The sequence below is a fragment of the Colwellia demingiae genome, assembly GCF_007954275.1.
GTDB lineage: Bacteria > Pseudomonadota > Gammaproteobacteria > Enterobacterales > Alteromonadaceae > Colwellia > Colwellia demingiae.
Map to the genome: position 1 here is coordinate 1 of NZ_VOLT01000002.1, position 115,343 is coordinate 115,343.

Annotated in this window: 101 protein-coding genes and 3 pseudogenes (1 of these 104 running past the window's edge); 38 read left to right on the forward strand and 66 right to left on the reverse strand. The window is 37.9% G+C overall.

Annotated elements, in window-relative coordinates; all coding sequences use genetic code 11:
* Positions 1 to 406: 406 nt before the first annotated feature.
* Together ahpF and ahpC are read right to left on the reverse strand one after the other, a co-directional pair.
* On the reverse strand, positions 407 to 1,972 hold the full coding sequence (gene ahpF, locus ESZ36_RS02840; protein WP_146783300.1) for an alkyl hydroperoxide reductase subunit F: 1,566 nt from the start codon (positions 1,970 to 1,972) through the stop codon (positions 407 to 409).
* Positions 1,973 to 2,094: 122 nt separating this feature from the next.
* Complete coding sequence (gene ahpC, locus ESZ36_RS02845; RefSeq protein WP_146783304.1) at positions 2,095 to 2,658, reverse strand: alkyl hydroperoxide reductase subunit C; 564 nt, start codon at positions 2,656 to 2,658, stop codon at positions 2,095 to 2,097.
* Positions 2,659 to 2,967: 309 nt separating this feature from the next.
* Here ahpC and ESZ36_RS02850 point away from each other — a divergent pair, with 309 nt between their 5' ends.
* Positions 2,968 to 3,870, forward strand: coding sequence for a hydrogen peroxide-inducible genes activator (locus ESZ36_RS02850; RefSeq protein ID WP_146783307.1), 903 nt, complete (start codon positions 2,968 to 2,970; stop codon positions 3,868 to 3,870).
* 802 nt (positions 3,871 to 4,672) lie between these two features.
* Here ESZ36_RS02850 and ESZ36_RS02855 read toward each other — a convergent pair.
* Complete coding sequence (locus ESZ36_RS02855) at positions 4,673 to 5,281, reverse strand: TetR/AcrR family transcriptional regulator (RefSeq protein WP_146783310.1); 609 nt, start codon at positions 5,279 to 5,281, stop codon at positions 4,673 to 4,675.
* A gap of 229 nt (positions 5,282 to 5,510) precedes the next feature.
* Between ESZ36_RS02855 and ESZ36_RS02860 the strand changes: the two genes are divergently transcribed.
* From ESZ36_RS02860 to ESZ36_RS23035, 7 genes and pseudogenes are all read left to right on the forward strand, one after another.
* Positions 5,511 to 6,044, forward strand: a complete 534-nt coding sequence (locus ESZ36_RS02860; protein WP_146783313.1) for a peroxiredoxin-like family protein — start codon at positions 5,511 to 5,513, stop codon at positions 6,042 to 6,044.
* Positions 6,041 to 6,439 (forward strand): nuclear transport factor 2 family protein, encoded by a 399-nt coding sequence (locus ESZ36_RS02865; RefSeq protein WP_146783316.1) that lies wholly within the window; start codon positions 6,041 to 6,043, stop codon positions 6,437 to 6,439. Before ESZ36_RS02860 ends, ESZ36_RS02865 begins: the two co-directional genes overlap by 4 nt.
* Positions 6,440 to 6,452: 13 nt before the next feature.
* Positions 6,453 to 6,989, forward strand: coding sequence for a cytochrome b (locus ESZ36_RS02870; RefSeq protein ID WP_146783319.1), 537 nt, complete (start codon positions 6,453 to 6,455; stop codon positions 6,987 to 6,989).
* An 82-nt stretch (positions 6,990 to 7,071) separates the two neighbouring features.
* The gene (locus ESZ36_RS02875; protein ID WP_146783322.1) at positions 7,072 to 7,569 is read left to right on the forward strand and encodes a YybH family protein; all 498 of its coding nucleotides are present in this window, start codon (positions 7,072 to 7,074) and stop codon (positions 7,567 to 7,569) included.
* Between the two features lie 223 nt (positions 7,570 to 7,792).
* On the forward strand, positions 7,793 to 9,067 hold the full coding sequence (locus ESZ36_RS02880; RefSeq protein ID WP_146783325.1) for an efflux RND transporter periplasmic adaptor subunit: 1,275 nt from the start codon (positions 7,793 to 7,795) through the stop codon (positions 9,065 to 9,067).
* Positions 9,054 to 12,239: pseudogene (locus tag ESZ36_RS02885) on the forward strand (efflux RND transporter permease subunit). The gene ESZ36_RS02880 and the pseudogene ESZ36_RS02885 overlap by 14 nt, the downstream one beginning before the upstream one ends.
* Positions 12,240 to 12,437: 198 nt before the next feature.
* Positions 12,438 to 12,680, forward strand: coding sequence for a tyrosine-type recombinase/integrase (locus tag ESZ36_RS23035; RefSeq protein ID WP_281285029.1), 243 nt, complete (start codon positions 12,438 to 12,440; stop codon positions 12,678 to 12,680).
* A gap of 355 nt (positions 12,681 to 13,035) precedes the next feature.
* Here ESZ36_RS23035 and ESZ36_RS02895 read toward each other — a convergent pair whose 3' ends face one another.
* The 8 genes and pseudogenes from ESZ36_RS02895 to ESZ36_RS02930 form a co-directional block, all read right to left on the reverse strand.
* Positions 13,036 to 14,634, reverse strand: a complete 1,599-nt coding sequence (locus tag ESZ36_RS02895) for a cation:proton antiporter domain-containing protein (protein ID WP_146783330.1) — start codon at positions 14,632 to 14,634, stop codon at positions 13,036 to 13,038.
* 470 nt (positions 14,635 to 15,104) lie between these two features.
* Positions 15,105 to 16,319: an alginate export family protein gene (locus tag ESZ36_RS02900; protein WP_146783333.1), complete on the reverse strand. Its 1,215-nt coding sequence runs from the start codon at positions 16,317 to 16,319 to the stop codon at positions 15,105 to 15,107.
* A 90-nt stretch (positions 16,320 to 16,409) separates the two neighbouring features.
* A complete protein-coding gene (locus tag ESZ36_RS02905) occupies positions 16,410 to 17,237 on the reverse strand; it encodes an ABC transporter ATP-binding protein (protein ID WP_246128999.1) in 828 nt (275 codons plus the stop codon).
* A gap of 84 nt (positions 17,238 to 17,321) precedes the next feature.
* Positions 17,322 to 18,272, reverse strand: a complete 951-nt coding sequence (locus tag ESZ36_RS02910) for an ABC transporter permease (protein ID WP_425457372.1) — start codon at positions 18,270 to 18,272, stop codon at positions 17,322 to 17,324.
* 141 nt (positions 18,273 to 18,413) lie between these two features.
* On the reverse strand, positions 18,414 to 19,799 hold the full coding sequence (locus ESZ36_RS02915; protein ID WP_146783341.1) for a CmpA/NrtA family ABC transporter substrate-binding protein: 1,386 nt from the start codon (positions 19,797 to 19,799) through the stop codon (positions 18,414 to 18,416).
* A gap of 347 nt (positions 19,800 to 20,146) precedes the next feature.
* Entirely contained in the window at positions 20,147 to 20,785 is a 639-nt protein-coding gene (locus ESZ36_RS02920; protein ID WP_146783344.1) for an ANTAR domain-containing response regulator, read from the reverse strand.
* A gap of 419 nt (positions 20,786 to 21,204) precedes the next feature.
* Complete coding sequence (locus tag ESZ36_RS02925) at positions 21,205 to 22,590, reverse strand: PhoH family protein (RefSeq protein ID WP_146783347.1); 1,386 nt, start codon at positions 22,588 to 22,590, stop codon at positions 21,205 to 21,207.
* A 231-nt stretch (positions 22,591 to 22,821) separates the two neighbouring features.
* Positions 22,822 to 23,709: pseudogene (locus tag ESZ36_RS02930) on the reverse strand (PIN domain-containing protein); the annotation flags it as partial.
* A gap of 274 nt (positions 23,710 to 23,983) precedes the next feature.
* Between ESZ36_RS02930 and rapA the strand changes: the two are divergent.
* The 3 genes and pseudogenes from rapA (at position 23,984) to ESZ36_RS02945 (ending at position 28,690) form a co-directional block, all read left to right on the forward strand.
* Positions 23,984 to 26,911: pseudogene (gene rapA, locus ESZ36_RS02935) on the forward strand (RNA polymerase-associated protein RapA).
* An 82-nt stretch (positions 26,912 to 26,993) separates the two neighbouring features.
* Positions 26,994 to 27,677: a pseudouridine synthase gene (locus tag ESZ36_RS02940; RefSeq protein ID WP_146783350.1), complete on the forward strand. Its 684-nt coding sequence runs from the start codon at positions 26,994 to 26,996 to the stop codon at positions 27,675 to 27,677.
* Between the two features lie 65 nt (positions 27,678 to 27,742).
* Complete coding sequence (locus ESZ36_RS02945) at positions 27,743 to 28,690, forward strand: DUF3530 family protein (RefSeq protein ID WP_146783353.1); 948 nt, start codon at positions 27,743 to 27,745, stop codon at positions 28,688 to 28,690.
* Positions 28,691 to 28,800: 110 nt separating this feature from the next.
* Here ESZ36_RS02945 and djlA read toward each other — a convergent pair whose 3' ends face one another.
* Positions 28,801 to 29,628: a co-chaperone DjlA gene (djlA, locus tag ESZ36_RS02950; protein WP_146783355.1), complete on the reverse strand. Its 828-nt coding sequence runs from the start codon at positions 29,626 to 29,628 to the stop codon at positions 28,801 to 28,803.
* A gap of 167 nt (positions 29,629 to 29,795) precedes the next feature.
* On the opposite strand from djlA, the gene ESZ36_RS02955 reads away from it, so the two are divergent.
* From ESZ36_RS02955 to ESZ36_RS02985, 7 genes are all read left to right on the forward strand, one after another.
* A complete protein-coding gene (locus ESZ36_RS02955) occupies positions 29,796 to 32,111 on the forward strand; it encodes an LPS-assembly protein LptD (protein WP_146783358.1) in 2,316 nt (771 codons plus the stop codon).
* A gap of 22 nt (positions 32,112 to 32,133) precedes the next feature.
* On the forward strand, positions 32,134 to 33,456 hold the full coding sequence (gene surA, locus ESZ36_RS02960; protein WP_281285030.1) for a peptidylprolyl isomerase SurA: 1,323 nt from the start codon (positions 32,134 to 32,136) through the stop codon (positions 33,454 to 33,456).
* Positions 33,456 to 34,436, forward strand: a complete 981-nt coding sequence (gene pdxA, locus ESZ36_RS02965) for a 4-hydroxythreonine-4-phosphate dehydrogenase PdxA (protein WP_146783364.1) — start codon at positions 33,456 to 33,458, stop codon at positions 34,434 to 34,436. Before surA ends, pdxA begins: the two co-directional genes overlap by 1 nt.
* A gap of 18 nt (positions 34,437 to 34,454) precedes the next feature.
* Entirely contained in the window at positions 34,455 to 35,360 is a 906-nt protein-coding gene (rsmA, locus tag ESZ36_RS02970; RefSeq protein WP_146783367.1) for a 16S rRNA (adenine(1518)-N(6)/adenine(1519)-N(6))-dimethyltransferase RsmA, read from the forward strand.
* A gap of 3 nt (positions 35,361 to 35,363) precedes the next feature.
* Entirely contained in the window at positions 35,364 to 36,221 is an 858-nt protein-coding gene (locus ESZ36_RS02975; protein WP_146783369.1) for a symmetrical bis(5'-nucleosyl)-tetraphosphatase, read from the forward strand.
* Positions 36,222 to 36,364: 143 nt separating this feature from the next.
* The gene (locus ESZ36_RS02980; protein ID WP_146783372.1) at positions 36,365 to 38,383 is read left to right on the forward strand and encodes a HAMP domain-containing methyl-accepting chemotaxis protein; all 2,019 of its coding nucleotides are present in this window, start codon (positions 36,365 to 36,367) and stop codon (positions 38,381 to 38,383) included.
* Positions 38,384 to 38,825: 442 nt separating this feature from the next.
* Positions 38,826 to 39,032, forward strand: a complete 207-nt coding sequence (locus ESZ36_RS02985) for a cold-shock protein (protein WP_011045258.1) — start codon at positions 38,826 to 38,828, stop codon at positions 39,030 to 39,032.
* 432 nt (positions 39,033 to 39,464) lie between these two features.
* Here ESZ36_RS02985 and murA read toward each other — a convergent pair whose 3' ends face one another.
* From murA to mlaF, 7 genes are all read right to left on the reverse strand, one after another.
* Complete coding sequence (murA, locus tag ESZ36_RS02990; protein WP_146783374.1) at positions 39,465 to 40,727, reverse strand: UDP-N-acetylglucosamine 1-carboxyvinyltransferase; 1,263 nt, start codon at positions 40,725 to 40,727, stop codon at positions 39,465 to 39,467.
* Positions 40,728 to 40,845: 118 nt separating this feature from the next.
* Positions 40,846 to 41,109: a BolA family protein gene (locus ESZ36_RS02995; RefSeq protein ID WP_146783377.1), complete on the reverse strand. Its 264-nt coding sequence runs from the start codon at positions 41,107 to 41,109 to the stop codon at positions 40,846 to 40,848.
* A gap of 76 nt (positions 41,110 to 41,185) precedes the next feature.
* Positions 41,186 to 41,488, reverse strand: a complete 303-nt coding sequence (locus tag ESZ36_RS03000) for an STAS domain-containing protein (RefSeq protein ID WP_146783380.1) — start codon at positions 41,486 to 41,488, stop codon at positions 41,186 to 41,188.
* 3 nt (positions 41,489 to 41,491) lie between these two features.
* Positions 41,492 to 42,268 carry an MlaC/ttg2D family ABC transporter substrate-binding protein gene (locus tag ESZ36_RS03005; protein WP_146783383.1) on the reverse strand — a complete coding sequence of 259 codons (777 nt, stop codon included), beginning with the start codon at positions 42,266 to 42,268 and terminating at the stop codon, positions 41,492 to 41,494.
* A 4-nt stretch (positions 42,269 to 42,272) separates the two neighbouring features.
* Positions 42,273 to 42,746, reverse strand: coding sequence for an outer membrane lipid asymmetry maintenance protein MlaD (gene mlaD, locus ESZ36_RS03010; RefSeq protein ID WP_146783386.1), 474 nt, complete (start codon positions 42,744 to 42,746; stop codon positions 42,273 to 42,275).
* An 85-nt stretch (positions 42,747 to 42,831) separates the two neighbouring features.
* A complete protein-coding gene (gene mlaE, locus ESZ36_RS03015) occupies positions 42,832 to 43,608 on the reverse strand; it encodes a lipid asymmetry maintenance ABC transporter permease subunit MlaE (protein ID WP_146783389.1) in 777 nt (258 codons plus the stop codon).
* Between the two features lie 26 nt (positions 43,609 to 43,634).
* Positions 43,635 to 44,465 (reverse strand): phospholipid ABC transporter ATP-binding protein MlaF, encoded by an 831-nt coding sequence (gene mlaF / locus ESZ36_RS03020; protein ID WP_146783392.1) that lies wholly within the window; start codon positions 44,463 to 44,465, stop codon positions 43,635 to 43,637.
* Between the two features lie 266 nt (positions 44,466 to 44,731).
* Between mlaF and ESZ36_RS03025 the strand changes: the two genes are divergently transcribed.
* The 12 genes from ESZ36_RS03025 to mgtE all read left to right on the forward strand — a co-directional run bounded on the left by ESZ36_RS03025 (position 44,732) and on the right by mgtE (position 54,436).
* Positions 44,732 to 45,712 carry a calcium/sodium antiporter gene (locus ESZ36_RS03025; RefSeq protein ID WP_146783395.1) on the forward strand — a complete coding sequence of 327 codons (981 nt, stop codon included), beginning with the start codon at positions 44,732 to 44,734 and terminating at the stop codon, positions 45,710 to 45,712.
* Between the two features lie 27 nt (positions 45,713 to 45,739).
* A complete protein-coding gene (locus ESZ36_RS03030; RefSeq protein WP_146783398.1) occupies positions 45,740 to 46,705 on the forward strand; it encodes a KpsF/GutQ family sugar-phosphate isomerase in 966 nt (321 codons plus the stop codon).
* Positions 46,705 to 47,250: a 3-deoxy-manno-octulosonate-8-phosphatase KdsC gene (gene kdsC / locus ESZ36_RS03035; protein WP_146783401.1), complete on the forward strand. Its 546-nt coding sequence runs from the start codon at positions 46,705 to 46,707 to the stop codon at positions 47,248 to 47,250. Before ESZ36_RS03030 ends, kdsC begins: the two co-directional genes overlap by 1 nt.
* Positions 47,247 to 47,816 (forward strand): LPS export ABC transporter periplasmic protein LptC, encoded by a 570-nt coding sequence (gene lptC, locus ESZ36_RS03040; protein WP_146783404.1) that lies wholly within the window; start codon positions 47,247 to 47,249, stop codon positions 47,814 to 47,816. The genes kdsC and lptC overlap by 4 nt, the downstream gene beginning before the upstream one ends.
* Complete coding sequence (gene lptA / locus ESZ36_RS03045; RefSeq protein ID WP_246128969.1) at positions 47,803 to 48,441, forward strand: lipopolysaccharide transport periplasmic protein LptA; 639 nt, start codon at positions 47,803 to 47,805, stop codon at positions 48,439 to 48,441. The genes lptC and lptA overlap by 14 nt, the downstream gene beginning before the upstream one ends.
* Positions 48,437 to 49,186: an LPS export ABC transporter ATP-binding protein gene (gene lptB / locus ESZ36_RS03050; protein WP_211357764.1), complete on the forward strand. Its 750-nt coding sequence runs from the start codon at positions 48,437 to 48,439 to the stop codon at positions 49,184 to 49,186. Before lptA ends, lptB begins: the two co-directional genes overlap by 5 nt.
* A gap of 107 nt (positions 49,187 to 49,293) precedes the next feature.
* A complete protein-coding gene (locus ESZ36_RS03055) occupies positions 49,294 to 50,811 on the forward strand; it encodes an RNA polymerase factor sigma-54 (protein WP_146783406.1) in 1,518 nt (505 codons plus the stop codon).
* Positions 50,812 to 50,837: 26 nt separating this feature from the next.
* Positions 50,838 to 51,125, forward strand: a complete 288-nt coding sequence (gene hpf / locus ESZ36_RS03060) for a ribosome hibernation promoting factor (RefSeq protein ID WP_146783409.1) — start codon at positions 50,838 to 50,840, stop codon at positions 51,123 to 51,125.
* A gap of 108 nt (positions 51,126 to 51,233) precedes the next feature.
* Entirely contained in the window at positions 51,234 to 51,686 is a 453-nt protein-coding gene (gene ptsN, locus ESZ36_RS03065) for a PTS IIA-like nitrogen regulatory protein PtsN (RefSeq protein WP_146783411.1), read from the forward strand.
* Positions 51,687 to 51,725: 39 nt separating this feature from the next.
* Positions 51,726 to 52,580 (forward strand): RNase adapter RapZ, encoded by an 855-nt coding sequence (gene rapZ / locus ESZ36_RS03070; RefSeq protein ID WP_146783414.1) that lies wholly within the window; start codon positions 51,726 to 51,728, stop codon positions 52,578 to 52,580.
* 15 nt (positions 52,581 to 52,595) lie between these two features.
* Positions 52,596 to 52,871 carry an HPr family phosphocarrier protein gene (locus ESZ36_RS03075; protein ID WP_146783419.1) on the forward strand — a complete coding sequence of 92 codons (276 nt, stop codon included), beginning with the start codon at positions 52,596 to 52,598 and terminating at the stop codon, positions 52,869 to 52,871.
* Between the two features lie 206 nt (positions 52,872 to 53,077).
* Positions 53,078 to 54,436 (forward strand): magnesium transporter, encoded by a 1,359-nt coding sequence (gene mgtE / locus ESZ36_RS03080; protein ID WP_146783421.1) that lies wholly within the window; start codon positions 53,078 to 53,080, stop codon positions 54,434 to 54,436.
* 133 nt (positions 54,437 to 54,569) lie between these two features.
* Here mgtE and pmbA read toward each other — a convergent pair whose 3' ends face one another.
* Positions 54,570 to 55,931 (reverse strand): metalloprotease PmbA, encoded by a 1,362-nt coding sequence (gene pmbA / locus ESZ36_RS03085; protein ID WP_146783423.1) that lies wholly within the window; start codon positions 55,929 to 55,931, stop codon positions 54,570 to 54,572.
* Between the two features lie 242 nt (positions 55,932 to 56,173).
* Between pmbA and yjgA the strand changes: the two genes are divergently transcribed.
* Positions 56,174 to 56,698, forward strand: coding sequence for a ribosome biogenesis factor YjgA (yjgA, locus tag ESZ36_RS03090; protein ID WP_146783425.1), 525 nt, complete (start codon positions 56,174 to 56,176; stop codon positions 56,696 to 56,698).
* Positions 56,699 to 56,785: 87 nt separating this feature from the next.
* Here yjgA and tldD read toward each other — a convergent pair whose 3' ends face one another.
* The 15 genes from tldD to ESZ36_RS23040 form a co-directional block, all read right to left on the reverse strand.
* Positions 56,786 to 58,231 carry a metalloprotease TldD gene (gene tldD, locus ESZ36_RS03095; RefSeq protein ID WP_146783427.1) on the reverse strand — a complete coding sequence of 482 codons (1,446 nt, stop codon included), beginning with the start codon at positions 58,229 to 58,231 and terminating at the stop codon, positions 56,786 to 56,788.
* A gap of 51 nt (positions 58,232 to 58,282) precedes the next feature.
* On the reverse strand, positions 58,283 to 59,152 hold the full coding sequence (locus ESZ36_RS03100; protein ID WP_146783430.1) for a carbon-nitrogen hydrolase family protein: 870 nt from the start codon (positions 59,150 to 59,152) through the stop codon (positions 58,283 to 58,285).
* Complete coding sequence (locus ESZ36_RS03105) at positions 59,145 to 63,116, reverse strand: YhdP family protein (RefSeq protein ID WP_146783433.1); 3,972 nt, start codon at positions 63,114 to 63,116, stop codon at positions 59,145 to 59,147. Before ESZ36_RS03105 ends, ESZ36_RS03100 begins: the two co-directional genes overlap by 8 nt.
* 50 nt (positions 63,117 to 63,166) lie before the next feature.
* Complete coding sequence (gene rng, locus ESZ36_RS03110) at positions 63,167 to 64,624, reverse strand: ribonuclease G (protein WP_146783436.1); 1,458 nt, start codon at positions 64,622 to 64,624, stop codon at positions 63,167 to 63,169.
* A gap of 47 nt (positions 64,625 to 64,671) precedes the next feature.
* A complete protein-coding gene (locus tag ESZ36_RS03115) occupies positions 64,672 to 65,301 on the reverse strand; it encodes a Maf family protein (RefSeq protein ID WP_146783438.1) in 630 nt (209 codons plus the stop codon).
* A gap of 48 nt (positions 65,302 to 65,349) precedes the next feature.
* The gene (gene mreD / locus ESZ36_RS03120) at positions 65,350 to 65,829 is read right to left on the reverse strand and encodes a rod shape-determining protein MreD (RefSeq protein ID WP_146783441.1); all 480 of its coding nucleotides are present in this window, start codon (positions 65,827 to 65,829) and stop codon (positions 65,350 to 65,352) included.
* Positions 65,829 to 66,704 (reverse strand): rod shape-determining protein MreC, encoded by an 876-nt coding sequence (gene mreC, locus ESZ36_RS03125; protein ID WP_146783444.1) that lies wholly within the window; start codon positions 66,702 to 66,704, stop codon positions 65,829 to 65,831. The genes mreD and mreC overlap by 1 nt, the downstream gene beginning before the upstream one ends.
* A 199-nt stretch (positions 66,705 to 66,903) precedes the next feature.
* On the reverse strand, positions 66,904 to 67,947 hold the full coding sequence (locus ESZ36_RS03130; protein ID WP_146783447.1) for a rod shape-determining protein: 1,044 nt from the start codon (positions 67,945 to 67,947) through the stop codon (positions 66,904 to 66,906).
* Positions 67,948 to 68,256: 309 nt separating this feature from the next.
* Positions 68,257 to 72,354, reverse strand: a complete 4,098-nt coding sequence (locus ESZ36_RS03135; protein ID WP_146783450.1) for a DUF6701 domain-containing protein — start codon at positions 72,352 to 72,354, stop codon at positions 68,257 to 68,259.
* A gap of 407 nt (positions 72,355 to 72,761) precedes the next feature.
* Positions 72,762 to 73,406, reverse strand: a complete 645-nt coding sequence (locus ESZ36_RS03140; protein WP_146783453.1) for a PEP-CTERM sorting domain-containing protein — start codon at positions 73,404 to 73,406, stop codon at positions 72,762 to 72,764.
* 159 nt (positions 73,407 to 73,565) lie between these two features.
* Positions 73,566 to 74,000 (reverse strand): pilus assembly PilX N-terminal domain-containing protein, encoded by a 435-nt coding sequence (locus ESZ36_RS03145; protein WP_146783456.1) that lies wholly within the window; start codon positions 73,998 to 74,000, stop codon positions 73,566 to 73,568.
* Entirely contained in the window at positions 73,990 to 74,757 is a 768-nt protein-coding gene (locus ESZ36_RS03150) for a PilW family protein (RefSeq protein WP_170235767.1), read from the reverse strand. Before ESZ36_RS03150 ends, ESZ36_RS03145 begins: the two co-directional genes overlap by 11 nt.
* A gap of 11 nt (positions 74,758 to 74,768) precedes the next feature.
* Complete coding sequence (locus tag ESZ36_RS03155; RefSeq protein WP_146783462.1) at positions 74,769 to 75,332, reverse strand: type IV pilus modification PilV family protein; 564 nt, start codon at positions 75,330 to 75,332, stop codon at positions 74,769 to 74,771.
* The gene (locus ESZ36_RS03160; RefSeq protein WP_146783464.1) at positions 75,322 to 75,846 is read right to left on the reverse strand and encodes a prepilin-type N-terminal cleavage/methylation domain-containing protein; all 525 of its coding nucleotides are present in this window, start codon (positions 75,844 to 75,846) and stop codon (positions 75,322 to 75,324) included. The genes ESZ36_RS03155 and ESZ36_RS03160 overlap by 11 nt, the downstream gene beginning before the upstream one ends.
* Positions 75,847 to 75,875: 29 nt before the next feature.
* Entirely contained in the window at positions 75,876 to 76,349 is a 474-nt protein-coding gene (locus tag ESZ36_RS23040; protein ID WP_146783467.1) for a type II secretion system protein, read from the reverse strand.
* A 215-nt stretch (positions 76,350 to 76,564) separates the two neighbouring features.
* Here ESZ36_RS23040 and ESZ36_RS03170 point away from each other — a divergent pair, with 215 nt between their 5' ends.
* Positions 76,565 to 78,205, forward strand: a complete 1,641-nt coding sequence (locus ESZ36_RS03170; protein ID WP_146783470.1) for a PglL family O-oligosaccharyltransferase — start codon at positions 76,565 to 76,567, stop codon at positions 78,203 to 78,205.
* 96 nt (positions 78,206 to 78,301) lie between these two features.
* Here the strand turns inward: ESZ36_RS03170 and ESZ36_RS23045 are convergent, their stop codons facing one another.
* The 12 genes from ESZ36_RS23045 to ESZ36_RS03230 form a co-directional block, all read right to left on the reverse strand.
* Positions 78,302 to 78,769, reverse strand: coding sequence for a type II secretion system protein (locus ESZ36_RS23045; protein ID WP_146783473.1), 468 nt, complete (start codon positions 78,767 to 78,769; stop codon positions 78,302 to 78,304).
* A 60-nt stretch (positions 78,770 to 78,829) separates the two neighbouring features.
* On the reverse strand, positions 78,830 to 79,519 hold the full coding sequence (locus tag ESZ36_RS03180; RefSeq protein WP_146783476.1) for a type II secretion system protein: 690 nt from the start codon (positions 79,517 to 79,519) through the stop codon (positions 78,830 to 78,832).
* Positions 79,520 to 79,755: 236 nt separating this feature from the next.
* The gene (locus ESZ36_RS03185) at positions 79,756 to 80,247 is read right to left on the reverse strand and encodes a hypothetical protein (protein WP_146783479.1); all 492 of its coding nucleotides are present in this window, start codon (positions 80,245 to 80,247) and stop codon (positions 79,756 to 79,758) included.
* Positions 80,248 to 80,258: 11 nt separating this feature from the next.
* Positions 80,259 to 81,485: a type II secretion system F family protein gene (locus tag ESZ36_RS03190; RefSeq protein ID WP_146783482.1), complete on the reverse strand. Its 1,227-nt coding sequence runs from the start codon at positions 81,483 to 81,485 to the stop codon at positions 80,259 to 80,261.
* Positions 81,486 to 81,538: 53 nt separating this feature from the next.
* Complete coding sequence (locus ESZ36_RS03195; protein WP_146783485.1) at positions 81,539 to 83,251, reverse strand: GspE/PulE family protein; 1,713 nt, start codon at positions 83,249 to 83,251, stop codon at positions 81,539 to 81,541.
* 8 nt (positions 83,252 to 83,259) lie between these two features.
* Complete coding sequence (locus ESZ36_RS03200; RefSeq protein WP_146783488.1) at positions 83,260 to 84,450, reverse strand: tetratricopeptide repeat protein; 1,191 nt, start codon at positions 84,448 to 84,450, stop codon at positions 83,260 to 83,262.
* Positions 84,447 to 85,349, reverse strand: coding sequence for an ExeA family protein (locus tag ESZ36_RS03205; RefSeq protein ID WP_146783491.1), 903 nt, complete (start codon positions 85,347 to 85,349; stop codon positions 84,447 to 84,449). Before ESZ36_RS03205 ends, ESZ36_RS03200 begins: the two co-directional genes overlap by 4 nt.
* Positions 85,350 to 85,403: 54 nt before the next feature.
* Complete coding sequence (gene mshL, locus ESZ36_RS03210; RefSeq protein ID WP_246128970.1) at positions 85,404 to 87,218, reverse strand: pilus (MSHA type) biogenesis protein MshL; 1,815 nt, start codon at positions 87,216 to 87,218, stop codon at positions 85,404 to 85,406.
* Between the two features lie 20 nt (positions 87,219 to 87,238).
* Positions 87,239 to 87,613 (reverse strand): hypothetical protein, encoded by a 375-nt coding sequence (locus tag ESZ36_RS03215; RefSeq protein WP_146783497.1) that lies wholly within the window; start codon positions 87,611 to 87,613, stop codon positions 87,239 to 87,241.
* On the reverse strand, positions 87,606 to 88,298 hold the full coding sequence (locus ESZ36_RS03220) for a hypothetical protein (RefSeq protein ID WP_146783500.1): 693 nt from the start codon (positions 88,296 to 88,298) through the stop codon (positions 87,606 to 87,608). Before ESZ36_RS03220 ends, ESZ36_RS03215 begins: the two co-directional genes overlap by 8 nt.
* Positions 88,298 to 88,900, reverse strand: a complete 603-nt coding sequence (locus tag ESZ36_RS03225; protein ID WP_146783503.1) for a PilN domain-containing protein — start codon at positions 88,898 to 88,900, stop codon at positions 88,298 to 88,300. The genes ESZ36_RS03220 and ESZ36_RS03225 overlap by 1 nt, the downstream gene beginning before the upstream one ends.
* A complete protein-coding gene (locus ESZ36_RS03230) occupies positions 88,897 to 89,859 on the reverse strand; it encodes a hypothetical protein (protein WP_146783506.1) in 963 nt (320 codons plus the stop codon). Before ESZ36_RS03230 ends, ESZ36_RS03225 begins: the two co-directional genes overlap by 4 nt.
* Before the next feature lie 270 nt (positions 89,860 to 90,129).
* Here ESZ36_RS03230 and ESZ36_RS03235 point away from each other — a divergent pair, with 270 nt between their 5' ends.
* Positions 90,130 to 91,077, forward strand: coding sequence for a 1-aminocyclopropane-1-carboxylate deaminase/D-cysteine desulfhydrase (locus tag ESZ36_RS03235; protein WP_246128971.1), 948 nt, complete (start codon positions 90,130 to 90,132; stop codon positions 91,075 to 91,077).
* Positions 91,078 to 91,150: 73 nt separating this feature from the next.
* Here the strand turns inward: ESZ36_RS03235 and ESZ36_RS03240 are convergent, their stop codons facing one another.
* From ESZ36_RS03240 to gspC, 12 genes are all read right to left on the reverse strand, one after another.
* Entirely contained in the window at positions 91,151 to 91,906 is a 756-nt protein-coding gene (locus ESZ36_RS03240) for a type II secretion system protein N (protein WP_146783513.1), read from the reverse strand.
* A 198-nt stretch (positions 91,907 to 92,104) separates the two neighbouring features.
* Positions 92,105 to 92,575: a type II secretion system protein GspM gene (gspM, locus tag ESZ36_RS03245; RefSeq protein WP_146783516.1), complete on the reverse strand. Its 471-nt coding sequence runs from the start codon at positions 92,573 to 92,575 to the stop codon at positions 92,105 to 92,107.
* The gene (gene gspL, locus ESZ36_RS03250; protein ID WP_146783519.1) at positions 92,575 to 93,927 is read right to left on the reverse strand and encodes a type II secretion system protein GspL; all 1,353 of its coding nucleotides are present in this window, start codon (positions 93,925 to 93,927) and stop codon (positions 92,575 to 92,577) included. The genes gspM and gspL overlap by 1 nt, the downstream gene beginning before the upstream one ends.
* Positions 93,927 to 95,045 (reverse strand): type II secretion system minor pseudopilin GspK, encoded by a 1,119-nt coding sequence (gene gspK, locus ESZ36_RS03255; protein WP_146783522.1) that lies wholly within the window; start codon positions 95,043 to 95,045, stop codon positions 93,927 to 93,929. Before gspK ends, gspL begins: the two co-directional genes overlap by 1 nt.
* 3 nt (positions 95,046 to 95,048) lie before the next feature.
* Entirely contained in the window at positions 95,049 to 95,708 is a 660-nt protein-coding gene (gene gspJ, locus ESZ36_RS03260; protein ID WP_146783525.1) for a type II secretion system minor pseudopilin GspJ, read from the reverse strand.
* Positions 95,708 to 96,091 carry a type II secretion system minor pseudopilin GspI gene (gene gspI / locus ESZ36_RS03265; protein ID WP_146784709.1) on the reverse strand — a complete coding sequence of 128 codons (384 nt, stop codon included), beginning with the start codon at positions 96,089 to 96,091 and terminating at the stop codon, positions 95,708 to 95,710. Before gspI ends, gspJ begins: the two co-directional genes overlap by 1 nt.
* Complete coding sequence (gene gspH / locus ESZ36_RS03270) at positions 96,081 to 96,701, reverse strand: type II secretion system minor pseudopilin GspH (RefSeq protein ID WP_146783528.1); 621 nt, start codon at positions 96,699 to 96,701, stop codon at positions 96,081 to 96,083. The genes gspI and gspH overlap by 11 nt, the downstream gene beginning before the upstream one ends.
* 130 nt (positions 96,702 to 96,831) lie before the next feature.
* Positions 96,832 to 97,263, reverse strand: coding sequence for a type II secretion system major pseudopilin GspG (gene gspG, locus ESZ36_RS03275; protein ID WP_011045316.1), 432 nt, complete (start codon positions 97,261 to 97,263; stop codon positions 96,832 to 96,834).
* A gap of 56 nt (positions 97,264 to 97,319) precedes the next feature.
* Positions 97,320 to 98,561, reverse strand: a complete 1,242-nt coding sequence (gene gspF, locus ESZ36_RS03280; RefSeq protein WP_146783531.1) for a type II secretion system inner membrane protein GspF — start codon at positions 98,559 to 98,561, stop codon at positions 97,320 to 97,322.
* Positions 98,562 to 98,630: 69 nt separating this feature from the next.
* On the reverse strand, positions 98,631 to 100,160 hold the full coding sequence (gene gspE, locus ESZ36_RS03285) for a type II secretion system ATPase GspE (RefSeq protein WP_146783534.1): 1,530 nt from the start codon (positions 100,158 to 100,160) through the stop codon (positions 98,631 to 98,633).
* On the reverse strand, positions 100,160 to 102,238 hold the full coding sequence (gspD, locus tag ESZ36_RS03290; RefSeq protein WP_146783537.1) for a type II secretion system secretin GspD: 2,079 nt from the start codon (positions 102,236 to 102,238) through the stop codon (positions 100,160 to 100,162). The genes gspE and gspD overlap by 1 nt, the downstream gene beginning before the upstream one ends.
* A gap of 187 nt (positions 102,239 to 102,425) precedes the next feature.
* Complete coding sequence (gene gspC / locus ESZ36_RS03295; RefSeq protein WP_246128972.1) at positions 102,426 to 103,358, reverse strand: type II secretion system protein GspC; 933 nt, start codon at positions 103,356 to 103,358, stop codon at positions 102,426 to 102,428.
* Between the two features lie 296 nt (positions 103,359 to 103,654).
* Here gspC and ESZ36_RS03300 point away from each other — a divergent pair, with 296 nt between their 5' ends.
* The 3 genes from ESZ36_RS03300 (at position 103,655) to pckA (ending at position 106,882) form a co-directional block, all read left to right on the forward strand.
* Complete coding sequence (locus ESZ36_RS03300) at positions 103,655 to 104,059, forward strand: S4 domain-containing protein (protein WP_146783542.1); 405 nt, start codon at positions 103,655 to 103,657, stop codon at positions 104,057 to 104,059.
* A gap of 5 nt (positions 104,060 to 104,064) precedes the next feature.
* Positions 104,065 to 104,937, forward strand: coding sequence for an Hsp33 family molecular chaperone HslO (gene hslO, locus ESZ36_RS03305; RefSeq protein ID WP_146783545.1), 873 nt, complete (start codon positions 104,065 to 104,067; stop codon positions 104,935 to 104,937).
* Positions 104,938 to 105,271: 334 nt separating this feature from the next.
* Positions 105,272 to 106,882 (forward strand): phosphoenolpyruvate carboxykinase (ATP), encoded by a 1,611-nt coding sequence (pckA, locus tag ESZ36_RS03310; protein WP_146783548.1) that lies wholly within the window; start codon positions 105,272 to 105,274, stop codon positions 106,880 to 106,882.
* 113 nt (positions 106,883 to 106,995) lie between these two features.
* Here the strand turns inward: pckA and envZ are convergent, their stop codons facing one another.
* The 3 genes from envZ to ESZ36_RS03325 all read right to left on the reverse strand — a co-directional run bounded on the left by envZ (position 106,996) and on the right by ESZ36_RS03325 (position 109,697).
* Positions 106,996 to 108,288: a two-component system sensor histidine kinase EnvZ gene (gene envZ, locus ESZ36_RS03315; protein WP_146783551.1), complete on the reverse strand. Its 1,293-nt coding sequence runs from the start codon at positions 108,286 to 108,288 to the stop codon at positions 106,996 to 106,998.
* Between the two features lie 23 nt (positions 108,289 to 108,311).
* A complete protein-coding gene (ompR, locus tag ESZ36_RS03320) occupies positions 108,312 to 109,034 on the reverse strand; it encodes an osmolarity response regulator transcription factor OmpR (protein ID WP_146783554.1) in 723 nt (240 codons plus the stop codon).
* 144 nt (positions 109,035 to 109,178) lie between these two features.
* A complete protein-coding gene (locus tag ESZ36_RS03325) occupies positions 109,179 to 109,697 on the reverse strand; it encodes a hypothetical protein (RefSeq protein WP_146783557.1) in 519 nt (172 codons plus the stop codon).
* Between the two features lie 299 nt (positions 109,698 to 109,996).
* On the opposite strand from ESZ36_RS03325, the gene ESZ36_RS03330 reads away from it, so the two are divergent.
* Positions 109,997 to 110,587: a TlpA disulfide reductase family protein gene (locus ESZ36_RS03330; RefSeq protein WP_246128973.1), complete on the forward strand. Its 591-nt coding sequence runs from the start codon at positions 109,997 to 109,999 to the stop codon at positions 110,585 to 110,587.
* 72 nt (positions 110,588 to 110,659) lie between these two features.
* On the opposite strand, the gene ESZ36_RS03335 is transcribed toward ESZ36_RS03330, so the two are convergent.
* The 4 genes from ESZ36_RS03335 to ESZ36_RS03350 all read right to left on the reverse strand — a co-directional run bounded on the left by ESZ36_RS03335 (position 110,660) and on the right by ESZ36_RS03350 (position 114,397).
* Positions 110,660 to 111,442 carry a PepSY domain-containing protein gene (locus ESZ36_RS03335; RefSeq protein ID WP_146783560.1) on the reverse strand — a complete coding sequence of 261 codons (783 nt, stop codon included), beginning with the start codon at positions 111,440 to 111,442 and terminating at the stop codon, positions 110,660 to 110,662.
* A 102-nt stretch (positions 111,443 to 111,544) separates the two neighbouring features.
* Positions 111,545 to 112,057: an FMN-binding protein gene (locus ESZ36_RS03340; RefSeq protein WP_146783563.1), complete on the reverse strand. Its 513-nt coding sequence runs from the start codon at positions 112,055 to 112,057 to the stop codon at positions 111,545 to 111,547.
* Between the two features lie 90 nt (positions 112,058 to 112,147).
* Complete coding sequence (locus tag ESZ36_RS03345; RefSeq protein WP_146783565.1) at positions 112,148 to 113,326, reverse strand: porin; 1,179 nt, start codon at positions 113,324 to 113,326, stop codon at positions 112,148 to 112,150.
* Positions 113,327 to 113,569: 243 nt separating this feature from the next.
* Positions 113,570 to 114,397 (reverse strand): mechanosensitive ion channel family protein, encoded by an 828-nt coding sequence (locus ESZ36_RS03350; RefSeq protein WP_146783568.1) that lies wholly within the window; start codon positions 114,395 to 114,397, stop codon positions 113,570 to 113,572.
* A gap of 174 nt (positions 114,398 to 114,571) precedes the next feature.
* Here ESZ36_RS03350 and ESZ36_RS03355 point away from each other — a divergent pair, with 174 nt between their 5' ends.
* Positions 114,572 to 115,343: the 5' end (the start) of a DUF748 domain-containing protein gene (locus ESZ36_RS03355; RefSeq protein WP_146783571.1), read on the forward strand. It continues 1,784 nt past the right edge of the window; only the first 772 of its 2,556 coding nucleotides appear in the window; it begins with the start codon at positions 114,572 to 114,574; the stop codon falls past the right edge of the window.

Consider the following 115,343-nt stretch of genomic DNA (forward strand, 5'->3'; position numbering starts at 1 on the left):
TGCTTTGGCGCTTTTGAGGACAATCTAGCGCGGATCTCATCGTGGAGCTGGGCCTAATATATTGGGTAACCAACAAAGACTCCGAATACATTAGCGCAAACCAACTACGTTATCGATATTATTACTTGCAATATTGAGGCGGACCATACATTCGCCCCCATAGCGTCACAAAAAGGTTATTTAGCACTACCTAAAAGATGCCCTTTTCAATTTAAAAATAAAACTTGAGTAACGCTATTAAATATTGATAATTGATGAATTTTGGTAAAAAATCGACACATAAACTAACTCTACTAACGAGTTTTCATAACAGGTATTAAAACTAAATTACATCCACATAAGTTTAGAATATTAACACTCGAACTAACCTTTGCTCAGTTAGTTCAGGTGTTATTCATTATGAGAGCTAACTTTCTCTAATAATATAATCAAAGGCTGACAATGATGCTTTTGCTCCTTCACCCATGGCAATAACAATTTGTTTATAAGGTACTGTAGAGACATCACCTGCGGCAAATATACCTGGCTCTGTAGTATTACATTTCTCATCAACAATCACTTCACCATGTTTAGTGAGTTCAACAACCCCCTGTAAAAAGCCACTGTTGGGTAATAACCCAATCTGTACAAAAATACCCGATAAGCTTTGCTGCTTCATTTCACCTGTCGCTCTATCTTCATAGTCTAGGGCAACCACTTTACCCTCTTCAGCAATAACTTCTTTAGTAGCTACATTTTTAATAATCGTAATTCTGTCATGTGCTTCGGCTTTGTCCACCAAGACTTTATCAGCTTTTAATTCCGGTAAAAATTCAAAAACGGTTACATGATTAACCATACCAGATAAATCTAAAGCGGCCTCTATACCTGAATTACCACCACCAACAACCGCAACATCTTTACCTTTAAAAAATGGACCATCGCAATGTGGGCAATAAGCAACGCCTGAGCCTATATTTTCTTTCTCTCCAGGGATACCAAGCTCACGCCATTTTGCCCCTGTAGCAATAATTACCGTTTTAGACTCAAATACTTCACCGCTTGAAAGGTGTAACTTTTTCGGTGCTTTATTTTCAGGATATCCTTTCTCTATCTTCTCGACCCGTAAAAACTCTTTTATCGTAATATCGTAATCGCTCAAATGAGCTTGCATATTACCGGTTAGCTCTGTGCCTGTTGTTTTTGGTACTGAAATTAAGTTTTCAATGCCGACGGTATCTTTAACTTGGCCGCCAATTCGGTCGGCAATCATAGTAACATTTAAGCCTTTACGCGCCGCATAAATTGCAGCAGCAATACCTGCAGGGCCGGCACCAATAACGGTAACATCTTGTAGCGGTAACTGTTCATTTTCATCACCACCAATAATATAAGGAAAACGTTCGATAAGTTTATCAACTAACTGTGCGGTATCTATTTTACCATTGGCAAATAATTGACCGTTTAAGTAAACACTCGGCACACCTTGGATATTACGTTCATCGATTAATGCTTTAAAGAGACCACCATCAATCATTTCACTACTGATATTTTGATTTAATAAGGCAAACTGATTTAACGATTGCACGACATCGGGACAGTTATGACAGCTTAATGAAATAAACACCTCAAAGTGTAATTTCTCGGTTATTTTCGACACCATGTTAGTCAAGGTACTATCAAGCTTAAGCTCAGTGCCTGATGATTGAAGTATGGCTAGAATAAGTGAATTAAATTCATGACCACTTGGGATACCCGAAAAGTGGATACCGTTATTGTTTCCTTCAACCTCTACATAAAAGGTGATTGGGCTACGTAAATTATCATCACGTTCAACTAAGGTTAAGTTTTCTGATGTTGAACATACTTGTGTTAAAAAATCTTTTAATTCGGTACGTTTTTCATGCTCACCAGTCTGTAAAACGAGTGATACCTTGTTAGTCATGTTTTGGGTGTACGTTTTTACTGCGTTTATAATATCTTTGCTTAACATGGTGCTACCTTATTACGTTGATGACTTTGCTTAAATAAGACAAGTCATCTGCACGGGTGAAATGAAGCGGAAAGGTATAACTAAAACGTATACCAATTTCCGCCAATACAGGGGTGTATGACTTAGATTTTACCCACTAAGTCTAAACTTGGTGTTAAGGTTGCTTCACCTTGCTCCCAAGCTGCGGGACATACTTCACCGTCGTTTTCGCGAACATATTGTGCCGCTTTTACATTGCGGACCATGTCTTTTGCACTTCGGCCAATACCACCAGCATGAATATGAGCCACTTGAATAACGCCATCTGGGTCGACTAAGAAAGTACCACGGTGTGCCATGTGATCTTCTTCAATCATCACATCAAAACCACGAGTAATGGTGCCAGTTTGGTCGCCAATCATTGGAAATTTTATTTTGCCAATGGCATCTGAAGAGTCGTGCCATGCTTTATGTGAAAAATGGGTATCTGTTGATACCGAATAAACTTCTACACCGAGTCCTTGTAATTCTTCATACTGGTTTGCCATATCTTCTAATTCAGTCGGACAAACAAAGGTGAAGTCTGCAGGGTAAAACAAAAATATTGACCATTTTCCTTTAGTACCTTCAGACGTTACTTCAACAAATTCGTTGTTATGAAATGCTTGAGCTTTGAATTCTGGGATAGTTTTGCCTATTTGAGCCATGTGTAATTCCTCTTTTATTTTTAATATAAATGTTAAGTTTCATTGGGTTTTAAAAGCATGTTTGCTTTCGATGTGGATATAGTAGATTCATATGATTGATAAATAAATTTGATTAAATTGATTTTAATGTTCTAAAAAACAGAACTATAAAATAATGAGTAATTAACCGGAACAAAGGTTATAGGTGTTTAATCTAACGTTAGAAATTCTCAGTAGGATGTGAAGCAAAAATACTAAATAAGAAGATGACTAATTCAATAATTACTCTTAAAATATGATCTACGTTCTAGCAAAGTAATCATTAGAAACATGATCTCAATAAAACAACTGCACTACGCATTAGCAATTGAAAAGACTTTGCACTTCAAAAAAGCAGCAGAGGCCTGCAATGTATCTCAATCTGCATTAAGCACAGCTATCAATGAACTTGAAAAACAATTAGGGCTAATCATTTTTGAGCGTAACAACAAACAAGTGTTAGTGACCCAAAAAGGGCAATTGATACTTAAAAAGGCCAAAAGTGTAAAGTTGGAATTAGACGAGTTACTGCAAATACCGCTAAGTGATAACCTGCCATTTTCAAGTTCTATGACCATAGGGGTTATTCCAACCATTGGACCCTACCTTTTACCTAAAGTATTACCCGAAGTCAGACATCAATATCCAAGTTTTAAATTAAAGATACTCGAAGAGCAATCTCATACACTCGTGGAAATGGTACGAACTGGTGAGCTTGATGCAGCGATACTCGCTTTACCTTATCCAATAGATGGATTAATGAGTTTTAACTTTTGGCAAGAAGACTTCTATTTGGTCTGCCATAAAGACGAATGCCCAAATACCATGCAAGAAATTAGCAGTGGAGAGTTAGAAACTGAAAAGCTCATGTTATTAAAAGATGGTCATTGCTTGAAAGAACATGCATTAGTCGCATGCCAGTTGAAAAACCCGAAGCAAGACTCTGATTTTGGCTCAGCGAGTTTGCATACGCTCATTCAAATGGTCGCAGGTAAATTAGGCACCACACTCGTACCACAAATGGCATTAGATCAATTAACTTATAATGAATCTGAACTCAGAGCTATTCATTTAAATGAACCTGGTCCACATAGAACGATTGCTTTAGTTATTAGGCCCAATTACGTTAGAACCAACGAATTAACATTACTCAAAGATATTTTTACAGCACAGCTCACTAATAAGTGTGGTTAGGCTCACCTTGTCATCGTTTAGTTTTATAGAATGATATCTTTGATTTTATGAAATTTACTGAATCAAGATAATAAGTCACAATCATTCCATCTTAAATCAAGCAGGTGAACAAGATGAAAAATATTATTAACAGTATAAGAGAAATTTTTAATTCAACTCAGAGTAAAAATGAAGTTGTAAAGTGTAACTACTCAAACAATTACTATGGCGATCAATATTGCCAAATAAGAGTAAAAGACAGATGAGCCTATTTTTCGTATCAGAGTGACGACTAAGTGACTATTTATTAGATAAAAATAAACGATTAAATGCTTAAATTTATCATGAAATATTTTTAATCTAATTTACCTATAATATAAAGTTTCTTTTAGTCATTCGTTGCTATATGGCGATAACATACAAAAATCATATAAGCTAAATTAGTGAAGCGTCAGCAAGATCATTAGACCGATGAATTAGGTCCGTAATGTGGCCAGTCTATGGCAATAGTGACGTTTAGCTCTACCTTATTAGAGCACAAAGCACCATAGAGCTTCCTTACTGAGATCTCAAGAAGTGAGGCCAAATTAATTATGCCACTACAACATCACATGAATGGTCAGTTGTGTATGTTGACTGTATTACCTTATTAGGGTCAATGCTTGTGTCAATTTACTCATTTAAACTGCCTCATCCCAAGTGTGTCTTTTTTTATAAATGTTTAACTTCTTACTTTACCAAAAAAAATAATCTTCGAATTAAAATTTGGCACACATTATTTCCATTGATGCACAGGACATTTAAGTGTAACTGGACGTTGAATTTATAAAGAATTTGAGAGTACCATCTTTACTCTATATTCAATGTCAGCAGTCATGGTATCTCGTTCTAATCCTGCGCGAGCTCTAAAGACGTGACCTTGACGAAGGTCGAACATCAAACGGGCACGTTCCATTGACGGAAAATCATCCGGTAATGCTCCTCTCGCCTTTTCAAGCTCAAAGCGCCTAGCCAGACGAGCATCAGTATCGATCACAGCGCGATATAATAATTCTTGTGCCCCTTCAACTTCTCCAGCACTTGTCGAAACACTTGAGCTGAGAAAGCAACCCCGTGCACCACTACTATTTTCAGTGCTGTAATCTATAACAGCTTCCATAAAAGAACGAACAGCTTGAGTAATATCAGGTTCGGTTTCAAAGGCAACCAATGGCGCACATGCGTCATTGGTTGCATAACAGTCAATGGATTCCAAATAGAGCTTATGCTTATCACCAAAAGACGCATAAAGACTGGGACTATTAATACCCATTGCCTCGGTTAAATCTTTCATCGACGCGCCATCATATCCTTTTGCCCAAAAAACATGCATTGCAGCCAAAAGTGCTTTGTCTCGCTCGAAAGATAGCGGTCTACCTGTCTTCTTTTTCATTATGTTCTACAAAATTTATACGTTCAAAAAAATCTTATATTAATATTGTTTGATACAAAACTCAAGTGAGACTTTTAAGGTACTACCTTTATCCCTTTACTTTAAAGGTAAAAAAGATGACATCGGGTGCATAACTATAATCTATTTTGTGTCGATCGATACAAAACCATTGACACATTAGAAAATATTTAGTTTAATAATGATCGTTACAAAACAAAGAGTAAAAATTATGACAAATATTAAATTAACAGCAGGACAGATTTTTCCAGATATAACCGTTGCTAGTTTGGAAGGTGGTGAAATTCATCTGCCTACTATTTATGAAGGACATGACTGGCGAATGGTCATTGTATATCGAGGCCAACATTGTCCTCTATGTACTGACTATCTACTAATACTTAAGAAACTATTGCCAGAATTCAATGCTATTGGAGTAGATGTCGTGGCGGTATCTTCAGACTCTCCTGAAAAGGCGAACCTTCAAATTGGAAAAATAAATCCCAACTTTGATGTGGGCTATGAACTGACAACAGAACAAATGAAAAAACTGGGTTTGTATATCTCAAATCCACGTTCTTCTGAAGAAGCAGATCGACCCTTTGCTGAACCCGCATTATTTGTGATCAACGAAAAAGGAGAAATACAAATTATCGATATTTCTAATGCACCATTTGCACGACCTGAACTTAGCTCGATTTTAATGGGATTAAAGTTTGTACGTAACCCTGAAAACAACTATCCAATAAGAGGAACACACTCATGAAAAACAAAATTCATTCAACTGAAGAAGTAAAACAAATTATTGATGACTTGATCCAGACTGCAACTAGTTTTGATGTTGAAAAACTTGATCAGATTTACCATGAAAACCTAGAAGTGATCATGGTCGATACGTCAGACAATGTGAACACGGCAGATAAATCAGCGTTTAAAGATCTCTTTAAATCCAAGCGTGATGCGGGTGATCCACCGATGAACACTTGGGCTAAGTTTCACCGCATTGATGTAATCGGTAATACGGCTAATGTTCTGCTCTCACGTAAAAACGATTTAAGTGGTCAAAACATGATCCTGTTTCTCAGTATCGATCTTGTTCACGAAGATGGACGTTGGCAGGTACTACGCGAAGTGATTTTCTTACGTCCTGAAGCGGAATAAAAGGGAGCTTGCCATGAAAACCTATAACAAACTTTCTAGATTGAATCATTGGAGCGTTGCTATTTTTTTCATGGTAATGCTGATTGCAGGGCTAACTCTCGAGTATGGAGGGCTCTCCAAAGCCGATAACTTTACCTTACTTAAATTTCATAAAGCTATGGGAGTACTACTTTTCTTATGGGGTTTATGGCGAGTTGGATATCGTTTAGTACAAGGCTTTGCGGAACCTGTATCCATTGTAGAAAGATGGCAACAAATCGCCTCAAAAGCTATCCATAATCTACTACTTCTTGCAGTTGTGATGATGCCAGTATCGGGACTTGTAATGGCCTTATTTTCTGGCTATCCGACTGACGTATTTGGGCTTGTAACCATTCCATCGATTGAGAAGATTGATTCTATATCGATGTTCGCAAGATCAGTTCATAAATGGGTAGCATACGCTTTCATTACAGCTTTGTTTCTTCATATTGGTGCTGCCTTAAAGCATCACTTTATCAATCGCGACCAGACACTCACAAGAATGATTTTTGGAAAGATACAAAAGTAATCATTCACAATATTTATTAACCAACTCTGCTTAACAAAAGCAATTCATTATTTTTTTAACTTAATTATTTAAAGGACAAATTATGCGTACAATTTCCGTCATCGCTTTAATCGCAGTTACCTCGATAGCCGCTTTTACAGGCGGTCTACAGTATAAAACTGAGGGACTACAATCCCCAATAGCCAGTCAACAGTCTAAAACAGTTAGTAATCTTCAGGCCTTTAATGACCGATTTAATACATCCGTTATTGCTGGCGACGCAGCTGATCTGGTTGATCTCTATGCCGAAGATACTTTATGGATTGAACAAGGCAAGCCAGCAACGCAAGGTTTGGAAGAACCGCGTAAGCTGTTTGAGTTTGTGACATCCAACAAAGGCAAAGTAACACACACTGTCGATAACCTATTTGTTGCAGATGATTCTAGCCTTGCCGTTATGATTGGATCTGTTGAGGCAAAAGTGGAAAAAATTGGAATGGATGCAACAGGCACTTACCTATTTGTACTTCGGCCAGATGGTAGTAAATGGAAAATCGTAACCGACATGTGGCACCAACATACAGCAAAGGAGACAAAATGACTCCGATTTCAACACAAGCTAAGAAGTAGTACAAGATTGATGAAACATCAATAATAAACACAAGACAAAAGTTCCAGTGGATGTCTATCATTCCTGACGGCATTCCCTGTGTATCTTTGTTTTAAGTATCATGAAAAAACTAGCTAAGTCTGTTTAAGATCATCTTAAAATCAGACCTTAAAATTTATCCAACCACTTAAGTCATTAATTGAGGAGCTAAAACATGAAATTCCCTTTAACATTTAAATTAATATTGCTTAATACAGTTTTATTAAGCGGTTTCATTAGTAATGTTGTCTTTTTTTCAGGCCAAACTAATGCGGCAAATGACAACGAACATTTGTCACAACCACCACAAGTAGTTGTGGCTCAGGTAATTAACGAAAGGTTAACTGAATGGGACGAGTTCACTGGACGAATTCAAGCCCCGCAAACGGTACAGGTTAGGCCAAGAGTGTCCGGTTATATTGAAGCAGTTGCATTTAAAGAGGGGGCGATGGTAAGCGCTGGCGATCCCTTGTTTTTGATCGACAACAGACCTTTGAAGGCTGAAGTAAGGCGTCTAATTGCGGAATTAGTGACCGCTAATAGCCAACTAGTACTTGCCAAGAAAGAATATAAAAGAGCACAAGACTTGGTTGGCAGTCACGCTATTGCTGTTGGCGATGTTGATTCCCGACTCGCTAATCAAGAGCAAACTCAAGCTAACGCAGAAGCAGTTAGGGCTGCGTTGGGACTAGCAAAATTGAATTTAAGTTATACTCATGTCACCGCACCTATTAGCGGCCGTGTGTCTAATGCGCTGATAACTGCAGGCAATTATGTTACAGCAGGGCAAGATATACTAACCAATATTGTATCTACCGAAAAGGTGTATGCATATTTCGATGCTGATGAACAAACTCACCTTAAGTATAGTCAATTAGCCAAAGAAGGCAGTCGCCCAAGCTCAAGAAATACACCAAATCCCGTATTAATGGGACTAGCCTCTGATAATGACTTTCCATACCACGGGGTTATCGACTTTGTGGATAACCATGTAAATGAAAGCACTGGTACTATTAGAGCCCGTGCTGTTTTCCAAAATACAGATGGTAGCCTTATTCCTGGGCTATTTGCACGTATCAAATTATTGGGTAGCGCCAGTTACCAGGGTATTTTGATTGACGATAAAGCAATAGGCACTGATTTAAGCAATAAATTTGTTTTAGTACTCGATGAAAACAATATGGTCCAATATAGAAAAGTCACACTAGGTGAACGTTTGAATGGTCTTCGCATTATCAAATCGGGTTTGTCAGCGGGAGAGTTGATTGTTGTAAATGGCTTGCAAAGAGTACGTCCAGGAGGGCTTGTATCCCCTCAAGTGGTTGATATGACTGCAACTGAAAATCTAAAAGCACTGAAATCATTACAATCTAAAATCGATGCCTCACGAAGTCGTGCCCATAAAGAAACGAGTCCTTTAGTTGGAGGAAGTAAAAATGAAATTTTCTAACTTTTTTATTCATCGTCCAATATTTGCTGGTGTTTTATCAATACTGATTTTCATAGCCGGAGCACTGGCCGTTTGGCAACTGCCTATTACCGAATATCCTGAAGTTGTGCCACCAACGGTAGTGGTCACTGCGACTTATCCTGGTGCTAACCCAAAAGTGATAGCAGAAACTGTAGCAACGCCCATTGAACAGGCAATTAAAGGCACAGAAAACATGTTGTATATGTCTTCACAAGCCACGTCAGATGGGCAAATGACACTTACCGTTACTTTCGCTATTGGGACCGATGCAGATCAGGCGCAAACGTTAGTACAAAACCGTGTTGCTCGGGCAATACCTCGTTTACCACAGATTGTGCAACGTATAGGTGTAGTAACACAAAAATCATCGCCTAATTTAACCATGGTTGTACATCTTACGTCACCGAATAGTCAATACGACACCCTGTATTTATCAAATTACGCACGGTTGAATGTGCAAGATGAACTCGCCGGTATCAATGGTGTTGGCAACGTAAGGTTGTTTGGAGCGGGGGAATACAGCATGCGTGTTTGGCTAGATCCTGAAAAAGTCGCAGCATTGGGCTTGACTGCAACCGATGTAACTAACGCCATCCGTGAACAAAATCAACAAGCTGCAGCTGGGAGCTTAGGAGCACAACCTTCAGGAAGCAATGAATTCCAGTTACTCATCAATGTTCGAGGGCGGCTGACAAGTGAAGATGAATTTAACAATATCATTATTAAAGTGGGTGAGCAGGGCCAGATAACACATTTGAAAGATGTAGCCAATGTTGAGTTGGGGTCTAATTCTTATACGCTTCGGTCTTTGTTAAATAACAAATCAGCAGTTGCATTGCCTATTTTTCAAAGCCCTGGCTCAAATGCGATTCAAATATCTGACAACGTCAGAGCTAAGATGGCAGAACTAAAAGAAACTTTTCCGGCGGGAGTCGACTATGCAATCGTTTATGATCCGACTGTATTTGTGCGTGGTTCGATTGAAGCTGTAGTCAAAACTCTGTTTGAAGCCTTACTATTGGTTGTCGTAGTCGTAGTGTTATTTTTACAATCATGGCGCGCATCCATTATCCCCCTCGCTGCGGTGCCAGTATCGTTAGTAGGCACCTTTGCCGTCATGCATTTACTAGGATTTTCGCTCAATGCTTTGTCACTATTTGGTCTGGTTTTGGCGATTGGTATTGTAGTGGATGATGCAATTGTTGTTGTCGAAAATGTCGAACGAAATATTAAAAATGGCTTAAATCCCTTGGATGCTACCAAAAAGGCGATGAAGGAAGTTACTGGTCCTATCGTTGCAACTACACTGGTACTGTCAGCGGTGTTTATTCCAACTGCTTTTATGTCAGGTTTGACTGGCCAATTTTACATGCAGTTTGCTTTGACGATCACTATCTCAACCATCATTTCTTCTATTAACTCGCTTACTTTGAGCCCCGCTTTAGCCGCTTTATTGCTCAAAGATGATAAATCACCAAAAGATAGACTGTCCAGAGCGATGGACAAGGCATTGGGATCTTGGCTTTTTAAACCCTTCAATCGCCTATTTGCAAAGAGCGAAATAGCATATGGCTTTGCTGTTAAAAAAATCATCCGTTCTGGCGGTATTGTATTGGCACTGTACGTGGTTTTACTGGGGGTCACATACTCTCAGTTTAGCGCCACGCCAACAGGTTATGTGCCTAGCCAAGATAAACAATATTTGGTGTCGTTTGCACAACTCCCTGACGCAGCATCTCTAGATCGTTCTGAATCTGTTATCCGTGAAATGTCACGCATTGCCTTAGCGCATCCCGGTGTTGAATCAGCGGTAGCATTTCCAGGTTTGAATATTAACGGTTTTACTAACAGCCCAAGTAGCGGAATTATTTTTGTCATCTTAAAACCTTTTGGAGAACGTACTTCCCAAGATATGTCTGCGACGGCTATTGCTGGCCAACTCGGTGCACAATTTTCGAACATTAAAGAGGCTTTTACTGCTATTTTTCCACCTCCACCGGTACAAGGTTTAGGCAGCATTGGTGGATTCAGATTACAAATTTTGGACAAGGCAAACCGCGGTTACGAAGCATTGTATCAAGTAAGCCAAGAAGTACAGCAAAAAGCTCGATCAGCACCGGAGCTTGCGAGTGTTTTCTCAAGTTATCAAGTGAACGTACCACAACTGAATGTGGATATTGACCGAGAAAAGGCCAAAGCTCAAGGCGTGTCTATTAGTGATATTTTTGAAACCATGCAAATCTATTTAGGTTCTCTGTATGTGAATGATTTCAATCAATTTGGCAAAACTTATCAAGTAAATGTTCAAGCTCACGAATCATTTAGACAAGACCCTGAACAAATATCTCAGTTGAAGGTCCGCAACGCAAATGGCGACATGATCCCGCTTGGCTCATTCATCAACGTAAACCATGTGGCTGGACCTGACAGAGTAATGCATTACAACGGTTATACCACCGCAGAAATTAACGGCGCGCCTGCACAAGGCTTTAGCTCAGGAGAAGCACAGGCAGCCATTGAGAAAATACTCAATGAAACACTACCTGTCGGCATGCATTACGAATGGACTGATTTGACTTACCAGCAGCTTCTAGCAGGTGATACCGCTATGTTGGTTTTCCCGCTAGTTATATTACTTGTATTTTTAGTGTTAGCGGCAACGTATGAAAGTTTCAGTCTGCCGTTGGCAATCATTTTGATTGTGCCTATGACCCTGCTTTAGGCAATGACGGGGGTTATTATTTCTGGGGGCGACAACAACATTTTCACTCAGATTGGCTTGATAGTGTTGGTAGGGCTGGCGACAAAAAATGCCATTTTAATCGTAGAGTTTGCTAGAGAAAAAGAACAGGAAGGTATGCCTTTGATGGAAGCTGTTTTGCAAGCATCAAAACTAAGGCTTCGTCCAATACTAATGACTTCTTTTGCATTCATCATGGGAGTGTTGCCTATGGTGCTAGCGACTGGCGCAGGCTCTGAAATGCGTCAAGCAATGGGTATTGCAGTATTTTCCGGAATGTTAGGAGTAACGATATTTGTATTAGCGCTCACACCATTATTTTATCATTTGATGAGGCGACGTTCCGCAAATTCGAAAGTGATTCTCTTGCCAAAGACTGAAATTGGAGACGGGCAAATATTAGGTAAATAAGCCCCCTAACGTTTACTACCTAGTTTGAAGCCCGAGGTGTTACTATTTTAGCTCCTCGCTACCCAACAACCTCGTGGTTTCAATACACTACCGCGCCTGAAAAGTGATCTTGAATGGGTCAAAATTAACATCTAACACATTAGAGTAAGCAGCGATTGTAGTAACCTTAAGTTATAAACAGTCAGGTTTTTGCCCGAGTTGTGTATCAAGATTAATAGTAATAGTAATAGTAATAGTAATAGTAATAGTAATAGTAATAGTAATAGTAATAGTAATGAGCTCACGTTCATACATAGTTTCGCAACCCAGGTACTATTAAGCGGGGCTGGTATAAAAATAGTACAAGAACTACTCGACCATAATAATTTGAAAACTACGCAATTATATACTCACGTCGTTGGGCCGCATTCGTCAGGGACAATAAGCACTATTGATAAATAACTTATTCATAATAAAAAACAATGCCTTTTTTATTATGTTTATATCTGATTATGCAGGAGTAACTAGATTAGATCTCTATTTCGCTTTGTGCCCCTTTCCGAGATAGAAAACTGCTTTAGAATATATACTCTATCTCGGTTTCGCCCCCTAAGCGCCATAGAAGTGAAGATAAAGCCTCATAGACCTAGGAATAATTTTAAAGATTTAAGTGAAGTTAAAAAAAATTAATACTTCTATAAACAACAGGAAATTATTTTAGTTGGGAAGTAATTCTGTATCCGTTACTCATTCATATATTTACAGGATATAGGTCGACATTGCCTCTAATTAATACTATTTTCTCTCTCAATAAGGATTAATCCAAACAATGCTGTACTAATAAGACGGCAGTTTCATGTTGTGCATGTACAAAAGACTTAATTTTAAGGTTCGACAGCGCAACCTTTTCTTCCAAAGAATTGATTTTTACAACTAAACTTGCCTCTGGATAATACTCTAAAACCGCCTCACATATTATATGCTTATTTTTTAATGAATTAGCTGTAACAATTATGCTATTAGATTGTTCAACTTTAAGTGACTCTAATACTGGATATTTATCTAAATGCCCAAAATAAGCCTTATACCCTAGCTCCCTTGCCTGTAACACATGTTGTAAATTGTCTGAAATAATCAAAAAGACAATTTCTCTCTTCGTTAGCTCTTTCGCGACAATTCGACCTAAAATGTCAAAGCCGCAAACAACGGTATGATTACTTAAATCGACTGGCGATATTTTATCGGCTTCAAAAAACTCAACCACAAATATTGAAGCAAGTTTGTAAATATTATTCACAATGAAAGGTGTTAACAACATAGATAGTACGGTGATCAATATTAAAAAATTACCTAACTCACTTTGTATAATATTTTGGTTAATTGCCAAAGCAAAAATTGCAAAAGAAAACTCACCTATTTGACATAGCGCCAATGAAGATTTTGTAGAATCACTCTTATTCGATTTTTGACGAATAATAAAATAGATGATAATCGCCTTTACCGCCATAACAAGCACAAGAACACCAAGCACTAAATACAAGTTAGTGGCAAAATAATAAATATCTATCTTTGTCCCAATCGAAAAGAAAAAAGCACCTAATAACAAATCTTTATAGGAAGAAATGTCAGATTCTACTTTTATATGAAAGTTAGTTTCCGCAATAATCATTCCTGCAATAAAGGCCCCTAAAGAATAGGTAAACCCCATTTCATGAGCCATTAGAGACGCACAAATAACAATGGTAAAAACGGAACTTAAAAATAACTCTTCCATTTTTGCATTAGCTGAAAAATGAAGTAACCACCCTATTATTTTTTTTCCTATGGTGAACATAAAAATAATGATAATCGCAGCATAAAATACTGTATTTAATAATATATCCCCCATCGATAATTCATTATTAGCTAAAAATCCCATTAACAATAAAATAGGAATTACAGCGAGGTCTTGAAAGACTAAAATCGCCATCGACTTTTCACCATAAGGCGTGACAATATCTTTTGATTTTTTTAAATAAGGTAGAACAATAGCCGTTGACGATAAACTAAAGGCAAGCGAAATAACTAAAGATGATGTGCCATCTAGTGAAAAGGCATAGAAAGCGATTAAAAACACAGCAATTGAGCTGAGTGCCATTTGTATAAAGCCATTGACAAATATTAGGTATTTCAACTTATCTAGCTTAGAGTAAGACATTTCTAGGCCAATCGTAAACATGAGAAAGACAATACCAAACTCACCAATTAACTCTAGTGAGTTAAGGTTTTGACTGCCGTTAAAGTCAAAAAAAGTACTAACTGCAATACCTGTAATGATGTAGCCTATAATGTGAGATATAGAAAACTTCGTTAGTACTATATTTAATATGCTTGCCAGTGCTAGTGATATGGCAATGATAACAAGTATGGAGTCCATTACATTTCCTTAAATTTATATTTCTTTGCTCGTGATTAAATGTAAGTAATCACAATAACAACGGTTAGTACCATTCTTTATATTTTCATACTTGAATTATCAGCATACCTAACGATGATATACACATAAATAATTACTAACTCTATTTTTCAATAGATGAATCAGTAATTACTCCTGTGGTTAATGGTTACTGAAAAATGATTTAGTAACTGCCATTATTGCAAACTCAGGAGGTAGCTAAAACAGATGTTTAATGTATGCTATAAACCTTGACGATTAGAAAGCCTTTGGCATTCCATTATCTAAAACTACTTCGACCTTAAAAATAATAAATGTAACTTAGAATGCTGTAAGTAGGTTCATATTGAAGTTTAAAAAACTCCTATAACAACAAGTACTATAGGAGTTATGAGGTTAATGACTTATGTGCGTACATTGACTAACCTCTTATCCAGAGCTGAGGTTAACTATTAAAACTTAGCATTTACCCATAACCACAGTTTTTCAGTGTCTACTTTACCTGACCCTACATCTCCTGCTGAGTAAGCTGCTAATTTAATTCCCCCAGAGTAGTTTTTAGTGAAGCTATATTTATATACCGCATCAATTTCAGAGCCTAAATCATCAACCGTTGCAGAAGCTTGGTCGGCATCAAACTTATGGAAAACCAATGCCCATTTCACTCCAGCTAATTTACCGCCAATACTGGCGTAAAGGTCTTGTAAACCTTCTTTAGGTGAATTTAAAAACTGATCTGACCAACCGTTGAATTTGTGAAGTGTTGCAAGCGGAGTAGAGAAACCGTAGTTACCGTCATCAGAGCCTAGTAATTCATAACCTAGTTTAAGACCAATACCTGAAAACTTAGTGCCTACTTCAGCTAATAAATAGTCAGCATCATATGATGTACCACCTGACTCAGATGACTGCGTAGCGTATTCTACAGAATAGGTAATATCCTTACCGCCATTTAAACGCAGACCAAATGTGTCTAAGCTATTATCGGTATCATTATCGACTTCTAATAAATAACCGTAAGCGGTTACTTTACCAATACCCGTTTTATATGACGCATTTAATAAGTGATCGTTTGAATCAATATCTTTAGCTTCAGCAAATATTCTGTTGCGTTGAGTGATGTAGCTGTAATCTAACGTCATGCCTTTCATTGGAGTAAAGTCTAACGATAGCGCATCAAATGTCTGCCTATCTTGACGCCAGCCAACATGACCTACAAATCGGTGATTATCCATTGTAATGACCTGTCGACCTGCTTTAACTGAAAATATATCTTGTTTGTATTGTAAAAATGCTTGGTCAAGTTCGGTCGTTTCCGGATCGGCAATTACTGAATACTCACCAGCGTTTTTCCCCAAAGTATTGTTGTAATCATCAATACCAGCAACAACTCTAGAATCTTCAAATTCAACTAAAGAAGAAAAACCTGCAAAAGTACCTGTTTCATAGGTTAAACGTGTTCTTAAGGTAAAGGCTGAAGCGTCTTTTAACGCATTATCTTGACTAACACCTTCATAACGTAAGTTCATATTTGCACTGGTTTTACCGTTAATTAACGCGTCAGTGATTGAGTTTACCGATTTCATAGTGTCTTCTGCAAAAACTATTGAAGAGCAACTGCCTGCAAGTGCAATTGATAAACATAAAGCGATCTTTTTCGGTGTCATGTGTAGGTTTTCCTTTTAGAGTAAATTTAAATTTGTTTAAAGCTATTAAATTTTTTTATAATAATTTTTAGTACGAAAAATTAGTGGTTGTTATGCTTCTTTAATATCATCTTCGACTATAGTCATTGCTTCTGCTTTAACTGCCGGCTTCTTGTCTTTAATATCTTCTACCTTTCTTTGCTTTTCATAAAGGAAGGTTAATACCTCTGATCGGAGACGGTTGTACTCAGGATCTTTTGCTAATGCTAACCGATCACGAGGATGGGGTAAGTTGACCTCAAGAATTTCACCAATCGTAGCCTCTGGACCATTTGTCATCATGATTATACGGTCAGACAATAAAACCGCTTCGTCAACATCATGAGTGATCATGATGACCGTATTATTTAGCTCTTTTTGGATATCCATTAAAGAATCTTGCATATGTGCCCGTGTTAACGCATCAAGTGCACCAAAAGGTTCATCCATTAATAAGACTTCTGGTTGCATGGCCAAGGCGCGAGCAATACCAACTCGCTGTTTCATGCCTCCTGATATCTCATCTGGACGTTTGTGCATGGCGTGATCCATATGTACTAACTTTAAATTATGTTCTATCCAGTCTTTCTTTTCTGTCTTAGACATTTTTTTACTAAATACTTGATCAACAGCAAGCTCCACATTTTGATATGAAGTTAACCAAGGTAATAACGAATGGTTTTGGAAAACAACAGCACGTTCAGGGCCTGGTTCATTTACCTCTTTATTTTTAAGTAACACCCCGCCTTTTGTTGCTTGGTAAATACCCGCAACAATATTTAACACGGTTGATTTACCACAACCGGAGTGACCGATTAGTGAAATAAACTCACCTTTGTTAATTTGTAAATCTACCTCTTTGAGTGCAGTGAAACTGCCGTTTGGTGTAGGAAACTCCATATCAATGCGGCTAATGTTTAAAAATACATTTTCTGTCGTGATTTCTGTATTTACTTCTGAGTTTTGAGTTGTCATATTAATTCCTTAAACGCTTGCGCTTGATTTGTCCCAAGATACTTTTCGCTGTAATAGCAGCATGATCCGGTCTAACAGGAATCCAATGAAGCCAATCACGACCACTGCGGCCATAATTCTAGCCAGTGATTCGGAACTACCATTTTGGAATTCATCCCAAACAAACTTACCTAGACCTGGGTTTTGAGCCAGCATTTCTGCGGCGATAAGTACCATCCAAGCGACACCAAACGATAAACGCATACCGGTAAATATCATTGGAATTGAAGCAGGTAAGACAATTTTTTTAATGTTTGTAAATGTTGGTAAACGCAGTACTTTACTTACATTCAATAAATCACTGTCGATTGACGAAACACCTATTGAAGTATTAATAACCATTGGCCACAAACTACAAAGACTTACCGTGATTAGTGAGGTTAAGAATGACTTGGACACCATCGGATCATCTGATACATAAACGGCACTAACTAACATAGTTACCAGTGGTAGCCACGCTAAAGGTGAGACCGGTTTAAATATTTGTACTATGGGATTGAGTGCGGAGTTTAGCTTTACACTTAAGCCCATCCAAATACCTAATGGGATAGCAATAATAGCCGCCAATAAAAAGCCACAGGTTACGGTAACTAAACTGGTCAGTATCTGATCTACAAACGTTTCCTTCCCCGTGTACGCTCTAGTTTTTACTACGTAATCCGGATTTTTCTCTAGCTTTTTAGCGTTACGTACTTCTTGTCTTTCGTAAAAAGCCGTTGCTTTTTCTCGTTCGGCTGTATGTTCGTCGTACAGTGAATAGAATTGTTTAACAACTGCATTTGGACCAGGGAACTCCCCTAAAGAGGTATGAATACTTTGCGCTGTAATTGACCATAAGGCCAAAAATATCGCGATACCAACAACAGGTAGAAGTAAGGCGTTGGTAATTTTATTAAATACACTTTTTAAGGCTTTCATCATTTTCTCATTGACCGATAAACGGTTGATTGTTGCAGCTGTTAAACTCATATATTTTCCTATCTCTCTTTATTTATTGCTTTGAGTAAACCTGAACTTAGTTTAATAAGTCTTTAATTTAGACTAAGTTCAGATTAGTGAAACTTAAAGCTTGTCACCTTTTTTAAGACCAATGGCGAACTTTTCTAGATAAGCATTTGGCTTACTACCGTCATAAAATATATCGTCGATAAAGTGTTGTTGTGGTGGCTTGTAACCCGTTTCTTTTGCAAAATCTGGGAACTCACTTGCTGATATTATTTTGTCTGCAATAAGTGATTTAGCTGCTTTTTCATAAATATCAGGGCGGTACACTTTAGCGGCTAAATCTTTGTACCATTGGTCACTTTTATCTTCGCTGATTTGTCCCCAGCGACGCATTTGTGTTAAATACCAGATAGCATCTGAATAGTAAGGGTAAGTTGCGTTATATCTGAAGAATACGTTGAAATCAGGTACGGCGCGCTTGTCACCTTTTTCATATTCAAAAGTACCTGTCATCGAGTTAGCAATAACCTCATAATCGGCACCAACATAGTTAGATTGGGATAATATTTTCACAGCAGCAGGGCGGTTACCATTATTGTTATCATCTAACCATTTAGCAGCACGAATAAGTGCGCGAGTTAAGCGAATAGTGGTATTGGGATATTTTGTAGCAAACGCTTCTGTGATACCAAAGACTTTTTCAGGATTGTTTTTCCATATTTCGTAATCCGTTACGACTGGAACACCAATATTTTTAAATACCGCTTGTTGATTCCAAGGTTCACCAACACAGTAACCTTCAATAGTACCTGCTTCCATTGTTGACGGCATTTGTGGAGGAGGTGTTACTGAAAGCAATGCCTCAGCATCAATTTGACCCGAAGTATCACCTTTGTGAGGAGCATAATATCCAGGGTGAATTCCTCCAGCGGCTAACCAGTAACGTAACTCATAGTTATGAGTAGATACAGGGAAAACCATGCCCATTTTAAAAGGTTTACCAGCCTCTTTATATTCTTCGATAACAGGTTTTAATGAATCAGCTTTAATCGGGTGTACAGGTCTGCCATCAGCCATTTTAGGAATGTTTGGCTTCATTTTTTTCCATGTGTCGTTGGATACGGTAATCGCGTTACCATTTAAGTCCATCGAAAACGGTGTAATGATGTTAGCTTTAGTGCCGTAACCCATTGTTGCTGCAATTGGTTGACCAGCCAACATGTGTGCACCATCTAAACTACCGTCAATTACGCCGTTAAGTAATACTTTCCAATTTGCTTGTGATTCTATAGTTACGTATAAACCTTCATCCTCGAAGTAACCATTTTCGTAAGCTATAGCGATAGGTGCCATATCAGTTAGTTTGATAAAGCCAAATTTTAGTTCTTCTTTTTCTGGTTCACCAAGTTCAGCACTTTGTACGACACCTGTTATTGAAATTGCTAATGCAATGCCTACAGATACTTTCTTTAAGCCTTTGTTTATCGATTGTGTCCAATTCATCGTATTTCCTCGTGGATAAAGTTTAAAAAGTAAAAAAAAACGCCCACCAATTGATCTCCTAATAAAGAAGTAAATTGGTGAGCGCCATTGCTCATATAATTAAAGGCGTATGCCTTTTATTACTCTGTTAACGTCGTTGTCAGCAGAATTTTTTAGCTACTTTTATCGTCGTTGATAAAAGTAGCTTGTAACGTGTACTGAATATATTTGTTCTGACTATAGAGAAGCAAATACCTTACCACTATTTCAAGTTACTGTTTTATAATGTATTTATATTTTTTTGTTTGAATTAACACTCTACTGACACGTAAAATATGCACTTTTTAGATTAAATGCACTACAAAAGGTCATGTTGTTTTGGATGACAGTAATTCATGTACATCAATTATATTTTTAGCAACCATCGCGATTGGTGAACTTTGATCCATCGCCATCTTTCTTAATATTGCATAAGCTTCGTTTTCATTGATCTTCTTCATTTCCATAATATAACCCTTAGCGCGCTCAATAAGCTTTCTACTTTCTAACTGTGTTTTCGCTTTTTTAAGCTCATTTCTAAGTGCTTGTACTTCTTGAAAACGTTCTTTCGCGACAGAAATAATACTATTAATGCGCTGAGGAAGTATTTCATGCACTACGTAGGCACTAACCCCAGCTTTAATGGCGTTTTTAATCACCGTAATTGAATCATTTTCAGCAAAAATAATAATAGGTAATGGTAATAACTTATTAATTTCAGCTAGATTTTTCAGTAGGATTTCAATTGGTTGCTCGATAGCTAAAATGAGGAAGTCGGGATTACAAGACTCTATTTGACTCATAATATCTTCTTCAAGTTTAAGCTGCTTAATGACATGATAATGAAAATATTTTAAGGCTTTTTTTAATGGTGATCTAAGTTCTGGGTTATCTTCAATGAGTAATACCGACATATTGTCGATTGATAAAGTGTCGATGCTATTATTCGTGTTTTTTGTAAAATCCATTATCTGTAACCTATTGATATCTACTTAGTAGATAATATCAATACAAAAAATAAGCCAACTTTATTTTACTTTGTTATCAAAAGCTTAGTTATTTATTAACGTTGATACTTGCACCATTGAACAGAAATATTTTGCTTGGTGTGCCATCATGTTTCATTATAGTGCCCAACACTAAGATCCAACATGAGAATAATTTCTATGGCGCTTTGTGCCCCAAACCGAGTTATAAACTTTTGACCCGTATTACTTAGCCACTACACTTCTATTCAGAAGGTAATTATCGCAGACACTCTTGATATGATGATGAATATTATCTAGGTAACATTAGTGATGACTAATATTACCTAGGATGTTATTAATCCTCTCATTGAGACTATTAATAACCATAATTGTTTGAGGCGGTTTATTCGTACTTACAACTAAAAGTTCTTTTCAGTGAACTCAGCTAGCAAACTACGTTCAACTTCATCGAATATCAAAACACTTCCTTTTTCATAGTTTCTGTAAATATTCACTGCTGCACTAGCACCGCTTGATGCTGGTGTAACAAACCTATCATCAATCTGAGCAAGGTTACCCAGCACTATAGTTCGGCAGTTTTTACCACCTCGACTAAGCATTCCTTTCATCTGTGCTCTGGTCATATTCTGAGCTTCATCGATGATAAGAACAGCATCATCAATAGATCTACCCCTGAAATATGCCATCGATGTAAACTCTATATTCGCTCGGTCAATAATATGTTCTACCGTTGCGCGAGTGCTTTTTTCGTCTTCATCGTCATGTGCATGCATAGAAATTAAAGCGTCTGTAACTCCTGCCAATAATGGCATGGACTTTTCTTTCAAATCCCCAGGTAAAAAGCCAGGATCATCGTCCATAAAATCTCTACTACGAACCACAACGATTTTTTTATACTGTTTCAATTCGATCACTTGATGTAATCCTGCCGCGATGGCTAAAAAAGTCTTACCCGAACCAGCAGGGCCAAGGAGGATATTTAAATCAAAATCTGGGTCTACTAGTTGATCTAACGCTACTGCTTGTCGCTGGTTTTTCGGGAGTATCCCCCAAATTTTTTCTGGTTTTCTTTGAAGTAATGTTGTAAAAATATGTTCATCAGTTACTTCTTTTATCTTCCCAATATGGCCAATTTCGTCATACCAATACATGTTGGGTTGAGCTTCATCATTAAAAACATCCCGATTGAAGCGGTAAAGTTTTCCACTCATCGCGAAGTCTTTTTCTTCTTCACATCGATCAAATAAGTCTCCAGTGAATGACTGTACCCCCGTGTAAAGTAAGTCAACATCTGAAATTTGGTTATCGACTAATACATCTTCCGCATCAACGCCAATGGTTCGCGACTTTAAACGCATATTGATATCGCGACTAACAATCGTAACGTCTTGCTTTAGCGTATTTTGTAAATGAAGTGCATAATTTATTATTCTATTATCTGCATCGCTCCCGATTGCGTGCTTCAATTCCTTTGCAAAATCTATCTGTGTATCAATGCCTATAAATAACTTTCCTCGTTTCGCTGTTTCAGTAGAAGGTAACTGGATACCTTTTTCCATATCTTCACTGGAATGACCATTAATAATGTCTTCCAACATTCTGATAACCATGCGAGCATCTTGACTAACGTTTTTATCTGTTCGTTCTTTTAAATTATCAAGCTCTTCTAAGACTGTTAGACAGATATATATATCGTCACGATATGCTAATAGGCTTTTTGGATCATGAACTAAAGCTGATGTATCAAGTACGCGAGGGTTGCGGTTTTCATTTGAATTTTTCATTGCTAATCTCCTAAAATAAAAAGTTTCAACTAATTATTTAATATTATTAATAGAAATTATTTTTATGAATTACTACTTAAATAAATTATTTGTAGTTTTAGTAAATTAAAGAGTTAGGTGATAGATGTGATTAGAACTCGTTAAGCTATTAGCTTGGTTGCAATTACTCCACAGACTTTCATTAATTATTTGGGTCTTAACGAATTTAGTTGTTTTTCCTTTATTGACACCCGTTTTACCGCTACCTGCTGGACCGGTAAGGATAACCAAATCAATAGTAGGGTCCAATAACGCATCCATCGCCATACCTTGATAAATATTTTTTGGATGAATGCCCCAAGCATTTTTCGCTAACAGTCGTTCACGTCCAAGATCTAAAATAGAGATTTTATCGTCATCCCAACCAGTAACCTTCCCAGCAAAAGTGCCACTTTCATCAAGTAAGTATTCATTGATGTAAGTTAAAGGTACTGTTTCTCGAGCAACATAATGGGTAGTGTTTCTTCCTTCCGTCTCGCTATCAACAGATTGAATTTGTTGCCAGAAATCTCCTTCAAATTGATGGTAGCCTTTAGTTAAAAATTGGATGTCATCAATAAGCTGATCAGTTCTATAATCCTCTACGTGTGCTAGCCCTGCTCCTTTGGCTTTCAAACGCATATTAATATCTTTAGTAACCAAAACAATTTTTTTATTTGGAGTTTTCTTTTGAATATGCAAAGCAGCGTTAATGATACGATTATCATTTTCATTGAAAGATAAAGTGTGAGCTGTTTTCTCAAGGGCATAATCATTAATAATGGCAAGGCTGCCACTGGGATGTTGGTCATCATTTTGAGGTAGTTTTACGCCGGCAAGTACTTGCTCAGGACTGGCATCTCGTAAAGTATCTTCAAGCGCTCGTATAGCTACTCTAGCGTCACGGCTGACATCTTTGCGCCTATCTTTAATTGAGTCGAGTTCTTCCAGCACTGTCATGGGTACAACTACATCGTGCTCTTTAAAAGATAAAAAAGCGAAAGGTTCGTGCAAAAGGATATTGGTATCTAATATATAGATAATAGGTTGGTCAATAGTCTCGTCGATTTGAGACGTTTGGGTTAAATTATCACTTAACATATTCTCATTATTCATATTCTCTTTAGTCATGGCTAATCTCCGTGATTCACTGACAAAACAAATATAAAAGAGCAATCCGTAATCAATACCGATTAAAGTATAGCTTATTCACAATAATATCTAAATTATCACTAAGCAAGCTTAATTTTTTAATGATTCCGTCTATGATTAGGAGTACTATAGCGCTTTTTTTTTACCCCTAGTTTTTAATGCTTAGTATCGCTCTTAATCAAATATAAAGTAATAACTAAGCAATCGTTGGAGAAGTAAGTTTATGCCATTTCAGGTAGGTCAGCGTTGGATCAGTGACAGTGAATCAGATCAGGGATTGGGTACAGTAACAGGTGTTGAACACCGCTTTGTTAATATTGTTTTCACTGCCACAGGTGAATCTCGCAAATATGCTAAAGATAATGCCCCACTAACACGTGTTATATTTAATAAAGATGACCTTATTCCTAGCCACGAAGGTTGGTCTTTAAAAGTAATTTCACATAGTGAAGCCCAGGGTATAATTAGCTATGAAGGCATACGCCAAGATACCAATGAGCAAATCATCCTAAAAGAAGTGATGATAGATCACTTTATTAAATTCAATAAACCTCACGACCGCTTGCTTAATAGCCAAGTTGACCGTTTAGACTGGTTTCGCTTACGCAAAGATTGCTTACAACATCAATATCAACAGCAGCAATCTGATTTAACAGGTTTGACTGGCGGTAGAGTCAGCTTAATACCGCACCAACTTTACATTGCCGATGAAGTCGGTAATCGCTTTGCCCCTAGAGTTTTACTTGCCGATGAAGTTGGCTTAGGTAAAACCATTGAAGCCGGCTTAATCATTCACCAACAATTAGTCACTGGTCGTGCAAAAAGAATTTTGATCATAGTACCAGAATCTTTAATGCATCAATGGCTGGTTGAAATGCTGCGCCGATTTAACCTCAACTTTAGTATTTTTGATAATGAGCGCTGTGTTGAAACCAGCCAAGATAACTATGTTGACGGCAAAAAAGCGAATCCTTTTAGTTCAGAACAATTGGTATTGGTTAACCTAGGTTTTATCACTAATAATCCCCAATGGTTTGACGCACTGGTTAGTGAAGATTGGGATTTGATGGTTGTCGATGAGGCACACCACTTAAATTGGCAACAAGATAAACCTAGTATTGAATACCAGTGTATTGAACAACTCGCGCAAGTTATCCCTGGGGTTTTATTATTAACTGCTACTCCTGACCAATTAGGTCATGAAAGTCACTTTGCTCGTTTGCGTTTACTTGATGCTGACCGTTTTTATGATTATCAAAAGTTTACCGAAGAAGAGTCCCACTATAGTGAAGTTGCTGATGCCGCCAATGCGTTAGTTGAAGGTAACCAGCTTTCTAGTGAGCAAGAAACAACACTCACTGATTTATTGAAAGAAACTGATATCAGCATTCAACTGACAGAGTTAAACCAAGCAGACAGTGAAGAATCAGCAAAAGTACGCCAAGGTTTATTAAAACAGTTACTCGACAGACATGGTACTGGTCGTATCTTGTTTAGAAACTCTCGAAATACTATTAAAGGTTTCCCTGCCCGCCAAGTAGTGCCTACAGCACTTATTATGCCAGAGCAATATCAAGAAAATATTAATGAGTTTATGCTCAGTGATTGCCCTGAAGCCTTAGCAAAATCAAAGCAGGCTAAATATATTTTCACCCCAGAAATGCTCCACGGCTTAAATCAACAGAATGACACTTGGACTGACTTTGATCCTCGAGTTGATTATTTAATTGAATTATTACAGTCGCTTAAAAGAGAAAAAGTCTTAGTCATTTGTGCAAATGCCCAAACAGCCATTGATTTAGAAGCAGTTCTTCGTATTAAAGAAGGTATCCGCAGTGCTGTTTTCCATGAAGGTCTATCGATATTTGAACGTGATAAGGCTGCCGCTTATTTTGCCCAAGATGAAGATAGCGCTCAATTATTGCTTTGTTCTGAGATTGGTAGTGAAGGGCGAAATTTCCAATTTGCTCATCATCTAGTACTGTTTGATTTACCAAGTAATCCTGATTTATTAGAGCAACGCATTGGTCGCTTAGATCGTATTGGACAAACAGAGATAATCCGTATTCATGTGCCTTACTTTGCAGATTCGGCACAGCAGTTATTATTTGATTGGTACCAACAAGGTATGCAAGCATTTGAGCATACTTGTATTACGGGTCGAGTGGTTTTCGAAACCTTCGGTGAACAATTACTCTCATTAGCATTAACCTGCCAGCAGCAGTCAGTTGAGGCCGAATCACTCATCAGTGATAGTTGGCAGAAACATTTATCGATTAAAGCTGAATTAGAATCTGGCCGAGATAAATTATTAGAGCTGAACTCATCTGGCCAAGGCCGTGCTCATGAGCTAGTTGAAAAAATTCAACAAGTTGATAATGACATAGACTTGCCTCAATTTATGTTTCAAGCACTCGATGTTTTTGGTGTACAGCAAGATGATAAAGCCGATAATGCCATTGCCTTAAATCAAAGCGAGCACATGCTTAATAGTAACTTCCCTTGCTTACCTGAAGATGGCACCACGGTTACTTTTGATAGAGAAACAGCCTTAGTTAATGAAAACTATCAATTATTAACGTGGGATCATCCTATGGTTCGTGGTGTGATGGATTTGGTCTTAAGCGATGAAATTGGTAATGCCAGTATTGGTTTATTAAAAAATGAAGCGCTACCGGTAGGCACATTCTTCCTTGAATGCTTATTTACTGTTGAAGCTACCGCTCCTGCTCATTTACAGCTAGGTCGTTACTTACCTACTACGCCAATTCGTATTCTGGTAGACAAAAATGGCAATAATTTAGCCGACAAAGTCAGTGAAAAAGTACTTGATAAACAATTGTCACCTGTTAAAAAACAAATGGCATTACAACTTATCAAAGCACTTAAGACCCAAATAACTCCTTTAGTTGCAAAAGCAGAAGTACATGGCGAGCAACATATTGTTGAAATTTAAAAGAAATCTTTAACTGCTATGCAAAGTAAACTCTCATTAGAGCAACAGCGATTAACAGCGTTAAAGGCTATTAACCCAAGTGTGCGCCAAGAAGAGATTGATTTTATTAGTCAGCAACAAGATGAATTAAGCCACTATATTGATAAAGCGCAATTGACCTTTGAAGCAATTCGCATGATAGTAGTTACACACTAATGTCTAGGCGTTAACGGGCTACACACTAACAAATTATAGGGCTAAGTTCATCAGAGCATAGCCCTCTATTCCTGAGAAATTAATGAGCGCAAACCCTGATTTTATCTATCTACCCCCGATGTCTCCTTACCTTGATATCATTTACCAAGATAATGATATTGTTGTCTTAAATAAAGCAAGTGGTATTTTAAGTGTGCCGGGCCGCTTGCCTGAACATCAAGATTGTTTACAAAATCGTGTACAAAGAGTTTTACCTACCGCAACTATCGTGCATAGGTTAGATATGGCCACTTCAGGCATAATGATTATGGCGTTAAACAAACCTGCACATGTTGCTATTAGCCGTCAATTTGAACAAAGAAAAACTCAAAAGAGCTACATCGCCCGTGTATGGGGTTTAGTTGAGTTGAATGATGGCAGTATTGATTTACCATTAATATCTGACTGGCCCAATAGACCAAAACAAAAAGTTGATCATGAAAACGGGAAAAAATCATTAACGCATTATCATGTACTTAGCCATAATGATTCAATAGACGAACAAGCTAGCACCTTGCTTGAACTAACTCCTATTACTGGACGTTCTCATCAACTTAGAGTCCATATGTTAGCGTTAGGTCATCCCATTTTAGGGGATAGACTATATGCGCCCCCAGAACCATTAAGTATGAGAAAAAGATTACAATTACATGCGTTGAAGTTAAGTTTATTTCATCCAAGTACTGAACAAGCGATTACGTTTAGTGCACCATGCCCATTTATTTAACGCTTTCTACTTTCTAGTCGATATAGAGTATAGAGACTTTGACCCATTGAGGAAAACAGTTGCCGATGACAAGTCTACATAAAGTTAATCTGCCTAAAAGAAGTCGAAATATAATCAACTCAAAACCATTGATTTTATTTATCTGTATGCTTACTTTTATTTGCTCAACAACCTTTGCAGAAGAACAGAAACCTGATGCGACAGTAGAGAATACTCAAAAGAATGCGAATAAAGCTACTCTAATAAAAAAGCCTATCGAGTTAACTAAACAGCATAAAGAAGACCTTAAGCATTATCTAGCAGGTGAACAGGTAAAGCCATTACTCGCAGGACCTGATGATTATTTGACGTTAGTGAAAAAACATACAAGTGCGAACAGTAAAGGTGTTGTGATTTTGTTACCTGAATGGCAGCAAGGCGCCACCAACCCAAAAGCCATAAATTACTTACGTAATGCCTTGCCCGCTAAAGGCTGGAGCACTATTGCAATACAACCGAGTAATAAACCAGAAAATTATCCTTCAACGGCAATTACGGTAGCAGAGCAAAAAAAAGAAAACCAATTAATCCTCAAAGAGTATAAAAGTAAACTTAATAGCATGCTCAATGCTGTCATGAATACCGCAAGAGAATATCCAGGCATAGTACTAGTGATTGCTCAAGGAAATAATGCCGCTTTACTAGTCGATATATACAGTCAAGACGATAGTCTACAGCCCAATGCACTCATCATGCTAAGTAGTTATCGACAAAGTAACCATGCACTCATTAATAGTGTAAATGAAAACTTTGCACATCAGGTTGCTTCGACTGAACTGCCTGTGCTCGACCTTTACCTTAAACACGATAATCAACTCGTGTTAAACAAGGCGGCACAAAGGAAGGCCTTTTCGAAGCAAGAAATGAAAGTATATTACCGCCAACGTCAGTTAAACAATACTGTCACTGGTTATTATCCTGAAGAAGAGTTATTGAGCCAAATTAATAGTTGGCTAAAAGCGATTGGTTGGTAAAGTTCATACCATTATAAAAAAGAAGAGCTATTCAATATCGAATAGCCTTATGAGCTCTAAACAGAATTAAACACTAAACATACAGGTAATGCCTTAAGCATGTTTAGGGGTTATTTATTCTGTTTTTCAATCAAGTCATATGCAGCTTGAATTTCTTGTGTTTTTTGTTTAGCACTTTCCATCATTTCTGGTGGCAAGCCCTTGGCCATTAATTTATCTGGGTGGTGTTGAGACATTAATTTTTTATAAGCCTTTTTAATTACTCGCATTTCTGAGTTTTTATCAATCCCGAGTACTTTAAAAGCATTATCTAATTGCTGACCGCTAGCAGGTATATTTCCTGATCCTTGTTGACGATAACCCCGGCCACCTTGTTGTTGATGGAAATTAGCACCCGCAATAATCATTTCTAGTAATTTATCAAGTTCACCCGCAGAATAACCTAGGAGTTTTGCTATGGTGTGCAAAACAGAACGCTCTGCGTCATCTAATTCCCCATCACTAAAAGCAACTTGAACTTGAATTTCTAAAAACATTAGCAACAAATCATGTCTATTTCCCATCAAACGTTTAAATTTAACAAGACGATCTTTGAGCGGAAAACCTGTTGATTTACCTTCACGAAAAGCATCTTGGGCTTGCTCGCGTAATTCGCTACTTAGTCCCAGTTTGTCCATATAAGCACTAGCAAACATAATTTCATGATTAGTCACTTGTCCTTTAGCTTTAGCAACATGTCCCATCACTGAAAAAGTAGTATAGAAAAAAGCAGCTTGCCGAGCTATCTCATCTTCTTTACCGCCGGCTTTACCATTGAAATTAAAACCTCGGCCGCGATCAAACATATGACCAAGCCAAAGACCTAATAAAGCCCCAAACAGGTTTTTACTGAGCATAAAACCAAACAAAAAACCTAAAATCTTACCCCAAATATGCATTTTTTTAAGCATTCCTTACAATAATATCTAACCAACAGATGAACTATGACATAAGAAGTTAGTCCAACTGAAAAAATTGCTATATCATAAAGCAATTAGTCGTTAAAATACTTGATTCATCGCTATAAAATCAATTTATAAATACTTTCATCATTTTCGGACAATAAATGTTTTTTTCCCGTACATTAAGTTTTACCCTAATTGCACTATTAGTCGTTTGCCTTTCAGAGACGGCTCACGCCAACGTCGAACAAAAGAGTCAATCGCCTGAAACTAGATTGATGCAGTGCCCATTACCTGAATTTGATGATATTGCTATTGGTATACCTGAAGTGGTCGATAGCACTATCCGTATATCCTCTTTACAAGCAAGTATACAACAAGACCAAATCGCACTATTTAACGGCTCTGTTATTCTGGTAGATAAGAGTCAGAAAATCGTTGCCGACCAACTTTCCTTTAATCGTTTAAAAATGCAAATAGAAGCCATTGGAAATATTCATTACCAAGGTAAACAAATCAATATTTTTGCCAACACGCTAAGTGCAAGTAAAATAGATAAATCAACAGAGATGACCGCTGCGTCATATCAACTTGATTGCAATCCAGGGCATGGTACCGCGGCAAAATTGTCTATCAATAGTGATGGCATGCTTAGTTTAGTCGACTCTACTTTTACTACATGTTTACAAGAAGTACCCGATTGGCAAATAAAGGCGTCTGAAATTAACCTCTCTTCAAAAGGCGACTTTGGCGAAGCTTATCATGCACAGTTTAGAGTATTAGATGTTCCAATCCTGTATGTACCCTACTTTTCTTTTCCAATATCTAAAGAACGCTTAACTGGTTTTTTGTATCCTGAGCTAAGTACATCTAGCAACTTAGGTGTAGAGTTTAGCGCCCCATTTTATTGGAATATTGCCGAGAACTATGATGCTACGATTACTCCGCGCTATATGTCTGATCGCGGCACGCAACTACAAACTGAATTTCGTTATTTAATGGATCAGCAATCGGGTAAAATTGATCTTGAGTATTTAAATAATGATAAGAAAATCAAAACCAATGATGACCCACGATACTTAGCTCGTTTTCAACATGTAGGTACTTTTTCTGAAGATTTTCGCGCTTATATTGATTACACCACCATTAGTGATGATAACTATTTAGTTGATATCGGCAGTAAACAGTATAATTCAAACGATGCTTATCTTTATCAAATAGGAGAATTGGCTTACTTTGGCGAGCAGTGGCAAGCGAAATTGCAATTACAAGATTTTGAAGTACTCGGTGATCATCAGCCAAGCTATAAAACATTACCTCACATTGAACTATCAGCCCAACAGCCGTTAAACTTTTTATCTGGCCAATTTGAACTTTATTCTGAAATGACTAGTTTTGAAGCATCAGAGAAAGATCAAGTAGAGGCAAACCGCTACCATGTTGAAGCGGGCTTTACTTTTCCGATTACTAGACCCGCTTGGTTTTTAAACTCTGAAGTAAAATTAATGCATACCTATTATCAACAAGATAATATTACTGCAGGCAGCTCATTAGAGGAAACCGTAGAAAGAACCTTACCTAAGGTACGTATTCATGCAGGTGTTAATTTTGATAGACAACTTCTCGCTTTTGGACAAAGCTATCGCCATACCTTAGAGCCACAGTTACAATACCTTTATGTGCCAGATAAAGATCAATCCAATATTGGCTTATATGACACCACCATTTTACAAGACGATTTCCACGGGATTTTTCGTGATACCCGTTATAGTGGCTTAGATAGAATAGCGGCAGCTAACCAGTTTACTTGGGGTATTACCAGTCGATTACTTGATGAAGAGAATCTGGAAATAGTACGTGTTAGTCTTGGTCGTATTCAATATCTTGGTGAAAATAATACCGACCTTGCCAATGATGCCTTGTTAACTGATAATGGCGGCATTGACAATAAACAGTCATCTGTTGCAGCAGACTTATTCTACCGAATAAATCATCAGTGGCAGGTAAGTGGAGATATTCAATATAACACCCTAGAAGACTTTACTAATAAAGGGCAAGTTAATATTGATTATCAAATTAATAAATATAATCTAATTCAATTGAACCATCGCTATACTCGTAATGTCTCAGGAGATAGCTTAGAACAAGCTTCCCTCTTAACAAGTATTGCTATTAACGAAAACTGGGCTTTTGTCGGTCGTTTAACACAAGACTTACAGCAAGATAGAAGTTTAGAATCATATGCTGGCTTTCAATATGAAAGTTGTTGTTGGGCGGTACGTATAGCCTACCAGCGCCATATTAACTCTAATTTAGACGCCGCCAGTTTTGTTAGTGATGGTCGTGAAGAGTTTGATACTGGTATTAGTATCAAACTAATCATTAAAGGCTTAGACGGCAAACAATCAGCTATAGGTACGCAAGAGATGTTTGATAAGAGCATATTTGGTTATAAACGCCCTTATTACTTACAAAATTAGCACCATACGCAATATTAAAAATATAAGACAAGATATAAAAAATATGAAATATAGAATTAAAGCATTACTGTTAGCCTCTAGCCTTATGATTACCACTATCACGTCAGTACAAGCTAAAGAAGAGCTGCTTGATAGAGTAGCTGCCATTGTTAATACTGGTGTAGTACTTGAATCGGATGTTAACGACCTACTTGTCAATATTAAACAACAAGCTAAAAAAAACAATCAGAGCTTACCCTCCGATAAAGCTTTACGTATTCAAGTGATGGATAAATTAATTAATGACAGCCTACTCAGTCAAATGGGTCAGCGCATGGGCATCCAAATTAGTGATGCTCAACTTGACCAAACCTTAAATAACATGGCCAAAGAAGATAAATTAACCTTAGCTCAATTTCGCCAACAGGTGATTAATGAGGGTACTAGTTATGAAAAATACCGTGAGAATGTTCGAATAGAACTTGTTTCAGGTGAAGTTAGCCGTAATAGTGTTAGACGTCGAATATTTGTTTCTCCACAAGAAGTGGCAAATTTACTTAAAGTAATGAAAGAGCAAAGCAGTAATAATGTCGAATATCATTTAGGTCACATCTTAATAGAATTCCCTGCCGATGCTAGCCAGGAAGATTTAGCCGCTGCTAAGACTCGCGCAACAAAGGTTGTGGAGTTACTTAATGATGGTTCTGATTTTGCAAAAATTGCGATAACCTCTTCAGGTGATGCTAATGCGTTAAAAGGCGGAGATTTAGGTTGGAAAAATATCAATGAAATGCCAACGCTCTTCTCTGAGTTAATTAACGATAAACCTAAAGACACTATTGTTGGCCCAATACGTACAGGTTTAGGTTATAGCATAGTTAAAGTCTTGGATATTCGAGGTAGAAAAGTAGTTGAGGTAGAAGAAGTAAAAGCTAGTCATATATTAATTAAGCCATCGATTATTTTAAGTGATGAAAAGGCTAAGAATTTATTACAAGGCTTGTTAAATCAGATAGATGCTGGAGAAGCTACCTTTGAAGAATTAGCTAAAGAACATTCTGAAGGGCCAACGTCAGTTCGTGGTGGAGATTTAGGCTGGGCAGATCCTAAAAACTATGACCCTGCTTTTACAGAAGCACTCGCAACCATGAAAAAAGGTGGATACCATAAACCATTTCGTTCCTCTTTTGGCTGGCATATTATTATGTTAGAAGATCGCCGTATGGTTGATGCCACTTCACAATTGAATGAAAACCGCGCTTATCAAATTCTTTTTAACCGTAAATATGGTATGGAAAGTACCCGTTGGTTAAAAGAAACACGTGATGAAGCTTATATTGAAATCTTTGAACAGGATAACAAGTAATGACACAACGCATTGCCATTACCCCCGGTGAACCTGCTGGTGTTGGTCCCGACTTAATAATTACACTCGCTCAACAAGATTGGTCTGTTGAAATGGTTGTCATTGCTTCAAAAGCATTATTGCAAGAGAGAGCAAAAGCGCTATCTTTACCGCTAGCCATAATCGATTATGATCAACATTCCCCAGCGAAACCACAGCAAGCAGGGAGTTTAACAGTACTTGATGTTGAGCTACCTGAACCTTGCATGCCTGGAACACTTAATAGTGCAAATGGCTCATACGTGGTAGAAACATTAAGAATTGCCAGTGAAAAAAATATATCTGGTGAATTTGATGCAATAGTTACCGGTCCTGTTCACAAAGGACTAATAAATAAAGCGGGTATTGCTTTTAGTGGACATACCGAATACTTTGCAACTCAAGCCAACTGCAGCGATGTTGTAATGATGCTTGCTACTAAAGGTCTTCGAGTAGCATTAGTAACTACGCACATACCATTAGCCTATGTATCTAAAGCAATTACCTATGAACGCTTACAAAAAGTCACACGTATTTTACATCAAGACTTGCAAGATAAATTTGGCATCAAATCGCCTAAAATTTATGCTTGCGGAATTAATCCTCATGCAGGTGAGGATGGTCATCTTGGCCGTGAAGAAATCGAAATCATGGAACCAGCTTTTGCAGAACTTCGCGCTGAGGGCATAGATATTATTGGCCCCTTACCTGCCGATACTATTTTTCAAGAAAAGTATTTGGCTGAAGCTGATGCGATTTTAGCTATGTATCACGACCAAGGTCTTCCTGTGCTGAAGTACAAAGGTTTTGGATCCTCAGTAAATATTACGCTAGGTTTACCGTTTATTCGTACTTCCGTTGATCACGGGACAGCGCTTGAACTTGCAGGTAAAGGTACCGCAGACTCAGGCAGTTTTATTGAAGCAATGAACAACGCCATCAACCTAGCTAGTAACAAATAGTTTAACAAAGAAGTAGTTATGAACGACAAAAAACATTTAGGCAATCAAGCTAAAAAACGCTTTGGACAGAACTTTCTCCATAATGATGCTGTTATCAGCGACATTGTCGATGCAATTAACCCCGAACCTGGTGAAAACCTAGTCGAAATTGGCCCTGGTTTAGGCGCCTTAACGGAACCTGTTATCGAACGCGCAGGTAAATTATCAGTCGTTGAATTAGACAGAGACCTTGCCCATAGACTTCGTCATCATCCATTCTTGGCTAAAGACTTAACTATCTATGAAACCGATGCACTGAAGTTTGATTTTTCCGAGTTAGCGTCAGAAGAAAAACCACTGCGAATTTTTGGTAATTTACCCTATAACATTTCAACACCGCTTATTTTTCATCTTTTAACATTTAAAGATAAAGTGAAAGATATGCATTTCATGCTGCAAAAAGAAGTTGTAGAACGTATGGCTGCCGGACCACATTGTAAAGCCTATGGTCGCTTGTCAATAATGACTCAATATCAATGCCAAGTGTTTCCCGTAATGGAAATAGGACCGGAAGCTTTTAAACCTGCTCCCAAAGTAGATTCAGCGATAGTACGTTTAATTCCTCATGCACATATTGAGAACCCTGTTAAAGACATTAATGCACTAAACACCGTTTGTTTAGCCGCATTTAACCAACGCAGAAAAACTATTCGAAATACTTTTAAGAAATTGATTACTGAAGCACAGTTAGCTGAATTAAATATAGATGCTAACTTACGCCCAGAAAATTTATCGCTTGATGAGTATAAAAAGCTTGCCGATTTTATTGTTGATAATCCGCCAGAAGTTGCTCCAGTTAAAGAAAAAAGACGCATGGCAAAAAATAAAATAGCTGAAGCTGCAAATGATAATGTGAACGAGAATTCTGCACCCAAAGTTAAATAACTTATTGCTATCTATCTGGTAGGCGATATTCAAGGTTGCTTTAACGAGTTGACCTCCTTGTTATCACAAGTCAACTTCGATCGTAATAACGATGTCCTTTACCTTGCGGGCGACTTAGTCGCTCGCGGTCCGAACTCTCTTGAAACCTTACGCTTTGTTAAATCTCTTGGCAAAAGCGCCAAAGTAGTTTTAGGTAACCACGACTTACATTTACTCTCAGTTCACGCTGGTATCAAGAAAGCTAAAAAATCAGATTACTTATCTGCACTATTAGCAGCTCCAGATGTTGATGAGCTTATGGACTGGTTAGCAGAACAGCCTTTATTACAAGAAATACCTAATACTTGCTCTAATTCAAACACTGTAAATCAAGTTAATAACAACAGTGCCTATATGAGCCATGCCGGAATTTCACCTCAATGGCAGCTTGAGGATGCACTAGAGCAAGCCAAACTTATTCAAACTAAATTAGCCAGTAGCGATCGTAATAATTGGTTAGCACTTATGTATGGTGAAAAACCAAACGATTGGCATCAAGCAATAACTGAAATTGAAAAGTTTCGTTACAGTATTAATGCCTTTACCCGTATGCGATTTTGTTTTATTGATGGGACACTAGAGTTTGAACAGAAAGACTCTCCTGAAAATATTACGGTTACTAACATAGTCCCTTGGTATGGACTATCTCAAACTATCAATAATACTAGTTGGGTATTTGGTCACTGGGCTTCACTCATGGGCAAAAGTTCGCATCCTAATATATATCCCTTAGATACTGGCTGTGTTTGGGGTAATCAATTGACCATGCTTCGCTGGCATGATAAAAAATACTTTATACAAAGCTCTGAACTGAGTGATTAACAATAACTATTTCTCACTGAGTATAATAAAAAGTTATTGGCAATTAAGTATTTCCTAATACCTGCCGATACAAACATAGCTTGATATATCAAAACTAACTAACGTATTAACTAGGCAAGTAGCCTTTCAATTGGGTGGATTCAATGAATTTAACTGTAGCTGTAAAAATAATTGGTGGCTTTGCCATCATCTCAACTTTACTGATAGTCATTAGTACCATATCGTTATCTAATTTAAGCACCATCAGCGAGTCGACTCAGCAGCAGAACACATTAGCTATTCCAACACTCAAAGCCAGTAATAAACTTGCCCTTGAGATCAGTCAGATGAGTAACTTAACCTTGAAAGGTTATTACCAAACGGATCATGCTTTATTAGCTGGTGACCTTAATAATTATAAAAAGATAGATACAGTATTCACGCAACAATTATCGGAATTAAAGCAAATAGTAGCTTCTGAACAAGATTTACTGACTAACTTGACTCAAGTAGACCAGCTTTATTCGAACTTTCATAATGCGAGTATTGAATTGTTTAACCATCGTAAAGTTAGTATCGAACAAAAGCAGTTATTAACTGAGAAGATTGATATTTTAGAAGAAAAAGCCGATAACACCATTATGTTACTGCTTGATTTGGCTGACCATGAACTCGCGGATACTAAGCTTCAACGTGCCATTAACTTAAGTGACTACTTCGAAAATCAGTTGAACTCGATTGTCTCTTCCGCTCTAGAATATCGTGATATCTTGAATGAAAGCACTGCAGAATTTATCGGCAGTGAGCTTACTCGTAGTATCAGTGATGCAAGACACTCAGTTGATAATATTACTTTTGAATTAAATAGCCATGAAGTTAAAGACATCTCTGAGCAAGTTACGTTAGCATTCAATGAAATAGAAAGTCTTTTATCACAAGAAAATGGCATCATTGCTCACAAAAGCAAGCAATTGAAGTCTAATCGACAAGCTTCTCTTATGTTATCAAAGGAAGAGAAAGTAGCTAAGCAAGCTAACAAAATATTAGATAAACAACTTGAACTAGCTAACCAAACAACTATAACTTCCAGTCAACTTATCGAAGATTCGGTAAGCAATGGTACGACGCATACAACCATTATTATGCTTATATCAATTGCTGTTGCGCTCATAATTGCTCGAATTACGCTTATTGGCATTACACGTCCATTAGCACGAGTTAATGAAATGCTAAGTATTGTGGCCTCTGGTGATCTTTCGTTGAAACTAGATGAAAGTGGTAAAGATGAATTCGCTCAGTTATCAAAAAATTGTAATTTATTAATTGATAGTTTACGTAACCTAATTGAAAGCATTGTTAATCGTTCAGCGCAGTTAGCTGCTGCTGCAGAACAAACCTCTGCAGTTACTGCACAAAGTACCACCGCAATAGAAGAACAACGTAATCAAGTAGAACAAGCCGCTTCAGCGACAACAGAAATGAGCAGCACCTCACAAAGTGTACTTGCTAGTGCAAATGATGCCTTAGGCGAAATTAAACATGCCGATGAAGAAGCTGAACGAGTTAAAGGTATTTCAGCCAGAAACCGTCAGACCATTGAAATGCTGGCTAATGAAGTAGAATCGGCCTCTCAAGTTATCAACCAACTCCAACAAGACAGTGCCTCAATTGGCGGAATATTAGATGTAATTCGTGGCATTGCTGAGCAAACTAACTTACTGGCATTGAATGCTGCTATTGAAGCAGCACGAGCGGGTGAGCAAGGACGAGGGTTCGCTGTCGTTGCAGATGAAGTTCGTACTCTAGCCAGTAGAACACAAGAATCAACGTCTGAAATTCAAACGATGATAGAAGCACTACAAACAGGAGCAGGGAAAGCTGTAACAGTAATGGATGCAGGTAAATCTAAAGCCAGTGATTGTGTAAATCAAAGTGAGGAAGCTGACCAAGCACTCGAAACTATTACTCATGCTGTACACGAGGCATTCGATCGCAGCTCGCAAATTGCAACGGCTGCTGAAGAGCAAAGTGTTGTTGCCCATGAAATAAGTGAAAACCTTGAGTCTATTGTGACTATTGCCGAGCAAACTACCGCGGGTTCACAACAAACAGCAGCATCAAGTAGCGAAGTTGCTCGTTTAGCTGAAGAGTTACAACAATCAGTACAGAAATTTAAATTATAGTAATCAATCTAAACGGCAAGTCTAAACTTACCTTTAACTTGCCATTTAGATTGCAGTGATACTTATTCTATTAAGTTTTTGATTTTGTTGTACCAAGGAAAAATAAATCAAGGTTAGGCACTCGATTGAGCAATAGCTGGCTATTGGGATAGATAGTAACGCAATATCCGAGTATTTTAGCCAGTAAAAATGGGTAATAACTTAATGAAATAGGTATTATAGTTGACAAGAATTATTCTAGCTATATAATGCACCCAGCTTGAAGTTAGTTTTATTTTTTTGTACACCATTTCGATGTTATCTCATGCTTACCTTAGATAAGATATCTGTAACACGTCCTGATTTATAAGTAATAGCAACTCTTTTTAGCAAACCCCTAACAGCTTAGCTTAATGCCAAGATTGTTAGCACAATTACTCTTAAATATTTATAGGATACACATATGTCTACTACAACTGGTACAGTAAAATGGTTTAACGAAGCTAAAGGTTTTGGTTTCATCGAGCAAGAAAATGGTCCAGACGTTTTTGCTCATTTCAACGCTATCGTTGGTGACGGTTTTAAAACTCTTGCTGAAGGTCAAAAAGTTGAATTTACAGTTACTGACGGTCAGAAAGGACCTCAAGCTGAAAACATCGTTGCACTTTAATTTGCAATATTTAGGTTAGTTACTCGATAACAAACCTAAAGATGTTAAAGAAAGGACATACCTTAATTGGATGTCCTTTTTTATTGCCTGTCTGAAATGTATTTTGTTTTTACCCCCATATTTACCTGCCTTCTCCAAACGTTTCGATACACAGACTAGCCTCCCCCAGTTTAGACTAAGATCCCCGGTAAAGTGCACTGACACTATATCCAAGTGACTGATTATACAACTACACCCTAGTTGTTATTAAAGCTAAGATTACAGTAAAAACCTACAACCTTTTGTAGAGGTTATGAATCACGCCCCCTAAATGGTGACGGATATATTTATACATTCTCTAAATTAAGGCACAAAAAAAGCCAGTTCCTATAAAGAACTAGCCTTTTCAACACAGCCATAACTATGACAATAAATTCAACTCATAACGAGGTGTTAATCAACTTTGATTCTAGTAATATCTGCACCTAAGCTTTGTAACTTACCCTCTATGCACAAATAACCACGGTCAATATGATAGATTCTATCAACTTGGGTTGGTGACTTTGCCACTAAACCAGCGATTACAAGACTTGCTGAAGCACGTAAGTCGGTAGCCATTACTTGAGCACCATTTAGGCTAGTAACTCCCTTAACAATAGCGGTATTACCTTCTAAAGCGATATCTGCACCCATGCGTTGTAATTCTGGAACATGCATAAAGCGGTTCTCAAAAATAGTTTCAATGACCGTTGCCGTGCCTTCTGCTAATACATTCATAGTCATAAACTGTGCTTGCATATCAGTAGGAAACGCTGGATGAGGAGCAGTTCTAACATTTACCGCTTTCGCAGGCGCGGACATTTCAAGTTCTATCCAATCATCACCCGTAGTGATAGTAGCCCCTGCTTCTTGAAGTTTACTTATTACGGCTTCTAACGAAGATGGATCGGTTTTTAAACACTTGATATGCCCTTGAGTTACAGCTGCAGCCACTAAGAAAGTGCCTGTTTCAATACGATCAGGCATAACAGAGTATTCTTTACCACAAAGTTCACTAACACCTTCAATGGTTAAAGTATCGGTACCTGCACCTGTGATTTTAGCACCCATGCTTATTAAACAATTGGCTAAATCAACAATTTCAGGCTCACGAGCAGCATTCTCAATAACGGTAATGCCTTCAGCTAATGCTGCGGCCATCATTAAGTTTTCTGTACCCGTAACACTAACCGTGTCCATAAAAATAGTCGCACCAGTTAAGCGACCTTGCTTTTTAGCTACGATATAACCATCTTCAACGGTAATATCTGCGCCCATAAGCTTTAAACCTTGGATATGCAGGTTAACTGGCCTTGCACCGATGGCACATCCACCTGGCAAAGACACTTCAGCATGTCCCATACGAGCTAATAATGGGCCAAGAACTAAAATTGACGCACGCATGGTTTTTACTAAATCATAGGGTGCGCGACAAACATCAATGCTACTAGCATCGATCATGAGTTTCTCTTCGTTAAGCCACTTTGTTTTAGCGCCTAACTGACCTAATAACTTAACCGTTGTTAGGATATCATTCAGTTGCGGTACGTTACTAAAAACAACAGGCGTTTTAGATAACAGCGCCGACATTAAAATAGGAAGAGCAGCGTTTTTTGCTCCAGAAATCACGACATCGCCGCGAAGTGGTTTACCACCAATAACTTTAAATGCGTCCAAAATAACTACTACTTACTTAAAATGATTAAAAAATATCGAGCCAGTATACACAAAAATGCCCAGCATTAAAAAACTAGGCATTAAAAGTACAATTTAGTAACACTATTACTCATTAATACTAACTATTAAATAGTTTATCGCGTTGCCATTGTGCTTTATTGAATGTTTTCACCGTCACTGCGTGGATTGTGCCATCTTTTATAATATCAGCTAATGGCTTAAGTACTGCTTGCTGACGCTTAACACGACTTAAATCGTCAAACATGTCACTTACTGCATTAATTCGGCATTGAGAACCATCAAATTTTACATGTACTTCATCAAGCTCAAGTGCTTCATTTATTAATTTACTTACTAATTGTTCAATCTCACCAACTTCCAAGGGAGTCTCCTTTGTTCGTTATTGATATCCAAGCCACTTGAAGATGCATATTTAGGTGGTTTGGGTATATATGATACTAATCACATTTTATAGGTAATAAACCATCTACGCCACTTAAGGTGATTAGTTTAGTTAATTTTTCAGGTATATTGCTAAAACTTAACTGACAAGAATGATGTGCAGCCTGTTCTAAAAGGTAAAACAGCCAAGCAAGGCCAGCTGTATCAGCCTTACTAACTTTGCTTAAATCAACATTAATAGCGCCATGTGCAAACCAATTTACATATTCACTATTTTTGATATGCGCGACACTATGTCGGCTCAATTGACCAGAGACAGCTAGAGTACCATGATTAAGAACTATATTCGCTTTACTCACTATTTATCCTTGCTGTTCATTTTTTTCCGCTGAACTTTCATCTTTTACTGCACGATTTTTAAAAACAATGTTCCGAGTACTTTTGCTTTTTAATAATTCAGTAACGTAAGGTAGGCCTTTTTGTCTAATGATACTACCTAGCTCAGCTTGCTTTGAGTCAAGTAAGCTAATCCCTTCTGCAACCATATCAAATGCTTGCCACTGTTTAGTTTTTTTATTAAGCCTAACCTTGAACGCCACATCAATATTATCTCGACCCACCATAATAATCCGTGTATTCACAGCGACTATTTTTTTACCCGCAAATGATCTTTCTGGAGAAAACTCTACCGCCTGATTATCATATAAAGTAAAGACTTGTGCATAAGAGCTCACCAAATACTCTCGAAATACAGGTACAAAGGCACGACGCTCGGCATCTGTTGTTTTTCTTAAATGCTTACCAATCACCTTAAAAGCAGAGTATTTATAGTTGATATAAGGCATCAACTCTTCTCGAACGATATCTTTCAACAAGTTTGGATTCTCTTGAATAGCTTGTTGTTCACGTGCGAATCGTTTAAACGTCTGCTCAGCCGCACCTTGTACCATCTGATAGGGATTACTTTGGTCAACGATTTGTCGTCTTGGCTCTGTCGATAGCTCAATTGCCTGAGAAGGTAACGTAGTTACTGCTATTTCATTATTAGCAAGAGCACTCTTACTAATGGTCAGACTAAGTGCCAGACCAATAGCTAAACTCAAAACAACATTATTTGTACAAAACTTACTTAAGCTCACTTATCTACTCCTCACCACTTCCCTGGCTAAATAAAAACTGTCCTATCAACTCTTCTAGTACTAAAGCTGGTTTAGTGTCTTCAATAAAATCACCTGGTTGCAAAGTATCAACGGATTCGTCTACAAAGCCAGGTTGCACGCCTAAATACTGCTCACCTAATAAACCTGCCGTTAATATTGCGACAGAAGTAGCTTCTGAGAATTTATTATATTGTGTATAAATTTCAAGAGTAACTACGGGTGTATAGTCTTCTTCATCTAACGAAATATCACTAACACGACCAACAACAACGCCGCCAACTTTTATTGGTGAGCGCACTTTTAAGCCGCCAATATTATCGAACTTAGCAAAAAGCTGATAACTATCACCATTACCACCAATACCTGAGTCTGCGACTTTAAGTGATAACATCAATAAGGCAGCTAGACCTAATGCAACAAAAAAACCTACCAATAACTCTATTTTCTTAGACACCATGTCTTTCACCAACGCTTTATAATAAAAGTTTAATAATTAATTTTAACGGGATAACAATGTGCAGTAATTGCTTTACGAGCCTAAATTACTTGACGAACATTAATGCCGTTAATATGAAATCCAAAAATAACACCAATAATGATGATTGCACTACAGTTGAGGTAGTCGCACGACTAATACCTTCAGAGGTTGGTTCACAATCATAGCCTTTGTATACGGCTATCCACATCACAACAAAAGCAAAGACAATACTTTTAATAATACCGTTGAGAATGTCTTTTTCAAAGTCGACCTGATCTTGCATTACCGACCAAAAAGTTCCGCCATCAACACCTAACCAATCAACTCCAACAACGTGGGCGCCAAGTATACCGACCATAGAAAAAATAGCAGCCAACAAGGGTAAACTAATAAATCCAGCCCAAAAACGTGGCGCGATGACTCGTCTTAATGGGTCAATCGCCATCATCTCTAGACTCGATAATTGCTCAGTCGCTTTCATCAAACCTATTTCAGCGGTAAGTGCGGACCCTGCACGTCCAGCAAATAATAAAGCGGCAACCACGGGACCAAGCTCTCTCAATAACGACAGGGCAACCATAGGACCTAAACTAGCTTCCGCGCCATATCCCACAAGTATAGTATAGCCCTGTAAAGCCAAGACCATGCCAATAAACGTACCTGACACCACAATGATCAACAAAGACAATACACCGACACTGTATAGCTGTTGCATCAGTAAAGGCGTGCCCTTACGAATATTGGGTACATGCATTAACGCTGACATCAACAAGATCACTGCCCGCCCTAAACCACTTATCATATTCAGAGTTTGCTTACCTAAAAACTGTATATATTGCACTATTTTCCGCCTTGAAACTGATTCATTTATCCAACTCTTTTTGACGATGTTTTAATGAGTTCATCACTATAAGCCGGCGCTTCATAATGAAAAGGTACTGCACCATCAGCTTCACCATGAATAAATTGTTGTACCAAGGGAGAACTATCTTGGCGTATTTGCTCTGGTGTACCATGACCAATGATTTTCTTTTCGGCAACAATATAAATATAATCTGCGATGCTCATGACCTCAGGAACATCGTGTGAAACCACTATCGAAGTTAACCCCAACGCATCACTTAATGAACGTATTAACCGAACAATAACTCCCATAGAAATAGGGTCTTGACCAGCAAAAGGCTCATCATACAATATGAGTTCAGGATCTAAAGCAATTGCTCGTGCTAGTGCAACCCTACGAGCCATGCCCCCAGAAAGTTCACTTGGCTGTAAGTGCCTTGCACCTCGCAAGCCTACTGCTTCGAGTTTCATCAAGACAATTTTTTCAATGATGGCTTCAGATAATTGGGTATGTTCTCTTATGGGGAAGGCAATATTATCGTAAACACTCATTTCAGTAAATAAAGCACCACTTTGAAAGAGCATACTCATATCTTTACGGACTTCATATAAGTCCGTACGTGATAACAAAGGGATGTTTTTACCCGCAAAAAGTATATTGCCACTTTCAGGTTTTATTTGGCCACCAATCAAGCGAAGTAAGGTGGTCTTACCAATACCACTCGGCCCCATAATAGCGGTAACTTTCCCTTTAGGAATAGACAAGCTGATATCGTCATAAATCACACGCTCACCTCGTTTAAAGGTCAGGTTTTCAATTTCAACCAAATTTTCTTCAGGTGCGGGATTTGTCATAATTCAACGTCACTGTTGTTTATTGTCTAAATCTACAATAGGAATTCTTTTAATACAGGTGATTTTACCTGAGCGGTAACAATTCTTCATTAGAAATTAACAAATAACAGCGCAATAAGTGTAAAAATTAAAGGTTAAATTGTAAGAAAGTGATCGTTTTTGCTCAAAAGTAAGACAAAAGAATATTATTTTCCTTCAGTTGACATTATTTACTTCTTTTTTGTTCAACAACCAGCGACAATTTACCCTTAACCTTGGAGTCATTAATGCTAGAACAAATATTTATATTACTCATTGCCCTTGTTGCTTTAGTTTGGAGTGCCGATAAATTCGTTTTTGGTGCTTCATCATTAGCAAGAAACTTAGGTATCTCACCAATGATAATTGGTTTAACTATCGTTGCTATGGGTTCTTCAGCACCAGAAATGATGGTGGCTGCAACGGCATCGATGCAAGGTAACCCTGATACAGCCATCGGTAATGCTATTGGTTCAAATATTACCAATATAGCCTTGGTACTTGGTATTACAGCTTTACTACAACCATTAACTGTTTCATCACAAACAATAAGGCGTGAAATCCCTATTATATTGGCTGTTACCGCCTTAGGATATTGGTTACTTATTGATAATCACTTTAGTTTCATTGAAGGTATTATCTTGATATCCGGTTTTGCCATCTACATTATTACCCTCCTTGTTATCACATTGAAAAAAACAAAGGGTAGACCTAGTGATGATCCTTTGATTATTGAGGCAGAACAGGATGTTGCCGCTGCCGTTAGTATGAAATTATCTTTGATTTGGTTGGGTGTTGGTATCATTTTATTACCATTGAGCGCGAGCTTTTTGGTTGACTCTTCTGTATATATTGCTAAAGCTTACGGCATAAGTGACTTAGTTATAGGTTTAACTATTATTGCGATTGGTACCAGTTTACCCGAGCTAGCCGCGAGCATAATGAGCATAATCAAAAAAGAAGATGATTTAGCACTCGGTAATATAATAGGTTCTAACATCTTTAATATTTTGGCGGTATTGCCAATAGCCGGTCTGATTGCTCCTGGTAATATTGATCCTTCAGCTGCCAGTAGAGATGCACCTTATATGTTAGGTATTACTTTACTGCTATTTATCTTATGTTTTAGTCGCCGCTTAGGTTCATTTAGAATTACCCGTGCCAAAGGCCTATTATTACTGCTAAGCTTTGCCGCTTATCAAGTATTACTTTTTAGTCAATTGTCATAATATAAAGACTGAGATTAATTAACCATTATGAAAAATTTCAAACAGTTAGCAAAAAACGTTATTGAGATTGAGCAGCAAGCCATCGCTGAACTAGTACAGTTTATTGATGATAACTTTGAACTTGCCTGTCAACTCATGTTTCATTGCAAAGGACGAGTGATCGTCATTGGCATGGGCAAATCAGGTCATATTGGCGGTAAAATAGCGGCTACGCTTGCCAGTACTGGGACACCATCATTTTTTGTTCACCCTGGAGAAGCCAGTCATGGCGATCTAGGCATGATCACCAGTAATGATGTAGTTTTAACCATCTCTAACTCAGGTGAAACCAGTGAAGTACTTGCCATAATCCCTGTTATTAAGCGCATAGGTGCCAAACTAATTTCAATGACAGGTAACACTGAATCGACCTTAGCTAAATTAGCAGACACCCATGTTTGCATTAAAGTATCTGCTGAAGCTTGTCCACTTGGTTTAGCCCCAACATCAAGTACTACGGCAACGTTAGTAATGGGCGACGCTTTAGCAGTCGCTTTGCTCAATGCTCGTGATTTTACTGCGGATGATTTTGCTTTATCTCATCCAGGAGGCAGTTTAGGTAAACGTTTATTATTACGCCTAAATGATATTATGCATCAAGGCGAACGTGTTCCTATGATTTCAGAACATGCACTGATTAAAGATGCCTTGGTTGAAATGTCATTAAAAGGCTTGGGCATGACTGCTATAGTTAATGAGCAACAACAACTAGTCGGTTTATTTACTGATGGTGATCTTCGCAGGGTATTAGATAATAGAATAGATATCCACAGTGAGAGTATTAACACAGTAATGACCCATAATCCTAGCGTAGCGCAAAGTGATATGCTGGCTGCTCAGGCGCTAAAAATTATGGAAGATAAAAAAATAAATGGTCTTATTATTGTCGATAGCAATAATACACCTGTAGGTGCAATGAATATGCATGACTTCTTAAGTTCTGGAGTGCTTTAATGAATACCCTATATGGTAATGTAGAACACGACATTTTAGCCAAAGCGAAACAAATAAAGTTACTGGTATGCGATGTTGATGGCGTATTTTCTGACGGCAGAATATATTTAGGAAATGATGGTGAAGAGTTAAAAGCTTTTCATACCAAAGATGGTTTCGGCATTAAGGCCTTAGGAGCTAGTGGTGTTGATGTTGCTATAATTACGGGAAGAAATTCTGCTATCGTAGCAAATCGTATGAAAGCATTAAACGTGGCGCATATTATTCAAGGCCAAGAAGATAAACTACCTGCATTGATCGAGTTAACTCAACAATTAAACATTACTCTTAACGAGGTAGCGTACATTGGTGATGATGTACCCGACTTAAGCTGCATTAAAGAAGTAGGTCTTGGCATTAGTGTTTCCGATGGCCATCCTCTAGTATTACGCGGTGCCGATTATACTACCTTTACTCCCGGTGGTTTTGGCGCAGTGCGAGAAACATGTGATTTGATCATGCAAAGCCAAAATAACTTAAACAGTGCATCAGGCGCGAGTATATGAATCGATTAAATAGCCTAGCGCTATTTGTCTTACTGCTTAGTGCGCTAATTTATGGCATTATTGAGTGGCGTAGTGCTTCAATAGAGCAAGATACTTTAATTGTTGATGAGCAACGTCCGGATTTTATTGCTGAGCAGCTACAAAGCAAAATCTATAGTGACTTAGGGCAACTTTCCCACACTATTGAAGCAGAAAGAATGGAGCATTATTCTGATTTAGAAGTCAGTTACTTTGAATTGCCGAATTACACATTATATCCGCAAAAAGAAGGTCAGCCATGGAAGGTCAGTGCGCAAGAAGCGACACTTTACAAAGACAACCGTGTAGAACTAAAGAATCAAGTACATATTACAGCAACAGAAATTGACAGCTTAATAAAAGAGATTCATTGCAAAACAATAGCATTAGATTTAAAAACCAATATCATTAGTTCAGAGCAATCAGTTGTTGTGGTCGGAAAAGATTTCACCATGTACGGCTCAGGATTAATTATAGATTTAAACACTAAACAAATGACCCTAACTCAGCATGAACGTACTATTTATAAAAAATATGATGAAAGCTAATTTAAGCCGTATTACCTTCAAACGTAGTACCTTCAAACATAATACATTCAAAGTAATAGCGCTAACTTGTAGCCTAATTCTTTGCAGTCCTGCCCATGCAGATAAAACAGATTTAGAACAAGAGATCACCATTAAATCACAGCGACAAGCTGCAGATCTCAAAAATAAAATTGCAAGTTATTTAGATAATGTCAGTATTCGCCAAGGCTCAATTTCTATTACCGCAGATGTAGTTAAAGTATTTAGCCGCATTGATGAAAAGAATGGCACAAAAAATGATACTTATTTAGCAAAAGGAAAGCCCGCTATTTTCCAGCAACAACTCGAAGATGGTAGCTTAATCACTTTACAGGCAGATGAAATAACCTATAACCCTAGCTCAAATATGATTACTATTTCAGGTAATGCCCTAGTCAAGCAAGCGGGAAGTGAAGTCAGTGGTAATGAAATAACTTATAATACTGTAAGTGAAAAACTAGAAGCACAAAGTGCCAATAATCAACCTGTTACTACCATATTACAACCAACCGTTCTCAAAAAACAGAAAGAGACTTACGAAAAATCTAAAGAAGAAAAACCAACCGACAAGGTAGTAGAAAAAGAAGGCGATAGCCGTGACAATTAAAACCACGAGCAAAACGCTGGTAAATACACTTATTGCCGATGGTTTATCGAAGTCTTATAAAAGCAGACAAGTTGTTAAAAATGTTAGTTTGCAAGTTGACGCAGGACAAATAGTTGGCTTATTAGGGCCCAATGGCGCCGGAAAAACCACTTCCTTTTATATGATCGTTGGCTTAGTGCCAAATGACAATGGATCTATCAAGCTCAACGGTCGAGACCTAACTCTTGCTCCTATGCATGAAAGAGCACGAAGCGGTATTGGCTATTTACCTCAAGAAGCATCAATTTTTAGAAAGCTCACCGTTAGTGATAATATCATGGCGATATTACAAACACGCAAAGAGCTTAGTGAAGCCCAGCGCGCTGAGAAACTTGAAAATTTATTAGAAGAGTTCCATATTTGTCATATCAAAGACAATACCGGCATGAGCTTATCAGGTGGCGAAAGACGAAGAGTTGAAATTGCCAGAGCGCTCGCTGCAGACCCTCAATTTATTTTATTAGATGAACCCTTTGCCGGTGTTGATCCTATTTCGGTTGGCGACATTAAAAAAATCATCTTACACTTAAAACAACGAGGCATAGGTATATTAATCACAGACCATAATGTGAGAGAGACATTAGACGTTTGTGAACATGCTTATATAGTTAGTAATGGTGAAATTATTGCACAAGGTAATGCAGATCAAATTCTTGCTAATCAAAAAGTCAGAGATGTATACCTTGGCGAACAATTCACGCTATAGTAAAGCGATAGGCTAGTAAATTTAGTCAGAATACTTAATAGAATAGTCGTTACATCTTGTTTTAGCGTAACGACTAAGAATAATAAATAGGAAATCATATAACCTAGATGCGCCCTACACTACAGCTCCGTATTGGACAACACTTAACGATGACACCACAATTGCAACAAGCTATTAAGCTGTTGCAATTGTCTACGTTAGAGTTACAACAAGAAATTCAAGAAGTTTTAGAGAGCAACCCATTACTTGAGCTTGATGAAAAAGCTCAAAGTGACAGTTCAAGTGAACAAAATAATCTCGAAGAAGCCTTTTCATCTAGTACCAATGAAGACAAATCGGACCAACCTGCGAGCGATGGTAGTGAAGAGCAGCAGGCAAGTATTGACGAAATCAGTACAACTGAGGCGATGGAAAAAAGTGATATACCAGAAGAACTCAATATCGATACTACTTGGGAAGAAAGCTACAGTGCAGGGGTATCAAATACCGGCGCAGTAAGTAGCCCTGCTGATGACTATACCTATCAGGGTGAAACCACTGATTCCATTCAAGATCATTTATTATGGCAAATGGAATTAACCCCGTTCAGCGATACAGATAAAACCATCGCAATTGCTATTATTGAAGCAGTTGATGATGCAGGTTATTTAACCGTATCACCAGAAGATATATTAGATAGTGTTGGTACTGAAGGACTCGAGCTTGATGAAGTAGAAGCCGTGTTAAAGCGTATTAATATGTTTGATCCTATTGGTGTCGCCGCTCGCTCAATTCCTGATTGCTTACTTATTCAATTAAATCAATTTAGTGCCGACACCCCTTATCTGAAAGAAAGTAAATTAATAATCAACGACCATATTGATTTGCTTGGTAATCGAGATTACCGGCAGTTAATGCGTAAAACCAAGTTAAAAGAAGATCAACTCCGCGAAGTAATGCGTTTAATTCAAAGCTTGAATCCTCGCCCTGGTGATGCAGTGATCAAAGGTAATGACCAGTATGTTATTCCTGATGTTTCTGTTGAGAAAAAAAATGGTCGTTGGGTGGTTGAATTAAATTCTGATACAGCGCCAAAACTATCTATCAATCAGCAATACGCAGCAATGTCTAAAACAATGAAGTCATCAACTAATGATGGACAATTTATTAGATCTAACTTGCAGGAAGCTAAATGGTTCATAAAAAGTTTAGAGTCTCGCAATGACACTTTACTTAAAGTATCTAACTGCATTGTTCAACGTCAACAGGGCTTTTTAGAACACGGTGCAGAGGCCATGCGTCCTATGGTACTCAATGATATAGCTGAAGCTGTTGATATGCACGAGTCCACCATTTCACGTGTTACAACGCAAAAATATATGCACACACCAAGAGGAATCTTCGAACTCAAGTACTTCTTCTCTAGTCATGTCAGTACAGAGAATGGTGGTGAATGTTCATCTACAGCAATTCGTTCTTTAATTAAAAAACTTATCTTAGCGGAAACACCTGCTAAACCGTTAAGTGATAGTAAAATGGCTAACTTATTAGCTGAGCAGGGAATCAAAGTGGCACGACGTACAATCGCTAAATACCGAGAATCGTTAGCGATACCACCGTCAAATCAACGTAAGAGTTTACTTTAGAAGACTACAATAAAAGGATCATGCTTATGCAAATTAATCTTTCTGGACACCATGTTGAAGTAACCAGTTCATTACGCGAATATGTCGATACAAAATTTTCAAAATTAGAGCGACATTTTGATCACATTAATAATGTTCATGTTGTACTTACTGTAGAAAAGCTTAACCAAAAAGCTGAAGCTAATGTCCATATGAATGGCAGTGAAGTATTTGCTTCTGCAGTCAACAGCGATATGTATGCCTCTATTGATACCTTAGTTGATAAACTCGATAGGCAGATCCTTAAGTATAAAGCTAAGGTATCTCATCATTAAGCTGAGTTAATCCGAAAGACCGCTTTAAAGTAATTAAAGCATATTAAAGCAGGCGTCCCGAGCTAAATGATTTAGCGTAAGTGGCGCCTAATAACCATTAACATGATTATGCAATTATCCGAAATATTAACAACAAGCTGTACTAGTTGTGATGTAGCAGTAACCAGTAAAAAACGCATTCTAGAAAGAATTTGTCAACTCGCTGCGATTCAAATAACTGATATAGAGCAAGATGAACTATTGGAGAGTTTACTCAATAGAGAAAAAATGGGTAGTACTGGTATAGGTAATGGTATTGCGATCCCTCATGGTCGATTGCCCAATACAAGTAAAGCGGTTGCAGTGTTAATAACAACCGAGAAAGCTATCGATTTTGATGCCATAGATAATAGAGATGTAGATATTTTTGTTGCCTTATTTGTGCCTGAAAATAGCTGCCAAGAACATTTAGATACGCTACAAAATATTGCTAAATTATTTAGTGACAAAAAGATGATCAAGCAAGTTCGAAAATGCAATGATAATCAGGCACTCTATAACTTAATTCAACAAGCAAGCTAGCAATAGAAAAGTTGCCGCAAAGGATTCGGAATAGTATAAATGAAATTAATCATTGTCAGTGGTCGCTCAGGATCAGGTAAATCAGTTGCACTAAGAGTTTTAGAAGATCTTGGTTATTATTGTGTAGACAATATCCCCATTAATCTTCTGCCAGCATTAACCCATACCGTTATCAATGACTATGAAAACGTAGCAGTAAGTCTTGATGTTCGAAACTTACCTAAAGACCCAGAAGATATCCCCGAAATTATTGCTTATTTACCCAAAGCAGTAGATGTTAATACCTTGTTTTTAGACGCCGATGATAATGACTTAGTCAGACGATTCAGTGAAACACGCCGTTTACATCCTCTTATTAAAGAGAATATGCCGCTTGATCAGGCCATTGCTCTAGAAAAGTCATTACTCGAACCAATATCAACTAACGCCGACTTATATATTAATACCAGTCAACTAACTCCTCACCAACTGGCTGATTTAGTCAGAGAGCGGATTTTAGGAAAAAAGACGGGCTCTATGGTATTAGTGTTTGAATCGTTTGGTTTTAAACACGGTATCCCTGTTGATGCTGATTATGTTTTTGACGCTAGATTTTTACCTAACCCATTTTGGGAAAAGTCACTTAAAGGTAAAACAGGTGTCGATTCAGAGGTAAAAGACTTCCTCGCGAGCCAAGCTATTGTGACTAAATTTATTTGGCAAATTAACAGCTTTATGATGACTTGGTTACCACACCTAGAACGAAATAATCGAAGTTATGTCACTATAGCCATTGGTTGTACTGGTGGTAAGCATAGATCTGTTTATATCGCTGAAATGTTAGCTAAAAATTTCCGTAAAGAGCGTGAAGATATTCAAACACATCATAGAGATATTGAGATTAAATCTACTTAAAAAGCGAGCACAATAGTGAATGTTATATCTCAACAAGTGACCATTTGTAATAAACTGGGTTTACATGCTCGTGCCGCGACTAAATTAGCGCAATTAAGCCAAAAATTTGCTGCGAAAATTACCCTCGAATTAGCCGGTAAAGAAGCCGACGCTAGTAGTATTATGGCGCTAATGCTATTAGCAGGCGGCCAAGGGAAAATGGTAAATATCACTGCACAAGGCGAAGACGCACAGTTGGCACTCGCTGAAATATGCCAACTAATTTCTGATAAGTTCGACGAAGCTGAATAACAAACCCTACATAAAAGCTCCCCTCATAAGATAAAAAAGCTGATAAAACCACTAAGTTACGATAAACTTAAGTCGACTTTCAGCTGTTTTCCAAAGAAAGCTGTTTTCATTTTCATCATTAAGCAACCCTCCGTTTCGCGACTTTCTCAGCGATACACTCTTTAGAGGGTTTTCTGTGCACTATACATTACAGAAGCAGAGTCGCTATGCCAGAAGTATCAGAACAAAAGTATAACCAACAAAGATTACAACAAGTCAACGAAGCACTTGGCAGTGGTATGTTCGTCTATGTGCGTAAACTACTACAGCACATGCCTGCTTATGATTTAGCCCTTATTTTAGAGTCTTCTACTGCTAAAAGTCGCCCAGTGCTGTGGCAGCTTATTGATCCTGATTTCCACGGTGAAGTACTTGAGGAACTTAATGAAGAAGTTCGTAAAGGTATTCTTAAAAGCATGCGACCTGAAAAGCTCGCTGCTGTTGCCGAAGGCATGGACATTGATGATTTAGCTGAAGTTTTCCGTACCCTACCAGACAGTATTTATAACGAAGTACTGAACTCGATGGACTCGCAAGACCGTAGTCGTGTCGAAACAGCATTATCTTATGAGGAAGATACTGCTGGCGGTATGATGAATACCGATACTATCACCTTGCGTCCCGATGTAACGGTTGATGTAGTGTTACGGTACTTACGGCTTAAGGGTGACCTTCCTGACGCAACCGACTCCTTCTATGTTGTTGATCGTAACAATAAATTTATTGGTGCAGTATCACTAGCGGCAATAGTGACAGCTAAAGCAGAGGTCATTGTCTCTAGTTTGATCAATGCTGAAGTTGAAGCGGTACAAGCAGAGTTAGGCGAGCAAGATGTTGCACAACTCTTTGAACGCCATGATTGGTTTTCTGCTCCCGTTGTTGATGAAGCAGGCCACTTACTCGGTCGTATTACCATTGATGATGTCATCGATATCATTCGTGAAAATGCAGAGCACTCCATGATGAGTATGGCTGGTTTAGATGATGAGGCAGATACCTTTGCTCCTGTTATTAAAAGTACAAAGCAGCGTTCATTATGGCTAGGTGTTAACCTTATTACCGCATTAATGGCGGTTGCCGTTACCAGTATGTTTGAGGGTGTTTTTCAGCAATTAGCCATTTTGGCGGTGTTAAATTCTTTGGTCCCTAGTATGGGCGGCGTTGCCGGAAATCAAACCTTAACACTTGTTATTCGTGGTATGGCGTTAGGTCATGTCGGTGACAGTAACGCTCGTGCACTACTCAGTAAAGAAGTGGCGATTGGTTTTTTAAATGGTATTATTTGGGCGACGTTAATTGCTACTGTAGTCGCTATTTGGAAGCAGGACCTAATGCTTGGCGGCGTAATTGCATTCGCTATGCTGATGAACATGACTGCAGCCGGGCTTGCTGGTGTAAGTATTCCCTTGTTATTAAAACGCCTCAATATAGATCCTGCGCTAGCAGGCAGCGTTATTATTACCACGGTAACGGATGTTGTAGGTATTTTCGCATTTTTAGGAACCGCTACGTTATTCCTTACTTAGTACTTTTACCGAGTACTTATTACCTCGTACTATCTACCTAGTGATGGTTACCTAGTTTCATCAACAAAAAAAGCGTCATCAATGACAAAATTGATAACGCTTTTTTATTAATGGATTCAGAATCAATTACTTTCTAATGTCCGGCGACTTGCATCTCATCAATCAAAATTGAGCCCGTACGGATACTACCGCGCATATCCACATCAGAGCCAACAGCAACAATGCCCTTGAACATCTGAGCTAAATTACCAGCGATGGTAATTTCACTTACAGGGTACGCTATTTCACCATTTTCTACCCAAAATCCCGCCGCGCCACGTGAGTAATCGCCATTAACAACATTTACTCCTTGCCCCATTAATTCAGTAACCAACAGACCTGTGCCTAAGGTTTTTAACATAGCGTCAAAACTACCATCATGTCCTTGGGCATCGACCAACCAGTTATGAATACCACCAGCATGACCCGTTGTAGTTAATCCTAGTTTGCGAGCCGAGTAACTCGTTAACAAATAAGTTTGTAATGCTCCTTGGCTAATAATCTCGCGATCTTGCGTTAAGACACCTTCACTATCAAATGCACTACTCGCTAGCGCCTTAGCAATATGGGGTCTTTCACTAATATTTAAAAACTTAGGAAAAACATCATTACCAATCGCATCAAGTAAAAAAGACGATTTACGGTATAAATTACCGCCACTAATTGCCGCTATAAAGTGTCCCCATATTGTATTGGCAATATCCGCTCTGAATAATACAGGTACTTTACCCGTTGGGATTGTTTGTGGTTTTAAGCGGGATAAAACTTCTTGTGAGGCTTGTAGACCAACGTTTTTAGCACTTTCAAGTAAAGAGAACTCTCGACTAACTGTGTAGGCATAATCACGTTCCATATCGTCACCGTCACTCGCAATCATCACACAACTTAAGCTGTGGCGAGTACTTGGGTAACCCACTAACTGCCCATGACTATTTCCATAAACCTTAAAACCGGCGAAGGTATCAAAGCTGGCGCCATCTGAATTACTAATTCGTGGATCAACAGCTAAGGCGCTTTCTTCACATTCTTTGGCGAGCTCGATTGCCTCTTCAGTACTGATTTCATGTGGATGATATAAATCCAAATCGATGGGCTGCATTGCCAGAAGCGACTTATCGGCTAGACCTGAACAATCATCTACCGAGGTATATTTAGCAATATTTACTGCTGCGGTAACCGTCTTAATCAATGCTTGCTCTGACAAGTCAGCCGTAGAAGCACTACCTTTGCGGCCTTCACGGTAAACAGTGATACCTAAACCACCATCATTAGTAAATTCAACATTTTCCACTTCACCCATGCGCGTACTGACACTTAAGCCTTGTTGACGGCTCATAGCAACTTCAGCACCGTCTGCGCCGAGTGATTTGGCGAGTTCAAGTACCGTGCTAACACGTGCTTTAACTTCACTGAGTTGTGTAGTAATTGGATCATGCGATTTAGAGGCTTGGGTCATATTGGTTTCTACTTTCTCTTTTCTTTTTAAGGAGTAATAAGGCTCAACAGCGACTTAGAATATAAGGAACTGTTGAACACTTGAGATTATTTTTATTGTTTCTGCTTAGTACACACGACTCGTCGTAATTAAAGTACTCTCACTCGAACAAGGTTTGACCGCAAAAGATCAACAGCCTCAATTAATTTAATGATATAATAAGGACAATTATAATTTATTTTAACATGGTATTAGACATTATTATGCCCCAGTCAGCCAACGATATCGACGAATCTTCAGAAGAAATGGAAGAAGAGTTAAAAAGTAAAAGCGAAGTAAAGCGTGAAATGCATCAATTACAAGATTTCGCACAGAGCTTAATAGAAATGTCTAAGCATCAACGAAGTCGCTTACCTCTAAGTGAAGACATAAAAGATGCTATGATTTTAGCTGATAAAATCAGTAACAAACATGAAGCTTTACGTCGCCACATTCGTCATACAGCTAGAATACTTTTGGAAACCGACCTTGAGCCCATTCACCGTGCTATTGAGGTTATGGCTAATAAACATCAGCAAGAAACAGCAAAGTTTGTTCGTTTAGAAGCGATTAGAGATGAATTGATTGATCAGGGAAATGATGCTGTTGAAGCCTTGATTACTGAATTTCCACAAATTGAGCGACAAAAAATCAAGCAGTTGATTCGCCATGCAGCGAAAGAGAAAAAAGCTGAAAAATTAGGTAAGCATTATAAAAACCTTTTCACTTACCTAAAAGCGAATGCTTAACTAAGTAAAGCAGTGAATATCAGCAAGCACTATTAATAATAGTGCTTGCTAACTTTTACCATTCAGTAATTTATTAATACTCGCTAATTACTGCGTACCACCAATAGTCATTTCATCAACTTTAAGCGTAGGTTGACCAACACCAACCGGTATACTTTGACCATCTTTACCACATACACCAACACCGGCATCAAATTTCAGGTCATTACCGACCATACTGATCCGTTTCATCGCTTCAGGTCCATTACCGATTAAGGTAGCACCTTTTACCGGTGACGTTATTTTACCATCTTCAATTAAATAGGCCTCTGAACTGGTAAACACAAACTTACCAGAAGTAATATCTACCTGCCCACCAGCAAAATTTGGTGCATAAATACCTTTTTTAACCGACTTAATAATATCCTCAGGACTAGACTCTCCTGCTAACATATAAGTATTAGTCATTCGTGGCATAGGTAAATGGGCATAAGATTCACGTCTACCGTTACCTGTTGGTTTCACGCCCATTAAGCCGGCATTATGCTTATCTTGCATGTAGCCTTTTAAGATGCCCTTTTCGATTAACACATTATATTGCCCAGGCGTACCTTCATCATCAATAGAGATTGAACCACGACGGTCGACCAACGTACCATCGTCAACAATAGTACAAAGCTCAGAAGTAACCTGTTGGCCAACTTTACCTGAGAATGCTGAAGAGCCTTTGCGGTTAAAGTCACCTTCTAAACCATGCCCTACCGCTTCATGCAGTAATACGCCTGGCCAACCTGCTCCTAATACTACAGGGTAAGTACCTGCTGGAGCTTCAATGGCGACTAAGTTAACTAAAGCCTGTCTAACAGATTCTTCAGCATAAGATAAGTAACGTGCTTTGTTATCTCCCGCTGCAACTTCAAAGAAGTAACTGTAATCAGTACGAGCACCGCCACCAGCACTTGCACGTTCACGCTTACCGTTTTCTTCAACTAAAACCGAGCAGTTTAAGCGAACTAATGGGCGGATATCTGTAGCAAATGTTCCATCGCTAGCACTCACTAAAATAGTTTCATATACCCCTGATATACTAGCTATAACCTGCTTAACACGGCTATCAACTTGGCGTGCATGTGCTTCAATCTGATGCAATAAATCAATTTTTTGCTCTTGTGTTAAACTGCCAAGTGGCTCAACTGACTGATAAACTTGAATGGGGGATTGACGGCTAAACGCTTTAACGGTTGCACCAGTACCGCTATCAGCGATACCTTTTGCCGCATCTGCCGCCTGCTGAAGTGCTTCAGGGGTTATATCATCAGAATACGCAAAGCCTGTTTTTTCACCTGAAATGGCTCTTACGCCAACACCACGTTCAATATTATATGACCCTTCTTTAACAATACCGTCTTCTAGAACCCAGGTCTCATGCTGACTCGCTTGAAAGTATAAATCAGCATAATCAACTTTTCTTCCCATCATACTTTTTAAAGTTTTCGATAACATTTCATCATCAATATGACTATCACTTAATAAGGATTTCTCAACACTATTCATTAGGTCTTAGCTCTACTTCTATGTTCTTTAATTATAATCAAATTGCAGCAATTAACTACTCAGCGGCGAATTCAAAGGCATGTTTTGACGTATCCGTGTTATTTCTTGTTTTTGGTAATCGACACTAATGTAACCTTCACCAATTTCGATACTATTTTCAATTTCGCCCCAAGGATTGATGATCATCGAATGACCCCAAGTTTCACGACCATTTTCATGAACGCCTTCTTGCCCTGCTGCAATAATATAGACCTGATTTTCAATAGCTCTTGCTTGCAATAATGTTTGCCAATGCGCTTTGCCAGTCACTCTGGTAAAAGCGCTGGGTACAGTAATAATATCAGCACCTGCAATCGATAGTTGCTGAAATAAATTGGGGAATCTTAAATCGAAGCACACTGATAGTCCAATATTAGCAAATTCGGTATTAACCACGCTTATTTCTTTACCTGCTTGGGTATAACGAGATTCACAATAACTCTTAGTGCTATCGCTAACATTAACATCAAATAAATGAATTTTATCGTATTGCCCTATCAATTCACCTTCGGGATTAAAAACACAACTGCTATTAGTAAATTTTGTCGAGGATGCAGCTAAAATAGGTATAGTGCCGGCAACTAAGTAAACTTTAAATTTCCTGGCAAGCTCTCCAAGTGCTACACAAAGGTTACTACCTTGTGGATAAACTTGTGAAGAGCCTAGTGCAGCATCTTTTGAGGAATCTATTGCCGATTCTCTTGCCAAATCCAATTGTTCACTGTCTTTACTGCCAAAATACAAACAACACTCAGGTAGTACTATTAGATGTTGAGTATCCTCTTGGGTAGCAGTAATTTCAGCGAGTAGTTCAGCTATCTTAGCAAGGTTAGTTTCGACATTAGCCGCTGAGGATAACTGTATTGCACTCAATTTAACCATCGGTTGCTTTATCCTTTTTAGATGTAGGTGGTGCCTCTATATTCAATTCTTCTTCTTTAGCATCTTCGGTCGGCACTGCGCCCTCGATACTAATATTCTTACTTTTACGATCAACTTCTTTGAAGTCAGGATTTTCAACCGTGCCTGTTAGCTCAAACTTAAATTCTGAGACTACTTGAGATCTAACAACTTGGTCAATAGCTACGCCAGCAAGAAATGTTACTGGATTTAAAGAGGTAGCTATCCAAGCTAATACTGGCAAACTTGACGTTAGATTTGGCTTATAAGACATTTCATAATCGAGCTCACCGGTGACTAGGTTGGTATTACCTGTCATAAACAAGTTACCTGCGGTGCCATTCATTTTGGTATTATCGGTAGTTAACAATCCCTGATCTAATTGATAACTACCTTTGATATTACTATAAAACATACCATCACTAAAAATATCACGAAAATCGAGTGTTAATTTACGTACTAAAGATTGTAAGCTTAACACTGAGAATATGCGTGCTGAATCACTTACATCCGCTAAATAGCCATCATCAAGTCGTCCATTAACCGAACCGTTTAAGTGGTTAAGCGTAAAGTCATGCAAACCTCCTTCCCAGTTTAGGTTTACGTCAATTTTAGCGCCACTGTCTTTAATGATTGATTCATAACCTGCTGCTTTTAACTCTGTTTCTACATCATTCACCGACAGATTGCCGACTAAGGTAGTTGTTGATTCTTGTTCATTATGAAGCCAACTACCCTCCAGATTTAATGATGTTTTATCTCGCTTTGCTGTGAATTTTGCAAATTCAATCGTCTGCTGATCAATACGTTTAACCGCTACATCAACCTTACCTAAGTTTAACAGGCCAATCGAACAACGATCACAATGAAAATTCAAAGGGGGAATATTAGCAAAAATAATATCATTTTCAGCTCTATCTGGCTGTTGATTTATTGCTGTAACACTCGTCTCTATTTCAGTACTCTCTTCCTCTTGAGGAAGAGTTAAAAATTCAGCATTAATATCCAAGCCTTCGACTAACCAGTCAGGATAAATTTTTATTTGGCTACGAGTTTCTTTAGCATTGAGTTGTAATAACCACCATTTCGGCTTATCTAATAAATTAAAAGAAACATTATTGAGTTCCTGCCCCAATAGGCTCAACTGACCAATTGACCCCCTAATTCTTTTTGGCTTAGCTAAAAAAGGAATTGAGTTTACTTGTTCTACATTAATTAAATTTGCTTGTTCTACACTATTTGATGGTTGATTAATGCTATCAAGAATATTACTGATTAATGGCTGCCATGCCGAAAAATCAGCGTGGGCTAGCTTGGTGGTGATATGAAAACCATCCCCAGGTAAAGCCATAGAGCCTTCACCTAACATTAAATTGGCACGGGTAAACGCGATATGTTGGTGTTCTAACACTCCTGAAAAATGCATCTTGTCACCGTAATTTAATACGATATTAGATTGATCTTTATCGCCATTAATTTTTACAGAAAGAGCATTTTCTTGTTTCGCGTCAAGCTGATAGGGCGCTGGCAATAACAGTCGGGTATTATTTAATTCAGTGTCAAAACCTGCTGAGTAAGAAAAGCCGCCTTGATGATGCTGATGCAGCGATAATGAACCTTGCCACGGCAATTCACCTTGCGTATATCGACGTAATTTTTCAGGGACAAAGGACAACCATGTAGACTCTTGCCATAACGCAGCTAAATTAATATCGGTATCGTAGTAATCGGCTTTATCCATACCTGAGATATCAAGGTTAATGGGTAGTCCTTGCCACATCAGTTGTAAATTTTTAGTGCTGATTTTATCGTTACTAAAAATAAACTGCCCTTGAACCTCAGTAAAATCCATCCGAGGGGCTTGCAAGGCAACTTGGTTATTATCAAAGTTAATAATACCGCTTGCCAATGCTTGTTCATTATTATTGAGTGGCAGGTTTAGATGAAACTCCCCAGTGACCTCACCGCTAATTTGCAACTGCTCTAACGCACTACCAACACTGTCTTTGAATGGGCTTTCATTTATCAAATCACCAATATAACGCGTTTGAGTTGGCTTTATTTCGGTATCTACCGTTAAAACTTGACCATTGGCTAAATCAGCAATACCGGCGCGAACCCCTGTTACGTCTAAGCCGGTTAGCTCTCCACCTCGGCCAGTGATTAACATCGAATTATTAGTAAAATTCAAATTGGCGACAAAATCCGTTATCGCAGGCCAGTTATCTACAAATTTAAACTCTGATTTACTCAACTCGGCATCAACGACAAAAATACCGCTACCGTCGGTAAACGGAAAATGGCTAATCGGCCCATTAATTAAAACTTGTGCATCTTCAACACGGCCTGAAACCACCGCTGCATTTAAGTAATTAACTAAATTTTCACTCATGATGGGTAAAGGTAAATAACGCCCAACTAAACCAGCATTACCATTAGAGACATTAGCTAATAATGCTAAATTAACCTCGCCATCAATAGGCGCTTCCACCTTAACTTGTGCTGATAGATTAATTTCTTTTGACAAGAAATCTAACTCTTCAACCGTCAATGCCCAGCCTTCATCATTAAACACAGCATTTAACTGTCCTGATAGTGTTTGATAGGGGAATGCTTGTACAAATAATTTATCGAAATCCAGCTGACCTTTTTCTGCATTAAAATCTACCGATAAATAACTATCTACAAAACTGAGGTTTCCTGACACATTTTCTAATCCAGGAATACCGTGACTAAAACTATTATTAAATGCCGAAAAGTTTGTCGCAATTTGCAGAGTGTTATTTTGATTACGAATATATAGATCTTCAATTTTCCCGGTTAAGGTCATCTCAGATAGTAAATTGCGGATTTCTTGTTTTTCAACGATCAAAGGTGTTAGTTGAGCCAGCATAGCAACATCAATTTCAGATAAATGTAATGAGAAATCATTTGCTTTTTTCGCTAACATAACCGTAAATTGTTGTGGTTGCGTATCATTAAGTCGTAATGCTAACGGTGTACTATAGAGTATCAAGCTTCGATCGGCTTTACCTTTGACAAGTAATAACTGCCCTTGCTCTAATGTTAATGTTTGTTTTTTATTCTCAAACTGCCACTGCATGCTGCTATCGGAAAAATCAACTTTTAAACGGTCAATATCACTGTTATTGATATATAACCAAGCAGAAAAATTAATATCCGTTTTGGTTTTGTCATCATCAAGCACTAAAACATCATCTAACCAAGGCGTTATATCTATCTGGTTTGCTTGTAAGTACATTTTCCCAGCGAGTGCACTGCCTTTATTCCCTTGTAGGTCTAGTTTCAAGTGCAAGTTATTTGAGCTCAAGCCGTTGAGTACCACACTGCCTTCTGCTTGATGGCGCTCACCTGTATTTAACCAACGTAGCTGGTTTAATCTTATAGTGCGTGTAATTGACTCATTACGCACTGTGATTTGACTATCACGTATAGAAAATCGCTTTATGCTGTTTAAAAAAAGATCGCTAATAACTTCAATATCATCAGCTTCATTATCATTTTTCGGTTTATTTGAGGTATCTTCATCCTCTTTACCTATCCACAACTTTTCCGAGACATTGACTATTGCACCAGAAAGAATAAGGTTTTTTGAAATCAGACTTCGTTCGGTGAGTGTTCTCCAAAAATCAACTTGCATTTCAAGTTGCTCGATAAATACAGAAGCTCTTTCTGTCTTAAGCACTTGAACATCACCAATAATCAAGATGGGTCCAGACCTTTGCCAGGTCATACTTAATGTACCGATAACGATATTGGTTTGAGATATTTCGTTTAAATAATTTTGTAGGGGAAGTTTATAATTATGGACATAAGGTAAAAACAAACGAAAAGCACTAATGACTACCGCTAACAACACTAACAAAATAGCAATTGATTTATAAAGGCGGTTTAGCCAACGGTTTGAAGTACTTACAATGCTCATTAAAACTTAGTGTGTCCTATATTTGTTATGATGTGATTACCCAAAGCTAATTACATCATAACAACATCAAATTGTTCTTGATTATACATGGGTTCGGCTTGTACTTTAATCAACTTCCCAATAAAAACTTCAACTTCAGCTAAGTTATGGTATTCATCATTAACCAGCGAATTACTCACCGCAGTTGACGCATAAACGGTAAATTTATCGGCATCATGAGCACGATTGACACGTACTATTTCTCTGAGTACTTCAAAACACACTGTTTCTACTGTTTTTAGATGACCACGGCCAGTACAAAGTGGACATTCTCCACACAAAACATGTTCTAAGCTTTCACGTGTTCTTTGTCGTGTCATTTCAACTAATCCAAGCGCTGAAAAACCATGAAGACTATATTTAACCTTGTCTTTACTCATTGCCATATCTAGGCTGTGCAATACGCGACGTTTATGATCGTCATTATGCATATCAATGAAATCGACAATGATAATGCCACCGAGGTTTCTCAGTCTCAGTTGCCTAGCGATAACTTGTGTTGCTTCAATATTAGTACTAAATATGGTGTCAGCTAAGTTACGATGCCCAACAAAAGCACCGGTATTTATATCGATGGTAGTCATGGCTTCGGTTTGATCAATGATTAAATAACCGCCCGATTTAAGTTCAATTTTACGATGTAGAGCTCGCTGAATTTCTCGTTCAACAGAAAACAGATCAAAAATAGGTAACTCACCTGGGTAATATTCTAATAAAGGTGTTAACTCAGGTACAAATTCTTCAGTAAAAACGGTTAATTCTTGAAAAGTCAGATTAGAGTCAATACGAATACGCTCAAGATTAATACCCACAAAATCTCTTAGCACTCGAAAGGATAAAGAGAGATCTTGATAAAGAGGTAAGTTAGTTTGCTTACGCTGTTTACGCGCTAACACCTTATGCCATACTCTACGTAAGAACTCAGCATCATGCTGGAGGTCTAACTCATCAGCACCTTCACCCGCAGTACGAACAATAAATCCTTGTTGTTCATCACAATAAGGGGTAACGATATCTTTTAAACGATCTCGCTCTTTAGGATTTTCAATGCGTAAGGATATACCCGCATGTTGGGAGTGAGGCATTAATACGAGATAACGTGAAGCAATAGTGATATCCGTTGTTAAACGTGCTCCTTTTGAGCCAAGCGGATCTTTAACCACCTGTACCATGATGTGTTGACCTTCATGTACTAAAGATCGAATGTCAGGTACCTGATCAGTTTCTTCTTTTACAATGAGTTTGCTATTAATATCAGAAGCATGTAGAAACGCCGCTTTATCAAGATTAATATCAACAAAAGCTGCTTGCATGCCTGGTAAAACACGAATGATTTTACCTAAATAGATATTACCAACAATGCCACGTTTTGCTTGTCGCTCTATATGCACTTCTTGCAATGAGCCATTTTCGATCAAAGCAACACGTGTTTCGCTAGGCGTAACATTGATTAATAATTCAGCACTCATAAATATCCTTTATTTCAAACAGTAGTTCAAAAAATCAGTTGAAAAAATTATTTCGTATGAATACTGCCAACAAAACCAGCTGTAGCCAGTAATTGAGCGGTTTCATATAGTGGTAAACCAACAACGGCAGAATAACTACCATTAATGGTTTTAACAAATTGTCCTGCAATCCCTTGAATGCCGTAACTTCCAGCTTTATCCTGTGGCTCGCCTGTCAACCAGTAGGCTGAAATTTCAGCCTTCGTTAGTGTCTTAAAAACAACTTCAGTGGTAACAACTTGACCTTGTACGCCCGCTTGACTCGCAAGCGCAATAGCCGTTAATACTTGATGCTGGTTATCTGATAATAAAGATAAGGTGTTAATGCAGTCTTCTATATTATCTGGCTTGCCTAGTATTTCACCATTGAATACCACACTGGTATCTGAACCTAAGACATAACTATTTACTCGTTCTGCTTCCGGTAATAGATCTAGAACATGTTGAGCTTTCTGTTTTGCTAAGCGTAGTACATAGTCATACGCTCGTTCAGCTTTTTCTACTGTTTCATCGATATCACTTGCCTGAACAGAAAATTGATAGCCCAATTGCGCTAATAACTCTTTTCGTCTAGGAGATTGCGAGGCTAATATCAGTTTCTGACTAATACTTGTGGGGTTAACTATTACGTTAGTCATAAAATCTTATTCACTACTGTTATAGCTAGCCCTTGAGAAAGTGTGGAGTTATTCAATGCGGAAGTGACGGCGAACACGGCGTAACAACAAAAACACCCATGGCCAAAGCACAATAGTAGTTATCACTGGGTATAAATAATTTGGTAGGAATACAACATCGCTTAAGAAACGTTGCAACCAAAAAACAACGAGGTGGTATTGCGCTGAGAGCACACCAATAATGAGTGCTTGTTGCCACACTGAGAAATTTCTAATTTTTTGAAAATTGACTACAACAATATAAACAGATAAAGCCATCGCACAAGCATGAACACCAAGCACGGAGCCGAGTAAAACATCAAGAATAAAGCCCATCACCCACGCGGTAAAAATATTGACTTTATTAGGTAACGCTAAGCACCAGTAAACCAAAACAATGAGCACCCAATCAGGGCGAAAAGCGTCAACACTCAATGGCATAGGGGTAATACTTGCCATCAATGCAATCAGCAGAGTTAGTAAAATAATAAAGCCATTATTGCTAAACATTATGATTTACCTACCACTGTTTTCTTGGTTGTCGATGGAGACTTAGGCTTAACGGGTTCGTCCTTAGAAAGTAGAAGCATATAACGTAACCGGTCAATTTGAGCGACAGGTTCACTGTAAATAGTCGCAAATTCTCGTGACTCATCGGCACGTACTAAAACAACACGGGAAACAGGATAGCCTTCTGGATACTTACCACCTAAGCCTGAAGTGACTAACAAGTCACCTTGTTTCACATCTGCACTATGGGGAACAAAATTATGAATTAGTCGATCGATTTGGCCACTGCCAGAAGCAATAAGCCTTAAGCCGTTTCGTTGAACACGAACAGGAATAGCATGAGATATATCACTTATTAAAATCACCCGGGAGCTACTGACTCCCACATGTAATATTTGCCCAACAATCCCTTTTTCATCAAGTACTGGCTGACCTTCATAAACACCATCATTGGCGCCGCGATTAATTACTACTTGGTGTGAATATGGGTCGCTATCAACGGACAATATTTCGGCAAACATTTTTTTTATCTCACCACGAACGGGTGACGAAAGTAATGACCGTAATCTTCCATTTTCTTGACGTACACTACTTAGCTGCATCATTTGTTCATGAAAGAACAGCTCATTTTCTCTAAAGTTTTGATTCTCTTCCATCAACTGCTGACGAATAACTATGTTTTCTGAAGCCCAAGTCATCATTTGCTTAGGTGCGTTAGCCATATATTGCAACGGGCTAACTAAGGATTGTAAATAACCACGTGCGGTTTCAAAACTCGCCATTTTATGGTCGAAAAAAATCAAGGCCACCGAACAGCAAAGCACCAAGATAAGTCGGTGCGCTGGGGATGTGCCTTGATTAAAAATTGGGTTCATATAAAACTACAAGCTTGAGGGATAAGGTTCTGACGCTTTAGAGAGAATATAGTTCAACAAGACAGCACCCTAACTTTCAATCAATAATTTATTCATAGCCATTTAGTTCAAGTACAAGGAAATCGCACGGAGTTGACGTTAGTCAATGAGTACTATTAACGCCGTAATTGAGCTAAATGACACAGAAGAAAAATTGATTTTATTCATAGGAAAAAAGATCGCCACCATGCATATCAATCATCTCTAATGCTTTACCGCCACCACGAGCAACACACGTAAATGGATCATCAGCAACAACAACAGGAATACCTGTCTCTTCCATTAATAAACGGTCAATGTCTTTTAATAAAGCACCACCGCCGGTTAACACCATACCTCGTTCTGAGATATCAGAAGCTAGCTCTGGTGGCGATTGCTCTAATGCCACCATAATCGCACTAACAATACCTGATAATGGCTCTTGAAGTGCTTCTAAAATTTCGTTGCTGTTTAGGGTAAAGCTACGTGGAACACCTTCAGCAAGGTTACGACCACGTACTTCAATTTCAATTAATTCTTCACCTGGGTAAGCAGAACCAATTTCATGTTTAATGCGTTCGGCTGTTGCTTCGCCAATTAAACTACCAAAATTACGACGAACATAGTTAATAATAGCTTCATCAAATTTATCACCACCAATGCGAACTGATGAAGAATAAACCACACCATTCAGTGAAATAATACCAACTTCAGTAGTACCACCGCCTATATCGACAACCATTGAACCAGTCGCTTCTGACACCGGCATACCAGCACCAATAGCGGCAGCCATTGGCTCATCAATTAAATAGACTTCACGAGCACCTGCGCCCATCGCTGATTCACGAATGGCACGACGTTCAACTTGGGTAGAGCCACAAGGAACACACACTAAAACTCTTGGACTAGGACGCAAGAAATTATTGCTATGCACTTGTTTAATAAAGTGTTGTAACATTTTTTCAGTAACAAAAAAGTTAGCAATTACGCCATCTTTCATCGGACGTATAGCTTCAATATTACCCGGCGTTCTACCTAACATAGCTTTTGCTGCAACACCTACGGCTGCAACACTTTTCGAGCCGCCAGAACGGTCTTGGCGAATAGCTACAACAGAAGGCTCGTTTAATACAATACCTTGGTCTTTTACATAAATAAGTGTATTGGCGGTACCTAAATCGATGGAAAGATCGTTAGAAAACATGCCGCGTATTTTTTTAAACATAAGCTCAAAATGTCCTGTGAAGTACTAATTAAGTAGACGCTGTCAATGTGCGAAAAGCAGATCGGATAATCATACCTTAGAATTTATCTAATGTGTTGCTTTTTTTACAATAAAAAGTAAAGAAAAAGTAAAGAAATATTCGGTAGCAGTATTCTAGAAGAATTTGCTAGAAAGACGGGAGAATAGAGCACTTTGCTTGAGGAAGAAGCGATAAAGTATTTCTATTATTACCCTTCTTCTTCCCCGCTACTCTTTTGAAGATTTATCTCATTTTATTTTCTTTTAAGTCCAGCAATTAAGTGGGCTCATTTAACGAGGAATCTCTCGTTGATAAATAATGCGATCATTACCACGGTAAATACCAAAGGTTAGAGTCGCAGTTGGGTTATTGGTGAAATCTTCATCATTATTCCAATCATACTGTAACCAAGGTGGTACCTGATATTCAAACTGTAGACTTCCTTGACGACTTTCACCTGGAGCCGAAAATAATAACGACTGGTATACGCCCTTCACAAAACTCTTATTTTCTACACTGGCATCTGTATTACTGGGCAATAAACTATCACCCGCATCAAGGTCAACTAATCGGTAGTCCCATAAATTCAGACCACCATCACCAACTTCCCCCGTAGATATTTTTGTGGCTACCTTTGGAACCTGACAATTCTCTACTTCATTATCAATAAATTTATCGTCAATAAAATGTTGAGTACGCATAGTTACTGGCAAGTTTGATGTTTCAGGACCATAACTATTGTCTAACTGCCAACGCCCAAAGCGTATTTCGACACCTTGGGTAAGTACTTTTTCCGTAGAGTCTGGTTCTGTTGATAAATTAATTGCATCAGCATCTTCTACTCTAGTCACTAGAAATGGAATTTTTGCCGGAAAAGGGGCAATTTTAGAGTGCTTAGTATGCTCATAAACAAAATCGTCTAAGGCATTAAAAGTGTAACTGACTACACCCTTTGTCGTTGTCACAACAGGTTCTTCTCCTCTGGTCATTACAGAGCTCAACATAACTTTCTCGCCAGTTACAATTGGCTCTAAACGTAGCGTTTCATCATCAGCTACTGGCTTTGTAATATCGATACCTGCTTTAAGCAACTTCATAAAACCTGACTCAGTATAGTTTTGGGTAATACCATCTTTAAGATTGTATGCGGTTATATGAATAATTGGTGCCAAAAGCTCTTTATAACTAATAGCCCCGACACTCAAGCCGCTTAGCTCTCTAGTTTGTCCTGCGTACGTCCAGTCATTGGTAATAGGATCACAACTTGAGTAATGATAGGCATTGAGAGTTCCATGACTTTCAACTGTTTGGGTAAAGTAAGCGGGGGTAAAACGACCCACGTTAGTAATCTTACCTAAAATATCTCCGGCACCAAAGTAATCATTACTAGCTAAAGTGCTATTTAATTCAATAATACCTACTTCGTCAAAACTATACTGGTTATCAAGTGAGCTAGTACTAGCATTAAAGCTATTACTTTCAATAATGTTTAACACAGGATTATTTCCTGGATTAGGGAGTAATAGATCATTATTAATAGTTATTCCTCCTCCCTCAAAGTTCTCAGCCTTAAGGGTATTTTGGTTAAAAACAACAAAATCATCTGGAATACCGTCGGGAACACTACCAGCTCCCGTTTCATCCTGGCCGTTTATCCATTGCATAGCTGTAGCAGTTAAAGTAAATGATTCTCCTGCTTTTTTAAACGGAGTACCGCCTGTGTCAATTACGCCACCAGAACTTTCTGCCAATGCTTTGCTACCATTACTGTCGTTAGAAAAATCTAATTTAATACCGAAAGGACGTTCTACAAAGGCGTTAGAACTCGCACTAAAATCTTTTATTATTTTACTGCCGTCACTATCTTCTACTTCAACATCTTTTTGTGCGTTAATAATGAATTTTCCTGCATGAGGATAATTCAAGGTAAAAATTGCCGTTGAGTCGGTACTGAAGTTTAAATCTTGTGCGGTAGCCGTTTCTGTTAAGTTATAACTATTACCATTATTGCTCAGCGATAAGAGATCTTTACAATCACCACCATCACAACTATAAGATAAATTCACCCCAACATCGGTATCATTAGGGAAAGTATTAATGCATGCACCTGTAGTAGTATTAGTTTCTACAGCCCGTAGCGACAGCGTTGTAGCATTAAAACCCTCGTTAGAGGACTTCCCTGATATTTGCATAGGTATATCACTGAAAATAAAACCACTATCTTTAAAATCAACAATACATGGTGTGCTACTAGTTTCCTTACACTCATAGGTTTGATCTAAGCTTAATTCAGCATCCCCTATAGTAGTATAAGAGTAACTTGTTGAGGTGCCATTATCCCCTGATACGGTAACCGTTTTATATGGAACATTATTAATTGATAATTGAACATCAACAGCATCTGGATTAACGGTATTACAAGATGCATCAGCACAGGCTTTGATGATAATTTGGTCAGCTTCACAAGTTATACCTTGACCATCAAGAGTGTCTATTTCGAAGTGATCAATAACGGGTTTGCTGTCGTTGCATTCGTAGTATATTTTAGCCGTATTTTTAAGTTTGAGTTCAATCCCCCCAGAAGCCGCACCGGTTAATTCAGCCTCTCCTTCTAATGAAACCTTGAACTGGGAGTAGACCAATCCCTTGATCTTAGATATTTTTTTAATATGAACCTCTTTGTAGCCATATATTATCAGTTGTTCGACTGCCCCCCCAATATTGACTTTAATATTGCCCTCAGGTGAATTCTTATCTCCAAAATCACTATGATCCTTTAAGAAGAGTCGTACCTGCCCTCCACCAACAATATTAATAGTGGTATTGGCAAAAAGTTGGAGTTTCCCAATATAGTAGTCTCCTGCTACAAGATTTATAGTTGACGTGCCCGTGCTATTTTTATCGCCATCGGTTAGCTTCTCAATCAAATACTGGTCAAAATTCGAACTAAAATTTAATGTTCCACCATTTTTCATATTAATAGTGCCAAAGTTATTTTCACCACTATCGCCAATTGTCATCGTTGTAGATACATTCAGTGTGCTATTTTCAGAACTTGCTAAAAACGCACCTAAATCTAACGTATTTGTTGGTATGCCCGTTGCCGAACAATTAGCAAAACCATTACAGGTTAAAGAGTTTCCACCTTGAAGCGTTTTTGTTGTCAGAACTCCTGTGGGATCATTGTATATAGTAGGGCTATTTTCACTCTTAATCTTTCCGTTGCTGGCATGGGTGGTTGCCCCATTGACAAATACGTTGGCACAATAACCAGTCTCTGGTGGCGTGTTTTCATACACGACGATATTACTATAAAGACTATTGCCCGTTGGGTTACTATCGTCGTCATTTACAAAAAATAGATATTGAAAATTACCTGTGTAGAATTGTCCAACTGGAATAGTAAAATGGGTTACGCCGCTACCGGAATACATATCAAAGTCGGAAATCCCCCAGTTTTGAGTGCCATGTACCTTAAAAGTCTTATCTTGGCTGATACTTAAATTATCATCAAAACCCAGACCATGAATTTCGCCTTGAGTTGTACTTTTAAAATCAAATTCGATCACTGTGTCTGTAGTCACAGTGTAAGAAAGATCGATCTTCTGCCAACGATTACCCTCAAGGTATAGACTTAAACCTGCGTCTCTAATCTCTACCGTACCTGTCTTATCTTGGCTGCTGCCGCCATAACTGGAAACGTCGTATTCCTGAATGATATTATTTGTGGACACCTGTAGCTTACTAGAGACAACCGTATATTCCACAACCAGTAACGGTGCACTACCAGACTCACCATCATATGATTCAGCAGTTCGTTGACAACTACTGCTTGTACAACCGGTACCAGGCTCAACAATTAGTACTAAATTATTATTGGCCGCCCAACCAGTACGGTCTACAATCTCTTGAATAATAGTACTAATATCAGGTGTTTGATGAAGTTCATTGGTACTATTCCATGCAGAGGGGGTCCAATTAATAGACGCTAACGTTTTTGTTCTCTTACTAATGTCCCTCTTACCATTCTTAAATTCTTTAGGGCTATCAGCATCTTCACCGGCTATAATCAGAGTAGTAGTTCCACTATCCCTCTCATCTGTTTCAAACTCAATATAGGCAGAATTGATCGTTGCCCCTTTTGGGATATCAACACTTTTGAAGCGCATACCTATTATTTGTAAACCACCAGCAAAACTATCATAACTAAATTCGAGATCAGTACTGTTTCGGTACATTTTACCATCGCTGATCAGCTCTTCAGCAGCATCATTACTAGAATTTATCCTAACCTGTTCAGTGACGCCGAACGCAGCCGGTGAGAATATGGATAAAGCCCACAGCAGGAAAACGATGAAATAGTGCAAACTTTTATTTTGAACATTCATTAATTATGGGTCCTCATTTTGTCTGCTGCGAGTAAGCTATTGAGATTGAACTATGCATCGGCACCTGTTCCGATACAGTTCCACTGCTTATAAAAATCATGTACATAAACCACGCCCTAATAAAGTTAATCTAACTTTGAAAAGTAAAGTTGGTACTAGAGAGCCACCTTGCGGTTTTGTTATGTGGGATAAATAACACAGAGCTTTATTTTTAGGCAATTGTTGAAAGGGAATACACATATTGGTGTTGGGGCTATAATTCATATGGCAGATGATAATACAAAGGTAACGCTAAGCACTTATTTTTGCAATATAAAGACTACAAATACTGAATTTTTGACAAAAAAAAGCCCCGTAGTTACGAGGCTCAGTGTCGATTTTATGTAGTCGTTCTTCTGAATATAAGGTTAGTTGAATAATCTTTTTTTACTTGCCAAAGCAATTATTCCAAATACAAAAATAATTAGTGTTGATGGTTCAGGAACAGGAACTGAAACATTTGATTTTCTTACATAAAAAGTATCATATGTGGTACCTGAAGTTGATGAGATATCAGTACGTTGTGATTTTTTATCATCAAGATTCATAGAATTTATGTCTACATCTGGGGCAAACCAGCTCCAAGTACTTTTCATATCTTTATTTAAGATATCATTATTATTGGTGACTTCATCAAACACGCTATTCCAATGAGAGAAAGCGTGAACATAAGTGTTGTTACTTTTAAATAACGATTCTATTTCTGAACCCTCTAATCCTGAAAAAATAGTTAATAGGTCCGGAATGCCATCTTGTCCCGCATAAGCCCAGCCACTATTTTCATAATATGAAGGTGCAAATAACGTATTAAAATTGTAGTCTCTATCTGTATACCATCTTTCAGTATTTACTTTTGAAGCCCAAACGACATCGTAATCAACGCCATCATAATTATGAACAATATAATCATCGGATGTTAGGGCGTTGCTATTCAACGGGAGTATTGTTGCTTGTGACACACCCATAAATAGAAAACATAGAGTAAAACTTATTTTTGAAAATAACTTAATCATTAAATACCTTAATAATGAAAAAAAACTGTATATCCTAATTAGAATGCAAAAAACGTTCCCATAATTATTTATTGTTTACTTTCATCACATTAAAAAACTACTGCTTCGGGTAGAATATCTATTGTAAAAAAATCAGACATTGTCTCTCAACAAATAAAACTATAAATTCCTAGCATTAACTTCGATCGTCCTTGAGGTCACAACACTTGCGACAGTACATTGTCCCGTACTAGTAATAGTATAATAAGTAACATCCTTAAAGAAAATGGAAGTACATTTAACCTCTACGCTACAACCCTGTAAGCCATTAATAACAGAAAAGTCCCACTCACTATTATTAGCGGGACAACTTATAGCACTAACAGAGTCACGAGGAAATATTTCACTCAACTTTCTCTGCGATCCAGTTTGAGCCGCTTGATAAGCCCTAGTGCCTAATACTTCATAAACAATCGTCTCTGCATTAGAGCTGAGCATTCTAACAAGCGCTGTTCCTAATAAAGTCATGATAACAATAATAAAAAGAGAAAGTGCTAGTGCACTACCCTTTTGCTTATTTAGCATTCCATTTTTTTTTATTGACTTAAGGGACATTTAGCACCTGTATTTCATTATTAAAGGTGACTTCTTCATTATTTTTTTCAAATAGAAAACGTATTTGTACCATGGCATTACGCTGTAAAGTTGCGGCTAGAACCTCGAATGGTGGGACAAAGGGTGGTCCTAGGTTATGAATATCCTCCGCCATCAAAGTGCCGTTTCGTGTTAACGTTTCCCCAAACAAACAATACCTAACAGTTTCACTTCTATTAGCATTGATAAAATAGATTCTTTGAGTGGGAGAATCTTCTGCAAATCGCACTGATTCATCTAGCGTAATAACCCATTCATTCCCCACTTCATTAATACTGTCAATCCCATGTATTTTATCATCATTACTTGAGGAAGCTGGGTAAACATCATTAGGCGTTAACGGGTAAACAATTGCGTTCCAATTACTACTATTACTATCGAAAGGCTCATCAAATCTAATGACCCTAATTTCATTCGTGTAACTCTCAGGTGCTACTGGTATCTCGGTATAAATAGTGCTTTCAATAATAGGAGTGAATTCTAAACATTCACCAGAATCTGTGAGCCTTAAGCTATTAGGTAGCGCGTTTCTAATGTCACGATTTAACCGTTCAATAGCAAAGCGGGCTGATGACACTAGCTGATCTCGAGCGGTTGTTTCAGTATAAATTTGTGTACCAAATTTTATAAAAGTGCTAATTGCCGTCGCTAGTACCCCTAAAATAATAATAACGGTTATCAATTCAATAAGGGTAAAACCCGAAGCGTTTTTTCTCATTAATGGCTTCATCAAAAATTAGCCCTATAGGTTGAAAAGCGCATTGAAAAATCAGTCGGCGTGGTAATGGTTACGGTAATTAACTTAGCGGTTGATATTGCATCTTCAGATATATCGGTTGGACAACTGCCATCATAGCTAGCATCGTTACAAACACTAATTCTCATTGAATAGCCGATATATAAAGGCAATAATTGCTCTTGTGAATTAACAATCTCTCCAGCGTCATAATTCAAATTATTGTAGTCATCAACATCATTAAAAGTGGATCTAGCCTCACCAATCTCCATTCCCATAGCGGTAGAGCAAGGCAGTGGAGAAGTAGCTTCTCCACATCTACGTAGCCCACCTGCCATATCTGAGTTTTGATCAAAGGCTTTGTTTTGAATTTCATTCAGCATAGATTGCGCTAATTCTGCCGCTTTTATTTGGTGTAACTGATCAGCACTTTGCTTTGATAAAGGGTAAATCAGTGTGGTCAATACAGAAAAAGAAATGGCTAATACAACAATACCCACTATTGTTTCGATTAAAGTGAAACCTTTATGCGGTAAACGAGAGTAACTAAATAGCATGAATATAGCCCTCACTATTTATTTCAATTTCTAATGACGTTTCACCTACCACTGTTAGTATTAATTCACATAAGGTATTTATATCGCCACAGCCTGAGGCTACAGGGCGCCCTAACGAAGAAAATGAAAATCGAGATAATCCACCAGAAAGGGTAAAAATGACATTATGTTTGTTAACGACAGTGACTGTGGTGGTATCTCCTGCATAGGATGCTGTGCATACCTCAGACGTAAGGGGGTCATTTTCTGTGTTTTGTAAACCTAGGCTAGAAGGGTTTGTTTCAAGTTGTATCTGTCTACACGTTGTGCCATTAGTTTGCTGCATAGAGCGAAGTTGAATTGCTTTTAACTTAGTAATTAACTCATCACGATATGTGTATTCTTCGAAACCATTAGAGGATAAAAATTTTGGCAGCACCGTTATCGCCATTATTGATATTAGAATAACAACAATAATAAGCTCTATTAAAGTGAAGCCTTTCTGACTTAAATACTTTGTTTTACAAATATTCATTGAGTATATAAAAGTCCATACAAGTTTAATTAAACACAGGGATTAACTGTTGTTATTGGCTTGCTTGTTGGTGTTGCTTGCGTATAAGTTACAATACAATCCTCTGTTTCATCAAAAGGATCTAGGCTCGCTGGGTAAATTAATAATACGGTATCTGGGGTGAGCGTAATTAAGAAGTCCTCACTATTTAAATCCAAGAGTTTTTGCCAATCAGATATAACTGGCCGAGGATAACCATAATTAACCTCTAATTCCGTTCCATCAGTTAATGTAATGGTCGGCTTAGGATTATTTGTTGAAGACAGTTTTTGATTTCCCTTAACAATAGATTTTCCATATACAAGTGCTGAAGCACCTTGCATAGCAGCCTGCACACCATACAAAGTTGAAGTTTGAGCATCTGCTTTTAAATTCATGTATTTAGGTGCTGCCGTCACAGCTAAAATACCTAAAATAACAATCACTACAACTAACTCAATTAAGGTAAAGCCTTTATTATTCATCGTGCATCTCTTTTGAACTTTAAATGTTTACTAAGCATAAATTGCGAACTAAGTAACAACAAATTCATCAAACTCATTATCAAAAAATATATCTAATATCTTACAACACTTTAGCTATAGATTGTATACTCAATCATCGCATTTTACTGCCAGTACCCATTTTGACTTTATACCCTTATTTTAAATTTTTCCTTGTCCTATATTTTCTTGTTGGAATGCACATTATTTTAGATACACCTGGTGGTGTCGGTTTATATCTTTCTTACAATGTTATTGCTTGGTTAATTACTTCTATACTCATTGCTCTGGGCCTATGGCAAATTACCCTTAATAAGAAAATTTACTATAGTAAAATGCTGCTTTGGTTGGCGCTGGGTTGCTTTTGTTTAATCGTACCGATTTTTTACAATTTTGAATTTACCGATCATGCCATTCCACGGGTACTTGCCCTAGTAGGCGGTTTTCTTTTTCTCTTTTCTCTTTATCAATTTAATCTTTCTAGGCTAGAGGCATTACAATTACTTGTTGTAATCCTTTTAGCAGTAGTTATTGAAGCATGTTTTGGCTTAGTTCAATTTTTTCTACTCGAAGAAGGTGACTGGGGCGGATACAGAATTGGTATTAGTCGTCCGCACGGGGTGTTTTTACAGCCCAATGTTATGGCGAGTTTTATGGCTACCGGTTTGGCTATTGCTTTGTTTCTTTCAGTCCAGAAGAAACTATTTAAAAATACATTAGCTATTAAATTCCTTATTATTATTAGCCTTTTTGTTAGTTCTTTTTTACTTGTTTTATTGCAGTCTCGCACTGGTTTTGTTGCTGCAATTGTTGTGATAGTACTTATTACACCTTATCTTTACCAAATAAATAAAAAAAAATTAGCTATTAACTTCGTCATCATTACACTAGCAATACTCAGTTCGATCATATGCTTAAATAACTCTAACACTCCCATTCGCGATGAGGAGAATAATAAAAGAAATATTAGTATTCGTTTTACTTTCTATACCGTGAGTATTGATATGTTCAAAGAAAAACCACTACTTGGCTACGGCTATGGTGGTTTTGAACGTAGCTTCATAGATCACTTCAATAAGTATGCTATCAAACACCCTGAAATAGGCAATACCATTACCCGTCTATCTCACCCACACAATGAAGTACTTTTCTGGGTGGTTGAAGGCGGTATTGTAGCTTTATTCGCCTTTATTTTTTTAACTATTGGGTATATCACTACTTGGCTTACCCCCCCCAAGATACAAGGCCTAGCACTATTAGCCTTAATATTCCCGATACTTTTGCATAACCAATTAGAATTTCCTTTTTATAGCTCAGTGAGCCATTGGTTAGTATTTTTGATTATGCTTTGGCTGGTCGATATATATGCACTAGCTGAAAATAAAGAGTTTAACTTTATCACTTGTCCACAAACCTTTTTAATACGGTTTTTTGCGCTGTTCATTCCAGCTATTTTTGTTCCCTTTCTATTAACTTCCCTGCATACCGCCAATATTATGGTTGAACTTGAGAAGAATACCAGCGACTTACAATCTTTAGAACGATTAAACGATATTATAAATCCAATAGCATGGCAGAGCCGTTTGGATGCTGCAGTATATGCCCACATCCTTATTAATGGCCTAAACACGCAAGATGTCCATAAACTAAAAAGCTATCTATCTTGGTCACTCAAACGGATAAAGCATAAACCTAGACCCAGTCTGTACAGAAACAGTTTACTAGTCTTGAGAGAATTAAATGAAGAAAAGGAATATCAACTATTACTCTCAGAAGCCAAGCGCACCTACCCACAAGAAACTAACTGGCAAGATAGTATTTTATCTGCAGATAAATAGCGCTAAAAATATAGCGCTAACTCGGGGAAAAGTAATAAACATAAAAAAGCCGAGCTTAGCTCGGCTTAAAATTACTTAACTATAGATAGCTAACAATTAACAGTCGTATGTATTACTTGTTATCACTGGTTTAACATTTTTATCTGTAGCTATATTATAAACTGCTTGGCACTTAGTAGGATCAGTAACACCTTTATAACTATATGTTACAGGACCAGTTTCAACCAAATCAAAATCTGCATCACTAGATGATGTATCAATATCCATCAGTAAATCGATCGAAGCTGCATCAGGATATGAAAATTTAAACGTAATATTTTGACCTGCAATACTTAAATCGCCATCAACAGTACCTTCAATTAACGCTTTAGCATGCGCCATATCTGCAGCGGAGTTAAGTGAGCCTTTAACCGCCTGTACCACAGAAGATTTAGCATCACCAGTTAGATCAATAAATTTTGGTGCAGCTGTTACCGCTAAAATACCCAGTATAACGATCACTACGACCAATTCAATTAAGGTAAAACCTTTTTGGCTTGCTTTTACATTCATACTATTTTTCATACTTCTTCCTCAATTTACGAACGAATTAAATTTGATTAGATTTAAATATTTTAGTCAATTTTACGGTTGTTTAACATTTATATAAATAATTACAGAGCTATTGGCAGGCTGATAAGTAAAGCTATTACCAACACCTGTTAAGGGTGATGGTGCAATGTAAACCCCATCACTGTCACGTGCTAATGTTTCTTTTAAGTGATAATGACACAAAGTAGAAGAGCCACTGCCAGAAACATTGGCTAAATATCGAAAACTACCATCATCATTAATATCAGTAACGCTACTGGCAAGTAACGGCGGTTGTTGTAATAAACTATTCCATACACTGATACAGTCAGCAATAGCCATAGTCTTACCGTTTATACCTGAACCACTATTAGTGCCAGTAATATAACCTGGGCTAATGGTTGGAGAGGTAGTGCGATCTTCACTGGTTAAATATACGATAGTTCCGTCATAATTAACCATATTAATACCAGCGGTATCTTTTGGACGAGCTTCGACTTCCCATTGAGCACGAGCTAATGACACGCCAGTGGCAAAGCCGCCTGCCATACCTTCTATATTTGCCTGTTTAGCTTGTTCAGTTAAATCGACAAATTTAGGAATAGCAGTTGCCGCCAAAAAGCCTAAAATTACGACTACAATTACCAGCTCAATTAAGGTAAAACCAGCTTGCTTAGTTGTGTGAACCTTTGCTTGGTCATTACTATTTCGAACAATGCGGCTGTGAATATTGCTTTGTATCATGAGATAACCTTGTTATATAAACCTACACTTTAACTTCATCATTCTACGTGTAGGTTTCAAATTCAAATATTAAACTGATCTAGCCGTGAATATTAACATTATGATTCAGAGCTATCCATATTTCAACGTAGAATAAACGTAATTACTTGTACTAACGCAAAAAATTATTATTTTGACAGGTACAAACATTACTTATGTACGATGTAAATTAATTTACCTGTTTTACTTTACCTGTTTTAATTTACCTGTTTTACTTTACCTGTATCACTACGATAATCAAAAGATTGCCCATTAGCAATACTATAACGACATAAACGCCCGTTTTTAATAGCTTTATTCTTAATTTCGATTGCTATTACTTTTGATTTTACCACGTGTAATGGCATGGCTAATGTTTGCTGCCAAATTTGATGGCAAGCCAAGCTAGCATGTTCGTTATCAACCCAGCCCATATTGTTAACGTGAATAAATTCTTTTACTTTGCTATCTAATCTATTCAGCACCACTGTACTGGGTTGTTTATCCATCAGCCATTGCCCGTGTATCACGTTAACTTTACTAGTAAAGCTTTGTGCTAAGCCGACAAAGGCGGTATTCGTTATCTTTGCTTGCTGGCTGAAAAAAACATCGATTAACAGCTTCATCATTATAGCAATTATCACGACAACGACTAAAAATTCAATAATGGAACGTTGCTTTTTCTCAGAATAGTTAGGTGTTTTTTCCATAAGTCTTTCTGCTAACCTTGCATAGCCGAGGCCATATCCCACATAGGTGTAAAAATACCCAGTGCTAACACCAGTACCATAGCTGCAACTACAACTAAGAGTAGCGGCTCAATTCTAGCCGTTAGCGTTGCCAAGTCATAATCAACTTCTCTTTCATAGTAATCACCCACCTCGGTGAGTAATTCATCAACTCGGCCTGTTTCTTCACCTACAGCCACCATTTGTAATACTAAAGGGGTAAATAAGGCACTGGCTACAGCAGAACGTAATAGGCTTTCACCACTTTCAATACCTTGACGCATGGAAGAGATCTTTTCCTGCATGTAACTATTATCAACGGCCTCAGCCACTAATGTTAACCCGGTGGTCATGGGTACGCCTGCTTTTAACACGATGGCAAAACTATGAGAGAAACGCGCTAATATTGAGCGTTCGATAATGCTACCGATTATGGGTATTTTTATCTTACGTCTATCCCACTGGTATCGCCCTTTCTTCGTTTTTAGCGACTCTTTAATCATAATTAAAAGCACAAAAATGCCAAGTAACATGAGGTGCCAATAATTTATAAATAAGTTTGAACTAGCAATAATAAATCGCGTGGCCGGTGGTAACTCAGCCCCTAAACGAGTGAACATATCTGCAAACGTTGGAATTACAAAAATATTTAGAATAACCAGGGCTGCCGAAATCGCAATGAGTACCATGCTAGGGTAGCGCAATGCCGCTTTAATACGTTTACGGGTATCTAATTCACGCTCAAGATAAGTGGTTAGCTTTAAAAAAGCCTGATCTAATTGACCAGTATTTTCGCCCACGTGGACTAATGAAACAAAAAGGTGGTCGAAAATTTTAGGATGATTATTTAGTGCTGAAGAAAAGGTATAACCACCTTCAAGTTGCTTTCCTATATCCGTTAATGCCTTTTTGAGTGAGGTTGAATTCGCCGATTCAACCATGCCATTAATCGCCCGCAATATAGGTACACCTGAACGCATTAATGCATACATCTGTCGACAAAAGACGATCAACTCTTCTAATGAAACTCGTCCATTATTGAGTAACTCAAAGACGTCAGTACTCGCAGCATTACCACCTGTTTTCGATGCGGTAATAGAAATAGGAGTAATACCCTTTTTAAATAATTTTTCTGCGGCAACATCTACATTGGCAGCATCGATGCTGTCTTTTACTTGGCTACCGTTGGCATTTCGCCCTGTATATTTAAATGACGCCATAAAACTCTCGATGCTCTAACATACGTTACTTGCTTAAATGTCTATTTAGCTGATTAATTAATATCAATAGTTTCAACTAAACGTAATACTTCTTCGACCGTAGTAACACCTGTTGCCGCGTAATCGAACGCTGCTTTTGCTAGTGGTGTGAAACTGGGGTTTTCTTTAGATAGTTTAGCAAATAATTCACTATCATTACGCTTTAAAGCAGCCATCATGCCTTCATTCATTTCAAGTATTTCAAAAACACCAATTCGACCTTTATAGCCGGAATAGTGGCAGGTTTGGCAACCTTTACCTTGCATAAATTGAGTGCTTTTCGCCCGCTCGCCAGCTAAATTCGTCAGCCAAAATAGTTCTTGTTCATCCGCTTGATATTCAATAGCACATGAGTCACAAACTCTCCGGACAAGTCGTTGAGCTATCACAGCGCGCAGTGCACTGCCCACTAAAAATCCAGCGGCGCCCATATCAATCAAGCGTAAAGCACTTGTGATAGCATCGTTGGTATGCAATGTAGATAAAACTAGATGACCAGTAATTGCACCTCGCAAGCCAATTTCAACCGTTTCTTGATCACGCATTTCACCAACCATCATAATGTCTGGATCTTGACGAAGTGCTGTTCGTAAAACGCTAGAAAAAGTCAAATTAATCTTAGTATTAATCTGTACTTGATTAATTCGAGGTAAGCGATACTCAACAGGATCTTCCACTGTGATGATTTTTTTACTGGCTTCATTTAGTTCACTTAAAGCAGCATATAATGTCGTAGTTTTACCACTACCTGTTGGCCCTGTAACCAAAACCATTCCATGTGGGCGATGAATTTGTAAACGTATTCGTTTAACAATATCTGCCGGCATCCCTGTTTGCTCTAGTGATAACAGACCCGCAGATTGGTCCAATAATCGCATTACAACTGATTCGCCATATTGAACAGGCATAGTAGACATACGAACATCAATGTTATGACCACTAATATCTAAATTGAAACGACCATCTTGTGGAATACGCTTTTCTGAAATATCAAGACCCGCCATCAATTTAAGACGTAACACCATGGCAGAAGCTATTTTATTTTCTTTGAGGATTTTTTCTTGTAAGACACCATCGATACGTTGACGAATACGTAACTGATGTTCTTCTGGTTCAATATGAATATCTGAAGCGCGCATTTGCACTGCATCTTCAAATACTGATTGCAATAACTTACCTACGGTAGCATCACCACCTTCATCAAGAAAGGTGGTTGCAAGGTCAAAACTAGATGATTCTTCATATTCTTCTTCTAGTTGACTAGCAAAAGACTCAATCTCAGCCGTACGACGGTATAAACTATCGAAAGCATCAAAAATCTGAGACTCCATCACTACCGCAAGCTCAATACGTTTAGGCGATAACATTCGCTCTAACTGATCTAAGCCACTTAAATCAGCAGGATCACTCATCCCTAATAATACTGAAGCGCCTCTATCTTCGATAATAAGAGCTCTTAAGCGCCTAGCATGAACTTCTGGCAGTAAGCTGGCAACAGCAGGTAATATTTTATATTGAGAAATATCCATAAATGGCACATGTAGCTGCTGTGCCAAAAACTCTAATAACTGTCTTTCAGATAAGTAATTTAGCTCAATTAAGGTATCACCGAGTTTACGACCCGTTTGCTTTTGACTAGATAACGCTTGCATGAGTTGATCATTGGAAATGATATCTTTATCAACCAATAAGTCACCTAAACGCATATTTAATTTGGGAGCTGCCATAATCTGTCCTACTGTCCTATTACTTGTAAGCGTTGTTTTACAAAGTTTTCTGAAGAAACTGATAAATCATTTTTTGTTAATGCTTTTTTATAGGCCATACTGGCCAACTCAAACTGGCTATTTTTATCGTACAAAACAGCTAAACCTAATGGCCAACGGCCTATATCCGGTTTCATCACTATTAACATTTTATACGCATCAACGGCTATTTTATTTTCTTGAGCTTGCTGTGCGGTATTTGCCAGCATGACTTGGTATTGCTCATCTTTTAATTGAGCAAGAGGCTTTAACGTATTCAACGCCGCCTTGAATTGTCCTTGCTTCAAATGAATGCGTGCTTTCATTTGACGTAAGCTGCTGTCTTTACCATCTATGGCAATGCCTTGGGATAACAAATTCACGGCATCTTGATAAGCTTGTCGGCCAAACCATAAAGCAGCCAACTTTTTACGCGTTTGACTATCACTTGGCCTGATAATGACCACATCTTCTAGTAGTTTTTCAGCCTTCTCGATTTGCTTAGCCGCTAATGCTTTTTCAGCGAGGGTTAATTTTTGTTCTGCTAGCTCATCCGCCGACAATTGACGTCGTGATACCGACATTCTATTTACTTTTGGCTCAGGTTTAGATTTGACGATATCAACAACGTCATGGCTATGGCCTGAGCTATCCCCCGAATGACTATGAGTATCGGCTATAACGTCAGCTTTTTTTGCTGGCGTTACTTGGCTATCGCTATTATTTACCAAAGGCTTTGCCGCTATTGCTTCTGTAGCTGCCTCAGCACGATTATTCGACAATAATTTTACATCACTTGATTCAATGCTTTGGCCATTTACCGGCACTCTTTTTTGTTGAACATCAACTTTGGAGACTTGTACGTTTATTGGTGTATTGTGAGCTTTATTTTCGTTGCTGTTTATTTTATTGAACGTATTTACTTGGTTATTTTTTGCTGAAACACTTTCAATTACAGTAGCACGATTAGTTATCTGTTCAGCTTTTAAAGCGTTATTTTCACTAATTAATTGCCAAATATAAAAACTAATAAAACAGACAGTTAATACACAAATACCGGTAACAACAGCAATTTTAATTGGTGATTGGACAACAGGGGTATTGCCTGACTGTGTAGAGAGGGCATTAGACTCAGGACTGCGTTGTTCGAGATCCTTCAACATCTGATTGATAACACTCATAACTTAGCCACCCAGACATAATAAGCTAGCAACAAAACGCTTACTCCTCCTAAAAGTGAAAAAGCCAACAAGCTTATTTTTGAGCTTTGTTCGATACTTTCAGTATCCTTTACTGCGGCTTTAAGTAATTTTATCGTCATTTTGTAATGTCCTTGACCATAAGCAAGCATCAGCATTTTGTGGCACAAAACATTGACTAACCGTGGAACACCTTTGCTAACGCGAGCGATATTTTGGCATATCCTTACAGGAAAAAGCTCTGCTCCTTTATACCCGGCTACTTGTAATCTATGTTGAATATATTGCTGTACTTCCAGTGCATTCATTGGTCTTAATTTATAAGCAAAAGTAATACGTTGTCTCAATTGTCTAAATTCTGTTTTGGCTAAACGTACATCAAGCTCTGGCTGTGCAAACAACACTACTTGTAATAACTTACGTGTTTCTGTCTCTAAATTAGTAAACAGTCTTAATGCTTCTAAGCTATCTTCGGGCAGTGCCTGTGCTTCATCAAGTATCAACACTACCGAATGTCCCTGACTATGTAACTCTAACAAACGTGTTTGAATGCGCTGAGTAAGTAATTGAACTGACATGCGTTGTGCTTGTTTAACGCCAAGTTCTACAGCAACAGCTCGCCTTAATTCATCAGGATTTAGATAAGGATTTGGGATGTACGCCGTAACAAAGTGATCAGGTATTTCATTAAGCAGTTTACGACACAATAAGGTCTTACCCGTACCTACTTCACCAACAACTTTAATGAACCCTTCCCCTGTTTGCAGTGCTGTTGATAGCACCGCTAACGCTTCATCATGCATAGCCATTGGCAGATAAAAGTTTGTATTAGGGGTTAAGGTAAAAGGTAACTCGCCTAAGCCAAAATGATATAAGTACATAGAAAATCGACTCAGTGAACTAACTAAGCTAAGTAAAACAAAAAAGCCTTACGCTTATTCGCCATTGCCAGCTGCATTTTGTTCAGCCACTTGGCAAACATCATGTTCTGTTGCATATTCTGCATTCGCACATTGAGTTTGGCACTCTTGTGTTAGTTTACCCTCATCTGATAACTCACATGCTTCGATCTCTTCTGGAAACCATTTTGTTAACAAGCTTCGTGCATCTTGTAATTGGTTTTTCCAAGTATCTTGGCCAACAACAATAGGTTTTAGCATGATAACTAATTCACGTTTTTGTGACTTTTGCGACTTGTTCTTAAATAATTCACCAAGATAAGGGATATCACCTAATATCGGTGTTTTAGATTCTATATCAATATTATAGGTTTCAATTAAACCACCAATAACGACTACTTCACCTGAATTAGCACGGATAATGGTATCTGATTCTCGAACGCTACTTTGTGCAAGAGGCAATATCAGTAGTTCGCTACCAATTTGAATAGTTTTGTTTTGCTCTTCAGTAATAGTCACGGAAGGATGAACATGTAAGATAACACTGCCGTCTTTACTAATTTGTGGTGTGACGTCTAATGCGATGCCTGAGAAAAATGGGGTTAATTCAACCTCTGGTGTTGTCGTTGTTGAAGTGCCTGTCGTTGTCGTGCTAGAAACTTCAGTAACAAAATACTCATCCTCACCTACTTTAATAACCGCTTTTTGGTTATTAGTGGCGGTAATTCGTGGGCTTGAAAGTACCTGAACATTACCTTGTGTTTGTAAAAGTTCAATAACACCTGAAAAATCACTACCACTGGTTTGTTTACTAAACGCCATGGTATTAACACCGCCAATGGTATTTGAAATAACATTACCTACAACATTACCTGTGGTTGAGTAAACAATGTCAGCACTACCTACTTGATCAAGCACTTTGTTCCACTTAATCCCCTGTTGAAAATCATCATTAAGGGTCACTTCCATTATTTTTGCTTCAATAATTACTTGGCGATGCAAATGACTTTCAGTAGCTGCTATAAACTTCTTAACCGCGGTAAGTTCTTGAGGTAATGCACGCACAGTCACTAAACCTGCTTGTGGTGAAACAATCACCGAACGACCTTCCCCGGTACCAACGAAAGCGGTTAATGATTCTTTCAACTCATCCCAGAAATTAGACTCATTTTCGGTATATAAGTTGATACCGCTATTTTGGTTACTTGAGCCATTATTACCATTTTGGCTGTTATTCCCACCATTATTACTATTACTGTTATTACCGTTACTACTATTGCCGTTACTACTATTACCACTGTTAGGATCGTTTTCAGAAACGCCACCAGAATTGATGGTAGTACTAGATGAACCAAAACGTTTTAGAAATAAGTAATTTAACGCAATCGTCTCAGTACGTATGCCAGGAGGGAAAACTTTGACAATATTGCCTCGGCGAATAATTTCATAACCATATACATCTTCAACAACAGTTAATGCCTCTGATAACGTAACATTATTCAAGCTTAAAGATATTTGACCAGTTACATCTGGGTGAATAACTACGTTATAACGTGAGCCTCTAACAATAGCTTGAAAAAAGTCTTTTGCATCAACTTCTGTCGCAGAGACCTCCAAGCGTTTTTCAGCCAACATGCCCTGCTTAGCCTGATCCATGTTGTTTAACATTAGCTCTTGCTGTACTGAATTTGGCACTTGCGTTAACGCTTTCGGTCCATTTAAACGTTTAGTTTCTTTTATCGCCGCATCTAAATCTTCTTTTAAATCAACAGCATCATTAGGCACTGATTGACAGCCTACTAAGGCAAAGAATAGCGCTGACAAAGCAATGTTTAATTTTAGTTTTTTCATAGGGGGACTTGTTTTTATCATTAGTTAGCTACCGTATCTTCTACGATGTTACTTTTAAAACCTTTACTTTTAAAAATGTTAATCTTTAATCGTTTGGATTCGCTACGTAAGATCACGCTATGACTGTTAATTGCGGTGATGCGATACTCACCAACATAGTCAAACATTTTATAAATTTTGCCATTAATAACCGCTGTATGTATACCATCACCGTGAATAATTGAACTCAATACAAAGCCAGCATCCGGCTTTAACTGGTTATTGCTGCCAGAACCACTAGCACCAAATGGACGGGTAGGGTCAACATCGGCAGCGAAGCTTGCCGACGAGGCTAATACTATTACCACCGCAACTAAGCTGGTAGCTAACAATGAATTAAAGTGAGTTTTAAACACCGATAAACTCCTTATTCAATCCTAAGCTATAAATAGTTATGTCGACTTCACTACGTGGATATTCTTTGACTTCGAACCTAAAGTTTTGCCAAAAAAACTTCCATGATAACTGCTCAAGTTGTTGTAAGTAATTACGTAATTGAAAATATTTACCCGACAATTTAATCTTAATACCATGTTTGTATAAGTTTAAACCAAGTTGTTCCGCCGCTGGAGCATGCTCTTCTGCATCAGCGTTCGTTTGATCGTCGTTTAGATTTAATAAAGGCTCTGCGCCTATTAATTCAAAAGAAAGTAACGATACACCTGGCTCTAATTCAAGCAATTTAAGTAAAGCTTCACGCATTTGGCTAGGGCTAATTAAATCTGTCGTTAAAAGTACTAACTGTTTATCAATGTTGGCTAGTTTAGTTTCAAGCTGAGCAATCTGTTTAACCGTATTTACGTTGGGATCTTGCTGTAATGCTGTTTGATATTCTTTTATAGAGAAGTTAAGAGTCTGATTAGCTGAGGTTATCGTTCGGCTTTGTTTATCAAATGTGATTATTTCGGCACTTTTATCATCAATAAACAAAGATGAAATAATAAAAAATATTGCCACTACCCCTGTGAGCAGCAGTAAAAATTGCTCTCGGCTTGTCAGTTGAAGGAATTTATCGCTATAGCTTTTCCATTGCTGTTTCATTAGCCTTGATCCCCTGCTGGTAAGGAACTAACAACAAACTCGGTTATATCCTGCTCATTTTTAGCAAGTTTAAACTGGATAAATGCCTTGCCTGATAACAATCGAGATTGCTTAAAACCAGCTAACCATGCAGGTACTGCCTGAGGTGTTCGGGCTAGTCCAGTAAAACTCATGTTATTAGCATCAATGCTAATAGTTTGTAACCTAATATCTTTATGGTGCATAGCAGACAAGTCATTCATTGCCATGACAAAGCCGCCTGCAAAGGTCTCATTTGAGTCAGTAAGCTTATTTAATAATGCATCTTTATGCTGCATCACCAACTTTATTGTATCGAGATCTCTTTTCAATGCTGGAGATATCTGCCTATTTTTCAATTGTGATTCTAACTGCTTAGCAAGTTTTTGTTTTTGCTGTTGCTCTTTTAACAAACCATCATATGTTGCTGCTGACTGGCTGTAATTTAGTTCAGTCACAACGACCCAAATCAACATAAGTGATAACAACCCAAGCCAGACACCTACGACTCTTGGCAGTGTTAACAATGGTTTTTCAGGGAAAAGCTCAGCTTGTAATAAATTAATATTATTCTTAGTTGTCATGAATTTACCCCAGTTACCACTTCTTCTTTATCGTAAGGGATATTATCTAAACTAGCGCCAATAGCCGCAGCGAATTCTCTATGTTGATGATACGGGCGAGGTAATTCTAGTAAGCTCACGGGTACAATTGAATTCTCTGCTAACTTTTCAATAAATAAATTTTCTAATTCAATTGGTAGCAGCACCTTAATTGCTTTTATCGGTGCTTGTTTTAACTGACGTTCAAAGTAATCGGTAGACCGTTGAATTTCTAGGCCGATATCATCAATAACGGAAAAAGATAATTCTTCTGCTGATTTATTGCCAATTTGTGCAAACCCACGTAAACGACGGTGGAAGAATATTTTTTTCTGTTTAATAATTAATAGAACAATTTCTTCATTGGGCTGCTGGCAAACCAATAAATTTGCATCATTTTGCGGTGCTAATAAATTAGCGAAAGCAAATTCTTGGGTAGTGATTGCACTTACCTTCACTGTACCTTGTTCTGTAGCTTCCACTAATTTTTTTAGTTCATCTAATGATGCACAAACGACATTGATTTTTTCTTTGCCGCCTGCAAGTAGTGGCGCATCATAATAATCTAACACCATATTATTAGGTGAAATACTAACCAAGTCTTTAATTTGCCATTTCAATGCACTGTTCATTTCACTGTCAGGTAAGCTCGGTTTGTCTATTTGCACTATTTGAGATTGCGCTTCATTAAGTACTAAGCAAGCATCTCCTTCAAGCTCACAATTGCTATGCAGTTTTTGAATGGCACTGGAAAAATTAGCAGAGTTAGCTTTTTCGCGCTCAAAGATAACTTTAGCTGCCGTACTTTCATCAATCGCATTATCGGATTTTTGTTGGGGAATTGAGCACAAGGAGACACCCTGATGCTGAAAAGCAATACCAAGACGCTGATTTGAATTATTTTTTGAAAAAAGTTGGCTAATTTTCGTTAAAAATGACATTTATCGGCAATATCGCTCAAAGCTAAAATTATTAGCAATACTACCCTTTGTTACATATGAAGGGCAAGCATTACTAATGACGATTAACTAAGTTTATTAGTCATTTATCCTACGCAGGATATTATGGATTATTGGTGAATGTTAGTTTAATAAGTATTTTCTACTAAAATAATGACGAGAAGAAAAGCCAAGTTAAGGTGCTATATCGTTTACAATAGTCTTCAACCTTGTTATCAATTAATTTATTACTAAAAAATCATGCATAAGCCATTGTCTATATTGCAAAAATTAGAACACCCTCTCTTTGATAGATATAACCTTGATGTTCGAGTAAAGCGTGATGATTTACTCCATAACATCATATCAGGCAATAAATGGCGCAAACTAAAATACAACCTAGAGCAGCTTAAAACTAGCGATTACCAAGGTGCACTAACTTTTGGTGGTAGTTACTCAAATCATATTCATGCTTTTGCTTACGCATGTAAGCAGCAAAACATCCCCTGCATTGGCGTTATTAGAGGGGAAGCAAACTATGCGAATAACTTTACATTGAGTTGGGCCAGGCATTGGGGCATGCAATGTCACTTTGTCGATAGAAAAACATATCGTCGCCGTTTTGAGACAAGCTTTATCGATGAACTAAAAACTATTTACCCTAATTACTTTGTTATTCCTGAAGGTGGTAGTAATTCCCTTGCTATTCCAGGCGTAGCAGAGATTTTGACCGAATTAAATAGCCAAGCAGACTTCGATACTTTAATCACTCCAGTAGGCAGTGGTGGCACACTAGCAGGTCTAATCTCAGGAGATACTGTCGCCAACCAGAAACAGCATAAAATTTTGGGGATTGCGGTATTAAAACAAGCGGAATATTTAGTTAATGACATTAAGCACTTACTTACCCATGAAGCTAATAAACATGATAACTGGCAGTTATTAACCGACTTTCATCGTGGTGGTTATGGCAAGTTCAGCGAGGATGATGTCAAACGAATCATAGCATTCAACCAGCAAACCGGCGTATGCTTTGAACCGGTATATTCAGGTAAAATGGTATTAGCTTTGCTTGATTTAATAACGCAAGGCTATTTTCAGCCGCAAGAACGCATTGTTTTATTGCACACCGGTGGATTACAAGGACTGGGCGGCATGATAGAACAAGATAGGTTAGATGCCAAAGACTGGCCGCCATTACTCAAGGTTAGCAATGCATAAACCTTTACTAACTTTAGTAACGACCTATATATTGCTATAAAACTCCAGATAAAACTCCAGATAAAACTAAAGATTAAAACCTTAGTAAATAGCGACCTTGGTTATCTGGTCGGCCAAGAAAAGACAAGGCTGATCTGAGTTGCGAAGGAAACTTAGCACCGGGTTTCAAATACCCTTTCCCTGATACTTTTTGAGTTGCTAAGGCTAAAACGCCATCAAAACTCAAACCTAAGTTATTCTTAGGAGATACCTTGGCTAACAAATTACCTGCATCGCAACTTATCTCAGCGGCAAACTTACCCAGTTTAATATTTTGTTCTAAAGCAACCACACCAGCACGCGACCATGAAACATCGCCTTCTGCTTTTGAACATGACAATTGATTACCCGTGACTATAATTACCTCTGATAAAAACAACTCAACATTTCCTTGAGCACTAAGAGGAATAGGTAATGGTAATTGCTTTGCAATATCATTAGCTGATATAAAGAGTTCTACCTCAGTTAAAGCAAACTGCTCAGAAGAAACATTCAGATTAAGTTTTCCTTCAGGACCTGACAACATGGCATCACCAAATGTAACTTGAATGCTTGGAGAAAGGCTAAACAGTGACCAAAAACTCACCGTTGTTTTTACTTTTTCAATAGTATTGTTATTTATCGTTACTCTTACAACTTCACCTTGCCAAATGGATCCTGAAACACCTTGCAGTACTATATTCTTAGGCAATTGAATATTATTAATTACCAACGCTAGCGGAGTATTTGCGACTAAAAATGCGATATAGCTACTTAAAAAAATTGCCGTAAAGGCAAACCACTTCTTCATGAAAACTCTCAGTTTTTGCTTTAGCTGTTATTGGCCAAGCTAAGTTGTTGCCATTACGTTATATAAACGCTTTATACTGCTTTATTGATTTCGACAATAGAATGACTGTTCTTTTCAATCAATGCCTTGCCTAAAAACGTTTCTAATTCCAGCTGAATCATGCATCTTCATGTGGAACGGGTATAGATATAATAGCTATTATGTTTTTGTTAAGTGCAAGCGTCGTACTTTAACTTCACCAGCACTATCACCTCGAGTTAAATCAATGGCTTTCACTTGCAAACCTTCATTATTAGCTAAATGCTCCAGCCAAAAAAGCAATTGGGTAAAAGGTGTACTATCTATCCATACCTGTAAGTCATCCCCTTGAGGCTGCATACGTGTAATGGTTAATTTATAAGTTTTTGCACTTCGATTTGCAACACTTGAAATACTACCACTAAGCTTTGATTTACCACCTGAACGCTTAGCTTGCTGATACAAGGCGGTATTTTCTTGTACCCAAGTTAACAACTCCTGCTGCTTTGCTAACTTTTTGTTAGCCTCAGTTAAACTATTATTTATCGGCTGCCATATCGCGCTATAAAAAATAAATATACTAAAAACCAGAGCCATCACTGCAACAAGACGCTGCTCTCTACTGTTTAATTGTTGCCACCATGCTTTCATTATGATGCTTCCTTATTACTGGTATTACTTCGTTGCTTGGCCGACCCTTTTTTGTTATTTGACCTTTTATTCGTTCTTTTATTGCTTCCTTTATTAGTAATGCTAAAAGAGCCCGTGACTTGATCTCCTTGATTGCTTTGCGAACCTTGCTTAACAAGCAAATCGGCTGTCGCTAACGCAATACTAAACTGTTCAAAAGCCTGATAATCTTTCGCTGTTGCTTGAATACGTAATTCTTGTCGCTTACCATCAAACTTTAATGACTCTGGTTTTAATGCGGGCACTTTAGCAAAGGCTGGTTGTAACTTAGCAAGCATAGCTAAAAACCCTTGTCTATCACCAACTCCACCAAGTAAGGCTAGCTCTCTGTTCAATTGGGATTTTATTGTTGAAATCCGTACTCGTTTTGTTTTTGGAAAGGCTTTTTTATAACTGGTGACAATATTGTGTTTAACCTTTTCTTGCTCTGCATTTAGCTGCCATAGTTGCGCACTTTTATGACCTAAATTAAGCAAGAGAGCAAACATCGCAACGCCTGCAACCCATAACCATTGTCGCCCAGTATGACTACGATTTTCTTTAATCTTATATTGGCCTTGCAGTAAATTAAAGTGACTTAATTTACTGCCATAATTCGTCGCCATAAGCGCTAAAGGTAATTCTTCAGGCATTGTGCTGACATTACATTGTTCACTATGAGCTAATGGAGAATAAGCCTCTATAAGGATACTATGAGGCTGCTCAGTATCCTCTGTACTCTCGGATTGCTTAGCAGAAATCTGACATTGTAATTGCCATGCATTGGCGTCTACAGCAAAGCCCTGCCAAAGTTTTTGACGAACAATCACTTGCTCTTGATTAGTATCACCAAGCGCAATTGCACTCCATCCTCCGGCAGTAATTGGCATAGCCAATACATCAGGCAAAATAGTGTCAGTTTCAATGTCCGCATCCGCCAACCATGATAACCATAGTTGCATCTGATTATGAGCAACAATAGCGGTAAAACAATTATTTCCCTGTTCATCACTCGCTAAATCAGCATAAGCAAAAAATAGCTGTTCAACTTCTTCTGCTAAGTTATCTTCTAACATATACGGGGTTGCTAAGCGCATTGCTCTGGAAGATTTTGCTGGAACTTTTAACGATTTTAAAAGTACATCACAGCCAGGCACCAATATTTTCACCTGTCGCTTATCAGCTTTACTGTTAAGTTCACTGAGCTGTTGAGCTCCTTTTAGCTCACCACTGGCGATAATTTCCTGCGTATTGCTGCTAGTTTCAGTCACCACTAACCAATGAACGGTATCGTGTGCTTGACTTCCTAGACGGATAAATAATGTTTCTGTCACTAGTTACGCCCTATAGTACGACTAATTACTTGAATTTGTTGTGTATCACTAACTTTCATTATTGAGCTCATAGAAAAATAGCTATTATTAAAACGAGCACTGGCTTTTAATTTAAAAAACTCACTATCAATAACAAACTGTGCTTTTTGCCACTTTTCCATCTTAACCTTTGTTAATTCAGGCAGCTTATAGAAATCTGCCAAATCGTCATAACCTGAACTGTCACGAGCACTGAGTATTTCTTGCGCATCTTCTAAGCTTGAATCAAGCAAAGCCTGCAATAATTCAGGCTTCTCTGCATCAAGTGTATTGATATTTATTAAGTGCTGAGCATTTTGGGGTAGTACACATACATAGGGCGTCAACGCTAAAATAACGGCAGGGGTAAAGTGCTCAATTAATCTTAATTCATTAACACTACCTAAATAACTATTCGCTGCAAGATATGGAAACTCACGTGATGCATAGTCATTATCTTCTGCACCACCTGAACCCGTTATCACATCATTACTGTCTAACCAATCGGTTAATGCATTCACCATAGCTTCAGCTTCAAAATTGCCAATACCTTCAATATTTAAGTTGACGATAAGCCCTTCTAATACAGTTGCTGCTGGCAGCTGTTTATTACTACCTGAACGGCTGCCTGAATTATTTGATGAAGCTGTTGTGCTTTTCGTCTTACTTTTAGCTGTTGATGAGCCTGCAGCATTGCCTGTTCCATTATCAACAGACTCAGATTTTGTCTTTGCTTTGGGGTGTAAGGCATTTAAATTTAAGCAACTTTGCAGATCACTTATTTCACCACTTATTTCACCAAAATCGACAGGGTAATTACTCCCTTCTTCAGCCCAAATTTGTTCCAAATGAGTGACATCCTGCTCATCTTTAAACGCTTTAATTAAGACTCTCTTAGTAAACGCCTCTGCGCCCAGTGCATACCAATAGGCTTGCTGGTTAAAACTAATATTGGTGCTTCGTTGCATCTGTGTTTGCAAACGGGTCGTCATTTGCGCCGCAATAATGGATGCCAGAGCAACAATAAGCATCACGGTAATTAAAGCAACACCTCGCTGGCCTTTTCTATTGCGGCTACATGATATGAGTTTAATAACCATCAGCTAAGTCTTGCTCTTATCATCAGCAGCAAGGTCACCTGCCACTAAAAACTGACGACGAATTAAACCATAATCCAGCGTTTCAATTTCAATGGCAATCGCTTGAGGCAGGGTTTTTCCTGACCATGCTTTTTGCCACTTGCTGCCGTCATAAAATTCAAACGACAAACTAGTTACTTGCGTAATTAAGGGTCTTATTCTTGGTTCCTGTCCAACCACTGCATCAACAAAATTATAATGTAAACGCTCTAGGGTTTCATCAACCAGTCGATAGGCAACGCTTTGCATATCACCGCGTGGTAACAATAGCCCTGGATTAGTCCAACCATTTCGTACAAAAGCAATAGCCTGCTCATCGGCTAAAAAACTATCATCTGAGGTTTGTAAAAAACGACTACTTGGTGCTTCGCCATTAATACGCATTGTACGTTTTGCTATTTGAGTAAAATCACGTTCCATCAATAAAAATGCACGTTGCAATTCATTTTGTCTTTCACTACGAGCTTTTGAATTTTCATCACCACGTAAAACAGTATCAAAAATAGTAAAACTGGCCAAACTTACCACTGAAAAGATAGCAATTGCGATCAGTACTTCTAGCAAGGTAAAACCTTGCTGAGCAGATTTATCAAAGGTTTTAGTCTGGTAAGTACCTTGCTTCATCAGGGTTTATCCTGCGCGAGGTAAGTCTTTAAGCTAGCACTGACTAACTCATCGTCTTCATTTAATCGAACCTGCATATTCACGGCACGTAGCTCTTTATTCGCTGTTTTAATAACCTTTTGCTGCCAATACCAGGTTCTGCCCGCCATCTCAACTTTGCCTTTACGGTTATTTTTTGGCGGCCAAGTTTTATCTAAACTCACTTCAACAAGTTGGTTCGATGCTACCCAAGTAGCAAACATTTGTTCTTCTAGATGACTAATATGACGATAATTATTATCGGCAACACCGAGAAGAGCTACACCAGCAATAGCAAAAACAGCCATTGCCAACATAACTTCAATAAGGGTAAATCCATGCTGCTTAGTTGAGTTAATTATCATCAAGCACGGGCCCCTCAATAGTTAATGGCACACTATATAACCCCGTCACACGATAAGCTAAATCTTCAGCATCTTCGATATAGGCCAGCTCTTGTGTTAAACGGAAAGTAACACTAAAAGGACTGAGATCTCCGCCAGAGAGAATATACACTTGCGGGATTATTTTTTCCTCTCGCTCTTCTTTTGAAAGCAAAGTGAAGTCGTCTTCATCTTTTTCTTTAAAAGTATCAGCATCAAAAAGCATCGGCTCTTCAATAGGTAAGTCATCCAACTCTATGCTGAGCTCTATTTCTTCTGGTACGGTGACATTGGCTTGCCAATCTTGTTCTGGAATTTCTGCCCATTTTGTACCGTCATAACCAACAAACTGATAACTATCTTTTTTAACAATCAACCCTAATTCAATATTATTGAGCATGCCATACTCAGCAGCCACCTCAAAAATAGCAGCAAAACGAGCACTCTCATGCTTTAACTTATCCTCAGGGTTATTGCCGGAAAAGTTAAATTGCACCAAACTGGCCATAAGACCAATCAGCACTACAACCACCATTACCTCAATCAAGGTAAAGCCGCGTTGTTTTATTGTTAATTCCGATAAATATCTCATAGGATGATCAGTGATGGTTGAACTTGAAGCTGTAAGCGTAAATTTAAAGGAAATTGCACGGAGTTGACGTTAGTCAATGAGTACCTTTGACGCCTAAATTTAGATTTACAGCAATAAGATCAGCTATTACTTATTGGAAGTCGCCTAGGTTCCAATTACCTATGTCATCTTCTGTTCCGGCTTCACCATCTGGACCCACTGAAAAGACATCCATTTTACCCTGTTCACCTGGATTCAATAAAACATACTCATTGCCCCAAGGATCTTTTGGTAAACGTTTTATATAACCATCTTCAGGAAAACGACGAGGCTCTGGCTCAATATCAGTTTGATCTACTAATGCTTCCAAACCTTGCTCTGTCGAAGGATAGTCATAATTATCCATTTTATATAAACTTAAAGACGTTTCTAGCGCAGTAACATCTGATATGGCTTTTTGCATATTAGCGCGTTCTTGGCTACCCATTAAATTAGGCACAACCATACTGGCTAAAATACCTAAAATAACAATCACCACCATCACTTCTAATAAAGTGAAACCTTGTACTTTTTTCATGTTCATATTGCTTTCCTAACGTCTGATAAATATATGATGACAGCTATGCTGCCGAGAAAACTTTAGCCACCCACTAAGCTATTAAGTTGTAGAATTGGTTCTAAAATGGCCATGACAATAAAGAGCACTACTCCCGCCATACAAACCATCAATGCAGGTTCAAATGCCTTTAATGTAATACTCACTAACGCGTCGAATTCTCTATCTTGATTGTCTGCCGCACGACCTAACATATGTTCTAATTGACCACTTTTTTCGCCACTAGCAATCATGTGTAACATCATGGGTGGAAACAACTTAGTTTGCTCCAATGACACACGTAAGCTAGCGCCTTCACGTACTTTGTCGGTTGATGCTTTCACTTGTTTTTTAATATATAAGTTATCAAGTACTTCACCTGATATTTTCATACTCTCTAACAAGGGTACGGCACTGGCCGTTAATATGCTCAATGTACGGGCAAAGCGAGCAGTGTTAATTCCTCGTGCTACTTTACCAATACCAGGTATCTGCAATAAATACTGATGAAATGCCATTTCAAATTTGGGTTTTTTCAATAGCTGTGAAAACAACAATACTACTGCTGCAAAGAGTATTACCAGTACTAAGCCATAATCCCGAAGAAAATCACTACTAGCAATTAAAAACTGGGTAGTACCCGGTAAATTCTCACCCATGTGTTCAAACTGCCCAACAATTTTGGGTACTACAGCTGTTAGCAAAATAGCAATTACGCCAACAGCAACAACCGTCATGATTATCGGGTAAACAAGTGCCTGAATAAGTTGCGAGCGCATCTGTTGGCGCTTCTCGGTATAATCAGCCAAGCGATTCAGTACTTTATCAAGATGACCAGATTTTTCGCCAGCGGCAACCATCGCTCTATATAAGCGATTAAAAACTTTGGGATATTCCGCCATGCTTTCAGATAAACCATAGCCTTCAGTCACTTTAGTACGAACGCCCATGATCATACTTTTAATGCGATTTTTTTCACATTGCTCTGCAACCGCCATTAACGACTCTTCTAAGGGTAATCCTGACTCACTTAAGGTGGCCAGTTGTCGTGTGATAAGCGCTAACTCTGCTGCAGAAACTTTACCGCCGCCGCTTTGGCCAAAACTAGCCGACAACCCCTTTTTTTCATTAGTTTTTTTGTTGTCAGCTAATGTTGCAGTAACAGAAGTTGGCATTAAACCTTGATCGCGCAACAAACCACGCACTTGTCTAGCCGTATCACCTTCGATAACGCCTTTTTTATTTTTACCGCGACTATCTACCGCTTGGTATTCAAATGCTGCCATAATTACTTATATCAGTTGCTTATGTTAGTTACTTATATTTAATCTATCGGGTTTACAGTGAATAAGTATTTAATCTTCACGAGTAACCCTTAAGACTTCCTCTAAAGTAGTTTTGCCAAGCATAACTTTATCGAAACCATCTTGACGAATACTGGCACTGGAATGTCGTACGTATTTCTCAATAGCTTGTTCACCTTGACCATTATGAATAAGCTCACGCACTTTTTCATCCACAGGTAATAATTCATGAATACCCACTCGGCCTCGGTAGCCTTTAAAGCTACATTCAGTACAACCAACAGCCTTATAAATCACTAATGTATTATCTTCAGGTAATGCTAATAACTGCCTTTCATCTTCATCTGGTAAATGACTTTCACGACAATGTGGGCAGAGTGTACGTACAAGGCGTTGAGCCAAAACGCCCAATAAACTAGAAGAAAGTAAGAAAGGTTCTACTCCCATATCTTCCATACGCGTTATAGCGCCTGCAGCAGTATTGGTATGTAACGTTGATAAAACTAAATGACCTGTCAAACTTGCCTGTACGGCAATTTGTGCGGTTTCTAAATCACGGATTTCACCTACCATGACTACATCTGGATCCTGACGTAAAATGGCACGTAAACCACGCGCAAAAGTCATGTCCACTTTTGTATTAACTTGGGTTTGTCCTATGCCTTCAATCGCATATTCTATTGGGTCTTCGCAGGTTAAAATGTTGCGTTCTTTCTCATCTATCTGAGTTAATCCGGCATAAAGCGTGGTACTTTTACCTGAGCCTGTTGGACCTGTTACTAAGATAATGCCATGAGGCTTTTCGATAAGCGCTGAAAAATTGACACGGTTAGTGTCGGTCATACCTAAATGTTTTAAATCTAAACGAGCGGCATTTTTATCTAATAAACGCAATACCACACGCTCGCCATGACCTGTTGGCATAGTAGAAACACGCACATCAACAGCACGCCCCCCTATACGCAAAGAAATACGACCATCTTGTGGAATACGTTTTTCAGCTATATCAAGCTTTGCCATTACTTTAATGCGAGAAACAAGTAAAGATGCGAGTTTACGATTGGGCTTAAGCACTTCTCGCAAAACACCATCAACACGAAAACGTATTTGTAAGGTATTTTCAAAAGTTTCAATATGGATATCTGAAGCTCTTTCTTTTATTGCTTCGCTGAGCATGGCATTGATCAGCTTAATGATTGGCGCATCGTCTTCATTTTCAAGTAAATCTTCACTTTCAATGAGTTCGTCGGCAAGCGAGTATAAATCGACTTCATTGCCAATATCTTCCATCATTTGCTGAGCTTCAGAAGAGTCTCTTTGATAAGCTTGCGTTAGCAATAATTCGAAAGCTGGCAGCTCTAAGAAATCAAATTCAAAAGATGCTTTGAGTATGCGACGAACTTCTAAAACAATTTCAAAGTTAACGTCAGCCAAGCAGTGTAAAATATAACCACCGTTTTGTTCATCGGCTGAGATGAGAACACTATGGCGCTTAGCAAAGGCAAAGGGCAACAACCAAGTGCTACTCACTTGTGCTTGCTCTGCCTTATCAATCGCAGTTACTTCAGCTTCATCGGACATTATTGTTTATCTTCTGTTGATGTTGGCGGTTTAGGTAACTCTGTACCTTTGTCCTCAAGCTTCTGCTGATACTCATTAAATGACGGTGGTAAGGTTAGGTTATCTTGCCACTGCGGTAAGATTGGCATATTTTCATTACTCATTAATGACAAACCTTCCTCATGTTTTCGGATTTGATCCGCACGAATATAGTTATACTTAGATTCACTTATTTCTGTCATTAACGCAGAATCTCTAACAATAGTGGCACGTAAAAACACCATTAAGTTACGTTTACGTGTGCTGTTGCTGGTTGATTTAAATAAGTGGCCAATTATTGGAATATCACCTAGGATTGGCACTTTTTGAACGCTTTCTTGCACATCTTCATCAATTAAACCACCCAGTACTACTGTGTCACCACTTTCAGCCATCACGGTGGTTTTGATTTCTCTTTTGTTGATTGAGATATCAACACCCGTGGTACCACTGACTGAAGACACTTCTTGCTCAATAACCAATTGAACAGCATTACCTTCATTAACCTGTGGTGTTACACGAAGCTTAATGCCGACTTCTTGGCGGTCTACGGTTTGAAATGGGTTAGAGTTATTACTGCCCGTTTGAGAGCCCGTAATAATAGGCACTTCTTGACCCACAATAAAATAGGCTTCTTCATTGTCTAAGGTAGTAATACTTGGCGTAGCAAGAATATTTGAATTGGTATCACTGCTGACCGCATTAACAATAGCGCCCCAATCATTTTTAGCGATACCGAACATCATACCGCTGACATTGCCTAATACTTGTGCAAGGATACTATAATCACCGTCAGTCGAAGGGTTTGTTGTCGTTACAGGGTTACCATTTGAGTCAATAGTCGTAACGGTATTCCCTGGCTCTCCTTCTGCTGCTTGAACTCCTGCAGCAACCGAAGAAATGCTCGCAGGGCCATTAGTAAACTGCGTAAAACCACCTGCTTCGTTATACCACTGAACACCTAAACTAACGCCGTCACTTTCAAACACTTCAACGATAATCGCTTCAACTAATACCTGAGCACGACGCACATCTAATTGACGAATTACTGCTTCTAAAGAACGTAACATATCAGGTTGTGCGGTAATTACTAATGCATTGGTTGATTCATGCGCTTCAATACTTACATCACGTTTTTTACTAGAACGTGTTTTTGTTTTCGCTGTCGTTGTTTCTGAAGCAATTGAGTCACTAACACCTTGTAGCACCTTAACTAAATCTTCAGCTTTTGAATACTTAAGGTAATACACGCGGGTATTACCGTTACTTTCTAATTCACTATCTAAACGTTTAACTAAACGTGCTACTCGCTCACGGGCTTTAACTTCGCCGCTAACAATGACACTGTTAGAACGGTCATCAGCAACAATTTTAGGAATTAAGAAAGTAGGTTGACCTGCTTTACCTCCTCTAGGTTTGTTCATCGCCTCGATGATACGTACCATTTCACCCGCTGAAGCATACTTCAGTTTGATAATTTCAACATCTTGATCACCCGCTCTATCAACACGTTCAATAATTTTTACCAGCCGATTAACGGTTGAAGCGGTACCCGTTAACATAATCACGTTAGCAGGGTCGTAGTTAACTACATTACCACCACCCGCTTGGTCTGATAATTGTCGTAACAGTGGAACTAATTCACGTACCGTAACATTCTTCACTTCAACAACACGGGTAACCATCTCATCACCGATGATATTACTTTTATTACCTACAACAGGAATAGCCGCTGTTTTCGCGTCTTTATTACGAATAATTTTGACAATATTATTATCCATTTCAACGGCAGCATAGCCGTAGACTTCAAGGACATTGAGAAAGAATTGATAGTATTGTTTTTCCGATAACAAATCATAACTACGGACATTGATTTTTCCGCGTACATTGGGATCCACTATCATGGTTTTTTTCAAGTTTTTACCAACGATATTTACAAACTCGGTAATTTCAGTGCCCTTAAAATTAGGAGAGTATTGAGCGGCACTTGCTTGACCAACCAAACATAAGCAATTGATGGTTATCGCTGTCGTTAGAATGAGTAAAAACTTTTTCATCATTATGGGTATCTCTGCTTTATTATTTTATTAGATAATCTTTATTAGAAAATCATTAATCATTAATCGATAATTGTATAGCGTAATTGTTACGATTATTAATTCGGTTAACCGATATACCCGCTCCACTTGATTATCATTTGCTCAGGTTTCCTGAAACTAGCATCTTCAAGTGGAACGGGTATATATGTTAATCTAAACTAATCAGTATTTCAGTCAAATTACCTTGGCGATCGACCAGTAATGAAATATCACGCGCTTTTTTCATCTCTGCCATCGCTTGCATTGCCTGTGTCGGAGCAATTAAATCAAAACCATTCATTTGAACAGCAACATCACCTGCTTTTAAGCCCGAAAGTTTGAAAAATTCGGGTTTTTTACCTGGACGAAGTGTGTAACCTATTATATTTCCGTCTCTACGTTTCGGTGAAATTCGTAAATAGTCGCCTATTTTTGCCGGATCTTTAGAAAATTCAGTGCGCAGATTTTTCGCTGTTTCAGTTAATGCTTTATTATTTCTTTGGTCAACAACACCCAAACCTGAAGATTTTGGTCCTACAGTAGATTGAGTTTTTCTTTGGCTTGTTTTATTAACAACTTCTCTTGCTGGCTGACTATAATCAAAGCCATCAAGCATCAAGGTTTCTAATCGACCCGAATGCTTAATTATCACGCGGTCTATTAATACTTGTTCAAGATTAGCCCGTGTGCCAATGATGATATCGCCTATGCCATAAGTATCTTGCTGACCTTGATTTTCAATAATCGCTGCAGCGATAGATTTATCATCACTTGCGACCAGACCCGTCAATATTAAATTTAGTTGGGTTTCAGGCACATTCGCCATTTCAATTTCAGATGTTTCACCACTACTTTCATTATATTGACCAAACAGATTAAGCGATTGAATTTTAGCAACATCAATTGTCTTATTTACTTTATTAGGATTGAGGTTTTTGGCGTTGCTATTAATTGAAGAGTTTTGACTCGATTGTGTTTGTGATACAAGTGACCAAGTTATTTTTGCGCTTACATAAGCAATATAAACTAATAATAATGCCATCACTATTTGCGCAACTCGTCGATGACCAAGTTGAGTGAATAATGATGTGAGCGCTGTCATGTTAGTGGGAAATACCATAGCTACTTATATTGTTGTTATTTTAAATAATCTATTCATTTTTAGCCGCAGCCATATGTTAGATTTTTGTTAAGTAAACACGAATGATACTTGACCGCAAGGTTAGCAACAAGCCATAGCCCGAGTTTTTAAGCTCTTTGAGCAAATTAAATCGTAACTAAATAGTAATTAAGTCGCTTAGGCTAGATAAATATACCCAAGCCAGTTGGGTATACAAGGTTGTATTGTTAATTTTCAGACCAATATCTTTCATATAAGTTCCAGCTTTCAGGTTTATTATGTCAACAAGTCAAGATCCTCAAAAAAAGCCAATTCGCTTAGACAAATGGCTTTGGGCTGCAAGATTCTATCGAACCCGCGCTATTGCTAAACAGATGATTGATGGCGGAAAAATTTTTTATAATGGTCAGCGTACTAAGTCGGGAAAAGCCGTCTCAATCGGTGATATAATAAAAATCAGACAAGGATTTGAAGAAAAAGAAGTCACCGTTATCGCATTAGCTGACAAACGCAGTGACGCTACTTTTGCTCAAACCTTATATCAAGAAAGTAAACAAAGTATTGAAACCCGTGATAAAAATGCCCTAGCACGTAAGCAAGGTATTCTCCTTAGCCCTGCTAGTGTTACTAAACCAGATAAAAAACAACGTAGAAAACTACGTGAATTTAAAGAAAGGATCTAATTGCCATGAGCCAATTCAATGTATTAAATCGCTACTTATTTACCGATGCCCATGCCCGTGGTGAACTCGTAAAATTAAGTAGTAGCTTTGAAAGTATTATTAAAAACCATAATTATCCTGTCGGTGTAGAAAAACTACTTGGTGAGCTACTTTGTGCGACTTGCCTATTAACCGCGACCCTCAAGTTTGAGGGTGATATTACCGTGCAATTGCAAGGTGATGGCCCTGTTGGTTATATGTCGGTTAGCGGCAACAACAAGCAACAAATGCGTGGCATTGCCAAAATGGCAGAAGAAACGTCAGCTGATACTCTGCAAACGTTAATTGGTAAAGGCACTATGATTATCACTATTCGCCCTACTGCTGGCGAAGCCTATCAGGGTGTTGTTGCTTTAGATGAAGAGAGCCTTGCCGATTGTTTAGCGCATTATTTTGATGTTTCAGAGCAAATACCTACTAAAATTTGGTTGTTTTGTGATACTGAACAGCAATTAGCCGCCGGTGCTTTAGTGCAATTATTACCTGATGGCGACGGAAGTACTGAAAACAAAGAACAACAGCAAAGTGACTTTGAACATTTGTGTCAGCTCACTAATACCATTAAAAGTGAAGAAGTCTTTTCATTAGAAGCTGAAGCATTGCTTTATCGTTTATATCACCAAGAGCAGGTCAATATATTTGAGCCACAAATGGTTAGCTATCTGTGTGGCTGTTCTGCTGATAAATGTTTATCGGCAATATCGCAAATTGAACCAAGTGAAATTAAAGCGATATTAGCAGAGCAAGGAAAAATTTCGATGACCTGTGATTACTGTATCACTACTTATGATTTTGATGAACTAAGCTTAAAAAGTTTCATTTCGAAAGTTAATCATTAAAAAAAGCACCCTTTTTGTAGCAATAATCAATCAAAACCCGCACTATTAATTATCACTTATTCCATAAAGTGATAATTAATAGCTAACCAGTCCCTCCCTACACCCCCTTAATTACCTGACTTGATGAATAAAGGAGCGAAATAAACGTAACTTTCATGGTAACCATTCATGCTATTTATAGTGAAAACTTTCACAATAAACTATTTTTTACTTTCGTTTTGTTCGCTATTACCCTAAAATACCCCCAATAATGACAGCATGAAAACTTTCATGACTTGCTTCATTAATCGACTTACTTAAATTAAAATTTGTCATACTTAGGAGTGAATTTGCTATGACCGCCCCGAAAAACTCAATTGATTTGTCACAATACGGCATCGACGATGTTAACGAAGTTGTTTATAACCCATCGTATGAGTTACTTTTTAGTGAAGAAACTAAAGCTGGCCTTGATGGCTTTGATAAAGGCATAGTAACTGAGCTTGGTGCAGTTAATGTAGACACGGGGATATTTACCGGTCGCTCTCCTAAAGATAAGTATATTGTTCGCGATGATGTAACTCGCGATACAGTGTGGTGGTCTGATCAAGGTAAAAATGATAATAAAGCTATGACTCCTGAAACATGGGATCACTTAAAAGGCTTAGTAACCACACAACTTTCTGGTCAACGTTTATTTGTTGTTGATACTTATTGTGGTGCTGATGAAGCAACACGCTTAAAAGTACGCTTCATTACTCAAGTAGCTTGGCAGGCACATTTCGTTAAGAATATGTTCATTCGCCCTACTGATGCAGAGCTTGAAAACTATGAACCTGATTTCGTGGTAATGAATGGCGCGAAAACAGTTAATGATAAATGGGAAGAGCAAGGTTTAAACTCAGAAAACTTTGTTGCTTTCAACTTAACTGAAAAAATTCAATTGATTGGCGGTACTTGGTACGGCGGCGAGATGAAAAAAGGTATGTTCTCAATGATGAACTACTACCTTCCATTACAAGGTATTGCTTCAATGCATTGTAGTGCAAACGTTGGTGAAGATGGTGACACTGCTATCTTCTTTGGTTTGTCTGGCACAGGTAAAACAACACTTTCTACCGATCCTAAACGTCAACTTATCGGTGATGATGAACACGGTTGGGATGACAATGGTGTATTTAACTTTGAAGGTGGCTGTTACGCTAAAACAATCAACCTAAGTAAAGAAAATGAACCTGATATTTACAATGCCATTCGTCGTGACGCTTTACTAGAAAACGTTACTGTTGATGCAAATGGTAAAATCGATTTTGATGATAATTCAAAAACAGAAAACACACGTGTTTCTTACCCAATTCATCATATTGATAACATTGTTAAGCATATTTCACGTGCTGGCCACGCGAAAAAAGTTATTTTCTTAACGGCTGATGCTTTTGGTGTTTTACCACCAGTAGCTAAATTAACTCCAGAGCAAACAGAATATTACTTCCTTTCAGGATTTACGGCTAAATTAGCGGGTACTGAACGTGGTATTACTGAACCAACACCAACTTTCTCAAGTTGTTTTGGTGCGGCTTTCTTAAGCTTACACCCTACACAATACGCAGAAGTTTTACATAAGCGTATGGATGATGCAGGCGCTGAAGCTTACCTTGTAAATACTGGCTGGAATGGTACTGGCAAACGAATTTCTATCAAAGCAACACGTGCTATTATCGATGCAATATTAGATGGTTCAATTGATAATGCTGAAACTGAAATCGTTCCGTTTTTCAACTTAGAAGTACCTAAAGTAATTGATGGTGTTGAAGGTGATATCCTTGATCCTCGCAATACTTATGAAGATGCAAGTATTTGGAATGATAAAGCGGTGGATTTAGCGAAACGTTTTGTTAATAACTTTGAGAAGTTTACAGATACTGATAACGGTAAAGCACTTGTTGCTGCTGGTCCTCAGTTATAAAGAAATGAGTTCAAGGCTATTACTGAAATAGCCTTATTCAAGAGACAATAAAGCCAGATGTTAAATTATTAACATCTGGCTTTTTATTACCTAAAATTAAGTAAACTGATAAGTTATTTAAACACTAGAGGAAGGTAAACTTTTGCCTGTAAGCCGCCAGATGGCTTGTTAGAGAGCTTAACTTTACCGCCATGAGTATCAACGATACGCTTTATAATAGCTAAACCCAGACCGCTGCCTTCTGTTCCTCTAGCAGTGTCCCCTTGAGTAAAAGGTTGAAATAATCGTTCAATATCAGCCTCAGGAATACCTGCACCATTATCACTGACAATGAAGAAGGCATAGTCTTTTTCTACTCCCGTGAATACTTCAATTTCATCAGTGGTATAACGAATGGCATTTTGCACTAAATTTGCCAACGCGCGTCTAACGGCCACGTGACGTAAAGGGATTTTAGCGCATTCGCCCGGATGAAAAGTTATTACTCTATCAATTGGTGTTTCAACGTTCAGCACTTCATCAACTAAAAGGTTTAAATCACCGAGTTCTGCTTTATCTTTTGAGTCATGACGAATGTAATCAATAAATTGATCAATAATATTATTCATATCATCAATATCGGTTTCAATACCTTCTTTAAGAAAGTCATCTGACTCATTCATCATTTCACTAGCTAAACGTATACGGGTCAAAGGCGTACGTAAGTCGTGAGAAATACCCGCCATTAATAAATTACGATCTTCTTCGAGTTGCTTAATGCCTTTAGACATATGATTAAAGGCTTGCGTTACCGCCATAACCTCTGAGGTACCGCGCTCAATAAGTGGATCAGGAAAATCACCTCGTCCAACATCTTCTGCCGCTATCTCTAGTGACTTTAACGGTCGATTGAGCTGTCGTACAAAAACCCAACCGCCCATAACACTTAATAAACCGATGACAACCATAAAGAATATTAACGGCGAGAAACTTCCTTTCTCCATACCTATTAGCGGAATTTTTACCCAGAGGTGTGGTGCCTGAGGTGCTCGTATCCAAAAAAGATACTCATCGCCTTGAGAAATTCTCACTTCAGCAGGCCCACCAAGCAATGCGGACATTTGTTCAGAGCGATAAGGATATAATCCCGCATTGGCTAAACCAAACTTGTAGGCATCTTCTTCACGATAAACACCAATACCCGTTTCATTATGAAATGCCTTTGCCATTTTCGGGCTTAACTTGGCATCATTGATATCAATGAAAACAACACGTACCTGTTTAGCCAACAGTTGATTTATTTGTTGCTGGTTTGGCTCAATAACATAGAGCGCAAAAGAAATGTAGGAAACGATTTGATTGATAAAAAGTAAAAAACCTATCAATAAAACCGTTTGTCCAAAAGCACTGCGTGGCAATATTTTCATATATATAACTTAACTTGAAAGAACTAAGCTGGACTACCATCGGGAACAAAGACATAACCTAAGCCCCAAACCGTTTGTAAATATCTTGGCTTAGCTGGGTCTTCTTCAAGCATTCGACGTAACCGAGATACTTGCACATCGATACTACGCTCCAGTGCTGAGTAATCTCTACCACGTGCAAGATTCATCAATTTATCACGGGATAATGGCTCTCTAGGATGAGTAACTAATGCTTTAAGTACAGCAAATTCACCACTGGTTAAGGGCATGCTTAAATCGTCTTTTTGCATTTCACGGGTCGCTAAATTCAGGTGGTAACCACCGAAGCTAATAATGTTCTCTTCTAAAGCAGGTGCTCCAGGAGCTTCTTGAGTACGACGACGTAATACGGCTTTAATGCGAGCAAGTAACTCTCTCGGGTTAAAGGGCTTAGGCATATAATCATCTGCACCTAGCTCTAAACCAATAATACGGTCAACTTCATCACCTTTAGCAGTTAACATTACAATCGGAATGTTATTGGAGTTTTGACGTAAGCGACGACAAATTGACAAACCATCTTCGCCGGGTAACATTAAATCAAGTACTAATAAATGAAAGTTTTCACGTTCAAGAAGACGATCCATTTGTTCTGAATTAGCAGCACTTCGAACCGTAAACCCTTGTTCAACCAAATAACGCTCTAATAATGAGCGTAAACGCATATCATCATCTACTACTAAAATTTTAGGTGTTTCTTGAGTCATATGTTATTTCACCTTGCTCGGTTTGTTTTTTATTATAAATATTTACCCGTTACTATAAGTGATATTGCTTACAATAAGAAACTGGCAAAAGTAAAAGACCCTAAGTATTTGTTACAATTTATGTAATTCTTAACTTAGTGTAGATTATTTTAAATAGTGAATACTTTGCTCTGTTACACATTGAGTAAAACTTTTCTTGCGCTCACTGTGTGAAAGGGAAGATACCGCTTGTTTAACTAATGTCATCTTTTGATCTCGCTCTGCTTTCGGTAAATGAGCCAGTTGTTCTTGAAAGCAACCAAATAAACCAAAGTTTAATGCCACATCTGATTGCATAGTATCTTCACCTAAACAGCTTCCAAGCTTTTCAGCCAAGGTGTTTTTATCCATTCCAGTGATTAAGTAGCTTAACTTATAGTCGACTTTATCGAACTTCCTCTCCTGATTACACATGAAAAACATATCTGCAACCGCAACAATAGGGATTAATTGTTGATGTTGTTTACTAAAGCGTTTTTTTAACCATTCATTATGAGCCTGCTCATTGGTAGGATTAACATCAACGGAAGTGCTTGTTGAATTTACCGAATAAAGCCACCATGCTTGGCTGGGTAAAGCGTAACAAGTAAACACGACTAATAACAATTTTAACAGTATTTTCATATAACTAGGCTCTAACAGTAGGATTTATCTCTCTTGATATATTGTGCAACACAGCTAAAACTAAGTATATACCCGTTCCACTTGAAGATGCAGAATTCAGCTTGAATTATAAACGTTTTTAGACAAGGCATTGATTGAAGATAATGGTTATTCCCTTGTCGAAATCAATAACATAGTATAAAACGTTTATAAACCAGCCCGTTGGGGTAAACTGAGCAAAACATATCCGTCGTTACATTTTTTTTAAGGACGCTACATGGATGTAGCTTATTAGAGAATGCAGGAGCATATTCTCCTGAATGACCATTAACAAAAAATGTGCATTGATTATGATCCGCTCAGGTTTCCTGAAACGAGCATCTTCAGGTGGAACGGGTATAATTAACTTATGTTTAAAAAATGTAGGAAGTAATATGCCCAACGCACTAAAAACCTTAGCGACTCTATTATTAATAACTTCAGTATTACTGGTCACTTGTAAAAGTGCCTACGCTAATGATCCTCTCAATGAATTTGAACAAGCGATGGTGCAACATAAAGGTAAAGTTGTTTATGTTGATTTTTGGGCTTCTTGGTGTATTCCTTGTCGTAAGTCTTTTCCATGGATGAATACCATGCAAGCAAAACATCAAGACCAAGGGCTTGTCGTGCTGAGCATTAACCTAGATGCAGAGAAAAAATTATCAAAGGAGTTTTTGAAACAAACACCAGCTAACTTTGCCATTATTTATGATGCAAGAGGAAAGTTAGCGCAAAAGTTTAAATTAAAAGGTATGCCTAGTAGCTACTTATTTGATCGCCAAGGCAAACTCATTAGTGCCCACACTGGTTTTAATGGTAAAAAGCAACAACTGTATGAACAGGAGATATCAGAAGCATTAGCCCAATAATAAGTATGCAGATTAGAAGGCAGTAATTGAGCTAAGGATAATATTGTCAAACATTACTGCTGTTTTCATAGTCTATTTTTTTCGTGTATTTTTGGTGTATTTCACCCAAATGTAAAGTCCGCTTATTGATAAAACAATCAATAATAAGGCAATAAAATCCATAAAAAACACGCCAACATCGCCCAGAATACGGCCACTATGGCTATCAATAATAATGCGTTCTAAAGTGAGAAATTGAGCACGATAAGCCAGTTCAGCCTGTTGTATTATATCGCCAGAAACCTGTTCGGATTGCAGCCATTTGGGTGCCATTAGTGGTTGAATAACTTGCCAATCAAAAAAGTCGCTGTCAGTTTGATAATACCCCTCTGCACTATCAACTATTACTTGGCCGTTATTAATACTCATTGCTTTTATCATTTCAGGTACACCTGACTCCGTACCAAGCATATCAACTAACTCACCATTAAGGTTGTATAGTAAAATACTTTGGCGAGTAGCAATAACAAACACTTTTTGCTGATTATGTTTCAATAATAACTGACCCACACTAACAATTTTAGCATCGCTTTCAAACAATAAATGGCCCTTAAGCCAGACACTGTTATTAATTACCTGAATAGTTTGTTGCTGATAAAAACGAACGTCTTGGGGAACAGAGATACCATAATAATCAAGTAGCAGAGTACTTTTAATGGGTTGATGCGCCAAGGATAAACCATTGGTATGGTTAAGGGCGACTCCAGTAACAGATAAAAAAACAATAAAAAACGCAGCAAAAACGCCCAGTTTTCGATGCCACTTTCTAAAGGTGCGATTTAGTTGTTGAGAGAATGGTTTAACAGTTTTTTTCATAAATATGCAGCAACTAAATAAAGGCTTATAATCTTCTAAAGCTAGGAATAAAAAATAAGTCGTTATTTTGCCTGAGCATGTTCATTTTAGCTAGTATCTGTTTTAAAGAGTGACTTTACTATTTAACCACAGAGCAAGTCTGGCGACTTTTGTGGTTGCTCTAACCGATAAGGTTGCGCCCGTAATGCCATCAATATGCTGACTGAGCGTTTTATCTTTTGTCAGTGTTGCATGCGCAAATTGTTCACTATAAAAATCATGACGCACTTCATCGCCTCGGGTTTCTCTAAAAGTAAGCACTTTGAGCTGTTTAATTGCATCTTTATGAATGTGAACGGCAATAGTGATAGGTTTTTCTTTACCCACTTCATTTAGAATCCAGACGTTATCATTAGCTTCTTGCCAGTAACGAACCCGCATACGACTGTATTTATGACTAAGAATTTCTGCAATAGTTTTTTTATCTTCCGCACTTAACCACAAGACTTGCACAGCAGGCACTTGCTCATGAAAAATTCCCTTAAGGAACTCCTCAGATGTTTGATATACCCCTTTAGCCATAACATTCATCGCTAAAACGCAGTATAAAAGTACTAAAAATAAAAACTTTTTCACAAGTTTACTCTTAACTTTTAATAAATTAAAAAGCTCAACACTGCACAAGACAGCGTTGAGCCACTTAGCTTAACAGTTTATTTATTTGAATTAAAACTGATAGCCAAAGCCTAGGTTGAAGCCTTTTGAGTCTTTAGAACCACCTAAGTCCTCATAATCCGCTTTTAACACTACATTTTCATGTAAAAAATAGTTAACACCAACATTTGTTGATTCAACCGTTGTTGAATCGCTATTACCTGCGTTGTTGTCATATTCTGCATAACGAGCGAAAACGCCTACTTTTTCACTTATTCTATAAGAAGGCTCTACATACCAACCTGTTTGCTCATCACGACCTAACGCTTTTGCTTCATCACCATTGATGTCCCAACGCGCGTATAAAGCACGAACGGTGAAATCATTTACTTGATAAACAGCATGCGCTTCAAGTAATGTTGCATCTGCAGTATCAATAGGTGTGTCAAAATTATTACCACCCTGAGTAATATCTGTTTGATACTGTACCGTCGCTGCTAGCTCTAAACCAGTAATTGCGGTGTATTTCACACGACCAGTATAAGCAAGATTTTCTGCCGTTGCTTTAGCCACTTTTTGACGACCGTTACGAATTTTAAAGTCATCACCAACTTCTAAACCACTAGTCACTGCACCATCAAGACTTACACCGCCTACTGGCTTATAGTTAAATGATAAACCCGCTTCCCACCATGTAGCAGGAATAATGTTTTTCTCAACACCGTTACGTTCAACACCATAGAATGTTGGTGGCTCATGCGTTTCATTGATAATGCCTACAGGAATTAAGAACAAACCAACTTTAGAGCTTGTCGCTTCATTAATATCAACTTCAACATAGGCTTGTTCAAGTTCAACTTCCCCTGACTTTCCTTCACCAGCAATAGAATGCTCTAGTTCAAATTCAGAGAAAAAACGTACGCTATCAGAAAACTCGTGCCCGAAAAACAATACAAAACGGTGAAAATCTATCTTAGCATCTTGATCTTCATAGTTGTTGTAATGTAACTCACCATAGCCACCAATTGTAGTGTAAGCAAACATACTGCCAGAACTTTCAGTAACTACTTCAACTTGATCAGCTGTTGCTTCAAGTTTTTTTTCTGTTTCATTTAAACGTTGTTCTAGTGACTTTAGAACTTCTTGTTGTTGAGTAATGACTTTACGTAACTCAGTCGTTTCTTCACTAGCAATAGCTGCATTACTCGTAAGCAATGTCGCAATAACCGAGGCAATTAATGTTTTTTTCATGTTATTTATCCAGAGAGTTATGTTATTTAATGTGTCTTATATTTATTTTCCGACATTAAACCACAAAACAAACAAGAATCAATAGCATTTGTATTATTTATTAGATTAAAAAGTTATTTATTGATTCAAATCAGATAAATTGTAAGTAAGTATGCTACTAAAACGAAAAAACCTATTTCAGTTAAACTGAAATAGGTTTTTAAATAATACCAATTAAATTAAGTGCTATAAGCGTGCAATTAACTATTTTTGTTGTATATGTACATCACGTTGTGGAAATGGAATGCTGATACCTGCTTTATCAAATTCAACTTTCACTTTTTCCATCATATCGAAGTAAATGCCCCAGTAATCTTCTGCATTCGCCCAAGGACGAACAAATAAATTTACTGAACTTTCACCGTGTTCACCAACCCAAATATCTACGGCTTGGTCTTTAAGTACACGTTCATCGGCTTCAATTATAGTACGTAACAGTGCTTTTGCTTTAGCGATATCATCGTCATAACCAATACCAAACACCATATCTACACGACGGGTACCGTTAACATTAATATTGGTCACACAACCATTAGATAACAAACCATTTGGAATAATAATACGTTGGTTATCGAATGTTTTTAGGATGGTATTAAAAATTTGAATTTCTTCAACACTACCAACATAACCTTGCGCTTTAATGGCATCGCCATTTTTAAACGGACGGAATAATAAGATTAATACGCCACCAGCGAAGTTAGCTAAACTACCTTGCAATGCTAAACCTATCGCTAAACCAGCAGCACCTAAAATAGCAATAAATGACGCGGTTTGAATGCCGAGCATAGAAGCAAGAATTATGATTTGAATCGCTTTTAATAAAGTACCTACAATACTTAATAAAAAACGGTGTAAGGTAATTTCTACCTTCTTCTTTTCTAGTCCTTTACCTACTAGGCTAAGCACTCTTTTGATAATAAAGTTACCGACGAAATAAACAACGATGGCTAATATAAATTGTACGCCGAATTGCAGTCCCATCTCACCAAGCATTTGCATATAATGTTCTATTTTTTCTATATTGATTTCCATGAAAATGATATCCTAAGCCATGTTAAATAATAGTTAACGCTGAAGTTAACCTTTAATTTACAATTGTAAGCTTTCTGCAAAATGGTGTAAATTATATTCCGCTTTATTTTCAGCCTTCGAGCACAAAATTTCACCATATTAACTATTAAAACCTAACAAGGAACGTCCTTTATTATGGCAACCCTGCTATCTTTTTTTACTCACAAATTTTTTAAAATATTACTCGCTTTATACTTGGGCTTATTTTTATGCATTTGGCTGATTTCGTCGCCAGTAGCGAAACACTTTATCAACCCTATTTTAGCTGAACACCAATTACAGCTATCTGATGACGCGAGTATTCGATTTAATCCCTTTTTAATGCGTATCACCCTAAGTGATATAGACTTATCAAGTACAAAAAGCAAACAACAAAAGACTGTGTTTGCCTTGAAAGAATTAAAGTTACAAGTGGCTTTATGGCAATTAGCATTTGATAAAATTGTATTGAGTGAATTTTTACTTACCCAAGGTACATTAAAAATTACGCAGCATGATGACCACTTGATTATTGCTGGCGTAACAATTCCTCCTTCTACGGAAGATGAAGAGCTTACTAACGCGCAAGTTAACGACCAAGTAAATGAAGAGTCGATTAACAAGCCAACCGCAAGTCTTCCTTATCAGATAGTGTTACCTGATTTTCTCTTAAGCCAATTTACTATTGAAATTGAAGTAGCTAGTCAAAAACAACAGACTAAAACTCATTATATAAACATTGAACAACTCGCTTTAAGTCAAATAAAAGCAACCCAAACTAAGCAAGAAGGTAACTTAGCATTGACCGCTTTAGTTGATGAAACTCATTTGACCTTTACAGCGAATACCCAATTAATATCGGGTAAAGGTGATATCCGCAGTAACTTACTTATCAATAATTATCCTATTGAGAAATTAGCACCGTATG

What these genes read in the sequence shown, in the direction of transcription:
- gspH (WP_146783528.1), bottom strand. Translation starts at nt 96,701, where the DNA reads ATGAGATATTTATCGGAATTAACAATAAAACAACGCGGCTTTACCTTG.
- ESZ36_RS03105 (WP_146783433.1), bottom strand. Translation starts at nt 63,116, where the DNA reads ATGAGCATTGTAAGTACTTCAAACCGTTGGCTAAACCGCCTTTATAAA.
- ESZ36_RS02850 (WP_146783307.1), top strand. Translation starts at nt 2,968, where the DNA reads ATGATCTCAATAAAACAACTGCACTACGCATTAGCAATTGAAAAGACT.
- ESZ36_RS03350 (WP_146783568.1), bottom strand. Translation starts at nt 114,397, where the DNA reads ATGGAAATCAATATAGAAAAAATAGAACATTATATGCAAATGCTTGGT.
- gspI (WP_146784709.1), bottom strand. Translation starts at nt 96,091, where the DNA reads ATGATAATTAACTCAACTAAGCAGCATGGATTTACCCTTATTGAAGTT.
- ESZ36_RS03030 (WP_146783398.1), top strand. Translation starts at nt 45,740, where the DNA reads ATGAAAAATTTCAAACAGTTAGCAAAAAACGTTATTGAGATTGAGCAG.
- mreC (WP_146783444.1), bottom strand. Translation starts at nt 66,704, where the DNA reads ATGAACCCAATTTTTAATCAAGGCACATCCCCAGCGCACCGACTTATC.
- ESZ36_RS03140 (WP_146783453.1), bottom strand. Translation starts at nt 73,406, where the DNA reads ATGATTAAGTTATTTTCAAAAATAAGTTTTACTCTATGTTTTCTATTT.
- ESZ36_RS03025 (WP_146783395.1), top strand. Translation starts at nt 44,732, where the DNA reads ATGCTAGAACAAATATTTATATTACTCATTGCCCTTGTTGCTTTAGTT.
- mlaD (WP_146783386.1), bottom strand. Translation starts at nt 42,746, where the DNA reads ATGGTGTCTAAGAAAATAGAGTTATTGGTAGGTTTTTTTGTTGCATTA.
- yjgA (WP_146783425.1), top strand. Translation starts at nt 56,174, where the DNA reads ATGCCCCAGTCAGCCAACGATATCGACGAATCTTCAGAAGAAATGGAA.
- hpf (WP_146783409.1), top strand. Translation starts at nt 50,838, where the DNA reads ATGCAAATTAATCTTTCTGGACACCATGTTGAAGTAACCAGTTCATTA.
- gspG (WP_011045316.1), bottom strand. Translation starts at nt 97,263, where the DNA reads ATGAACATGAAAAAAGTACAAGGTTTCACTTTATTAGAAGTGATGGTG.
- ESZ36_RS03200 (WP_146783488.1), bottom strand. Translation starts at nt 84,450, where the DNA reads ATGAGTGTTATCAATCAGATGTTGAAGGATCTCGAACAACGCAGTCCT.
- ESZ36_RS03055 (WP_146783406.1), top strand. Translation starts at nt 49,294, where the DNA reads ATGCGCCCTACACTACAGCTCCGTATTGGACAACACTTAACGATGACA.
- ESZ36_RS03195 (WP_146783485.1), bottom strand. Translation starts at nt 83,251, where the DNA reads ATGGCAGCTCCCAAATTAAATATGCGTTTAGGTGACTTATTGGTTGAT.
- ESZ36_RS02855 (WP_146783310.1), bottom strand. Translation starts at nt 5,281, where the DNA reads ATGAAAAAGAAGACAGGTAGACCGCTATCTTTCGAGCGAGACAAAGCA.
- ESZ36_RS03180 (WP_146783476.1), bottom strand. Translation starts at nt 79,519, where the DNA reads ATGATACAAAGCAATATTCACAGCCGCATTGTTCGAAATAGTAATGAC.
- ESZ36_RS03170 (WP_146783470.1), top strand. Translation starts at nt 76,565, where the DNA reads ATGCACATTATTTTAGATACACCTGGTGGTGTCGGTTTATATCTTTCT.
- ESZ36_RS03115 (WP_146783438.1), bottom strand. Translation starts at nt 65,301, where the DNA reads ATGACTAACGTAATAGTTAACCCCACAAGTATTAGTCAGAAACTGATA.
- ESZ36_RS02920 (WP_146783344.1), bottom strand. Translation starts at nt 20,785, where the DNA reads ATGGATTTTACAAAAAACACGAATAATAGCATCGACACTTTATCAATC.
- ESZ36_RS02870 (WP_146783319.1), top strand. Translation starts at nt 6,453, where the DNA reads ATGAAAACCTATAACAAACTTTCTAGATTGAATCATTGGAGCGTTGCT.
- ESZ36_RS02865 (WP_146783316.1), top strand. Translation starts at nt 6,041, where the DNA reads ATGAAAAACAAAATTCATTCAACTGAAGAAGTAAAACAAATTATTGAT.
- ESZ36_RS03300 (WP_146783542.1), top strand. Translation starts at nt 103,655, where the DNA reads ATGTCAACAAGTCAAGATCCTCAAAAAAAGCCAATTCGCTTAGACAAA.
- envZ (WP_146783551.1), bottom strand. Translation starts at nt 108,288, where the DNA reads ATGAAAATATTGCCACGCAGTGCTTTTGGACAAACGGTTTTATTGATA.
- ESZ36_RS03160 (WP_146783464.1), bottom strand. Translation starts at nt 75,846, where the DNA reads ATGAATATTTGTAAAACAAAGTATTTAAGTCAGAAAGGCTTCACTTTA.
- lptA (WP_246128969.1), top strand. Translation starts at nt 47,803, where the DNA reads ATGATGAAAGCTAATTTAAGCCGTATTACCTTCAAACGTAGTACCTTC.
- ESZ36_RS02955 (WP_146783358.1), top strand. Translation starts at nt 29,796, where the DNA reads ATGTTTTTTTCCCGTACATTAAGTTTTACCCTAATTGCACTATTAGTC.
- ESZ36_RS02880 (WP_146783325.1), top strand. Translation starts at nt 7,793, where the DNA reads ATGAAATTCCCTTTAACATTTAAATTAATATTGCTTAATACAGTTTTA.
- djlA (WP_146783355.1), bottom strand. Translation starts at nt 29,628, where the DNA reads ATGCATATTTGGGGTAAGATTTTAGGTTTTTTGTTTGGTTTTATGCTC.
- hslO (WP_146783545.1), top strand. Translation starts at nt 104,065, where the DNA reads ATGAGCCAATTCAATGTATTAAATCGCTACTTATTTACCGATGCCCAT.
- gspF (WP_146783531.1), bottom strand. Translation starts at nt 98,561, where the DNA reads ATGGCAGCATTTGAATACCAAGCGGTAGATAGTCGCGGTAAAAATAAA.
- ESZ36_RS03190 (WP_146783482.1), bottom strand. Translation starts at nt 81,485, where the DNA reads ATGGCGTCATTTAAATATACAGGGCGAAATGCCAACGGTAGCCAAGTA.
- pmbA (WP_146783423.1), bottom strand. Translation starts at nt 55,931, where the DNA reads ATGACCCAAGCCTCTAAATCGCATGATCCAATTACTACACAACTCAGT.
- ESZ36_RS03205 (WP_146783491.1), bottom strand. Translation starts at nt 85,349, where the DNA reads ATGTACTTATATCATTTTGGCTTAGGCGAGTTACCTTTTACCTTAACC.
- gspK (WP_146783522.1), bottom strand. Translation starts at nt 95,045, where the DNA reads ATGGTTATTAAACTCATATCATGTAGCCGCAATAGAAAAGGCCAGCGA.
- mlaF (WP_146783392.1), bottom strand. Translation starts at nt 44,465, where the DNA reads ATGACAAATCCCGCACCTGAAGAAAATTTGGTTGAAATTGAAAACCTG.
- ESZ36_RS03225 (WP_146783503.1), bottom strand. Translation starts at nt 88,900, where the DNA reads ATGACAACTAAGAATAATATTAATTTATTACAAGCTGAGCTTTTCCCT.
- ESZ36_RS03220 (WP_146783500.1), bottom strand. Translation starts at nt 88,298, where the DNA reads ATGAAACAGCAATGGAAAAGCTATAGCGATAAATTCCTTCAACTGACA.
- ESZ36_RS02910 (WP_425457372.1), bottom strand. Translation starts at nt 18,272, where the DNA reads ATGATGAAAGCCTTAAAAAGTGTATTTAATAAAATTACCAACGCCTTA.
- tldD (WP_146783427.1), bottom strand. Translation starts at nt 58,231, where the DNA reads ATGAATAGTGTTGAGAAATCCTTATTAAGTGATAGTCATATTGATGAT.
- mgtE (WP_146783421.1), top strand. Translation starts at nt 53,078, where the DNA reads ATGCCAGAAGTATCAGAACAAAAGTATAACCAACAAAGATTACAACAA.
- kdsC (WP_146783401.1), top strand. Translation starts at nt 46,705, where the DNA reads ATGAATACCCTATATGGTAATGTAGAACACGACATTTTAGCCAAAGCG.
- ESZ36_RS02925 (WP_146783347.1), bottom strand. Translation starts at nt 22,590, where the DNA reads ATGAAAAATTCAAATGAAAACCGCAACCCTCGCGTACTTGATACATCA.
- ESZ36_RS02900 (WP_146783333.1), bottom strand. Translation starts at nt 16,319, where the DNA reads ATGACACCGAAAAAGATCGCTTTATGTTTATCAATTGCACTTGCAGGC.
- gspM (WP_146783516.1), bottom strand. Translation starts at nt 92,575, where the DNA reads ATGAAAGCATGGTGGCAACAATTAAACAGTAGAGAGCAGCGTCTTGTT.
- ESZ36_RS02860 (WP_146783313.1), top strand. Translation starts at nt 5,511, where the DNA reads ATGACAAATATTAAATTAACAGCAGGACAGATTTTTCCAGATATAACC.
- rsmA (WP_146783367.1), top strand. Translation starts at nt 34,455, where the DNA reads ATGAACGACAAAAAACATTTAGGCAATCAAGCTAAAAAACGCTTTGGA.
- ahpC (WP_146783304.1), bottom strand. Translation starts at nt 2,658, where the DNA reads ATGGCTCAAATAGGCAAAACTATCCCAGAATTCAAAGCTCAAGCATTT.
- mshL (WP_246128970.1), bottom strand. Translation starts at nt 87,218, where the DNA reads ATGAAAAAACTAAAATTAAACATTGCTTTGTCAGCGCTATTCTTTGCC.
- ESZ36_RS03240 (WP_146783513.1), bottom strand. Translation starts at nt 91,906, where the DNA reads ATGAAGAAGTGGTTTGCCTTTACGGCAATTTTTTTAAGTAGCTATATC.
- ptsN (WP_146783411.1), top strand. Translation starts at nt 51,234, where the DNA reads ATGCAATTATCCGAAATATTAACAACAAGCTGTACTAGTTGTGATGTA.
- ESZ36_RS02940 (WP_146783350.1), top strand. Translation starts at nt 26,994, where the DNA reads ATGAGCGCAAACCCTGATTTTATCTATCTACCCCCGATGTCTCCTTAC.
- ESZ36_RS03345 (WP_146783565.1), bottom strand. Translation starts at nt 113,326, where the DNA reads ATGAAAAAAACATTAATTGCCTCGGTTATTGCGACATTGCTTACGAGT.
- gspC (WP_246128972.1), bottom strand. Translation starts at nt 103,358, where the DNA reads ATGACAGCGCTCACATCATTATTCACTCAACTTGGTCATCGACGAGTT.
- ESZ36_RS23045 (WP_146783473.1), bottom strand. Translation starts at nt 78,769, where the DNA reads ATGAAAAATAGTATGAATGTAAAAGCAAGCCAAAAAGGTTTTACCTTA.
- ESZ36_RS03185 (WP_146783479.1), bottom strand. Translation starts at nt 80,247, where the DNA reads ATGGAAAAAACACCTAACTATTCTGAGAAAAAGCAACGTTCCATTATT.
- ompR (WP_146783554.1), bottom strand. Translation starts at nt 109,034, where the DNA reads ATGACTCAAGAAACACCTAAAATTTTAGTAGTAGATGATGATATGCGT.
- ESZ36_RS02895 (WP_146783330.1), bottom strand. Translation starts at nt 14,634, where the DNA reads ATGGACTCCATACTTGTTATCATTGCCATATCACTAGCACTGGCAAGC.
- rapZ (WP_146783414.1), top strand. Translation starts at nt 51,726, where the DNA reads ATGAAATTAATCATTGTCAGTGGTCGCTCAGGATCAGGTAAATCAGTT.
- ESZ36_RS02875 (WP_146783322.1), top strand. Translation starts at nt 7,072, where the DNA reads ATGCGTACAATTTCCGTCATCGCTTTAATCGCAGTTACCTCGATAGCC.
- gspE (WP_146783534.1), bottom strand. Translation starts at nt 100,160, where the DNA reads ATGTCCGATGAAGCTGAAGTAACTGCGATTGATAAGGCAGAGCAAGCA.
- ESZ36_RS03155 (WP_146783462.1), bottom strand. Translation starts at nt 75,332, where the DNA reads ATGCTATTTAGTTACTCTCGTTTACCGCATAAAGGTTTCACTTTAATC.
- gspD (WP_146783537.1), bottom strand. Translation starts at nt 102,238, where the DNA reads ATGATGAAAAAGTTTTTACTCATTCTAACGACAGCGATAACCATCAAT.
- ESZ36_RS02905 (WP_246128999.1), bottom strand. Translation starts at nt 17,237, where the DNA reads ATGGAGTTTCCTACACCAAACGGCAGTTTCACTGCACTCAAAGAGGTA.
- ESZ36_RS03325 (WP_146783557.1), bottom strand. Translation starts at nt 109,697, where the DNA reads ATGAAAATACTGTTAAAATTGTTATTAGTCGTGTTTACTTGTTACGCT.
- ESZ36_RS03330 (WP_246128973.1), top strand. Translation starts at nt 109,997, where the DNA reads ATGACCATTAACAAAAAATGTGCATTGATTATGATCCGCTCAGGTTTC.
- ahpF (WP_146783300.1), bottom strand. Translation starts at nt 1,972, where the DNA reads ATGTTAAGCAAAGATATTATAAACGCAGTAAAAACGTACACCCAAAAC.
- ESZ36_RS02985 (WP_011045258.1), top strand. Translation starts at nt 38,826, where the DNA reads ATGTCTACTACAACTGGTACAGTAAAATGGTTTAACGAAGCTAAAGGT.
- mreD (WP_146783441.1), bottom strand. Translation starts at nt 65,829, where the DNA reads ATGTTTAGCAATAATGGCTTTATTATTTTACTAACTCTGCTGATTGCA.
- ESZ36_RS03230 (WP_146783506.1), bottom strand. Translation starts at nt 89,859, where the DNA reads ATGTCATTTTTAACGAAAATTAGCCAACTTTTTTCAAAAAATAATTCA.
- ESZ36_RS02945 (WP_146783353.1), top strand. Translation starts at nt 27,743, where the DNA reads ATGACAAGTCTACATAAAGTTAATCTGCCTAAAAGAAGTCGAAATATA.
- ESZ36_RS03150 (WP_170235767.1), bottom strand. Translation starts at nt 74,757, where the DNA reads ATGAGAAAAAACGCTTCGGGTTTTACCCTTATTGAATTGATAACCGTT.
- ESZ36_RS02915 (WP_146783341.1), bottom strand. Translation starts at nt 19,799, where the DNA reads ATGAATTGGACACAATCGATAAACAAAGGCTTAAAGAAAGTATCTGTA.
- ESZ36_RS03335 (WP_146783560.1), bottom strand. Translation starts at nt 111,442, where the DNA reads ATGAAAAAAACTGTTAAACCATTCTCTCAACAACTAAATCGCACCTTT.
- ESZ36_RS23040 (WP_146783467.1), bottom strand. Translation starts at nt 76,349, where the DNA reads ATGAATAATAAAGGCTTTACCTTAATTGAGTTAGTTGTAGTGATTGTT.
- rng (WP_146783436.1), bottom strand. Translation starts at nt 64,624, where the DNA reads ATGAGTGCTGAATTATTAATCAATGTTACGCCTAGCGAAACACGTGTT.
- pckA (WP_146783548.1), top strand. Translation starts at nt 105,272, where the DNA reads ATGACCGCCCCGAAAAACTCAATTGATTTGTCACAATACGGCATCGAC.
- ESZ36_RS03135 (WP_146783450.1), bottom strand. Translation starts at nt 72,354, where the DNA reads ATGAATGTTCAAAATAAAAGTTTGCACTATTTCATCGTTTTCCTGCTG.
- pdxA (WP_146783364.1), top strand. Translation starts at nt 33,456, where the DNA reads ATGACACAACGCATTGCCATTACCCCCGGTGAACCTGCTGGTGTTGGT.
- ESZ36_RS02980 (WP_146783372.1), top strand. Translation starts at nt 36,365, where the DNA reads ATGAATTTAACTGTAGCTGTAAAAATAATTGGTGGCTTTGCCATCATC.
- ESZ36_RS03130 (WP_146783447.1), bottom strand. Translation starts at nt 67,947, where the DNA reads ATGTTTAAAAAAATACGCGGCATGTTTTCTAACGATCTTTCCATCGAT.
- ESZ36_RS03100 (WP_146783430.1), bottom strand. Translation starts at nt 59,152, where the DNA reads ATGGTTAAATTGAGTGCAATACAGTTATCCTCAGCGGCTAATGTCGAA.
- gspJ (WP_146783525.1), bottom strand. Translation starts at nt 95,708, where the DNA reads ATGAAGCAAGGTACTTACCAGACTAAAACCTTTGATAAATCTGCTCAG.
- ESZ36_RS03145 (WP_146783456.1), bottom strand. Translation starts at nt 74,000, where the DNA reads ATGTCCCTTAAGTCAATAAAAAAAAATGGAATGCTAAATAAGCAAAAG.
- lptC (WP_146783404.1), top strand. Translation starts at nt 47,247, where the DNA reads ATGAATCGATTAAATAGCCTAGCGCTATTTGTCTTACTGCTTAGTGCG.